Annotated in this window: 115 protein-coding genes (2 of these 115 running past the window's edge); 113 read left to right on the top strand and 2 right to left on the bottom strand. The window is 30.7% G+C overall.

Features of this window, described 5'->3' with window-relative positions:
• From smc to abc-f, 94 genes are all read left to right on the top strand, one after another.
• Positions 1-466 carry the end of a chromosome segregation protein SMC gene (gene smc, locus P3X86_RS04425; RefSeq protein WP_483291416.1) on the top strand. Its footprint begins 3,107 nt before the window's first position, so the window shows 466 of its 3,573 coding nt (coding positions 3,108-3,573); the start codon falls outside the window, past its left edge; it ends in the stop codon at positions 464-466.
• 243 nt (positions 467-709) lie between these two features.
• Positions 710-1,621: a signal recognition particle-docking protein FtsY gene (gene ftsY / locus P3X86_RS04420; protein WP_483291740.1), complete on the top strand. Its 912-nt coding sequence runs from the start codon at positions 710-712 to the stop codon at positions 1,619-1,621.
• Positions 1,622-1,699: 78 nt separating this feature from the next.
• Positions 1,700-2,071 (top strand): YlxM family DNA-binding protein, encoded by a 372-nt coding sequence (ylxM, locus tag P3X86_RS04415; RefSeq protein ID WP_483291415.1) that lies wholly within the window; start codon positions 1,700-1,702, stop codon positions 2,069-2,071.
• 3 nt (positions 2,072-2,074) lie between these two features.
• Positions 2,075-3,412 (top strand): signal recognition particle protein, encoded by a 1,338-nt coding sequence (ffh, locus tag P3X86_RS04410; RefSeq protein ID WP_483291414.1) that lies wholly within the window; start codon positions 2,075-2,077, stop codon positions 3,410-3,412.
• A gap of 30 nt (positions 3,413-3,442) precedes the next feature.
• Positions 3,443-3,712 carry a 30S ribosomal protein S16 gene (gene rpsP / locus P3X86_RS04405; protein WP_483291413.1) on the top strand — a complete coding sequence of 90 codons (270 nt, stop codon included), beginning with the start codon at positions 3,443-3,445 and terminating at the stop codon, positions 3,710-3,712.
• 18 nt (positions 3,713-3,730) lie between these two features.
• The gene (locus P3X86_RS04400) at positions 3,731-3,958 is read left to right on the top strand and encodes a KH domain-containing protein (protein ID WP_483291412.1); all 228 of its coding nucleotides are present in this window, start codon (positions 3,731-3,733) and stop codon (positions 3,956-3,958) included.
• An 83-nt stretch (positions 3,959-4,041) separates the two neighbouring features.
• Complete coding sequence (gene rimM / locus P3X86_RS04395) at positions 4,042-4,536, top strand: ribosome maturation factor RimM (protein WP_483291411.1); 495 nt, start codon at positions 4,042-4,044, stop codon at positions 4,534-4,536.
• A complete protein-coding gene (gene trmD / locus P3X86_RS04390) occupies positions 4,537-5,214 on the top strand; it encodes a tRNA (guanosine(37)-N1)-methyltransferase TrmD (RefSeq protein WP_483291410.1) in 678 nt (225 codons plus the stop codon).
• Positions 5,215-5,353: 139 nt separating this feature from the next.
• Complete coding sequence (locus P3X86_RS04385; RefSeq protein ID WP_483291409.1) at positions 5,354-6,997, top strand: ABC transporter ATP-binding protein; 1,644 nt, start codon at positions 5,354-5,356, stop codon at positions 6,995-6,997.
• 12 nt (positions 6,998-7,009) lie between these two features.
• On the top strand, positions 7,010-8,470 hold the full coding sequence (locus tag P3X86_RS04380) for a hypothetical protein (protein ID WP_483291408.1): 1,461 nt from the start codon (positions 7,010-7,012) through the stop codon (positions 8,468-8,470).
• A gap of 282 nt (positions 8,471-8,752) precedes the next feature.
• Positions 8,753-10,090: an MATE family efflux transporter gene (locus P3X86_RS04375; RefSeq protein ID WP_483291407.1), complete on the top strand. Its 1,338-nt coding sequence runs from the start codon at positions 8,753-8,755 to the stop codon at positions 10,088-10,090.
• Between the two features lie 548 nt (positions 10,091-10,638).
• Positions 10,639-11,394 (top strand): CPBP family intramembrane glutamic endopeptidase, encoded by a 756-nt coding sequence (locus P3X86_RS04370; RefSeq protein ID WP_483291406.1) that lies wholly within the window; start codon positions 10,639-10,641, stop codon positions 11,392-11,394.
• 452 nt (positions 11,395-11,846) lie between these two features.
• Positions 11,847-12,194 carry a 50S ribosomal protein L19 gene (rplS, locus tag P3X86_RS04365; protein ID WP_483291405.1) on the top strand — a complete coding sequence of 116 codons (348 nt, stop codon included), beginning with the start codon at positions 11,847-11,849 and terminating at the stop codon, positions 12,192-12,194.
• A 644-nt stretch (positions 12,195-12,838) separates the two neighbouring features.
• Positions 12,839-13,720, top strand: coding sequence for a ribosome biogenesis GTPase YlqF (ylqF, locus tag P3X86_RS04360; RefSeq protein WP_483291404.1), 882 nt, complete (start codon positions 12,839-12,841; stop codon positions 13,718-13,720).
• 44 nt (positions 13,721-13,764) lie between these two features.
• Positions 13,765-14,400, top strand: a complete 636-nt coding sequence (locus P3X86_RS04355; RefSeq protein ID WP_483291403.1) for a ribonuclease HII — start codon at positions 13,765-13,767, stop codon at positions 14,398-14,400.
• Positions 14,401-14,403: 3 nt separating this feature from the next.
• Positions 14,404-15,948: a hypothetical protein gene (locus P3X86_RS04350; RefSeq protein WP_483291402.1), complete on the top strand. Its 1,545-nt coding sequence runs from the start codon at positions 14,404-14,406 to the stop codon at positions 15,946-15,948.
• A gap of 4 nt (positions 15,949-15,952) precedes the next feature.
• Positions 15,953-16,216, top strand: coding sequence for an EscU/YscU/HrcU family type III secretion system export apparatus switch protein (locus P3X86_RS04345; protein ID WP_483291401.1), 264 nt, complete (start codon positions 15,953-15,955; stop codon positions 16,214-16,216).
• Positions 16,217-16,273: 57 nt separating this feature from the next.
• Positions 16,274-16,636 carry a YraN family protein gene (locus tag P3X86_RS04340; protein WP_483291400.1) on the top strand — a complete coding sequence of 121 codons (363 nt, stop codon included), beginning with the start codon at positions 16,274-16,276 and terminating at the stop codon, positions 16,634-16,636.
• 142 nt (positions 16,637-16,778) lie between these two features.
• The gene (locus P3X86_RS04335; protein WP_483291399.1) at positions 16,779-18,308 is read left to right on the top strand and encodes a YifB family Mg chelatase-like AAA ATPase; all 1,530 of its coding nucleotides are present in this window, start codon (positions 16,779-16,781) and stop codon (positions 18,306-18,308) included.
• A 12-nt stretch (positions 18,309-18,320) separates the two neighbouring features.
• On the top strand, positions 18,321-19,409 hold the full coding sequence (dprA, locus tag P3X86_RS04330; protein WP_483291398.1) for a DNA-processing protein DprA: 1,089 nt from the start codon (positions 18,321-18,323) through the stop codon (positions 19,407-19,409).
• A gap of 225 nt (positions 19,410-19,634) precedes the next feature.
• Entirely contained in the window at positions 19,635-21,722 is a 2,088-nt protein-coding gene (gene topA, locus P3X86_RS04325) for a type I DNA topoisomerase (protein ID WP_483291397.1), read from the top strand.
• Positions 21,723-21,749: 27 nt separating this feature from the next.
• Positions 21,750-22,532 carry a GTP-sensing pleiotropic transcriptional regulator CodY gene (gene codY, locus P3X86_RS04320; protein ID WP_483291396.1) on the top strand — a complete coding sequence of 261 codons (783 nt, stop codon included), beginning with the start codon at positions 21,750-21,752 and terminating at the stop codon, positions 22,530-22,532.
• Between the two features lie 582 nt (positions 22,533-23,114).
• Positions 23,115-23,519: a flagellar basal body rod protein FlgB gene (flgB, locus tag P3X86_RS04315; RefSeq protein ID WP_483291395.1), complete on the top strand. Its 405-nt coding sequence runs from the start codon at positions 23,115-23,117 to the stop codon at positions 23,517-23,519.
• Positions 23,520-23,522: 3 nt separating this feature from the next.
• The gene (gene flgC, locus P3X86_RS04310) at positions 23,523-23,957 is read left to right on the top strand and encodes a flagellar basal body rod protein FlgC (RefSeq protein WP_483291394.1); all 435 of its coding nucleotides are present in this window, start codon (positions 23,523-23,525) and stop codon (positions 23,955-23,957) included.
• A 19-nt stretch (positions 23,958-23,976) separates the two neighbouring features.
• Positions 23,977-24,276: a flagellar hook-basal body complex protein FliE gene (gene fliE / locus P3X86_RS04305; protein WP_483291393.1), complete on the top strand. Its 300-nt coding sequence runs from the start codon at positions 23,977-23,979 to the stop codon at positions 24,274-24,276.
• 23 nt (positions 24,277-24,299) lie between these two features.
• On the top strand, positions 24,300-25,820 hold the full coding sequence (gene fliF, locus P3X86_RS04300) for a flagellar basal-body MS-ring/collar protein FliF (RefSeq protein ID WP_483291392.1): 1,521 nt from the start codon (positions 24,300-24,302) through the stop codon (positions 25,818-25,820).
• Positions 25,821-25,831: 11 nt separating this feature from the next.
• Positions 25,832-26,839, top strand: a complete 1,008-nt coding sequence (fliG, locus tag P3X86_RS04295; protein ID WP_483291391.1) for a flagellar motor switch protein FliG — start codon at positions 25,832-25,834, stop codon at positions 26,837-26,839.
• Positions 26,832-27,581 carry a FliH/SctL family protein gene (locus P3X86_RS04290; protein ID WP_483291390.1) on the top strand — a complete coding sequence of 250 codons (750 nt, stop codon included), beginning with the start codon at positions 26,832-26,834 and terminating at the stop codon, positions 27,579-27,581. The genes fliG and P3X86_RS04290 overlap by 8 nt, the downstream gene beginning before the upstream one ends.
• A 4-nt stretch (positions 27,582-27,585) precedes the next feature.
• Positions 27,586-28,899 carry a flagellar protein export ATPase FliI gene (gene fliI, locus P3X86_RS04285; RefSeq protein ID WP_483291389.1) on the top strand — a complete coding sequence of 438 codons (1,314 nt, stop codon included), beginning with the start codon at positions 27,586-27,588 and terminating at the stop codon, positions 28,897-28,899.
• Positions 28,900-28,928: 29 nt separating this feature from the next.
• Complete coding sequence (gene fliJ, locus P3X86_RS04280; RefSeq protein ID WP_483291388.1) at positions 28,929-29,363, top strand: flagellar export protein FliJ; 435 nt, start codon at positions 28,929-28,931, stop codon at positions 29,361-29,363.
• Positions 29,364-29,376: 13 nt separating this feature from the next.
• Positions 29,377-30,588, top strand: a complete 1,212-nt coding sequence (locus P3X86_RS04275; RefSeq protein ID WP_483291387.1) for a hypothetical protein — start codon at positions 29,377-29,379, stop codon at positions 30,586-30,588.
• Between the two features lie 34 nt (positions 30,589-30,622).
• Positions 30,623-31,930, top strand: a complete 1,308-nt coding sequence (locus P3X86_RS04270; protein WP_483291386.1) for a flagellar hook-length control protein FliK — start codon at positions 30,623-30,625, stop codon at positions 31,928-31,930.
• A gap of 15 nt (positions 31,931-31,945) precedes the next feature.
• Positions 31,946-32,314 (top strand): flagellar hook capping FlgD N-terminal domain-containing protein, encoded by a 369-nt coding sequence (locus P3X86_RS04265; RefSeq protein ID WP_483291385.1) that lies wholly within the window; start codon positions 31,946-31,948, stop codon positions 32,312-32,314.
• A gap of 28 nt (positions 32,315-32,342) precedes the next feature.
• Positions 32,343-32,744 carry a TIGR02530 family flagellar biosynthesis protein gene (locus P3X86_RS04260; protein WP_483291384.1) on the top strand — a complete coding sequence of 134 codons (402 nt, stop codon included), beginning with the start codon at positions 32,343-32,345 and terminating at the stop codon, positions 32,742-32,744.
• A 75-nt stretch (positions 32,745-32,819) separates the two neighbouring features.
• Positions 32,820-34,190: a flagellar hook protein FlgE gene (locus P3X86_RS04255; RefSeq protein WP_483291383.1), complete on the top strand. Its 1,371-nt coding sequence runs from the start codon at positions 32,820-32,822 to the stop codon at positions 34,188-34,190.
• 56 nt (positions 34,191-34,246) lie between these two features.
• Positions 34,247-34,459, top strand: a complete 213-nt coding sequence (locus P3X86_RS04250) for a flagellar FlbD family protein (RefSeq protein ID WP_483291739.1) — start codon at positions 34,247-34,249, stop codon at positions 34,457-34,459.
• A gap of 3 nt (positions 34,460-34,462) precedes the next feature.
• The gene (locus tag P3X86_RS04245; RefSeq protein ID WP_483291382.1) at positions 34,463-35,242 is read left to right on the top strand and encodes a motility protein A; all 780 of its coding nucleotides are present in this window, start codon (positions 34,463-34,465) and stop codon (positions 35,240-35,242) included.
• Entirely contained in the window at positions 35,242-35,991 is a 750-nt protein-coding gene (locus P3X86_RS04240) for a flagellar motor protein MotB (RefSeq protein WP_483291381.1), read from the top strand. Before P3X86_RS04245 ends, P3X86_RS04240 begins: the two co-directional genes overlap by 1 nt.
• Before the next feature lie 20 nt (positions 35,992-36,011).
• The gene (locus tag P3X86_RS04235; RefSeq protein WP_483291380.1) at positions 36,012-36,425 is read left to right on the top strand and encodes a flagellar basal body-associated FliL family protein; all 414 of its coding nucleotides are present in this window, start codon (positions 36,012-36,014) and stop codon (positions 36,423-36,425) included.
• 22 nt (positions 36,426-36,447) lie between these two features.
• Positions 36,448-37,443: a flagellar motor switch protein FliM gene (gene fliM / locus P3X86_RS04230; protein WP_483291379.1), complete on the top strand. Its 996-nt coding sequence runs from the start codon at positions 36,448-36,450 to the stop codon at positions 37,441-37,443.
• Entirely contained in the window at positions 37,436-38,695 is a 1,260-nt protein-coding gene (gene fliY, locus P3X86_RS04225; RefSeq protein ID WP_483291378.1) for a flagellar motor switch phosphatase FliY, read from the top strand. Before fliM ends, fliY begins: the two co-directional genes overlap by 8 nt.
• A gap of 15 nt (positions 38,696-38,710) precedes the next feature.
• Positions 38,711-39,073, top strand: coding sequence for a response regulator (locus tag P3X86_RS04220; RefSeq protein ID WP_483291377.1), 363 nt, complete (start codon positions 38,711-38,713; stop codon positions 39,071-39,073).
• A 4-nt stretch (positions 39,074-39,077) separates the two neighbouring features.
• Positions 39,078-39,551: a FliO/MopB family protein gene (locus P3X86_RS04215; protein WP_483291376.1), complete on the top strand. Its 474-nt coding sequence runs from the start codon at positions 39,078-39,080 to the stop codon at positions 39,549-39,551.
• A complete protein-coding gene (gene fliP / locus P3X86_RS04210) occupies positions 39,548-40,306 on the top strand; it encodes a flagellar type III secretion system pore protein FliP (protein ID WP_483291375.1) in 759 nt (252 codons plus the stop codon). Before P3X86_RS04215 ends, fliP begins: the two co-directional genes overlap by 4 nt.
• Positions 40,307-40,320: 14 nt before the next feature.
• Positions 40,321-40,590 carry a flagellar biosynthesis protein FliQ gene (gene fliQ, locus P3X86_RS04205; protein WP_483291374.1) on the top strand — a complete coding sequence of 90 codons (270 nt, stop codon included), beginning with the start codon at positions 40,321-40,323 and terminating at the stop codon, positions 40,588-40,590.
• Between the two features lie 11 nt (positions 40,591-40,601).
• Complete coding sequence (gene fliR, locus P3X86_RS04200; protein WP_483291373.1) at positions 40,602-41,387, top strand: flagellar biosynthetic protein FliR; 786 nt, start codon at positions 40,602-40,604, stop codon at positions 41,385-41,387.
• A gap of 5 nt (positions 41,388-41,392) precedes the next feature.
• Positions 41,393-42,484, top strand: a complete 1,092-nt coding sequence (gene flhB, locus P3X86_RS04195; protein ID WP_483291372.1) for a flagellar biosynthesis protein FlhB — start codon at positions 41,393-41,395, stop codon at positions 42,482-42,484.
• 10 nt (positions 42,485-42,494) lie between these two features.
• Entirely contained in the window at positions 42,495-44,528 is a 2,034-nt protein-coding gene (gene flhA / locus P3X86_RS04190; protein ID WP_483291371.1) for a flagellar biosynthesis protein FlhA, read from the top strand.
• Positions 44,525-45,625, top strand: a complete 1,101-nt coding sequence (flhF, locus tag P3X86_RS04185; protein WP_483291370.1) for a flagellar biosynthesis GTPase FlhF — start codon at positions 44,525-44,527, stop codon at positions 45,623-45,625. Before flhA ends, flhF begins: the two co-directional genes overlap by 4 nt.
• A 2-nt stretch (positions 45,626-45,627) precedes the next feature.
• Positions 45,628-46,521, top strand: coding sequence for a MinD/ParA family protein (locus P3X86_RS04180; protein ID WP_483291369.1), 894 nt, complete (start codon positions 45,628-45,630; stop codon positions 46,519-46,521).
• Positions 46,522-46,524: 3 nt separating this feature from the next.
• Positions 46,525-47,172, top strand: a complete 648-nt coding sequence (locus P3X86_RS04175) for a flagellar brake protein (protein ID WP_483291368.1) — start codon at positions 46,525-46,527, stop codon at positions 47,170-47,172.
• Entirely contained in the window at positions 47,172-48,260 is a 1,089-nt protein-coding gene (locus P3X86_RS04170; protein ID WP_483291367.1) for a protein-glutamate methylesterase/protein-glutamine glutaminase, read from the top strand. The genes P3X86_RS04175 and P3X86_RS04170 overlap by 1 nt, the downstream gene beginning before the upstream one ends.
• Before the next feature lie 3 nt (positions 48,261-48,263).
• Positions 48,264-50,321 (top strand): chemotaxis protein CheW, encoded by a 2,058-nt coding sequence (locus P3X86_RS04165; RefSeq protein ID WP_483291366.1) that lies wholly within the window; start codon positions 48,264-48,266, stop codon positions 50,319-50,321.
• A gap of 12 nt (positions 50,322-50,333) precedes the next feature.
• Positions 50,334-50,756, top strand: coding sequence for a chemotaxis protein CheW (locus tag P3X86_RS04160; protein WP_483291365.1), 423 nt, complete (start codon positions 50,334-50,336; stop codon positions 50,754-50,756).
• Positions 50,757-50,772: 16 nt separating this feature from the next.
• Complete coding sequence (locus P3X86_RS04155) at positions 50,773-51,387, top strand: chemotaxis protein CheC (protein ID WP_483291364.1); 615 nt, start codon at positions 50,773-50,775, stop codon at positions 51,385-51,387.
• 1 nt (position 51,388) lies between these two features.
• On the top strand, positions 51,389-51,871 hold the full coding sequence (locus tag P3X86_RS04150; RefSeq protein ID WP_483291363.1) for a chemotaxis protein CheD: 483 nt from the start codon (positions 51,389-51,391) through the stop codon (positions 51,869-51,871).
• A 23-nt stretch (positions 51,872-51,894) separates the two neighbouring features.
• Positions 51,895-52,635 (top strand): FliA/WhiG family RNA polymerase sigma factor, encoded by a 741-nt coding sequence (locus P3X86_RS04145; protein WP_483291362.1) that lies wholly within the window; start codon positions 51,895-51,897, stop codon positions 52,633-52,635.
• A gap of 28 nt (positions 52,636-52,663) precedes the next feature.
• On the top strand, positions 52,664-54,436 hold the full coding sequence (locus tag P3X86_RS04140; protein WP_483291361.1) for a DUF342 domain-containing protein: 1,773 nt from the start codon (positions 52,664-52,666) through the stop codon (positions 54,434-54,436).
• Between the two features lie 17 nt (positions 54,437-54,453).
• Positions 54,454-54,774, top strand: coding sequence for a hypothetical protein (locus P3X86_RS04135; protein WP_483291360.1), 321 nt, complete (start codon positions 54,454-54,456; stop codon positions 54,772-54,774).
• Between the two features lie 16 nt (positions 54,775-54,790).
• Positions 54,791-55,273, top strand: a complete 483-nt coding sequence (locus tag P3X86_RS04130; protein ID WP_483291359.1) for a DUF6115 domain-containing protein — start codon at positions 54,791-54,793, stop codon at positions 55,271-55,273.
• Between the two features lie 135 nt (positions 55,274-55,408).
• Positions 55,409-56,146 (top strand): 30S ribosomal protein S2, encoded by a 738-nt coding sequence (gene rpsB, locus P3X86_RS04125; RefSeq protein ID WP_483291358.1) that lies wholly within the window; start codon positions 55,409-55,411, stop codon positions 56,144-56,146.
• Positions 56,147-56,284: 138 nt separating this feature from the next.
• Complete coding sequence (gene tsf / locus P3X86_RS04120) at positions 56,285-56,932, top strand: translation elongation factor Ts (RefSeq protein ID WP_483291357.1); 648 nt, start codon at positions 56,285-56,287, stop codon at positions 56,930-56,932.
• 230 nt (positions 56,933-57,162) lie between these two features.
• On the top strand, positions 57,163-57,873 hold the full coding sequence (gene pyrH, locus P3X86_RS04115; RefSeq protein ID WP_483291356.1) for a UMP kinase: 711 nt from the start codon (positions 57,163-57,165) through the stop codon (positions 57,871-57,873).
• A gap of 13 nt (positions 57,874-57,886) precedes the next feature.
• On the top strand, positions 57,887-58,444 hold the full coding sequence (gene frr / locus P3X86_RS04110; RefSeq protein ID WP_483291355.1) for a ribosome recycling factor: 558 nt from the start codon (positions 57,887-57,889) through the stop codon (positions 58,442-58,444).
• Between the two features lie 6 nt (positions 58,445-58,450).
• Positions 58,451-58,630 (top strand): hypothetical protein, encoded by a 180-nt coding sequence (locus P3X86_RS04105; protein ID WP_483291354.1) that lies wholly within the window; start codon positions 58,451-58,453, stop codon positions 58,628-58,630.
• A gap of 255 nt (positions 58,631-58,885) precedes the next feature.
• Positions 58,886-59,632, top strand: coding sequence for an isoprenyl transferase (locus P3X86_RS04100; RefSeq protein WP_483291353.1), 747 nt, complete (start codon positions 58,886-58,888; stop codon positions 59,630-59,632).
• Between the two features lie 112 nt (positions 59,633-59,744).
• Positions 59,745-60,524: a phosphatidate cytidylyltransferase gene (locus tag P3X86_RS04095; protein ID WP_483291352.1), complete on the top strand. Its 780-nt coding sequence runs from the start codon at positions 59,745-59,747 to the stop codon at positions 60,522-60,524.
• 47 nt (positions 60,525-60,571) lie between these two features.
• Positions 60,572-61,717 (top strand): 1-deoxy-D-xylulose-5-phosphate reductoisomerase, encoded by a 1,146-nt coding sequence (locus P3X86_RS04090; protein WP_483291351.1) that lies wholly within the window; start codon positions 60,572-60,574, stop codon positions 61,715-61,717.
• Positions 61,718-61,730: 13 nt separating this feature from the next.
• Positions 61,731-62,744 (top strand): RIP metalloprotease RseP, encoded by a 1,014-nt coding sequence (rseP, locus tag P3X86_RS04085; RefSeq protein WP_483291350.1) that lies wholly within the window; start codon positions 61,731-61,733, stop codon positions 62,742-62,744.
• Positions 62,745-62,760: 16 nt separating this feature from the next.
• On the top strand, positions 62,761-63,822 hold the full coding sequence (gene ispG, locus P3X86_RS04080) for a flavodoxin-dependent (E)-4-hydroxy-3-methylbut-2-enyl-diphosphate synthase (RefSeq protein ID WP_483291349.1): 1,062 nt from the start codon (positions 62,761-62,763) through the stop codon (positions 63,820-63,822).
• 53 nt (positions 63,823-63,875) lie between these two features.
• Complete coding sequence (locus tag P3X86_RS04075; RefSeq protein WP_483291348.1) at positions 63,876-64,664, top strand: polysaccharide deacetylase family protein; 789 nt, start codon at positions 63,876-63,878, stop codon at positions 64,662-64,664.
• 312 nt (positions 64,665-64,976) lie between these two features.
• Positions 64,977-65,537, top strand: a complete 561-nt coding sequence (locus P3X86_RS04070) for a hypothetical protein (RefSeq protein WP_483291347.1) — start codon at positions 64,977-64,979, stop codon at positions 65,535-65,537.
• Positions 65,538-66,082: 545 nt separating this feature from the next.
• Positions 66,083-66,703 carry a hypothetical protein gene (locus P3X86_RS04065; protein ID WP_483291346.1) on the top strand — a complete coding sequence of 207 codons (621 nt, stop codon included), beginning with the start codon at positions 66,083-66,085 and terminating at the stop codon, positions 66,701-66,703.
• A gap of 466 nt (positions 66,704-67,169) precedes the next feature.
• Positions 67,170-71,453 carry a PolC-type DNA polymerase III gene (locus tag P3X86_RS04060; RefSeq protein ID WP_483291345.1) on the top strand — a complete coding sequence of 1,428 codons (4,284 nt, stop codon included), beginning with the start codon at positions 67,170-67,172 and terminating at the stop codon, positions 71,451-71,453.
• A gap of 86 nt (positions 71,454-71,539) precedes the next feature.
• Positions 71,540-72,106, top strand: coding sequence for a DUF6143 family protein (locus tag P3X86_RS04055; protein ID WP_483291344.1), 567 nt, complete (start codon positions 71,540-71,542; stop codon positions 72,104-72,106).
• 249 nt (positions 72,107-72,355) lie between these two features.
• Positions 72,356-72,820, top strand: a complete 465-nt coding sequence (locus P3X86_RS04050; RefSeq protein ID WP_483291343.1) for a ribosome maturation factor RimP — start codon at positions 72,356-72,358, stop codon at positions 72,818-72,820.
• Positions 72,821-72,838: 18 nt separating this feature from the next.
• Positions 72,839-73,921, top strand: coding sequence for a transcription termination factor NusA (nusA, locus tag P3X86_RS04045; protein WP_483291342.1), 1,083 nt, complete (start codon positions 72,839-72,841; stop codon positions 73,919-73,921).
• A 5-nt stretch (positions 73,922-73,926) separates the two neighbouring features.
• Positions 73,927-74,193, top strand: a complete 267-nt coding sequence (rnpM, locus tag P3X86_RS04040; protein ID WP_483291341.1) for an RNase P modulator RnpM — start codon at positions 73,927-73,929, stop codon at positions 74,191-74,193.
• Positions 74,186-74,482 carry a L7Ae/L30e/S12e/Gadd45 family ribosomal protein gene (locus P3X86_RS04035; RefSeq protein WP_483291340.1) on the top strand — a complete coding sequence of 99 codons (297 nt, stop codon included), beginning with the start codon at positions 74,186-74,188 and terminating at the stop codon, positions 74,480-74,482. The genes rnpM and P3X86_RS04035 overlap by 8 nt, the downstream gene beginning before the upstream one ends.
• 65 nt (positions 74,483-74,547) lie before the next feature.
• Positions 74,548-76,590, top strand: coding sequence for a translation initiation factor IF-2 (gene infB, locus P3X86_RS04030; protein WP_483291339.1), 2,043 nt, complete (start codon positions 74,548-74,550; stop codon positions 76,588-76,590).
• Positions 76,591-76,629: 39 nt separating this feature from the next.
• Positions 76,630-77,007 carry a 30S ribosome-binding factor RbfA gene (rbfA, locus tag P3X86_RS04025; protein ID WP_483291338.1) on the top strand — a complete coding sequence of 126 codons (378 nt, stop codon included), beginning with the start codon at positions 76,630-76,632 and terminating at the stop codon, positions 77,005-77,007.
• Positions 76,991-77,944, top strand: coding sequence for a DHH family phosphoesterase (locus P3X86_RS04020; RefSeq protein WP_483291337.1), 954 nt, complete (start codon positions 76,991-76,993; stop codon positions 77,942-77,944). Before rbfA ends, P3X86_RS04020 begins: the two co-directional genes overlap by 17 nt.
• 5 nt (positions 77,945-77,949) lie before the next feature.
• Entirely contained in the window at positions 77,950-78,840 is an 891-nt protein-coding gene (truB, locus tag P3X86_RS04015) for a tRNA pseudouridine(55) synthase TruB (protein ID WP_483291336.1), read from the top strand.
• A gap of 5 nt (positions 78,841-78,845) precedes the next feature.
• Complete coding sequence (locus tag P3X86_RS04010; RefSeq protein WP_483291335.1) at positions 78,846-79,763, top strand: bifunctional riboflavin kinase/FAD synthetase; 918 nt, start codon at positions 78,846-78,848, stop codon at positions 79,761-79,763.
• 118 nt (positions 79,764-79,881) lie between these two features.
• The gene (gene rpsO / locus P3X86_RS04005) at positions 79,882-80,148 is read left to right on the top strand and encodes a 30S ribosomal protein S15 (protein WP_483291334.1); all 267 of its coding nucleotides are present in this window, start codon (positions 79,882-79,884) and stop codon (positions 80,146-80,148) included.
• Positions 80,149-80,399: 251 nt separating this feature from the next.
• On the top strand, positions 80,400-82,499 hold the full coding sequence (locus P3X86_RS04000) for a polyribonucleotide nucleotidyltransferase (protein ID WP_483291333.1): 2,100 nt from the start codon (positions 80,400-80,402) through the stop codon (positions 82,497-82,499).
• A gap of 496 nt (positions 82,500-82,995) precedes the next feature.
• Positions 82,996-83,502 (top strand): hypothetical protein, encoded by a 507-nt coding sequence (locus P3X86_RS03995; protein WP_483291332.1) that lies wholly within the window; start codon positions 82,996-82,998, stop codon positions 83,500-83,502.
• Between the two features lie 37 nt (positions 83,503-83,539).
• Positions 83,540-84,610, top strand: coding sequence for a hypothetical protein (locus tag P3X86_RS03990; protein ID WP_483291331.1), 1,071 nt, complete (start codon positions 83,540-83,542; stop codon positions 84,608-84,610).
• A 542-nt stretch (positions 84,611-85,152) separates the two neighbouring features.
• A complete protein-coding gene (locus tag P3X86_RS03985; RefSeq protein ID WP_483291330.1) occupies positions 85,153-85,638 on the top strand; it encodes a GNAT family N-acetyltransferase in 486 nt (161 codons plus the stop codon).
• On the top strand, positions 85,631-86,350 hold the full coding sequence (locus P3X86_RS03980; protein ID WP_483291329.1) for a GNAT family N-acetyltransferase: 720 nt from the start codon (positions 85,631-85,633) through the stop codon (positions 86,348-86,350). The genes P3X86_RS03985 and P3X86_RS03980 overlap by 8 nt, the downstream gene beginning before the upstream one ends.
• Positions 86,351-86,782: 432 nt before the next feature.
• On the top strand, positions 86,783-88,858 hold the full coding sequence (locus P3X86_RS03975) for a methyl-accepting chemotaxis protein (RefSeq protein WP_483291328.1): 2,076 nt from the start codon (positions 86,783-86,785) through the stop codon (positions 88,856-88,858).
• Positions 88,859-89,808: 950 nt separating this feature from the next.
• Positions 89,809-90,135 (top strand): hypothetical protein, encoded by a 327-nt coding sequence (locus P3X86_RS03970; RefSeq protein ID WP_483291327.1) that lies wholly within the window; start codon positions 89,809-89,811, stop codon positions 90,133-90,135.
• A gap of 163 nt (positions 90,136-90,298) precedes the next feature.
• Complete coding sequence (locus P3X86_RS03965) at positions 90,299-91,180, top strand: hypothetical protein (RefSeq protein ID WP_483291326.1); 882 nt, start codon at positions 90,299-90,301, stop codon at positions 91,178-91,180.
• Between the two features lie 447 nt (positions 91,181-91,627).
• Positions 91,628-93,346 (top strand): ribosomal protection-like ABC-F family protein, encoded by a 1,719-nt coding sequence (abc-f, locus tag P3X86_RS03960; protein WP_483291325.1) that lies wholly within the window; start codon positions 91,628-91,630, stop codon positions 93,344-93,346.
• A gap of 414 nt (positions 93,347-93,760) precedes the next feature.
• Here abc-f and P3X86_RS03955 read toward each other — a convergent pair whose 3' ends face one another.
• Complete coding sequence (locus P3X86_RS03955) at positions 93,761-94,684, bottom strand: hypothetical protein (protein ID WP_483291324.1); 924 nt, start codon at positions 94,682-94,684, stop codon at positions 93,761-93,763.
• Positions 94,681-95,166 (bottom strand): hypothetical protein, encoded by a 486-nt coding sequence (locus tag P3X86_RS03950; RefSeq protein WP_483291323.1) that lies wholly within the window; start codon positions 95,164-95,166, stop codon positions 94,681-94,683. Before P3X86_RS03950 ends, P3X86_RS03955 begins: the two co-directional genes overlap by 4 nt.
• Positions 95,167-95,698: 532 nt before the next feature.
• Here P3X86_RS03950 and P3X86_RS03945 point away from each other — a divergent pair.
• From P3X86_RS03945 to uvrA, 19 genes are all read left to right on the top strand, one after another.
• Complete coding sequence (locus P3X86_RS03945; protein ID WP_483291322.1) at positions 95,699-95,983, top strand: VOC family protein; 285 nt, start codon at positions 95,699-95,701, stop codon at positions 95,981-95,983.
• Positions 95,984-96,188: 205 nt separating this feature from the next.
• Entirely contained in the window at positions 96,189-96,563 is a 375-nt protein-coding gene (locus P3X86_RS03940) for a hypothetical protein (protein ID WP_483291321.1), read from the top strand.
• A gap of 41 nt (positions 96,564-96,604) precedes the next feature.
• Positions 96,605-97,336, top strand: coding sequence for a class I SAM-dependent methyltransferase (locus P3X86_RS03935; RefSeq protein ID WP_483291320.1), 732 nt, complete (start codon positions 96,605-96,607; stop codon positions 97,334-97,336).
• 200 nt (positions 97,337-97,536) lie between these two features.
• Positions 97,537-100,515, top strand: a complete 2,979-nt coding sequence (locus P3X86_RS03930; protein ID WP_483291319.1) for an insulinase family protein — start codon at positions 97,537-97,539, stop codon at positions 100,513-100,515.
• A 134-nt stretch (positions 100,516-100,649) separates the two neighbouring features.
• Entirely contained in the window at positions 100,650-100,832 is a 183-nt protein-coding gene (locus P3X86_RS03925; protein ID WP_483291318.1) for a ribbon-helix-helix domain-containing protein, read from the top strand.
• Positions 100,833-100,970: 138 nt separating this feature from the next.
• Positions 100,971-101,237 carry a DUF6809 family protein gene (locus P3X86_RS03920; RefSeq protein ID WP_483291317.1) on the top strand — a complete coding sequence of 89 codons (267 nt, stop codon included), beginning with the start codon at positions 100,971-100,973 and terminating at the stop codon, positions 101,235-101,237.
• Between the two features lie 163 nt (positions 101,238-101,400).
• Positions 101,401-101,982 (top strand): hypothetical protein, encoded by a 582-nt coding sequence (locus P3X86_RS03915; protein ID WP_483291316.1) that lies wholly within the window; start codon positions 101,401-101,403, stop codon positions 101,980-101,982.
• A gap of 248 nt (positions 101,983-102,230) precedes the next feature.
• Positions 102,231-102,818 carry a TetR/AcrR family transcriptional regulator gene (locus P3X86_RS03910; RefSeq protein WP_483291315.1) on the top strand — a complete coding sequence of 196 codons (588 nt, stop codon included), beginning with the start codon at positions 102,231-102,233 and terminating at the stop codon, positions 102,816-102,818.
• A 168-nt stretch (positions 102,819-102,986) separates the two neighbouring features.
• Positions 102,987-103,697 (top strand): CPBP family intramembrane glutamic endopeptidase, encoded by a 711-nt coding sequence (locus P3X86_RS03905; protein ID WP_483291314.1) that lies wholly within the window; start codon positions 102,987-102,989, stop codon positions 103,695-103,697.
• 321 nt (positions 103,698-104,018) lie between these two features.
• Positions 104,019-104,840, top strand: coding sequence for a hypothetical protein (locus P3X86_RS03900; protein WP_483291313.1), 822 nt, complete (start codon positions 104,019-104,021; stop codon positions 104,838-104,840).
• Between the two features lie 109 nt (positions 104,841-104,949).
• Positions 104,950-105,918 carry an aminoglycoside phosphotransferase family protein gene (locus tag P3X86_RS03895; RefSeq protein ID WP_483291312.1) on the top strand — a complete coding sequence of 323 codons (969 nt, stop codon included), beginning with the start codon at positions 104,950-104,952 and terminating at the stop codon, positions 105,916-105,918.
• 189 nt (positions 105,919-106,107) lie between these two features.
• A complete protein-coding gene (locus tag P3X86_RS03890; protein ID WP_483291311.1) occupies positions 106,108-107,052 on the top strand; it encodes a hypothetical protein in 945 nt (314 codons plus the stop codon).
• A gap of 161 nt (positions 107,053-107,213) precedes the next feature.
• Complete coding sequence (locus P3X86_RS03885; protein WP_483291310.1) at positions 107,214-108,107, top strand: hypothetical protein; 894 nt, start codon at positions 107,214-107,216, stop codon at positions 108,105-108,107.
• Positions 108,108-108,343: 236 nt separating this feature from the next.
• On the top strand, positions 108,344-108,685 hold the full coding sequence (locus P3X86_RS03880; RefSeq protein ID WP_483291309.1) for a hypothetical protein: 342 nt from the start codon (positions 108,344-108,346) through the stop codon (positions 108,683-108,685).
• Between the two features lie 728 nt (positions 108,686-109,413).
• The gene (locus P3X86_RS03875; protein ID WP_483291308.1) at positions 109,414-110,253 is read left to right on the top strand and encodes a class I SAM-dependent methyltransferase; all 840 of its coding nucleotides are present in this window, start codon (positions 109,414-109,416) and stop codon (positions 110,251-110,253) included.
• Positions 110,254-110,466: 213 nt separating this feature from the next.
• Positions 110,467-112,035 (top strand): Na+/H+ antiporter NhaC family protein, encoded by a 1,569-nt coding sequence (locus P3X86_RS03870; protein WP_483291307.1) that lies wholly within the window; start codon positions 110,467-110,469, stop codon positions 112,033-112,035.
• Positions 112,036-112,182: 147 nt separating this feature from the next.
• A complete protein-coding gene (locus P3X86_RS03865) occupies positions 112,183-113,640 on the top strand; it encodes a thiol-activated cytolysin family protein (protein WP_483291306.1) in 1,458 nt (485 codons plus the stop codon).
• A 269-nt stretch (positions 113,641-113,909) separates the two neighbouring features.
• Complete coding sequence (locus P3X86_RS03860) at positions 113,910-114,830, top strand: AraC family transcriptional regulator (protein ID WP_483291305.1); 921 nt, start codon at positions 113,910-113,912, stop codon at positions 114,828-114,830.
• A gap of 44 nt (positions 114,831-114,874) precedes the next feature.
• A protein-coding gene (uvrA, locus tag P3X86_RS03855) for an excinuclease ABC subunit UvrA (RefSeq protein WP_483291304.1) crosses the window boundary here: on the top strand, positions 114,875-115,343 show its 5' end (the start). Its footprint extends 3,224 nt past the window's final position; the window shows 469 of its 3,693 coding nt (coding positions 1-469); the start codon lies at positions 114,875-114,877; the stop codon falls past the right edge of the window.

The following is a 115,343-nucleotide window of genomic DNA, read 5'->3' as shown; positions in this document are numbered from 1 at the left end:
AGAGAACTTTGTATTAATAAAGAAGCATTTCAATGAAGTTTTTGTTAAGCTTTTTGGAGGAGGAAAAGCAGATATCAAACTCGAAGATGAGGAAGATATACTATCCTCAGGTATTGAGATTATAGCACAACCTCCAGGTAAAAAGCTACAAAACATAATGCTTTTATCAGGAGGAGAAAAAGCACTAACTGCTATAGCTCTTCTGTTTGCAATACTAAAGCTAAAGCCTACGCCATTTTGTATATTAGATGAGATTGAGGCTGCATTAGATGATGCGAATGTTTATAGATTTGCAGATTATTTGAAGCATTACTCTAATAATACTCAATTTATAGTCATAACTCATAGAAAAGGTACAATGGAATCAGTAGATACATTATATGGAGTGACAATGCAAGAAAAAGGTGTAAGTAAAGTAATATCAGTTAGATTAGATGATATACTAGATGAAGTAGCAACTAGTTAAGTTCATAATTTAGGAGGCAAAAAGATGTTCAAGAAAATATTTGGTTTTGGAAAAAAAAAGCAAGAAGAAACACAAAATATAGCTGAAACTGTAGAGCAAGATACTAAAGAAGAAGCTGATGATTTACCTTTAGAGGAAATAAAAGAAGAGAAAGAAGAACAGATTAAAGTAAATCAATCAAAAGAAGAAGAGAAAGAAAAGGAAGAACCGAAAAAAGAGGAAGAGAAAGCACCTAAGCTTAGTATGTTTGAGAGACTAAAAAGAGGATTAACAAAGACTAGAAACAATATGTCTGCTCAAATAAATAATGTATTAAAGAATTATAGAAAGATAGATGAGGAGCTTTTTGAAGATTTAGAAGAAATACTTATAACAGCAGATATTGGTGTTGAAACAACTATGAGAATAGTTGAGGATGTAAAAGATAAGGTTAAAGAAAGAAAGATAGAAGACGTAAACGCTATAAAAGACTTAATCAAAGAAGAACTAATAGAATTACTTAATGACTGTGAAGGTGGTCATGAACTTACCGTTGATCCTTCACCTGCGATAGTTCTTGTAGTTGGAGTAAATGGAGTAGGAAAGACAACAACAATAGGAAAGCTTGCAAATAAGTATAAGAGTAAAGGTAAAAAAGTTCTTATTGCAGCAGGAGATACTTTTAGAGCGGCTGCAATAGAGCAACTAGGAGAATGGGCTAATAGAGCAGGAGTAGATATAATTTCCCATAGTGAAGGCGCAGATCCAGCAGCAGTAATTTATGATTCAGTTCAAGCTGCAAAAGCAAGAAAGACAGATATATTATTCTGTGATACAGCTGGTAGACTACACAATAAGAAAAACCTTATGAATGAGTTAAATAAGATATTTAGGGTTGTTGAAAGAGAATACCCTAATGCAACTAAAGAGGTATTATTAGTGGTAGATGCAACAACAGGGCAAAATGCTGTGTTACAAGCAAAAACATTTAAAGAAGCATGTGACATAACAGCTATAGCACTTACAAAGTTAGATGGGACAGCAAAGGGTGGAGTAGTATTCTCAGTAAACGCTGAATTAAAAGTTCCAGTAAAACTTGTTGGAGTAGGTGAAAGAATCGATGATTTACAGAAATTTGATCCAAAATCATTTGTAGATGCTATTTTTTCAGAATAATGTTGACAAAACATATTAATTGATGTAAAATAACTACTGTCAAGTAAAAAACTTTACACTAAAAAGGTGGAAAACATCATGGATAAATTCTTTGAGATTGGATATTTATTTGATTTTTATGGAAATCTACTCAGTAAGAAGCAATACGAGGCAGTAGAGCTATATTATATTCATGATTTGTCACTAAGTGAGATTTCAGAGCAGCTTAATATCAGCAGACAGGGAGTGTATGATAATATTAAGCGTGCAGAGAAAAAACTTTATTCATTTGAAGAGAAACTAGGACTTGTTAAAAAGTTTGATAATAGTGTAGTTAATATGGAGAAGATATTAGAATATATAGATGTTTTAAAGATAAATCAAACGGTTAATAATGATAAAGACATTATGCTTCAATTACAAGGAATGGAAAAAGTAGTATTAGACATTATTAAAACTGCAAGGAGGTAAAACATGGTTTTTGAAAGCTTAGGAGAAAAACTTCAGAACGCACTGGGCAAGCTTAAGAAAAAAGGAAAGCTAACTGAAAAAGATGTTAAAGATGCCATGAGAGAAGTCAAGCTTGCATTGTTAGAAGCAGATGTTAACTTTAAAGTAGTTAAAAAATTCATTAACAAAGTAAAAGAGAGAGCAGTTGGTCAGGAAGTAATGGAAAGCTTAACTCCAGGTCAACATGTTATTAAAATAGTAAATGAAGAATTAACTGAACTTATGGGACAAAAAGAAAGCAAACTAGAACTTTCAGGTTCCCCAGCTGTTATAATGATGTGTGGTTTACAAGGGGCAGGTAAGACTACTACTTCAGGTAAGCTAGGTAAAATGTTACTAAAAAAAGGCAAGAGACCTTTACTGGTAGCATGTGATATATATAGACCAGCTGCAATAAAGCAATTACAGGTGGTTGGATCTAAAGTTGATGTACCTGTGTTTTCGATGGGGACACAAAACCCTGTAGACATAGCAAAAGCTGCAATTGAACATGCTAAGAAAAATAGTAACGATGTAGTAATAATAGATACAGCAGGTAGACTTCATATAGATGAAAATTTGATGGATGAGTTAGAGAATATCAAAGCAGAAGTAAAGCCAAACGACATACTGCTAGTTGTAGACTCTATGACAGGTCAAGATGCAGTTACAGTAGCAGAAAAATTCAACGAAAAACTGGATATCAGTGGTGTTGTACTTACAAAGCTTGATGGAGACGCAAGAGGTGGAGCAGCACTTTCAATAAAAGCAGTAACCGAGAGACCAATAAAATTTGTTTGTTTAGGAGAAAAACTAGATGATATAGAGCCTTTCCATCCAGATAGAATGGCATCAAGAATACTTGGTATGGGTGATGTGCTTAGTTTGATTGAAAAAGCTCAGGCAAATATAGATGAAAAAAAAGCAATGGAGCTAGAAAAGAAACTTAGAAGTCAACAATTTACGTTAGATGATTTTCTAGACCAACTTGAGCAAATGAAAAACTTAGGGCCAATAGATGAATTACTGGGCATGATACCTGGAGTAAATAACAAACAACTAAAAAATCTAAAAGTTGATGATAAAGAGTTAGCACATGTAGAAGCTATAATAAAGTCAATGACCAAGGATGAGAAACATAATCCTACAATAATAGATGCAAGCAGAAGAAAGAGAATATCAAAGGGTAGTGGAACAAGTATCCAAGATGTAAATAAGTTATTAAAGCAATTTAAAGAAACAAAGAAAATGCTTAAAAAGTTTTCAGGCATGGAGAAATCCATGAAGAAAAGAGGAAAATTTGGCTTGCCATTTTTCAAATAAATTTTGTAAATCTTTGAAGGAGGTGAAAACATGGCAGTAAAAATCAGATTAAAAAGAATGGGTGCAAAAAAGAAACCTTTTTATAGAATAGTAGTAGCTGATTCTCGTTCTCCAAGAGATGGAAGATTTATTGAAGAAGTAGGATACTATAATCCAGTTGCACAACCTAAAGTTATTAAAATAGATGATGAGAAAGCTATAAAGTGGTTAAAAGTTGGTGCTAAACCTACTGATACAGTAAATAGCCTTTTCAAGAACAATGGTATATTAGATAAATTTGAAGAATCTAAGAAAGCTTAGATTTTAGGGGGTGAAAACATGGGTGAGTTAGTGGAAATAATAGCAAAAGCACTAGTGGATCAGCCAGATGAAGTAAATGTTTCTGAGATAGAAGGGACTCAATCAGTTATTATTGAGTTAAAGGTAGCCCCAGATGATATGGGTAAGATCATTGGAAAACAAGGAAGAATTGCAAAAGCTATTAGGACAGTTGTAAAGGCTGCAGCTATAAAAGAAAATAAAAGAGTAGTAGTTGAGATAATTTAATCGATTACAATACTTAAAACAAAAGGGGATGTGTCAAAGATATTTGATACACCCTTTGTTATTATAAACTTATCGAGGTGCTTATGGTAGAGAAAATTAGAGTTGGCAAAATAATAAACACACATGGAATAAAAGGATTTGTAAAAGTACTACCGCTTACAAGTGATATAAATCGTTACGACGATTTAAAAGAAGTTTATGTAGACAGTATGAAATTACAATTAGAAAGCGTTTGGTATAAAAAAAATGTAGTTATGGTTAAATTTAAAGAGTATGACAATATAAACGATGTACTATGCTTTAAAGATAAATACATAACAATAGATGAAAAAGACTTAAAAAAGTTAGAAGAAGATGAGTACTTTATATTTGATTTAGTAGGGCTAAAAGTTTATCTTCTTGGCGGTGAATACTTAGGAGAAGTTATGGATGTATTACAGCCAGGAGCAAACGATGTTTATGTAGTTAAAACAGAAGAATCAGAAGTTTTACTCCCAGCAGTAAAAGATATAGTAAAAGAGATTAATATAAAAGAGAAAAAAATCATAGTAGATCCTATTGAAGGAATGATAGAATAGATGAAAATAGATGTATTGACTTTATTTCCAGAGATGTTTAATTCGGTATTTGATCATAGTATAATCAAAAGAGCTATAGATAAGAACATAGTATCAGTCCATTATCATAATATAAGGGATTTTTCAAATGATAAACACAATAGAGTTGATGATTACCCTTTTGGTGGAGGGCCAGGTATGGTAATGAAGCCAGGACCAATATTTAGAGCTATAGAAAGCGTTAAAACAAGCGATTCAAAGGTTATATACGTTAGCCCTAAGGGTAAAGTGTTTAATCAAGCTAAAGCTAGTGAATTATCAGAACGAGAGCATCTAATAATTCTTTGTGGACATTATGAAGGTATAGATCAAAGAATCATAGATGAATACGTTGATGAAGTAGTATCTATAGGAGATTATGTACTCACAGGTGGAGAAATACCTGCTATGGTTTTAATAGATTCAGTATCTAGGCTTTTACCAGGAGTATTATCAAGTGAAGAGTCTTATAAGCAAGAATCTCACTACAACGGTTTATTAGAGTATCCACAGTATACAAGACCTAGAGAGTTCAATGGTATACAGGTACCTGAGATTTTGCTTTCAGGAAATCACCAAAAAATAGAAGAATGGAGAAACAGTGAGTCAATAAAGCTAACAGAGAGAGTGAGACCGGATTTGATAAAAAAGAAAAGATAAATATCCCTCGGACTAAAGGAGTACTCAGATTATTAAAGAGTCTCCTTATTATTTTGTAAAAATATATAGAATATTGTCTTTGGTATCATAAAATGGTACAATATACAAAATGACAATTATTTGGAAAAGGGATGTTATTATGTATAGAAAAAATATCAAATTTTTTTGGGATTATATAAAGCCATATAAAAAAAGAGCTTTTTTAGTATTTATACTAGAAATTATAGTAATAATATCATCAGTTACTATACCTTATATTTTGGGCAAAATGATACATAGCCTTGAAACGGGTAATGCAACAGTTAAAGGACTATTTTTACACTTTTTAGCAACGATTATGCTATATTTATTATGGGATGGTTGCGATATATTTATAAAGATCAATTTTGCCAAGATAAATAAAGGAATAGAGAATGATATAAAAACTTATTGCTATAGAAAAATTTTCAGTGCAAATATGAATCTACTAAATACTAAAAGTGAAGGGGAGATAATAAATAAAATTATTAGAGACACAGAGAAGTTAGAGCAAGCATTTTCGAGACTTTTTTATTTAGTAGTGACGATAGTTCATATATTTGCGCTATTTGGTATGATGTTTAATATTAGCATAACACTTACATTGGTTATCATAGTGTTTTTTATTATAATAGCAATTATACAGAGAGTATTCGCCAAATCTTTAGAGAAGCTTTATTTCAAGTACAAGGTATCACAAGAAAGTTTATTTATTGATCTTAAGAACTTTTTGACTGGTATACTTAGTATAAAGATATTTAACTTAGAAGATAAATGTATTAATATATTAAACAAAAGGAATAAAACAAACTTAGATACTTATGTTAATCTAAACAAAAAAACAAGTATATTTAAAAATTTCAGTTTCTTTCTAATATCAGTTTTCAGAGTAATTACACTATTTGTGGGAGGTATATTGTATATATACAAAACGATTAACATAGGCTCAATATTTGCTATGTATTCTTATTCGATACAGTTATCAACGCAGTTAAGGATTATAATAGAAACTGATATAGTATTAAAGGATGTAAATACATCACTCAATAGGATAATAAACTTTGCAGATGAGTTTAAGAGCGTAAACAGTGAGAGTCATAAAATTGATTTTAGAATTAATAAAATAAAATTTGATGATGTAAATTTCAGTTACAAAGATAAACACATCTTGAGAAATCTAAGTTTTACAGCTAATGAAAATGATGTAGTAGCAATAAAGGGGAGTAATGGTTCAGGTAAAACGACATTAACAAATATTATCTGTGGATGCTATATAGTGGATAATGTGTATATTAATAATTTAGAGCAAAAACAGTTTTCAGAAAAAGAAATTTTAAGAAAGATATCATGTGTTCCTCAGAACATTCATCTATTTCCAGCTACGATTATAGACAATATAAGTAGCTTTGGAACAGTGAGCGAAGATAAAGTTTATGAAATATGCAAAGACTTAGGCATACATGATAAGATTAAGTCGTTAAGTAATGGTTATCAAACATTAGTAAACGAAAAAAACCTAAATCTTTCAGGTGGAGAGAAGCAGATTATTTGTATAGCAAGAGCCTTACTAAAAGAAGCAGATATATTAATACTAGATGAGATCAATAGTGCATTAGATAAGGCTATAGAGGAAAATATAATCAATAACCTAAAGAAATATTTTAACAGAAAAATAGTTTTTATAATTTCTCATAAAGATAGTACTCTAAAGCTATGTAATAAAGAGATAGATTTAAATAAATTTAAAGAAAACGCTATTAGTTAGAAGAGGTGAATTATGAAGAAAAGAGCATTTATATACATGTGTATATTACTGCTTGGATGCGTGATATGTTGTTTAATTATTTTTGATGGCAATAAATCCCTAAATAACATACAAACTACTCAAAATGACAGAATTGACGAGGTATCTAACTCCAGTGGATGGACATTATTTAGTGATAAGTATTTTCAGGTGATAGATATTTGCTTTGGTAATCCATTATTAAAAAGGATATTAGTACAAAGTGATTTCGATGAAATACATGAATCGCTTGTTGATAAAAAATCTAGAGCCATGACAAAGGAAGAAATAGAAGCAATCAAAAATGATCCAAACGCACATATGGTAGACAATGTTACAGAAGATGGTTATTATCTAAAAGAAAATTGGGTTCAAATTGAACAAAACATGGTAGAAGCTAAAAGTATAGAACGATTTATGTATGGTAGTGGTATGTCAATAATGCCTTTTGAAACATTCAAAGCTACATATGAGGAATATAATAGAGTGAAAACAATGAAATTTCAAAAATTTTATAATGGAAATACGATCGTTATACCAAAAGATACGTATAGTGGATTAAGCAGATTCACAATGACACCAGATTGCAAGAAATTTTTTATAGAATGTAGAGATTCGCTTTGGCAGATAAATAGTAAAACTAACCAACTAGAAAAGATATCAGATAGCACATACAATGGCAAAACATACGAAGAACTAGATAAAGAAGCGTATGAATCAAATCCATATAATAATTGTTATTGGAATGAAAATATCCATACTTCGCCTGATAGCAAAAAATTAGCATATATATCTAATAAAAACGATGTTAACAAGTTCGAAATTTTCATATTTGATATAGAAACTAAACAGGAAATAAAAATATCTGAAGATAAATATGCAGAAAATATTATTATAGGTTGGTTAAATAAGAATCAATTGTTATATGAAAGATATTTTGACAATGGGGAGAAAGAAATAGTTGTTTATAATCTAAATGGTGAAAGAGTAAAAATTGGACAAAGAGAAACAGATGAATGCTCTATGGTTCATGAAATTCATGAAATCAAAGATAATATGATATCGTATACAAACTCTTCAGATAATAAAACCATCAATATAATTGAGTTTGACGGTGAGAGCAGACTAAGGGCAAAAAGAAAAGAAACACTAGATGGAAGTATACGATGGAGATATGGTAAAAAGTTCAATCTCAACAATACATATTTTGCATGTATGTATAGAACTAATGAGGAAGATTTTACAACACATATTGCTATATTAGATTTAAATTCAAATGATATTATAAAAATAAATGAGTTGCCAAAAGAAGTAGATAAATCAGCATTTATTATAGAATTCTCGTGGATTGATGATAATAAACTATTGATTAATATAGAAGAAAAAATAGATGGAAAAGAAAAAATATCTACGTGGAGTTACACTCTAAATGAAAAGGATTTTAAAATGAGGTAGAGTACAATTCAGATATTAAATTCATTGAGTTTGAGAAAATGCTAACGAATTTTTTTGTTGGAACAAAATTATTAATTTGATTATTGTTTTTTAATAATAACCCAAATTTTATACTCTTATTAGATGTTTTTTTATTGTAGATTTATTAATTAGTTTATTGACAATTTCAAATAAATAATATAACATGTAATAAGCGTACAGCAACATAAAGTTGTTTAAGGAGTCCCCCGCTAATAAGGTTAAGCCTTATTGGCGGTTTTTTTATTTTAAGGAGGTTTTTTAATGAAAAACGCAATTTCACAAAAATTTAATGGAAAATCACTTTTATTGTTTACATTACCGAGTATTATTATGATGGTTTTCTGTGCTGTCTATGCGATGTCAGGTACTATATTTGCATCTATGTATATTTCGCAAGAAGCGATGTCAGCAATTACAGTTATTTTTCCACTTTTTTCAGCGGTACTCGCAGTTGCAATTATGTTCGCAACCGGAGGAAATGCTATTATTGCTAAAAATATGGGGGAGAATGATTTGCAGAAAGCGAAAGAAAATTTTACTGTTATTTTTATTTTAGGAACTCTTATAGGAATAGTCTTAATGATTCTCACATTACTATTTGACAATCAACTAATTACTTTTTTAGGAGTGAGCCATTCTACTTTATATGTTTATTGTAAAACGCACATTCACGCTATTGCATTGACCTTTCCATTTATTTTCTGGGAAGTATATGCACAATATTTTTTTGTAACAATCGGTAAACCTAGCTTCGGAATGATTATTGTTGTTATTGGTGGATTTGCAAATATATTAATGGTATATATTACGGTAGGGGTTCTTAAAATTGGAATTATTGGCATTGCTATAGGTATATTTACAAGTAATATAATACCTGGATTTGTCTTTGTTTTATATTTTTTACTAAAAAAAGATTGTGTATTACACTTTGTTAAGCCTAAATTGCACAAAGGATTTATATCACATGCATGTACGAATGGAAGTTCTGAAATGGTTACAAACCTTGCAATTGCAGTGGTTACTACTGTGATGAACACTTTAGTATTAAAATTAGAAGGAGTAGATGGGTTAGCTGCAGTTACTGTAATTGTACAAACACTATTTTTATTAAACTCTATTTATATTGGTTTTGGTGCAGGTGTTGCTCCTATTTTTGCTTTTGCTTATGGCGAAAATGATAGAGAGCAAACTAAACGAGTTTTTAGTATTTCATTGAAATTTATTGCTATAACTTCGATTATATTAGTTTCACTATGTTTGATTTTTAATAAATGTATTGTAAGCTTTTTTGTGCGACCTGATAGCTCAGCATTTGCACTTGCTAAACAAGGATTTACTATTTTTGCCTTTGGATATATTTTTGCAGGCTTAAATATCTTTGCATCAGTTTTCTTTACATCCGTATCAAATGGAAAAATATCTGCATTAATTTCTTTTTTAAGGACGTTTGCATTTATCTTAGGTATGTTTGCTATTTTACCAAAGCTATTAGGTATAACTGGTGTATGGTTAGCTATTCCAATAGCTGAAGCTTTAGCAATTATGGTTGTATTTGTATTATTAAAAAAATATAAGAATGTTTATCATTATTACAATTAACATTTGGTAGATTTGTAGATTATACACTATGGAATTGCAAACCTAGATGGATAAAAAAATATTTTCTATAAATGAGGCAACATCTATCTTACCTTTTTGTATAGTTTATTCACTAGATATTTTTTGAATTACTTATTGAATATATTTAAAATAGCAGTTGTATTATATTTTTATATATGATATAATCAAGCGCAATTGTTTTATGGACATAGACGTCCTCTGTTGGATAGGTATGAACATCTAGGCGAAGGGAGGTTATAATTGGACATAATCAAGAATATTGAACAAGCTTAACTTAGAACTGATTTAGAGAAGTTTAATGTTGGAGATACAGTAAAAGAGAGGCAATAAAGTGAAGATGGTTGTTAGTGATTGTACAAAGGGTTATTATGTTTACACGATGGTTAAGAAAAATAGGTAGTCTTTTACATCTTATAAATCAAAAAACTCCCAGCAACTCTATTGACGTCCCAAATTCGAGTTAGTTATATATGACATTGAACACTAGTATTGAAACGACATTATTTATATTACAGTAGGAGGTAACTATGGAAACATTAAATAAAAAGATAGGTGATAATCTAAGTATATCAAGGGTACTTTTACTAGTTTTTGTACCAACTTCACTTTTAACACTGGTTTATATCTTGGCAGGTTATTTACAAAACACTATTCCATCACTTTTGTTGTTTTTTCTTTTGGCTATGGTTATACTTTTTCCAATAGAGTTATGGATAGTATTACGTGCAAGTAAAAAAACATATGGAAGTTATTCATTAAAAAGTGCGTTTTCTAATCATCAGAAACTACGATGGTGGGTAATATTTCTGTATGGATCTTCGTTATGGGGTTTTGCAGGGATTATGTCTGCAACAATAGCGCCATTAGAAAATATGTTGTTTGCTCCAATTTCAAATCTGCTAACAAGCATTATACCAACATACTTTGATTGGAACAATATAGATTATTTAAAACAATATCCAAAGAATATTTTGGTATTGACTTGTGTTGTATATTTTATTTTTAACGGTTTCATTGGCCCTATCGTAGAAGAGCTATTTTTTAGAGGTTATCTTACATCAAAGATAAGTAGATATGGGAAATATGCTCCTATCATTATAACAGTATTATTTTCTTTATACCATTTTTGGCTTCCATTCAATAATTTATTTAGAATCGTGGTATTTTTTCCTGCAGCTTATTTAGCTTGGAAAAAGAAAAATATTTATATATCAATAGTATTTCATTGCTTATGCAATATAATTTCGGCTATTGGCTTTATTAGTGCAATTAATGCTATTTGATAAGGCATATAAGATTATCTATGAAGGATGATGATTACATATCAAAACTATATAAGTCCAACGAAAACCTTAAGAATAAAACCTTAGTTTACGGTCATGAAGGTAAAGGATGCATCATCAGGTACACTTTACGCTATGTATAATTTTTAGAAGATATAATATAATTAAGATTATAATAATAGAGGTGCGATATAAATTCAAAGATTAGGAAGAAAATCTGAGCTAGAATAATTAAATAATGAATATAACAGACAAAGTAGATTTGTTATTAGTTACGTTAGACGTAGGTTAATATGAGATGAAAGAAATGGATATACTTAAAAGTGAATATGTTTAAATTAGCCGTTGTAATATATTTTTATATATGATATAATCAAATGTAATTGTTTTACGGAACACAGATGGTCCTCTGCTTGATAGGTATGAACATCTAGGCGAAGGGAGGTTATAAAATGGATATAATCAAGAGTATTGAACAAGCTCAACTTAGAACTGATTTAGAGAAGTTTAACGTTGGAGATACAGTACAAGTACACTATCACATCAAAGAAGGTAACAGAGAGAGAGTTCAGGTTTTTGAAGGAACTGTTATCAAGAAGCAAGGTAAAAGTGCTAGAGCTACTTTCACAGTAAGAAGAATTTCTTACGGAGTAGGAGTAGAGAGAATTTTCTCAATGCACTCACCAAAAATTGAAAAATTAGTTGTTACTAGAAGAGGTAAAGTTAGAAGATCTAAGCTATATTACTTAAGAGAGAGAACTGGTAAGAGGGCTAAGGTTAAGGAAAAGAGATCATACTAAAATTGTCCTAGAATGGCGAACTACTGCGTTACTGAAATATTTCCCGACTAGTCATGAGTAGAGAACAGAAATCTACGATTTCTTGTGAATCACTTACTCCTAGGAGCAAAGCGAGTAGAGAGCGACGAATGAAATCTAGCTCCTATCCGAGAAAATTTTAGTGCCTTGTATTTCACTCATTCTAAAACAATTTTTAAATTGTCTTAGAATCGCGAACTACTGCGTTATTAAAAATATACCGACTAATCGCGTACCATAAGTACGCTCATATCCGTTATATTTTTAATGCCTTGTATTTCACTGATTCTAAAACAATTTTCGATTTTCCCAAAATTGTGAACTACTGCGTTATAAAATATATATCGACTAATCGCGTACCTTAGTACGCTCATATCCGCTATATATTTTGTGCCTTGTATTTCACTAATTTTGAAAAAATCTTACATTCTAAGCAATTTACCGATTTTAATGAAGTAACCCCAAGGGGTGTCTCTGATTAAGAGACAGCCCCTTTTTTATAGATGTAATAACAATTGGCTGATAAAAGTTAATATATTAAAACATATAACTCTATATATTGGACAAAATATTATGTGTTATAATATGAAAACTTATAGTTAATATAATACATACGAGGTGGTATAATGAATATAAACTGGTTTCCAGGACATATGAAGAAAACAAGAGATTTACTAAAACAGAATCTATCGTTGGTAGATGTAGTAATAGAGATATTGGATGCACGTATTCCAATGAGCAGCAAAAATCCAGAGATAGACAAACTGTTAAAGGACAAGAAGAGATTAGTTATACTCAATAAAAGTGATTTGAGTGACGACAGATCAAATCAAAAATGGATGAGTTACCTTAAAAATAACAATACACAAGTAATATTAAACAATGCACTAACTAAAAGTGGTGTAAATGCAATATTAAAAAATTGTGATAAGCTCATGGAAGAGAAAAGAAAGAGACTAGAACTAAAAGGAATAAAAAATAAAGCGATTAAAGCAATGATAGTTGGTGTACCAAATGTAGGCAAATCAACAGTTATTAACTCGATAGCAGGTAAAAAGAGCACGAAGACAGGTAATAGACCAGGGGTAACAAAGGGTAAGCAATGGATTAGGTTAAAAGGCAATATAGAGCTGTTAGACACACCAGGTATACTTTGGCCAAAGTTTGAGAACCAAGAGGTAGCATTAAACCTTGCATTTACAGGTGCAATAAAAGATGAAATTATGGATATAGAAACATTAGCATATAAATTTATAGAAGTATTGATTGCAAAATGTCCATTTACAATAGAAAATAGATATGAGGTTAATATTGACGGTAAAACAACTATACAAGTAATGGACGAAATAGCTATTAAAAGAGGTTGTGTGATTAGAAAAGGTGAGATAGATTATACAAGAGTATCAAACTTAATTCTAGATGAATTTAGAAAAGGGAAATTAGGTAGATTAACATTAGAAGAACCAGAAGATATAGAGAAATTGATGCAAAATGATTCTAATAAGTAAAGGTTTCACTATATGCATTCGATAAATATACTAAGGGGGATTTTATGCTTAGTTTAGAAAAAGAAATATGGGAAGAAGGATATGAATATATAGCTTGTATAGATGAAGTAGGTAGAGGATGCCTAGCTGGTGATGTAGTAGCTTGCGCAGTAGTAATGCCAAAAGGGCTTTCAATAGAAAAGGTCAATGATTCTAAAAAACTATCACCTAAACTAAGGGACAAGCTGTCAGTTATAATAAAAGAAAAAGCAATAGCTATAGGAATAGGAACTGTTAGCCCAGCTATAATAGACGACATAAACATAAAAAATAGCACTAGATTAGCAATGAAAAAAGCAATAGAAAATCTTACAACAAAGACCGGAGACAAGATAGTGCCAGATTATGTTTTAATAGATGCAGAAAAGCTAGAAATAAATATACCACAGCAAAGCATAATCAAAGGAGATGAAAAATGTCATGGTATAGCAGCAGCTTCTATAGTAGCAAAAGTACATAGAGACAATCAATGTGTTAAGCTAGCAAAAAAATACCCTGATTATGCATTTGAAAAAAATAAAGGATACGGTACAAAAGAGCATAGAGAAGCATTAAAAAGAGTTGGACCGTCTCAGGTGCATAGACTAACATTTTTATCAAAGATATTAGACGAGTCAAAACAATTAAGCTTTTGGGGGTAGATTATGAAAATTTATAATACCAATATAAACAATAATGTCAATGTAAATTTAAAAGCTAATATACCAAAAGAAGCAATAGAGACTTTAAAAGGAAAAATTATAGAAGTAGATGGTGATAACGTAATAATAAGCACACCAAGTGGAGAGCTCATTGAGGCGAAGCTTGATAGCAATGTACTAATCAGCAAAAACGTAATGATAGATTTTTTAGTCAAATATTCAGATGATAATAAAATGATACTTACACCTACAAGTGCTGAAAATAAAGAAGTGTCTGCAAATACAAAGAATTTATTCAGATTTATATTAAAGCAGAATCTAATACCTGTTAATGAAAAGAATATGGATATAGTAAAACAATTAGTTGACAATAAAATGCCTATAGATAAAGAGTCGATAGAAAATGTTTCTAAATATGTAGACAAATTAGAGACACTTAGTAGTAGTGATAAAGGTGAAAAAATAATGATGTTGTTTGAAAGTGCGGACATCACTATCGAAGATATTAAAAATTTTATAAAAGTTAAAAATACACCAGTAAGTAAACAGGGTGAGCAAGATATAGAAAAACAAAGTGTAGATATAACAAGCAAAAACACACAAAACACAAATAATAGCAAAAATGATGTAACAAGCATAGTAAAGAACATTTTGAACGGAGCAAAAATACTAGCTAATAACAAAAGCCCAGAGACGAGTTTTACAAAAGCAGTAGTAATGCTTTTAAAAATGGATATGAAGATCAATCTAGAAAATCTAAAAATATATGACGAATTTGTTTCTAACGAAAAAGGATTTATAGAAAATGAGATAAAAGAACTAATAGAGTTAACTGACAAAAACACATCAACTGATAATATGAAAGATGCAGAAGATAAAAATAAAAACAACACAAAAGCTAAGCTAGATAATACTGTATCTAAAGAAAACAATAATAGCAACACTAAAGAGATATCTAAAACAAAAGCTATTATAAGGAGCTTTATTAAAACACTTAAATCACTAACAGGTAGCAAGAGTAAAAATAATATAGACGATATGCTCAAAACTTTAAAAAGCGCAGTGAAAGAATTTGAAGGTGTAAATCAAAATCCAACAATTAAGACAGCTATAGAAGGGAAATTAAAGGCTATAGAGCAGAAAATGGTTTTTGTAAATAACTTAAACGAATCTTATAATGTAGTCTACATACCTGTAGAAATGGATTTTGAAGATTTAAAATACAGATTTGCACTACTCAAAAAAAATAGAACATTAACAAAAAAAGAAGCAGATTTCTATATTACAGTGCATACTAAAAATCTAAATAAAATAGAAGTTATGTGTAAAATGATACACAAAAAAATAGAAGTGAAATTTTTTACAGAAGATGAAGGCGCGGCAAACCTTCTAGCAGATAATAAGTCAATACTATATAATCATTTAAAAGAAGATGGATTTGAAAATATAGATTTAATTACTGCAAATAAAATAGACTATAAACCAAAATTATTTGATATAATAGGCGAAAATAAGCAGACCAATTTCTTGTTTGACGTTAGGGTGTGATGAATTGGAGGAACCAAAGATTGCCATAGCACTTCAATATGAAGAGGATAGTGACGCTCCTAAGGTCATTGCTAAGGGTAAAGGTATAGTAGCAGAAAAAATAATAGAAACAGCAAAAGAAGGTAAGATATATACCGAGGAAAACGAAGATTTAGCATTAAGTTTATACGATATAGATCTGGGAGATAGTATACCAGAAGAGTTGTATAGCGCGGTAGCTAAAATATTGCTATATATACATGATTTAGACAAATTAAAAGGTAAATAACAACAAGACAGACTCACAGTGAATATAAGTGAGTTTCTTTTTTTGGGGGGAGATAATATGAAGACAAATAACAAAGAACAAGGACAAAAAGGAGAAGACATAGCCATAAAATACTTAAAGAAATTAAAATATAAGATACTAGAGAGAAACTATGCTAAAAAGACAGGTGAAATAGATATCATAGCTAAAGATAAAGAAATAGTAGTATTTATAGAAGTCAAAGCTAGAAAAAGTGATAATTACGGCAATCCTAGTGATGCAGTAAACACAGCAAAGCAGAAAAATATAATTAAAACAGCTTTATTATATCAATCAATAAATAAGCTTAATAATACGCAGTTTAGATTTGACATAGTAGAAGTATTTATGCACAAAAAAGATAAAATAAATCATTTAATTAATGCTTTTTGGATAGATTAATTTTTACAAATAGGAAAGAAGTACTATTTTGAATAGCATCTAAAATATTTAAATTATTCAAAAAATTTTGTCAATTTAGAAGGATTTTACAATATATAGATTGAATAATATCAAATGTAAAATATGTTAAAGGAGAGAAAATATGTTATCAAAAGTAAATACTGCAGTATTACAAGGGCTAGATGGATATATTGTAAAAGTAGAAACAGATTTATCAAAAGGAATGCCATCGTTTTCAATAGTGGGGTTACCAGATATAGCAATCAAAGAATCAAAAGAAAGAGTAAGAACAGCAATAAAAAACAGTGGATTTAAGTTTCCACTAAACAAAATAGTAGTAAATTTGGCACCAGCAAATTTGAAAAAAGAAGGTTCTCAAATAGATTTATCTATAGCTATTGGAATCCTCATAGCTACAGAAGATATAAAATATGCAGATTTTAGTTCAGTGTGTTTTATTGGAGAACTTTCATTAGATGGAAAAATAAACAGAGTTGATGGAGCTCTTCCTATGGTACTATCTTTAAAAGAAAAGGGAATTAACAAGGTTATAATACCTTCAAAAAATAAAAAAGAATGTAGCATGGTAGATGATATAGAGATTATACCAGTTGACAACCTATTTGAATTGGCGAGATATCTCAATGGAGAAGCTGAAATCAATCCATGTGTTTTTGACAGCAATATCCTCAAAAAAGAAGAAACTAAGGACAAAAATGATTTCTCAGATATAATAGGACAAAGTGCGCTAAAAAGAGCTGTAGAAGTTGCAGCAGCAGGAGGACACAATATACTAATTATAGGGCCTCCAGGATCAAGTAAAACAATGATCGCAAGAAGCATACCGTCGATTCTACCAGATTTGACGTTTGAAGAAGCATTAGAGATCACAAAGATATATAGTGCATCTGGTTTGTTAAAGGGGACTTATTTAATAAAAGAAAGACCATTTAGATCTCCGCATCATACAATATCAAATATTTCTCTTATAGGAGGAGGGAGAGTTCCAAAGCCAGGAGAAGTATCATTAGCTCAATATGGTGTATTATTTTTAGATGAGCTTCCTGAATTTCAAAAGAATGCATTAGAGGTATTAAGGCAACCACTAGAAGATGGAGAAGTTACAATATCTAGAGTTACAGCAACAATAACTTATCCATCTAAATTTATGCTTGTTGCTAGTATGAATCCATGTCCTTGTGGTTACTATGGAGATCCAAACCACGATTGCACGTGTAGTATGAAAGAAATAAACAGGTATTTAGGGAGGATTTCTGGTCCATTATTGGATAGAATTGATATACACATAGAAGCCAATCCTATAAAATATGACGATTTAAAAAATAACAAAAAAGAAGAAACATCCCAGATGATTAAAGAAAGAGTAAACGAAGTCAGAAAGGTGCAACTAAAGAGATATAAAAAAGAAGGCACATTGTATAATGCTAATCTTAGTGCAAGAGGGGTAAAAAAATATTGTAAACTAGACAAAGATGGTGAAGAGTTACTAAAAATGGCATTCGATAAATTCAGTCTAAGTGCTAGGGCATATAACAAAATACTAAAAGTATCAAGAACAATAGCTGATTTAGATAAAAGTGATGACATTAAAGCAAGACATATAGCAGAAGCTATTCAATATAGAAGCTTAGACAGAAAATACTGGTCTTAAAGAGGTGATGTAATGAAAGATAGAGATATCTTAATATGGTTAAATAGTATTAACCAAATAGGAACAAGATCAATAGAAAAATTAAATCAGTATTTCGGAAGCTTAAAAAATATATGGGATGCATCAAACAGTGAAATCAATTCGTGTGGAATTTTAAGCAATATAGCAATGAAAAATTTAACAATGAGCAAAAATGATAACTATATAAATAAAATATTTAGTAAAATAGAAAAGGAACATGTTAAAACTATTACTATAGTAGATAAAGAATATCCAGAGCAATTAAAAAATATATATTTACCTCCTAAAGTACTATATATAAAAGGAGATATGATAAAAGAAGATGAGATATGCTTAGCTATGGTAGGTGCTAGGAAAGCTACATATTATGGCAAATGGGTTGCAGAAAAAATCTCAAAAGGATTATCTAGATATGGTATAACTATAATAAGTGGCCTTGCAAGAGGAATAGATACAGTTAGTCATAGAGGGGCATTAGAATCACAGGGAAGAACATTTGGAGTACTAGGGTGTGGGGTAGATATAATCTATCCAAAATCAAATAAGAAGTTATATGATCAGATAATTAATAATGGGGGCATAATATCAGAATACCCATTAGGAACTGAGCCAGTACCAGGGAACTTTCCGCAGAGAAACAGGATAATTAGTGGACTAGCTAGAGGAGTAATAGTAGTTGAGGCTAAGAAAAAAAGTGGTTCATTAATAACAGCAAACTTTGCATTAGACCAAGGGAAAGATGTATTTGCAGTCCCTGGTAATATAAATAGCTTGTATAGCGAGGGAACAAATGAGCTCATAAAAGATGGAGCTAAACTCATAAGTGATGCAAAAGATGTAATAGGAGAAATGATTCATTTTAAAGACGTTATTAAAGATATCGTAGTAAAAAATGATTATTTACTAAGTGAAGAAGAAAAAAGAGTTGTTGATACATTAAAATATGGTCCGCTACATTGCGATATGATAAGCTACAATACAAACATAAATATGACAAATTTAATAAGTATTTTAACAATATTAGAAATAAAGGGAATAATAAAACAAATGTCTGGTAAAATATTTATTATAAATAATTAAATTTGTTTATAATAAATTAGCATATTAAAAAGTTAAATAATTATATTATATATAGTGAGATAAAATACAGTTTTATGCAGAAGATAAATATTCTAATATTAATGATTATATTAGTATTACAGATTGACAAGTATCAATACTAATTTTAATTTTCTGTGTTTAGTATAGACTAAAACTTATAAATCTGATATAATAACTCACGTTATGATGTTGGAGGTGAATGATTTGGCAAAAACTTTAGTTATAGTTGAGTCACCAGCTAAAGCAAAAACTATAGGTAAATTTTTAGGTAGCAAATATAAAATAAAGGCATCAGTTGGACACGTTAGGGATTTGCCAAAGAGTAAGCTTGGCATAGATATCGAAGACGAATTCAGACCTAGATATATCACAATCAGAGGGAAGGGCGAAATACTAAGTGATCTAAAAAGAGAAGTAAAAAAGGCAGATAAAGTATTATTGGCAACTGACCCTGATAGAGAAGGAGAAGCTATATCTTGGCATTTAGCCAATGCTCTTAAAATAGATGAAACAGATAGCATTAGAATAGAATTTAACGAAATAACAAAAACTGCAATAAAAAAAGCAGTTAAAAATCCAAGAAAAATAAACAACAATTTAGTAGATGCACAGCAAGCTAGAAGAATACTAGATAGATTAGTTGGTTATAAAATAAGTCCACTTCTTTGGAAAAAAATCAGAAAAGGCTTAAGTGCAGGTAGAGTTCAATCGGTTGCAACAAAGCTTATATGTGACAGAGAAAAAGAGATAGGCAAATTTAAGCCTGAAGAATACTGGACAATAAGTGCTATATTAAAAAAGGGTAAAAGTGAATTTGATGCGTTTTTTATAGGAACTTTGGAAGAAGGCAAAGTTAAAAAGCTAGAACTTAAAAATGAAGCAGATGCAAAAAAAGTACTAGATGGGGTAAACAAAGAAGATTTTTTAGTGTTAGACATAAAGAAGTCAACTAAAAAAAGAAATCCCTATAAGCCATATACAACAAGTAGCTTACAGCAAGACGCATTTAATAGATTAAACTTTGCAACAAAGAAGACAATGCGTATAGCACAACAACTCTATGAAGGTATAGATTTAAAGAAAAAAGAAGGTACAGTAGGATTAATTTCGTATATTAGAACTGACTCAACAAGGATATCAGATGAAGCCGCAGAAAAAGTAAAAGAGTATATCTTAAGCGAATTAGGAGAAGAATATTATGCAAAAGTAAAAAAGGTAGAAAAAAAGGCTAAAAAAGATATTCAAGATGCCCACGAATGTATAAGACCTACATATGTAGATAAAACACCAGCAAGCATAAAAGAACATTTGAGCAGGGATCAATATAGGCTTTATAGTTTGATATGGCAAAGATTTGTTGCGAGTCAGATGAGCCCATCAGAGCTAGAAACAACTACAATTAAAACAAAATCAAATGAATATGTGTTCAAATCAAACTATTCTAAATTACTATTCGATGGATTTACTAAGATATATAAAATAAACTCTGATGATAAAAAGGTCAAAGCGATAAATGTAGAGAAAGATGAAAAACTAAAGGCAAAAGAGGTTACTTCTAAACAGCATTTTACGCAACCGCCACCAAGATTTTCAGAAGCTACACTAGTTAAAACAATGGAAGAGTTAGGGATAGGTAGACCAGCAACTTATGCACCTATCATTAGTACGATACTAGGTAGGAACTATATAGTACTAGAGAATAAGTATCTTGCGCCTACAGAATTAGGGTTTATAGTTACAGATCTGCTGGAGGATTACTTTAAAAATATAGTAAATGAAGAATTCACAGCAAAAATGGAGCAAGATTTAGACAAAGTTGAAGCAGGACAGTTATCGTGGATAGACGTAGTTGCTAACTTCTATGACAATTTTAAAAATGACTTAGAAGTAGCAGAAAAAGAAATTGAAGCAATAGAGATTAAAGATGAAGAAACAGATGTTATATGCGATAAATGTGGAAGAAATATGGTAATAAAACATGGGCGCTACGGTAAATTCTTAGCATGTCCTGGATATCCAGAGTGCAAGAACACTAAACCATTAGTAAAAGACATAGGAGTGAAGTGTCCAAAGTGTGACGGAGATATAGTACAGAGAAGATCAAAAAGAGGTAGAACTTTTTATGGATGCTCGAATTATCCAGAGTGTGACTTTGTAACATGGAACATCCCAGTAAAGGAAAAATGTCCTAGTTGTAGCGGTATATTAGTTAAAAAAGGTGGAAAAAAAGGCGAATTTCTAGAGTGTATAGATTGCAAAACAAAAGTAGAACAAAAACAGGATAATGGTTAAAATTATTACAAAAGGAGGATGTGCCTTATGGGAGAAAGTCTGTTAATGAAAACTAGAAGGTTAAATAAAATTCTTCAAAATACAGGAGGAAAACCCGTTTCATTTGATGAGATAAGCAGAACATTAAGCGAAATCTTACAAGCGAATGTATATATTGCTAGTAGAAAAGGGAGAGTATTAGGATTTTATTTGTCTAGTGGATTTGATTGCAGCATAATTGAGAATGAAGTAGTAGAAGAAAGAAGATTTCCAGACAAATATAACGACGAGCTATTGAAGATTAGTACAACGCAAGAAAACATACAAGAAAAACCTGAGTGTGTATTTGACGATATATCAAAATGTGACTATCCTAACAAGATATGCACAGTTATTCCGATAATAAGCTCTAATGGAAGGCTAGGAACGCTAGTATTAGCACGCTTTGGTGTTAATTTTACTGAGGAAGATTTAATTTTAGCAGAGTATAGTGCCACAGTTGTAGGTATGGAGATTATAAGAGCTAAAAATGAGCAAATAGAGCATGAAATGAGAAAGAAGGCAATAGTACAGATGGCAATAGGAACGCTTTCTTATTCAGAGTTAGAAGCCGTAGAACACATATTTAATGAGTTAGATGGCAACGAAGGTCTCTTAGTAGCAAGTAAAATAGCTGACAGAGTTGGTATAACAAGATCTGTAATAGTAAATGCATTACGAAAATTTGAAAGTGCAGGAGTTATAGAATCAAGGTCATTAGGAATGAAAGGGACATTTATAAAGATACTTAATGACAGATTGCTCGATGAATTAGAAAAAATTAAAGGATAAAAACTAGTGGGAAACCATTAGTTTTTTTATTTTTTTGTCATTTAGAGGGGGAAAAATTTACCATAAAATTGTAGATATAAGTTGCAATTATAACAATATTAGCAGTTGAACGTATACTTAAAATAGCCAAATTTGAATAAGTCTATAGTCCCAAATGAATAGTAAAACTAAGGTTAAAGATAAAAAAAATGAGTATTTTTGGTAAAATAGTCCTTATTGACTATGTCTATAATCAAGGGATAACAGTATAATAGTTCTAAGATAAGTATTTTGTCGTTGAGAGTTAGAGATAGACATAAAATGATAAAATATTTGTCAAAAAAATACAATAATATAGTAAAAATCAATCATTGTATTCATTTTAATCAAAATTAAATAAAGGATTTTTACTTATATTATAGAAATAAGTAATAAAATATTTAAATTTCAGAAATATAAATATAATATAGTGCTAGAATTTGAAACAAAAAAGGTTAAAATGTAAACAAAATATCAAATATGACCTTAAACTGTAATATAAATAGCTGAAATTTAATATGTAAGTACGGATTACAAAATTAATGCTGAAAAGGTGGTTTACGAATGTTTAATATTGCTTATGATAATGTCAATTTTTTAAAACAGGCATTAGACGGATCGTGGAAACGAAATGAGATAATTAATAACAATATTGCCAACGTTAACACTCCTGGCTTTAAAAGGTCAAGAGTACAGTTTGAAGGTATATTATCAAAACAACTTAGTAAAGATGATTTCGAGCTACAAACTACGAATAACAATCATATAGGTATTAATGGAAATGGTGAATTTAAGCCTCTTATTAGCAAAGACAAAAGCTTTTCGACAAGACTAGATGGCAACAATGTTAACATTGATATAGAAAATAGCGAATCATCCAAAAACTACGTATATTACGTGTCAGTACTAAAACAAATGGATAGCCAATTTAAAAGACTAAAAAATATAGTAAGTGATGGGAGGAAATAATTGATGGGGTTATTCAATTCTATTAATATCAGTGCAACAGGTTTATCAGCAGAAAGAACTAGAATGGAAGTCATATCAAAAAATATAGCAAATGCCAATACAACAAGGACAAGCAGTGGCGGACCTTACAGAAGGCAGATTGCAATTTTTAAAGAGAAGAGCGGTCAATCATTTGCAGATATTTTGAATGGTAAAACGAAAGGAACAAATAAAGGAGTAAGATTATCAAAAATAGCAGAAGATGAATCTCCGTTAAAAAGAGTATATGATCCAGGACATCCAGATGCAGACCAACAAGGCTATGTTCAGATGCCTAATGTTGATGTAATAAAAGAAATGGTTGATATGATAACAGCTACAAGAGCATACGAAGCAAATGTCACAGCAATGAACGCAACTAAATCAATGGCACTTAAAGCGCTTGATATAGGAAGATAATATATAGGAGGAAGTTTTGATGAGTATTAACTCTATAAATAAAATCGACTTGACACAAACGGGCTTAATAAATAAAAACACTAAAATAACAACAAAAGATAATTCATTCATGAAGTATTTAGACAATGCACTCAGCAAAGTAAATGATATCCAAAGCGAGTCAGAATATCAAGACAAAATGTTAGCAACTGGTGAAATAGAGAACTTACACGATGTTACCATTGCTTCTAATAAAGCAGATATAGCATTACAATTAACATTAACTGTGAGAAATAAGATAATAGACGCGTATAAAGAAATAATGAGAATGCAAGTTTAGAAGTAGCAAAATGAGGTGATGGAGTGGGAGATACTGTAGAAAAGGCTAAACAGCAGATGATGAATTTTTGGAAAGAACTAGATAGAAAAAGAAAAATAAGACTTGGCATAACTTGCGGACTAATATTATTGGGCATTACAATATTTATATTGTACATAACAAAAGAAGATTACGAGGTACTGTATCAAGACTTAAGCTTAAAAGATACAGCGCAGATAACTAAAAAGTTAGATGAATTGAATATAAAATGGAAGAATGGCGAATCAACAAATACGATCCTTGTACCTACAGATGTTAAAAACAAGGTCAAAATAAACTTGGCATATGAAGGGCTTCCAAAAGAAGGATATAGCGTAATAGATGCTTTTAATGATACAAGTTGGACTATGACCGAGTATGAAAAAAAAGAGAGAATAAAAGAAGCTAGAACGAATGAGCTTGAAGAAACATTAGCAGATATAGAAGGCATAGATGAAGCTAGAATAAGCCTTGATATTCCAGAAGAATCACAATTCTTCCAAAAAGAATTACAAGGAACTGCCTCAGTGTACATAAGGTATTCTGACAATATGCCTTTACAAGATGATAAGATTATAGCTATCAAAAACTTGGTAGCAGGAGGTTTTAAGAATCTAAAACCAGAGTTCGTATCAGTAGTAGATCATAATGGTAAACCATATATTGTAGAGGATGGAAAAGAGCATCAATTTAGTGCAAATGAGCAACTCAATCTCAAATATAGTTCAGAGATAATGCTCAATAATAGTATCAAGAAATTTTTAGAGAATTTGTTTGGTCAAGGAAACGTTGATGTAAGAACAAATATCAAAATGAATTTTGACAGCGAAAGCACAAGCATAGTCCAGTTTTCTCCTCCAGTAGAAGGTAAAAGCGAAGGATTAGTAAGATCTATGCAAAAAATAAAAGAATATGCAGCTAATGGTGAAGCAGGTGGACCGGCTGGAACAGAGTCGAATGTTAATGACACAATAGACTATGTTACTAAAGATAAAGATAAAAATAACTATGAAAAAGCCAGTGATACAATCAACTATGAACTGAATCAGATAAATAGGGAAATAAAGAAAAATCCTGGTGAAATTAGTTCGCTTACAGTAGCGATCATAATAAATGAAGAAGCTATAGAAGATGGTCAACTTTCAAGCGAAGGAAAAAAAGAAATAGAAGAATTAGTCTATGCAGCCACAGGTATAGACACACAAAAAGTAATAGTAAATGCAGGTAAATTTAGAAACAAAGTTAATACATTTGATAAAGAAATAGATGCGAGAAGTGATAATCTGATGTTATATGCATTAATAGGTGGAGCATTAATTATATTATTAGCAGCAGGAGGTATATTAGTAGCTAGAAATAGAGCTAAGAAGAGACAGCAGTTGTTAGATGAAAGATTTGCAGAAAATGAAATAGAAGATATAGAATATCAAGAAAAATCAGGTTTCAGAGAGCAAATAGATGGATTTGTTGATAAAAAACCTGATGCAGTAGCACAATTACTAAGAAGCTGGTTAAGTGATGAATAGAGGTGAAAGATGTGACTAAAACTAGAGAATTTACAGGTAAGCAAAAAGCAGCAATATTATTAATAGCTCTTGGCCCACAAAAATCAGCTGATATATTCAAACATCTTAAAGAAGACGAGATAGAGGAGTTAACACTAGAAATTGCAAATATGAGAAAGGTTTCACCAGAAGAGAAAGAAGCAGTTCTTCAAGATTTTTACCAATTGTGTTTGGCTCAAGAGTATATTTCAGAGGGTGGTATAGACTATGCAAAAGATGTTCTAGAGAGAGCTTTAGGTTCTCAAAAGGCTGTCAATATAATTAATAAATTGACTACATCATTACAGGTTAGACCATTTGAATTCATAAGAAAAGCTGATTCAAGTCAAATATTAAATTATATACAACAAGAGCATCCACAGACGATAGCATTGATATTAGCGTATCTAACACCTATCCAAGCTGGGCAGATATTATCAAATTTACCACTGGATGTACAATCAGAGGTTGCTAGGCGTATTTCAGTGATGGATAGAACATCACCAGAAATAATAAAAGAAATAGAGAGAATATTAGAGAGCAAATTTTCTACTATGGTTTCACAGGATTACACAAGTGCAGGAGGAATACAGTCTATTGTTTCTATACTTAATTCTGTAGACAGAGGAACAGAGAAACATATCTTAGAAGAATTAGAAAACAGAGATGCAGAGCTTTCAGAGGAAATAAGAAGAAGAATGTTCGTATTCGAGGATATTGTTTCATTAGAGCCTAGATATGTGCAAAGATTTGCTAGAGAAATCGACAACAATCAGTGGGCTATTGCACTTAAGAGTGCTAGTGAAGAGGTTAAAGAGGTTATATACAGCAACATGTCCAAACGTTTAGTAGAAATGATAAAAGAGGACATGGAGTTTATGGGTCCTGTAAGATTAAAAGACATAGAAGAAGCACAGCAAAATATTGTTAACGTAATAAGAAAACTTGAAGAAGAAGGCGAAATAGTTACTCCGAGAGGAGGCGAAGAGTTAGTTGTCTAATATTATTAAATCATCTTTTGTAATAATGAATGAAGTAAGAGAAGCAAAGAAACCAGAAAAACCTAAAATAGACTATGAAAAATTAGCTAAAGAAAAGAGTGAAAAAATACTCATAGACGCACAAAATAAAGCTAGTGACATATTAAAAGAAGCACAAGAAAAAAGTGATTCGAAACTTGAGCATGCAAATAAAGAGGCAGAAGATATCATTAATAGTGCTAACCAAAAAGTAGAAGAAGTACTAGCAGATGCAATGGCTAAGGGTCAAAAAGATGGTTATCAAACTGGCTATAATGAAGGCAAAGAAATCTCAGATGGACTAATAAATGAAGCTAATGATATAAAAAGAGAGATTCTAAAAACTAGAAAAGAATATATAGATAATCTAGAGCCAGAAATTATCAATCTAGTGCTTAATATGTGTCAGGCAGTATTAAACAAAAGCCTAGAAGAAGATAAAGATTTAATAATGCCTATAATATATAAAGGCTTAGAGAGTCTAAACCTTAGTGACAACTTAACTATAATAGTATCTGATGAAGATTATGATATAGTCAATGATTCAAAAAACAAGATACTGTCAAGAGCGAGTTTAGTGGAGAATCTATCAATTAAAATTGATAGAAAATTTACTAAAGGAGACTGCACTATAGAATCAGAATATGGAACAGTAAATTGTAGTTTAGATATTCAAAAGAAAAAATTAGAAGAAGCAATAATACAGTTGTTAAAGAGTGAGTGATAATATGGCGTTAGTAGATTTAAACAAATACATTGAGGCAATAAATGAGGCTAATCTCTTAGAATTCGGGGGAAAAGTTACTAGAGTAACAGGTCTTACAATAGAGTCTAACGGTCCGTTAGCTAAAATAGGAGAATTATGCCATATATATACCATAAATAAGGACAAGCCTATATTAGCAGAAGTAGTAGGATTTAAAAAAGATAAAATATTATTAATGCCTTTAGGAGATATGGAAGGAATAGGTCCAGGTAGTATAGTCAAAGCATGTGGTCATAGCTTAAGAGTTAAAGTTAGTGGTAAGCTCATAGGAAGAGTTCTTGATGGTTTAGGTAATCCAATAGATGGGATGCCAGAAATAGAAAGTAACAATTATTATCCAGTACTCAATTCTCCGCCAAATCCTCTAAAAAGAAAGAGGATACAAGAAGTCTTACCGCTGGGAGTAAAAGCAATAGATGGCTTCTTAACATGTGGTAAAGGACAAAGGATAGGTGTATTTGCAGGAAGTGGAGTTGGTAAAAGTACGTTGATGGGTATGATAGCAAGAAATTCGACAGCTGATATAAATGTCATAGCGCTTATTGGAGAGAGAGGCAGAGAGGTAAGAGAATTCCTAGAAAATGATCTAAAAGAAGAGGGATTAGAAAAATCAGTATTAATAGTAGCTACTTCAGATCAACCAGCATTAGTTAGACTAAAAGGAGCGTTACTTGCAACTGCCATAGCAGAATATTTTAGAGATAAAGGTAAAAACGTAATGTTATTCATGGATTCAGTTACAAGGTTTTCTATGGCACAAAGAGAAGTTGGGCTAGCTATAGGAGAACCCCCAGTAACAAAAGGCTTTACACCATCAGTATTTGCAGTATTACCAAAGCTATTAGAGAGAGCAGGTACATCAGATAAAGGGACTATAACCGCACTTTATACAGTTTTAGTGGATGGAGATGACATGAATGAGCCTATAACAGACGCAGTTAGAGGAATATTAGATGGACATATAGTCTTATCAAGAGATTTTGCTAACAAAAACCATTATCCAGCAATAGATGTATTAGCGAGTATAAGCAGGGTAATGCCAAATATTTCTGAGAAAGAACACCAATTAAAATCAAGCAAGCTAAAAGACATAATGGCAGTATACAGAGATAAAGAGGACTTAGTTAATATTGGTGCATATAACAGTGGAAGTAATCCAAAGTTAGATAAAGCACTAGAGATAATAGACGATATAAATGGCTTCTTAAGGCAAGGTATTGATGATAAATATACATTCGAGGAAGTAATGAGTCTATTATATGAGATAAATGCTTAGATGATTATATCTATAATGAAGGTGAGTAGATGAATAAATTCAAATTTAAATTACAAGGAATATTAAACTACAAGCAAGTTGTAGAAGACATGAAATCAGTAGAGCTAATAAATGCTAATGAAGAACTAAAAAATCAAGAGGAAATATTAGATAACACTATGAATCAAAAAGAGCATTTAAATAGACAAAAAAATGATACGAAACTTACAACTATTCAAAATCTTAGAAATATAAACACATTTATAAATGTAACAAATGAAAAAATAAAGAAACAAAACAAGATGGTGGAAACTGCTAAAGATATAGTAGATGAGAAAAAAGTAGAGCTAATTAATGCATCAAAAGATAAAAAAATACTAGAGAAATTAAAAACAAAAAAGTACAAAGAGTTTTTGGTCATTGAAAAGAGAAACGAAGAAAAAATAATTGATCAAATAAATAGCTTTAATAGTTGTAATATATAATGGAGGATAGTCTATGGCAAATAAAAGCAGTACAATCAAAACTGTATTAATAATAATATTTATATTTATATTTATACCGTGTTGTACTTTTTTTATAGTATATAAAACGAATTCAAGTTTTAGAGACACGACAAACAAATATTTAAAAGAATTTCCTGGAGTCATAGGAGAATATGCTAGCGCGTATCCCACAGACCAAGAGAGACAAGAAAAGTTAGAGTATATAGCTGATTACTATCTGTCATTATCAAAAGAAAATGCAAGTGATAAACTTTATGGATTAAAAAAAGATAACGAAAAGCTTTATTTTGATATTTTAAAACAGATGCAGAGTAAATCGTCATATAAAACAGAAGATATACTAAAAATCTTAAGAAACAGAGAAATAAGAAAAGATTCAATGGTATCATTATATGATGATATATTAGAGGAAAACAATACTAAATTCGGTGAAGAGATTAAGAGATATGAAAAACTAGGTATATTTACAGCATCAAAAGAAATAGAAGAAAGATACATAAAAGCAAACAAAAGTGACCAAGCTGCTAAAATATTATCTTCACTAGATGTAAATAGAGCAGCAAACATAATGTATTATTTAAATAAAGATTATAGAAATCTATTATATAGCGATATGAGTTTGATTAAGAAGAATGACATAAACAATGAAATCTTGAGTATGGATATGAAAAAGAATGCATTAATAGATAAGGCTAAAATATATGAGACTAAAAGTGCTAAAGAAGTATATCAAGAGATAGGAAACACAAAAGCCTATACTATCGACGAGTTATCACGAATATATAGTAGTCTAAGTACAAGAAAAGCAGGAGAAGTACTAGCGTTTAATAAAGATAATACTTTCTACAACAATCTAATGGATGAAATCAGAAAGAATGAAAATCTAGTAGAAGGTCAAGAGTCAACAACAATAGATATATCAAAAGTTATGAATTTTTATACAAAGCACAACACTAAAGTGAATGATTTAGTAGAAATATACGAAAAAATGAATAGTAATGATTTAGCAAAAATAATAGATAGAATGGTAGCAAGTAATAACATAGTTGATTCATGCAAAATCGAAAATGGAGAAATAACTATTACAGATTCGCAGTTAATAATAGATGTACTTAAAAAACTATCTAAAAACACATTATCAGAACTTTTGAATCAATTAGAGGCTAGAAAAGCTACTGATATAATCAGAAAGCTTTCTAAATAAATAACAATAAATAAACAAAAAAGGAGGTGAAAATATGAAGGTATCTAACAATCAAAATGCTTTTATGATGTTGGCATCACGAAGTAAAAAAACCAATCAGCCACAGCAAAAGAAAAACTCATTTGAAGAAATATTATCATCAAATAAAAATACTGCTTCAAATAATCAAGTAAAAGATAAAAAAGTACAGCAACCTGTAGAAAACAACACAGTAGTAAATGAAGAACCTAAAGATAAAGAAATACCAAAAAAAGATATCAAAGTTAAAGAAAGTACTGCAGATGAAAACTTGTCAGAGCAAGAAGGAAACGAAGAGCAGTTAATAGAAATAGAAGAAATTACACAAGAAGAAATCAATATGATTATGGATATGCTCGCAGAAGCTGGCGTAGATATTAGCAATCTTGATGAAGGGTTATTCGAAGAAATAAGTAAAGAAGTTGATTTAAAACAGCTTGTAGTGGATATTAACAAAATCACAGACACTACAAATATACCTAAACAAGATATACTAAACAAACTTACTGAGCTAATCAGTCAAAAAGATGGTGATGTGACTTTAGACAAAAATGAGATAAAAGATTTACTTTCAAAATTCAAAAAAGAAGTTGAAGTTATCAAAGTTGATGCGCTAAAAACTGGCAATATGAATAAGCAAGGTGAAATAAAGATAGTCGACTTAACAAGTCAAAGACCAGTAGAAGAAATAACTTCTATAATAAAAAATAAAAATGAAGTAAGTACAAAAAAAAGTGATGAAAATAAAGAAAATACAATGATGCCAGTAAAAATAATCAACATCAAAGAAAAAGCAAACATAAACAACAATCAAATGTTTATGAATCTGTCAAAAGGTACTCAGGAGACTAACCAAGAAATAAAAGCAGAAAATATTACAACAAAGAACATAGAGTATCAAAATATACTAGAGCAGGTTACAAAGGGCACAGTCAAGGTAATAAATGAAAATCAATCTATGATTAACATAAAGCTTAAGCCAGAAACTCTTGGGAATATGACTCTCAAAGTAGTAGTAGAAGAAGGCAAAGTAGTCGCAGAAGCAGTAGTAGAAAACCAAGCAGTAAAGAACATACTATTATCAAATATCCAGGAGTTAAAAGATAATTTAAGTCAGCAAGGGTTAGATGTACAAAAGCTTGATGTGTCAGTTGGAAAAGAAGGTATGTCTCAGCAAGGAAGACAGAACTTTGAAAATCAAGGCAAACATAAAACAGCTAAAAAAACAGTCAGAAGAATAGAAGATAATATAGCATCAGAAGATAACTACATGTCAATAGAAGGAATAAGCGATAGTTCTTCAAGTATAGATGTTATCGCGTAAAGGGGGGAGAAACTAATGCCTGTAAATAACGTATCAAGCAATCAACCAACAGCAACTAATCGTAGCACAAACCAAACTAATAGTAGTAAAAATAGCAGTTTGGGAGCAGTAGATAAAGATGCGTTCTTAAAACTATTAGTAACACAACTACAAAATCAAGACCCATTAAACCCTATGGAAGATAAAGAGTTCATAGCACAGATGGCACAGTTTAGTTCATTAGAACAGATGCAAAACTTAAATAAACAGGTTAAAGATGGAAACAAAGAAGTGTTAGATCTGCTAACATTCATGCATTTACAAAACAGACAGTGCTTTGGGAAAATGAACGAAACACTGACAGCAATAAAAGATGGTTTATCAAAAAAAAGCAAAACAGATTAATATCCTCAGCAGAAGTGAGGTGATAAAAATGAAAAATATAGATATTAACAGACTTAGGATTAATTCTTCTGGAGTACTAAGAAAGAATATAATCAATAAAGCAACAAATGGCAAAGCTACAAACAACACAAATAATACTAACTTTGATAATATACTTAACACATTTGTACAAAAAGATGGAGTAAAATTTTCAAAGCATGCTACAAAGAGATTGTCAGAGAGAAATATAAAGCTAAACAAAGATAACATAGAAAAGCTGACAAAAGCGATTTCAGATGCAGAGTCAAAGGGTATAAAGGATGCACTGATATTGATGAACAATGTAGCGTTCATAGCAAATGTACAAAACAAGACTATTATCACGACAGTAGAATCAAACAATTTAAAAGACAACGTATTTACAAATATAGATGGAGCTGTGATAGTTTAGCTGGACCTTAATTGGAAGCTAATCATATCTGAATGATAGAGGATATGACGCAGCAAAAAAAGGAGGTTATATAACATGATGCGTTCAATGTACTCTGGTGTATCAGGACTTTCAGTACATCAGACAAAGATGGATGTTATAGGTAACAATATAGCAAATGTTAACACAGTAGGTTACAAAAGAGCAGCAGCAACTTTTCAAGAGTCATTTAACCAAGTATTACAAAGTGGTAGTGCACCATATGCTGGAAGAGGAGGTACAAATCCTCAGCAAATAGGTCTAGGTATGAAACTTGGCTCAATAAATACCATATATACACAAGGAACAGCACAGACGACTGATAATCCAGAAGATATGATGATAGATGGACAAGGTTACTTCATGGTATCAATAGATCCAAAAGCAGAAGAAAAGTTTTATACAAGAGCAGGAAATTTCACTAGAGATGTATACGGTAACTTAGTTACTCCAAATGGATATAGAGTATTAGGTAAATTCATAGGTGGAGATGACTACGCTAAAGCATTGGGTATAACACCAGGTAAGGATTTAGATGGTATAAAAATAAACAAGTCTATAATGGCACCAGCTTCATCATCAGTAAAAGTTGAGGTTAGAGGAAACTTGGATTCAAGAACTCCAACTACTGATGATGGATCAACGCCATCAGTAGATGAGAGAGAATACAAAACAGATGTAATAGTTAAAGATAGCTTGGGTAATGACTATAAAGTGAAACTTACTTTTAGGAAACATGCTGATGTAAACACATGGCATTTAATTGATAACATAGAGGTAACTGACTTAGCTTCAGGAAAAGAACTTAAAAATGTAGCAGCGCTTGGTGGGGATGTAGAAGTCAAATTCGATTCATCTGGTAAATTAATTACAGCTACTCCGACATTCAACTTAAAATTTCCAAATACAGTTACAATTGGAGCGTCAGGACCTAAATTACCAGGATTCTTTGGTACAGATAGTGCAGATAGTAAAATAGCAATAGATTTTTCCAAATTAAAGCAGTTTTCAAATAATAGCGATGCAAAGGGTCATGATGTTGAAGTCAATGGACAAATAGGTAGATCAGCAGGCTCATTTACAGGATTTAATGTTAATGATGCTGGACAAGTAGTAGTTAGTTTTGCAAATGGTACAAATAAAGCTATATGGCAGATAAAGACTGCTAAGTTTGACAATCCAATGGGATTAGTTAAGCTAGGAGGTAACTTATACAAGAGCTCTCCAAACTCTGGACAAGCAATAATAGGTGTACCAGGTTCAAGTGGACTAGGTACAGTTAAAGGAGGACGTTTAGAAATGTCCAATGTAAACCTATCACTAGAGTTTACAGAGATGATAACAACACAAAGAGGTTTCCAAGCAAACTCAAGAATAATAACAACATCAGATGAGATGTTGCAAGAATTAACTAACCTAAAGAGATAAAACAGTCATAGGGGGTGTTTTATAATATGCCCCCTATAATGAAAAGAAGGGGTATGATGATAGTAGTCAATAGAATGAACAATGAGGAGTTCGTTTTAAATAGTGATTTAATAGAGACTGTAGAAGAGACACCAGATACAGTTATCACTCTAACAAATGGCAAAAAATTTGTAGTAAAAGATACAAGAGAAGAGATTATAGAAAAAGTCGTAAAATTTAAAAAAAGATGTACAATAAGTTGTACTAAGGCAGAAATAAGCGAGGTGTAGATAGTGGATATAGCAACTATAATTGGTTTTGCCAGTGGTATAATATTGATAGGTTGGGGAATTATGAGTTCCGGTGATTTAGGAACGTTCATGCATTCACAGTCGCTAGCGATAGTATTAGGGGGTACAATAGCGTCTACGTTTATAAGTTATCCACTAGCAAAGGTAATAAATACTTTTAAGGTTGTAAAGAATGCTTTTTTTAGTAAACCAGTTTCTCAGCAGAAAGTAATAGAGGACATAATAAGCTTAGCTAACATAGCTAGAAAAGAAGGTTTACTCGCACTAGAAGAGGCAGGAAATAAATCAGAAAGCTACTTTATGAAAAAGGGAATATTACTTATTGTTGATGGAACAGACCCAGAGTTAGTTAGAAATGTTTTAGAAACAGAGCTTAATTTCTTAGATGAAAGACATCAAGAAGGACAAAGCGTACTAAACACAATGGCTACTTTTTCTCCGGCGTTTGGTATGGTTGGTACATTGATAGGTTTGATAAATATGCTAAAAGAAATGAGTGATCCCTCATCAGTTGGACCAAATATGTCTGTTGCACTTATAACTACCTTCTATGGAACATTATTTGCAAACTTAATATTCTCTCCATTAGCCAATAAGCTTAAGGGTAGAAGTAGCGAAGAGATTTTAATTAAAGAAATGATAGTAGAGGGATTATTATCGATACAAGCAGGAGAGAATCCAAGAATTATAGAAGAGAAACTCATTACATTTGTTCCACCTAAAGACAGAGTAGATAAAAAGAAAGAAGCGGGTGAAGCATAATGAGAAAAAAGAAAAAAGGAAATAGCGTTGACAAGAACGCATGGTTAACTACATATGGTGATTTGGTTACGCTGTTACTTTGCTTCTTTGTACTGCTATATTCTTTTTCATCAATAGATGTGGAGAAATTCCAACAAATAATGAACTCGTTTCAAGGGTCATTGGGAGTTCTAGAGGCTGGTAAGATTCTAGAAGATGGTAACAGAGTAAGTAATAATGATCCACAAGATAGTGATAGTGAAATAACTGAAGAAGAAAGAAAAGAAAGAGAAGATTTTAAAATACTCAAAAAATACATTGAACAGTATGCAAAGCAAAGAGGTTTAGAAGATGAAATAAAGGTTGTAATGGAAGAAAGAGGGTTAATGGTTAGAGTACTAGATAATGTATTCTTTGATCCAGGAAAAGCTGATATAAAATCCAGAGCAAAAGAGATAGTATTATATATTGGGGATATAATAAATAAACCCAAATTTGCAAGTAAGCATATTAAAGTTGAAGGACATACAGATAACGTAATAATGAATACACCAATGTTTCCTAGTAACTGGGAGTTATCTGTTAGAAGAGCAACTAATGTGCTGAGATTGCTAGAAGGTGAAAAACATATTAATAGCAGTAGAATATCGGCTTCAGGTTATGGTCCTAACAGACCTATAGCACCTAATGATACTCCTGCTAACAAGGCTAAGAATAGAAGAGTAGACATAGTGATATTAAAATCTACTTATAGTAAATTTGAACCATAATAGATGTAAGGAGATGCATTATGAAGAATAATAAAGTATTGATAATGGCAATGGCTGCTTTGATAGTTATCTTAACAATTGTAGGAATAGTATTTGGAGTAATGTTGCATAACAGTAAAAATAAAGAAGAAGTAAAAGAAACATTTACTTATGATGCTGGAGAAGTGCTTACCAATCTAAAAGGGAGCAAGAGATTTATAAAATGTAGCATCACTTTAGAAATTACTGACGAAGCCTTAAAAGAAGAGTTTGGAAAAAACCAACCAAAAATGAAAGATACAATAACTAAAATCATTAGAAATAAAGGCGAAAAAGATGTTGAAGGTATGCAGGGACAGATTAATTTGCAGCAGGAAATGAAACAAAAACTTTCAGAAATATTTGTTACTGAGGATATAGCAAATATATATTTTAAAGAATTTATAGTACAGTAGGTACACAGAGGAGGTAAGCAATTTGACAGAGGTTTTATCACAAAGTGAAATTGATGCCCTGCTAAACGCGTTGGATTCAGGTGAGGTAGATGCAAAGGATATAAAGGAAGTAAGCAGTGATAAAAAAATTAAACCATATGATTTTAGAAATCCTCAAAAAATGTCTAAAGATCAGCTTAGAACATTAGAGATTATACATGAGAATTTTGCTAGATTACTTCAAACATTTTTTTCAGGATATCTAAGAACAGCAGTGAAAACTTCAGTTTTGACGGTTGACCAATATGGATACAGTGAGTTTAGCAATGCTATTTCAAACCCAGCTTTTTTAACAGTATTTAAAATCAAGCCTCTTCCCGGTGAATGTATATTGGATATTTCAACTAATCTAGCCTTTGCCATAATTGATAGACTGCTAGGCGGGGATGGAGAAAATGAATCGATAAAGAGGCCTTTTACAGAAATAGAAATAATATTATTAAAAAGAGTAGTTAACAAGGTATTGCTTTTATTTAAGCAAGCATGGGAGAATATATTTGAGTTTAATCCTAATGTAAAAAAGATAGAGACAAATCCTCAATTTGCTCAAATTATATCACCTAATGAAACTATAGCACTCATAACACTAAATGCAAAGATAGGAGTAGTAGAGGGAATGATTAATCTATGTGTTCCGCATTTAGTAATAGAGTCGATAATGGACAAACTTACAACTAGGTCATGGTATTCATCTAGGAATGCAAGAGAAGAAGTAGTTGAAAACAAGATAATAGAGAAAAGATTAAAAAACACTAAAGTGCCAATAGCAGCAAGATTTGGAGCAACGACTGTAATGATTAAAGATATCTACAATTTACAAATTGGAGATGTAGTAAAATTAGATAATTATGATGGCAAGAATATAAAAATTAACGTAGGTGACAACTTTAAATTTATAGGCTCGCCAGGCAGTGCTAACAACAAAATGGCAGTAAGGATTACCGAAGTAAAAAAGGATGGTGATGAAGCTGATGACTAGTGATATGTTATCTCAAGAAGAAATTGATGCTTTATTGAATGGTAGTTTAGACACATCATCAATAGAAGAAGAGAATAAAGTTGAAGAATTTGTATTTGATGAAGAAATAACACAAACAAATAAGCAAGAAGAAACAGACTTAAGTAACATGGAAAAAGATGCACTAGGAGAAATAGGAAATATTAGTATGGGAACCGCTGCTACAACGTTGTTTACGCTTCTAGGTCAAAAAGTTCTTATAACTACGCCAATGGTGGAAGTTACAACATTGGAAGATCTAGCAGCAACATATCCAAAACCATATGTGGCGGTAGATGTTAAATACAAAGTAGGACTAGTAGGGTCAAATATATTAGTGCTAAAAGAAAAAGACGTAAAAATAATCGCCAACCTTATGATTGGAGGAGACGGTAATGTAGATACTGATGTGAAAGAACTTGATGAAATGGATCTAAGTGCTATAAGTGAAGCTATGAATCAAATGGTAGGGTCATCAAGTACATCATTATCAGAAATGTTCATGAAAAAAATAGATATAGCTCCTCCATTAGCACATAGCTTGGTATTTGATGACGACAATATATTGGATGTATTTAAAATTGGAAATCAGCAGGACAAGATAGTCAAGATATCATTTAGAATGGTTGTAGGGGATTTAATAGATAGTGAAATAATGCAATTACTGCCAGTAGATTTTGCAAAAAGTATGGTTGAGAGTTTGATATCGGTGGATAATAATGACAAGCAAATCGATGATATAGAAATAAATGTAGAAACTGCTAAAAGAGGAATTGATAGTGAAGAGAGTATAAGTTATAATAATACAAGTAGTACTATTAACACTAATACAAGCAACATTAATAATGTAAGTAATACAAATAATAGCAGTAATACGTACCCAGATGGGCAACAAAGAAACGTTGTAAATAACACACCAGTTAATATAAGTAAGGTGTCTTTTGAATCATTTGATAGTGCACCACAAAATAATTATAATGAGGGTATTAATATGATTGAGAATATACCAATTGAGATCACAGTAGAGCTAGGTAGAACTAGTAGAAAAATAAGTGAAATCTTAGAATTTGGACCAGGGACAATAATAGAACTTGACAAAATCGTAGGTGAACCTCTAGAGATATTAGCTAATGGTAGATATATTGCTAAGGGAGAGGTAGTAGTAATAGACGATAACTTTGGAATACGTGTAACTGATATTGTTAACCCTTCAAAGAGAATAGGTAAAAATTAAAGGAGGAATTACATAATGGGTAAAAATATAATGATTGTCGATGATGCAGCGTTCATGAGAATGATGATAAAGGATGTTCTGACAAAAAATGATTTTGAAGTTATAGGAGAAGCTGAAAATGGCGCAAAGGCCATAGAGAAATACAATGAACTAAAACCTGATTTAATAATAATGGATATAACAATGCCAGAAGTGGATGGGATACAAGCAGTTAAAGAAATTAAAAAGATTAATGGTGATGCTAAAATCATAATGTGTTCAGCGATGGGACAACAAGCAATGGTTATAGAAGCAATACAAGCAGGAGCAAAAGATTTTATAGTTAAGCCATTTCAGGCAGATAGAGTCATAGAAGCTGTCAAAAAAGTACTAGGTTAATATGATGAAAAAAAAAGTTATAGGAATTTTATTGTTGTTAATCATCTCCGTTCATACAGTTGTTTACGGAGATGGTTTGACTAATGCTGATACTTATACCTATAGCGGTGGTATATTGAAGATAGTTACAGTAGTACTTGCTTTCATGGTAGTATTAGTACTCACATATTTAACAACTAGGTTTATAGGAAACAAAGCTAATATGTTTAATAGGAGTCAAAACATAAATATCATAGAGCAAAGAAACTTAGATAGAAATAATAAACTTGTGATAGCAAAGATATTGGACAAGCATTATATTTTATCAGTTTCAAATAACAATGTATCAGTTATAGAAAAAATAGAAGACGAAAGTGTTGTAAAAGTAATAGAAAAAAAAGAAATACACCAAAATCAGTTTAGCAAAGTACTAAAAAAAGCAATTGATAAAAAACTAAAAAGAGAAAGAAATGGCATTAACAAAGAGGAAGAACAATGAAGAAAAGACCATTAATTATACTTATAGTCGTTTTATTACTTTTTTTAATATCTACACAGGCATTTGCAAATTCAGAAATATCTGCATTTGGAAAGAAGATAACAATATCAGATACAGAGAATAAAGGCGGATATGTCACGAGTATAAAAATCATGATACTATTAACAATACTGTCATTTGCACCAGCGATATTATTGACAATGACATGTTTTACTAGAATCATCATAGTACTACATTTTATACGTACTGCGCTAGGAACACAACAAACACCGCCAAATAGAGTTTTAATAGGACTTGCACTGTTTCTAACATTGTTTGTAATGGCACCGATAGCAACAGATATAAACGATAACGCGTTAAAACCATATATGAAAGACGAGATAACACAAAACGAAGCACTAGATAAAGCAATTACTCCAATAAGAGATTATATGCTCAAATATACTAGAAATAAAGACTTAGCGTTATTTGTAAACATTGCAGATGTAAAAGAAGTGAGTAATATAGATGATGTACCAACAGTGGCATTGATACCAGCATTTATAATTAGTGAAATAAAGACGGCCTTTCAAATAGGTTTTTTGATATTTATACCGTTTTTAGTTATAGATATGGTTGTAGCAAGTACACTTATGTCAATGGGTATGATGATGTTACCTCCAGTAATGATATCATTACCATTTAAATTGCTGTTATTTGTAATGGTTGATGGATGGAATATATTAATAAAATCATTAATATTGGGATTTAAATAAATGGAGATGATAATATGGATCAAGGAGAGATTGTCAGATTAGCACAACAAACTATGATGACAATACTATCACTAGCAGCACCTATGCTATTGCTAGGGTTATTGGTTGGATTACTAGTCAGCATATTTCAAGCTACAACACAAATACAGGAAGCAACACTTGCATTTGTGCCTAAGATTGTAGCAGTACTAGTTGCATTTGTAGTATTTGGACCATGGATGTTAAATCATATTATTGAATTTACAGAGAATATCTTCAATAATATAAATGCATACATACATTAATGGAGAACAATATGAATTCTATAGTAGATTTAATATTAGACAATTATATAATTTTTTTAGTAGTTTTAATAAGGATATCAGGTATATTTGTTATATCACCAGTGTTATCAAGAACAGATATACCAATGCAAGCTAAGGTAGCATTCACAGTGTTTATTTCGGTATTAGTAGTATTTTTCGTTAGAGTAGATCAGCAAATTAATGTGACTTTAGCAAATATGTTTTATATAGTATTTAAAGAACTACTAGTTGGCATAACAATAGGCTTTATAAGCTATTTGTTCTTTATATCTGTATATATCGCAGGACAGGTAATAGATATGCAGATTGGGTTTGGAATGATGAACGTATTTGACCCACATAGTAATTCACAAGTACCTATAACAGGAAGCATGTATCATATTTATGCGCTGTTAGTTTTTCTTATGATAGATGGACATCATTGGCTAGTCAAAGCAATAGTACATTCTTACGAAGTTGTTCCAATAGGTAGTTTTATTATCAATGATGAAATTATGGATTTAATCTTAAGAACTTTTTCACAGTCTTTCCTTATTGGTTTTAAAATAAGTACACCAGTGGTAGCAACTATTTTTTTAGGTAATATTTTGCTAGGTATATTTGCAAAGACAATTCCTCAAATGAATGTATTTGTAGTAGGAATGCCGCTAAAGATAGTCATAGGTCTAGGTACAATGTATTTAATAATACCTGTGCTTTTTACAGTATTACAAAACATATTTGCAGATATGCAAACAATAATATATGACATGTTTAAACTTGTGGGCAAGGGATGATACCAATGGAAAACTTAATAAAGCTAAATTTACAACTATTTTCATCTGATGAAAAAACAGAAAAACCCACACCTAAAAAATTAGATGATTCAAGAAAAAAGGGTCAGGTTTTTAAAAGTAGAGAGTTAAACTCAGTAGTAGTATTAATGACATTGTTTGTAACACTAAAAATATATAGCAAGACATTAGGTGATACGTTACATAGATTTACAAAACTGATATTTGAAAATTACATGCTAGAGAAAAACGCACTAGCAGTTAGTGATATTAGAAAACTTTTTTTAATGATGATGAACGTATTCGTAAGAGCAGTAGGGCCATTTTTGGCTGTAGCTTTTATCGTGGGCTTAACAGCAAATTACTTACAGGTTGGATTTTTATTTACATTTGAGCCGTTAAAACCAAAGCTCAGTAGGATTAATCCATTAGAAGGATTTAAGAGAATATTATCAGTAAAAAGTGTAGTAGAGCTAATAAAAGCAAATATAAAAATATTTCTAGTAGGATACATAGCCTACATTTATGTAAAAGGGCAGATTCAAAACATATACAAATTATACGATATGAGTGTAAGCAACATTGCTAGGTATATAAGTAGTATGACTTTTGGCCTTGTAACTAGAGTAGTAGGGATATTATTAGTGCTAGCTATACTTGATTATGTATATCAAAAATGGGATTACCACAAGAACTTAAAAATGACAAAGCAAGAAGTTAAAGAAGAGTATAAGCAAATGGAGGGAGATCCTAAGATTAAGTCTAAGATAAAGGAAAAACAGCGTCAGATAGCAATGAGTAGAATGATGCAAGAAGTACCAAAAGCAGACGTTATAATCACAAACCCAACGCATTTTGCAATTGCGATAAAATATGATAAGACAATGTATGATGCACCATACGTAATAGCCAAAGGACAAGATCTAGTAGCACAAAAAATAAAAGAAATTGCAAGTAAAAATGATGTACCATTAGTAGAGAACAAACCGCTTGCAAGAGGATTATATAAAGCAGTAGAAATAGGACAAATAATACCAGAGGATTTATACTATGCAGTAGCAGAAGTGCTAGCTTACGTATATAGCTTGAAACAACAATAGGAGTGATATTATGAAGTTTGGAGATATATTTATTGCTATAGCAATAATTGCTATAATAATCGCTATAATAATACCAATGCCAAAAGGACTTTTAGATATAATGTTAGCATTTAATATTTCACTAGCGTTATTGATTATGCTTATAGCAATGTATACAGATGAGGCACTAAGCTTTTCAATATTTCCATCAATATTATTGATTACGACACTGCTGAGGCTGTCCCTCAATATTACCACAACAAGATTTATACTATTAGAGGGAAATGCAGGTTCAGTAATAGAAGCGTTTGGTAATTTCGTGATACAAGGTAATCCAATAGTCGGATTTATTATATTCTTGATTATAGTAATAGTTCAATTCTTAGTAATAACAAAAGGTTCAGAGAGGGTAGCAGAGGTTGCAGCTAGATTTACACTAGATGCTATGCCAGGTAAGCAGATGGCGATAGATGCGGATTTAAACTCAGGTCTCATTAATGAACAGGAAGCTAGAATGAGAAGAACCAAAATACAAAGAGAGTCAGATTTCTATGGAGCTATGGACGGAGCTACGAAGTTTGTAAAAGGAGATGCCATAGCTGGTATAATCATAACAGTACTAAATATATGTGCAGGATTTGCTATAGGTATGCTAACAGGAGGTTTAAGCTTAAAAGAATCACTAGCTAAATTCACATTACTTACAGTAGGTGATGGTCTAGTGAGTCAGATACCAGCATTACTAATATCAACAGCAACAGGTATAGTAGTAACTAGAGCAGCATCTGATTCAAACTTGGGACAAGATATATTAAAGCAATTATTCGGTGCGGAATCAAAAGTAATGTTCATTATAGCCGGGGTGTTAGTGACACTAGGATTATTAGGACTTCCTACGCTACCACTGTTCTCATTAGCCGTAGTATTTTTATTCCTTGGATATAAACAATACAAAAAGAAAAGTAACGAAAAAATTAATATTGAAGCAGAGGTTGAAGAAGCAGAAGTTGAAGAAATTAGAAGTCCAGAAAATGTATTGGGCTTACTAAAGGTAGACGAATTAGAGCTTGAATTTGGATACGCTATTATACCACTAGCTGATTCAAACCAAGGTGGAGATTTATTTGATAGAGCAGTAATGATAAGAAGACAAATAGCGCTGGAATTAGGACTGGTAATACCAGCAATAAGATTGAGAGACAATATCCAGCTAAGTCCAAACGAATATGCAATAAAGATAAAAGGAGTAGAGATTTCTAGAAACGAACTATACTTTGACCACTATCTTGCAATGGATCCAGGAATGGCGACTGGAGAAATAGAAGGAATAGACACTATAGAACCAGCATTTGGCTTAAAAGCGAAGTGGATAATAGAAAGTGAAAGAGAAAAAGCAGAGGTATATGGTTACACAGTAGTTGATCCTCCATCAGTAATAATAACACATTTGACAGAAGTAATTAAGAGACATTCGTGTGAGTTATTGAGTAGACAAGATGTTCAAATACTGTTAGACAACGTAAAAGAAGAACATCCAGCATTGATAGATGAGCTAGTACCAAAAATACTATCAGTAGGAGAGGTTCAAAAAGTGTTATCAAATCTACTAAAAGAACAGATTTCAATAAGAGATATGGTAACTATATTAGAGACTCTTGCAGATTATGCTCCAGTGACTAGAGATCCAGACATGCTTACAGAGTATGCTAGGCAGAAGCTCTCTAGATATATTACGAGCAAGTATGTAGATGATAATGTACTCAAAGTAGTAACAGTTGATAGTGAGCTAGAAGGTGTGATAATGCAGTCAATTACACAGAGTGAAGCTGGAACGTATCTATCTCTAGACCCTAATACAACACAATCATTGATAAATAGTGTAGCGGCTAATATACAGAGTTTAACATCAATGGGTATGATGCCAATAATATTAACAGCACCAATAGTAAGGTTATATCTGAAGAGATTAACAGAGCAAATATCAGAAGATTTTGTGGTGTTATCTTATAACGAAATTAATTCAAACGTTGAAGTGCAGTCGCTGGGGATGGTGAGTATTAGATGAGAATAAGAAGATTTATAGGAAGTACAACTAAAGAGGCAATGAATAAAGTTAAACTAGAGCTAGGATCAGAAGCAGTAATACTCCATGAGAGGAAGATTAAGAAAAAAGGGCTATTTAGCTTATTTAAAAAGCCATTCGTAGAGGTAGTAGTAGCGATAGATGAAAAAGGTAAAAAGAAAAAAACGCAGCACAAAGTAGCTGATGTGCAGACTAAAATAGTAAGCGAAAAGAATGAATTAAATAAAGAGATTAAAGAATTAAGAGATTCAATAAATCAAATGATGAAACAAATGAATAAAGAATCACAAAAAGTAGAGTTACCAGAATCATTGCTTTTATATTATAACTATATGATGGATAAAGGCGTTAATGATAATGTAGCATTTGAAATATTAAAAGACATAAATACAAGAATTAATATAACAAATAAAAACGATGAGCAAATAAAAAAGATAGTAGAATACGAGCTTAAAGAACATTTTGGAGCCCCAAAGCCAATAGAACTAAATGGAGAAACAAAGACGATATTTTTTGTAGGCCCAACAGGAGTAGGAAAAACAACAACAATAGCAAAAATAGCCGCTGACTATGCATTTAACCAAAATAAGGATGTAGGTGTAATAAGTGCAGATACATATAGAATAGCAGCAGTAGAACAGATAAAGACGTATTGTGAAATAATGAATTTGCCATTAAAAGTAGTATATCAAAAAGATGACATATATGAATCATTAGCATCATATAAAGACAAGGATATTATATTTGTAGATACAGCAGGTAGAAGCCATAAAGACACAAATAAAATAGATGAAACAATGAGTTTAATAAGAGAAGTAAAAAATAAAGAAATATATTTAGTCTTAAGTTCTACAACTTCTCTATCTACAGTTAAATCAATAATAAAGACATATAAAAATTTTGGAGAATACAAGTTAATTTTTACAAAACTTGACGAATGTGAGAACCCAGGAGTTATATTAAATACAAAATATTTGACGAATAACCCGCTTTCATACGTCACAACAGGACAAAATGTGCCAGAAGATATACAATTAGCTGATGTTACAACTCTTGTAAATACAATGATAGGGGGGTAACAATGACAGATCAGGCAGAAAAACTTAGGAAACTAGTAAAAAATTATGATAAAATAGAAAATAAGGAATATTTACAAAAAAAAACGACGAGAGTGATAGGTGTTACTAGTGGAAAAGGAGGAGTAGGCAAGACTACTTTTTGTATAAATTTAGCATTATCACTGATTAATTTAGGATATAAAGTACTGATAATGGATGCAGATATAGGTTTTGCCAATGTTGATGTCAATCTAGGAATAGTATCAAAACACACAATAGCTGACATAATATACGGAAACAAAGACATAAACGAAATCATAATAAATGGACCTAATAAATTGAAGATAATAGCGGGAGGCTCAGGAATATATGAGCTAATGCATTTAGATAAAAAAATGGTAGAGAGGCTTTCTGAGCAATTGTTAACACTAGAAAAAACAGTAGATTTTATAATCATAGATACAGGAGCAGGTCTTTCTGAGACGAGCCTTAGTTTTCTGAAATCAGCACAAGAAGTAATAGTGCTAACAACACCAGAGCCACCTTCCATAACAGATTGTTATGCTCTAATAAAAACACTAGTAAGGTATAACATAAAAGAATTTAACGTTGTTATAAACAGAGTAGAGGATAAGAAAGAAGGATACATAGTTTATAAGAAGCTCCAAACGGTAGCAGATAGATTTTTAAGTGCAAAAATCAACAACTATGGATACATTATAGATAGTAAAATTGTTTCAAAATCCATAATGGAGCAAGTTCCTTTTATCATAAAATACCCGAGAGTGAATATATCTAAAAATCTAAACGAAATTGCAACGAATGTAATAAACAACACAACATATCAAGAGCAAAAAAGAGGATTTTCACAATTTATGAATAAATTTAAAAGTTTTATAACAAAAGGAGGATTTTAAATTTTGTTGTACAATGATTTTGAAATTGGTCAAAATATAACTTTAGTAAAGGAATATAAAGATACAGACGAATATATAAGTCAGATTGTTGATATCATAGATGAAGTAACATATAAGATACTGATACCAATGAGAAAAAGTAAAACCATACCTCTTTATGAAGGAAACTTAATAACAGTTAGATACTATGTGCCTGAAAAAGGGAGATTTTCATTTAAAGCAGTAGTATTAAAGAAATTAGAAAATGATTTTGAAGTAATAATAGAAAATCTAGGAGAAGAGAGAAGACTTCAAGAAAGGAATCATTATAGATTACAAGTAGAACTAGAAATGAGAAAAGAATACAGAGAAAATGAAAACGAAGTAAAGATAGAGATAGTAAAAACAAAAGATATAAGTGGCAATGGAGCTAAGATATTAAGCAATTATAAACATAAATTAGGGGATGAAATATATTGTGAATTAAATATAGAGAGTCTTTTGATAAAAAGCAAGGCAAAAGTAATCAGAGTAGATGACCTAACAGAAAACAATAAATACCAATATGCAATAGGTTTAGAGTTTATTGATATAAGTAAAAATGCAAGAGATCAAATAGTTAAGTTTATATTTAAAAGACAGCGTGAGATGAGAAAAAAAGGAATGATATGATGAGCATAAAAGTTTTTATAATAGACGATTCAGCATTTATGCGAAGAATCATAAATGACATATTGATAACAGATAGCGATATAGACGTTATAGGCTATGCGAGAAATGGACAAGAAGCGTTAGAAAAATTAAAAAATTTAAAACCAGATGTCATAACACTTGACGTTGAAATGCCTATATTAGATGGAATAGAGACTCTAAAACTACTGATGAAAACATATAGCAATATACCAGTAGTTATGCTAAGTTCACTTACTCAATCAGGAGCAGATATGACAATGAAAGCACTGGAAATTGGAGCAGTGGATTTTATAGCAAAGCCGAAAAGCATTTTTAATATGGATGAACAGCAGAAAAAAATTGAAATAATTAATAAAGTAAAAGTGGCTTCATATGCAAAGGTAAATGTAGCAGAGAGTATAGAAAAAAAAGAGCAAACTAGCTACATAAAGCCTAGAGTAAAGAAACCTATATCGACAACTACAAAGTTTACAAATATAAAGAGTACAAAATACAGTAATATAGTAGCGATAGGAACATCAACAGGAGGGCCAAGAGCACTTCAGGCTATACTTCCTAATATACCCCAAGACGTAGATGCAGCAATTGTGGTAGTACAGCATATGCCACCACAATTTACCAAATCACTAGCAGGTAGGCTCAATTCATTATCACATATAGTTGTTAAAGAAGCTGAAGACGGAGAAATATTAAAAAGAGGACACTGCTATATAGCACCTGGAGATTTTCATATGACAATAATAAAAAAAAGCAGTGTAGATTTATATATTAAATTAAATAGGCATGAAAAAGTTTCAGGACATAGACCATCAGTAGATGTAATGATGGACTCGGTATCATTGATTAATAATTATAAGAAGATAGGAGTTATATTAACAGGTATGGGTGGTGATGGTGCAAAAGGAATTAAAAAGATAAGGAATAACAGTGGCTATACAATTGCTCAAGACGAAAGTAGCTGTGTAGTGTTTGGTATGCCAAAAGTTGCAATTAAAAACAATGCTATAGATAAAATATTATCTTTAAATAAAATAGCCGATGAAATAATAACTAACGTGGGGGTGTAAAACATGGAAATCAATCAATATTTAGATATTTTCATAGAAGAATCAAAAGAACATTTACAAAGCTTAAATACTAATTTATTGGATTTAGAAAAAGAAAATAACAATTTAGATATAGTAAATGAAATATTTAGAACAGCCCATACATTAAAAGGTATGTCAGCTACAATGGGCTTTACAAAGATGGCAAATCTAACACATGAAATGGAGAATCTTTTGCAAGAGATAAGAAGCGCCAGTATAGCAATTAACGACGATATCATGGATTCATTATTTGAATGTCTGGACTTATTAGAAGAATATGTTGGTGAAATCAGCGCCAATGGAAGCGAAGGAGATCTGAGTAGTGATGCGCTAGTTAAAAAACTGAATCAATTAGTTAACAATGATTATAGTAAAGCTATCGAAGAAGTTGCAGTATCAGATGTTGCTAGTGAAGAAAATAATGAAAATATAGACATTGATGAATATACAATGAGAACACTTAAAAAAGCTTCAATAAAAGGTTTAACACCATATGCATTAAAGATAAGACTAAACAAAACATGCATGTTAAAGGCAGCTAGAGCATTTATTATTTTTAAGACTTTAGAAGCACATTCAGAGATACTAAGATCAGTTCCTCCAGTAGAAGATATTGAAGATGAGAAGTTTGAAGATTCTATAACGCTAATTATAGTTAGTAAATATGATGCGAGCAGAATAAAAAAGGAAATAAGATTAATATCAGAAGTTGAAGAAGTCAATATAAACAAAATAAGCACAGAAGAAAATGCTATAGGGGAACAAGAAATCTTAGAAGAAACACAAAATGAAAATACTCAGAATGAAAAAGAAGAAAATGTAGAAAAATCACTTGCCGAGAAAGTTAAAGAACAGATAAAAAAAGAAACAGGTAAAAGTAAGAAATCAATAAATGTTGTTGGGAAAACAGTAAGGGTTGATATTGACAGATTGGACAACCTTATGAACTTAGTAAGTGAGTTAATAATAATCAAAACAAGGATGGAAGATATAGGAGATTCAGACAAAAAGCAAAATATGAATGAAGCTATAGAATACCTAGAAAGAATAACAACAAGTCTTCACGATGCAGTAATGAAAGTTAGGATGGTACCTATAGAAAGAGTATTTAACAGATTCCCAAGAATGGTAAGAGATTTATCAAAAGAACTAGGAAAAGAAGTAAAGCTCATGATGTCTGGAGAAGAGACAGAAGTTGACAGAACAGTAATTGACGAAATCGGTGATCCATTGATACATCTTATAAGAAATGCAATAGATCATGGTATAGAAAAGGCAGAAGATAGAAAGAAAAAAGACAAAGAAGAATTTGGTACAATAAGCCTAAGATCTTATCCAGATGGTAACAACGTAGTAATAGAGGTACAAGATGATGGAGATGGTATAGATGTTAACAGAGTAAAACAAAAGGCTATTAGTAGAGGAATATTAAACCAAGAAGTAGCTAAGACTCTCTCTGATGATGAGGCATGTGAATACATATTTAAACCAGGATTTAGTACATCAGATACAATTACAGATGTTTCGGGACGCGGAGTTGGCTTAGACGTAGTAAAATCTAAAATAGAGTCAATAGGTGGTATAGTAGAAATTGATAGTGTAAGAGGTATGGGTAGTAAGTTTACAATAAGGATTCCACTGAGTTTAGCAATAATACAAGCTCTAATGATTAAACTTAAAGACGAAATATATGCAATACCATTAAGCTCAATTAAAGAAATAACGCCAATAGATAGAGATAGCATACAAAAAGTACACGAACAAGAAGTGATACTATATAGAGGAAAAACATTACCGTTAATAAGACTTAGAAATATACTTGGGTTAGAGAACGATAACAACCAAAAAGAACTTATAGCAGTAATCGTTAAAAAAGGAGATAAAGAAGCTGGACTAATAGTAGATGACTTAATAGGACAACAAGAAATTGTAATTAAGTCATTAGGCAAATATCTATCAGGAATAAAGTATATGACAGGAGCTACAATATTAGGCAACGGTAATATTTCATTAATTCTAGACATAAATTCTATATTCTAAGAGGTGATGTATATGAGTAATCAATATGTAGTATTTAAGATCAATGAGCAATTTTATGCAATAGATATATTCAAAGTAAAAATAATAGAACGTATATCAGATTTTACTAGAGTCCCAAATTCTCAAAATTACGTAAAAGGTATCATAAACTTAAGAGGAGATGTAGTACCAGTGGTAGATTTGAGAGTTAGATTTTCTATGGAATCAAAAATAAACAAAGAAAATTCAAGAATAATAATAATAAAATACGAAGAACTAGTAGTAGGGTTAATAGTTGATTCATCATCAGAGGTAATAAGACTTGACGCTAATGAAATAGATGCTCCACCAAACATAGGAACGTCAAAAGAGTATGATTTTGTAAGTGGGATAGGTAAAAAAGATAATAGAATGATAATGATATTAGACGTCAAAAAAGTGCTTGAAATACAATGATGATTAGAGGTGAGCTATGAATTTAGACATAAATAATTTAAATACAATGTTAATCGATGTGTTTCGAGAAATAGGAAACATAGGGTCTGGTAATGCAGCGACAGCATTAGCATCTATGATTAATAAAAAAATTGATATGAAAGTTCCTACAGTTAACATACTAGAATTTAAAGAAGTAGACAAGCTACTTGGAGGGGCAGAAGAAATAGTAGTAGGGATATATTTTGAAATGAGTGGCGATGTAGTTGGTAATCTACTATTAGCATTTGGTCTAAAATCAGCAGTTAATTTAGTTAATATGTTATTTAGTAGAGAATTTGAAGATAGAGATTTAGATGAGATGGATATGTCAGCGCTTAGTGAAATAGGTAATATATTAGCAGCATCATATGTAAATTCCATATGTAAGATGACTAGTCTAAACATTAAAATTTCTGTACCTTCAGTTAGTATAGATATGGCTGGTGCGATACTTAGTGTACCAGCAGTGCAATTTAGCCAAATAGGAGACAATGTGTTATTCATAGAAACAGAATTCTTTGAAGATAGCAAAATTGTATCTGGAGATTTATTCTTAATTCCTGACTTAGATTCTTACCAAAAAATACTACAGAGCTTGGGCATAAGCTAGCATGGAAGTAGTCAAAGTAGGGATGGCAGACCTAAAGGTTGTAAAATATCCTAATAATCTTACGACATTAGGATTAGGGTCTTGCGTGGGGATAGCGCTATATGATAAGAAAACTAAAATAGCAGGATTAGTGCATATAATGCTACCAAATAGTAAGGAAATAAAGAAAAATAGTAACAAGGCTAAGTTTGCAGATACAGGAATACAAGAGTTAATAAAGGAAATGGAGAAAATTGGGGCTATAAAACGAAATATTGTCGCAAAAATTGCTGGTGGAGCACAAATGTTCAATTTTAATACTAAGAATAGCATATTAAGAATTGGAGAAAGAAATGCAATATCAGCCAGAGAAAATCTAAAGAAACTTAAAATACCAATAATAGCTGATGATACAGGTGGAAATTTTGGAAGAACAATAGAACTAAGAACTGAAGACGGCATATTAAAGGTTAAGACCATAGGTCATGGAGTAACTGAGATATAATAAGTGCCTTGGAGGTAGGAGTCGTGTCGAGGGAAGATTTGTGGGAAAAATACAGGTTAAATAATAATGATATGGAAATCAAAAAACTTTTAATAGAAAAGTATATATATTTAGTGAAGATAATAGCAGGACGGCTATACTCCAATTATGGTGGTAATACTGAATATGAAGATTTAGTGAGCTATGGAATATTTGGATTAATAGACGCAATAGAGAAGTTTGACTTTGATAGAGAAATAAAGTTTGAATCATATGCAAGAATTAGGGTGAAGGGTGCAATAATAGATAACTTAAGAAAATATGATATATTACCACGTTCAGTTAGAAAAAAAGCTAAAGATATAGAAACAGCGACTAGTAAACTACTGAACAAATTAAACAGAGAACCAACAATGAAAGAATTAGAAGATCAAACGGGGTTAAATAGTAATGATATAAACAAAACATTAGGAGATTTATCGTTGTTTAACATAGTCTCTTTAGATGAGATAGCTTGCACGCTAGGAGAATATAATTTCAACGACCCAAAAAATGATACACCAGAAATATCAGTATTAGGAGCAGAAACAAAAAAATTAATATCGCAAAATATTAAAAACCTTCCTAGAAAAGAGCAAATGGTTATTTCATTATATTATTATGATGAACTAACTTATAAAGAAATTGGTAATGTTATGGGGTTAACAGAATCAAGAATATCTCAAATTCATAGTAAAGCTATAGTTATGCTAAAAAATATATTAAAGAAAGAAGGTATAATATAGCTTTCTATAATAATATGGTGGTGGATAAATGAAAGAGTATGTTATCGTAGAAGGTAAAAACCTTGAAAAGCTAAAAGAAGAAGTTTTAGAGCAAATTGATAGGACAATAGAAGAAGTAGACATTACAATATTAGAAGATGGTCAGGGAACAGAAGATGGTAAATATAAAATAAAAATAACATACGATACTGTAAGAAAAGCAAAATTTAAGACAGTAGAATTAACAGAAAAAATAGAGTTCAAATTTTTAAACCAAGGAGTTTGCATGAAAGTGCTTGATTATTATGCAAGCGAACTAATAATGGTTAGTGATATTGTGGAATATCTAGATAATAAAAAGGTGAATGATTATGATTTAGATAAGATAAAAGATGTAATACAAAAAAGAAGACCAGATTTGATTACAATAGCACCTGTGCAAGAAGAAAACTTAATAGATGAAAAGCTTGTAATAGATATTACAGATGATAAAATGAAGGCTTACATGGTATATTTACCTTCATATGGGGGTAAAAAAATATCATATCAAGAAGCGTTATCACAGATAAATGAAAAGATAAGCTATGGAATAATAGAAAGTGAAATAAAAGATGCTATAGAAAATAAAAAATTTAATCAGAAAACGTTGATAGCCGAAGGAAAGGAAACAATAAATGGTGAAAACGGTTATATAACATATCACTTTAACGACAAAAGGGATATAACACCAGAGATTTTAGAGGATGGAACAGTTGATTATAGAAATCTCCATATACTAGAAAACGTAAAAAAAGACCAACTGTTGTGTGAAATGACAAGACCTATGCAAGGGCATGATGGTATAAGTATACTAGGTGAAACGATAGAGCATAAGCCTGGTAAAGAGGTAAATATTAAATGTGGACAAAATGTTATATTATCTGAGGATGAAGAAAAGCTTTATGCGGGCAGAGATGGTCAAATAAAAATAATAAGTGGTAAAATAAATGTATTAGATACATTTGAAGTAAAAGGAAACGTAGATAATAACACAGGTAATATTAAATTCAATGGAACAGTTATAGTAAAAGGAAATGTAAAATCAGGCTTCGAAATAAACGCATACGGAGATGTAATAGTAGAGGGAGTAGTAGAAGCAGCAAGGATAAATAGTCATGGAACAATAACACTAAAAAGAGGTATACAGGGTGGTAAAAAAGCTTACCTTACTGCAAAAGGGGATATAATCGCAAAATATATAGAGAACTGTAAGATGTTTAGTTATGGAAACATAATAGCTTGTGCGATAATGCATAGTGATATAGCATGTGATGGTAGCATAATGGTAAGTCAAAAAAAGGGTCTCATAGTAGGTGGATGCTGTAAAGCAAGAGAAGAAATACACGCTAAGATAGTAGGCTCAGAAATGGAAACAAAGACTATTATAGAAGTTGGCGCAGATCCTAAAATAAAAGAAAAATATAACAATGTCTGTAATCACTTGATAAAGCTTAGAAATAATATGGACAAGTTAGATAAAAACATAACATTATTAAATAGATTGTTAAAAACAGGCAAACTAGACGACAAGAAAAAGCAGCTGTTAGTAAGCTCATTAAATGCCAGAAAAGCTATAAATGTTGAATATGGAAAGCTCAGTATAGAACAAGAAAACCTATCGCAGAAGTTAAGTGATTTGTCAAAAGGAGCACTTTATGTAACAGGAGTAGTTCATCCAGGAGTAAAGATTACAATAGGAAACGATATTACATTTATAAAGAAGCAATATACAAGGTGCAAAGTATACATCAAAGATAAAGAAATAGCATTTGGGAGTATATAAGAAGGAAGGGAAAATAAATGCCAATAAAGCCAATTGATATGCAGAATATGATTCCCAGAGCACAGCAATTATCAAACATGAACCAAACTAAACTTAACCGTAGCAAAAACATGGCAAATGTATATATTAACGAGCAAGATACTGTTGCAGATAAAAAGATGAATCAAGTAAATAACACAGAAGATACTTATAAGACATCGACAAACAAAGATGGCAGAAATAAAAATAATAGTGGACAAAGCAATAAAAAAAATAGAAAAAAACAGCAAACAAAAAATCAGAAAGAAACAAATAAACTAAATAGAGATGTTGGTAGACATATAGATATAAAAATATAAATATATGAGGTGCAAAATGTATATTTACATTGTTTGTGGTGGAATAATATGTTTTGTAATAGCAGTCATAATGTTAGTTAGTAATCACAATAACAAACAAAGTGAAGTCGATAACTTTGATGATTTAATAGCTGCATATAGTGAAGAAGAAATAAAAAAAATAGAAGAAGACTATTACGAAGAAATGGCTGCTGATAAAAATACAATCATATTAAACGAAATCGCTGATCAATTAAAGAAGATTGTAGAGATGAATAACCAAGAAGAAAAAAAAGAAACTGAGATTGAAGAAAAACAAATATTAACAAACAAAGATAGTAGTTATAAAAATCAAGAAAACAGTCAAGAATTAGTAAATGAGCAGGCAGAATCGACATGTGATATAGATGCTATACTTAGATACTATAAGGAAGGAATGAGTATTATAGATATAGCAAAAACAACAGGAAAAGGCATTAGAGAAATACAAATAATGTTGAAGCTTAAGAATTTAAAATAGTTCTTGTCAACGAATTCTAATTGTGATATACTACTATAGGTGAATACACACACTTGGTGACTTATAAAGTGTGCCTTGATGAAGGTCTTTATAAGAGTGAAGCAAGTGGAGGAAAAACAATAAGGAGGTGCGAAGATGTCAGTAATTTCTATGAAAGGCCTGTTAGAAGCTGGTGTACATTTTGGACATCAAACAAGAAGATGGAACCCTAAAATGGCAGAATATATATTCACAGCTAGAAACGGCATATATATTATTGATCTTCAAAAGACAACAAAAAAAGTTGAGCAAGCATATAACTTTGTAAAAGATGTAGTTGAAAACAAAGGAAAGGTTCTATTTGTTGGAACTAAAAAACAAGCACAAGAAGCTATACAAGAAGAAGCTAAAAGATGCGGAATGTATTATGTAAGTCAAAGATGGTTAGGTGGAATGTTAACTAACTATAAGACTATTAAAAAGAGAATAGACCGTCTTAAAAAGCTTAAGCAAATGGAAGAAGAAGGAACATTTGATGTATTACCAAAGAAAGAAGTTATTAAGCTAAGACATGAAGCTGAAAGACTTGAAAAATTCTTAGGTGGAATAAAAGACATGAATGGTCTTCCAGATGTATTGTTTGTTGTAGATCCAAGAAAAGAAAAGATAGCTATAAGAGAAGCTAGAATTCTAGGAATACCAGTAGTAGCTATAGTAGATACTAACTGTGATCCAGATGAAGTTGATTTTGTTATCCCTGGTAACGATGATGCAATAAGAGCCGTTAAATTACTTACTAAGACAGTTGCAAATGCAGTATTAGAAGGTAAACAAGGAGAGCAAATAGAAGAAGAAACAACAAACGAGCCAGCAGAAGAAAAAAAAGCTGAATAATTGTTGAAATATAAGTAAGGGTTATAAGGGAACGATTATCCCTTTGCTCTTACTTTTTTATAAGATTACGACATATACTAGAGAGTCTTTCAGACAGTATGTTATATATAATTATGAATTAAATAGGAGGCGAATATAATGGCAAATATTACCGCAGCTATGGTAAAAGAGTTAAGAACAAAAACAGGAGCAGGCATGATGGACTGCAAAAAAACATTAGTAGAAGCAGAAGGAAACATAGATAAAGCAATAGAGCTATTAAGAAAGAAAGGTCTTTCAAAAGCAGCTAAAAAAGCTGATAGAGTAGCAGCAGAAGGTGTAGTTATGTCATACATACACGGAAATAGAATAGGAGTATTGATAGAAGTAAACAGCGAGACTGATTTTGTTGCTAAAAACGAAGAGTTCAAGCAATTTGCTAAAGACGTAGCTATGCAAGTAGCAGCTCAAAACCCTAAGTATGTAACTAGAGAAGAAGTACCAGCAGAAGTTATAGAAAAAGAGAAAGAAATATTAAAAAGCCAAGCATTAAACGAAGGAAAACCAGAGCATATAGTAGACAAAATGGTAGTTGGAAGATTAGAAAAATACTACAATGAAAATTGTCTATTAGAGCAACAATTTATAAAAGACCCAGATATAACAATCAACGAACTTTTAGTTCAAAAGATAGCTAAGTTAGGAGAGAACTTAAAGATAAGAAGATTTGTTAGATTTGAAGTTGGAGAAGGTATTGAGAAAAAAGAAGAGAACTTTGCAGAAGAAGTAGCAAAGCAAATGCAATAGTTTAAATACAATAATAGTGCGATTGTTATATATGTTATAACAGAATCTTAAGGTACTATTTAAAATACGGGGCTGTCTTGAAGATTCTAAGACAGCCCTTTTTAAGGAATGATAGTATATTATGACAATATAACTAATATACTAACGGTAGATATGGATAATAAATTACGACATAAAAAAGGAATTCTTATGATTTTTATAGAATATTAATAACAGCTAGGAGTGTTAATATGAAAAAACCCTTATACAATAGAGTAGTTCTTAAAATAAGTGGTGAAGCTCTACGAGGAGAACAGGGCTTTGGGCTTGATGAAATTACATTAATGGATATAGCAAGACAAATAAAAGATTTACATGAATTGGACATAGAAGTAGCAGTAGTAGTAGGTGGTGGTAATTTCTGGAGAGGTAGAAGTAGCAAAGAAATGGATAAGACCACAGCGGATTACATGGGAATGTTAGCAACGGTTATTAATGCTTTAGCTATGCAAGATGCATTAGAGAGAATGGGAGTGCTTACAAGAGTTCAGACTGCAATAGAAATGAGACAAATAGCAGAACCATATATAAGAAGGAGAGCAGTAAGACACTTAGAAAAGAGAAGAGTAGTAATATTCGCAGCAGGAACAGGAAATCCTTATTTCACAACAGACACAACAGCTGCATTAAGAGCAGCGGAAATAGAAGCAGACGTAATATTATTAGCTAAAAAAGGTGTAGATGGAGTTTATGATTCAGATCCAATCCAAAACCCTAATGCTCAGAAATTTGATAAATTAAAACTAAAAGATGTATTGAATTTAGAATTAGGTGTTATGGATTCAACAGCAGCTTCGCTATGTAAAGATAATGATATACCAATCATAGTATTTGGAATCGAAGAGAGGGACAATATTAAGAGAGTTGTTATGGGAGAAAAAATAGGAACTCAATTAAAATAAGGAGGAATTATATATGTTTTTACAAGTTCATACAGATTTAGAAGAAAAAATGACGAAGACCATTAAAGTATTAAAAGACGAAATGGCAACGATAAGAGCAGGTAGGGCTAACCCTGCATTACTTGACAGAATAACAGTACCATATTATGGAGTGGATACACCACTAAAACAAGTAGCTAGTGTAGCAGCTCCAGAACCAAGACTACTTACAATTAGTCCATATGATCCTAGCATAATAGGAGATATAGAAAAAGCTATATTAAAATCAGATTTAGGAATAAATCCATCAAATGATGGGAAGATGATTAGATTGGCTATACCACAATTAACAGAAGAAAGAAGAAAAAATTTAATAAAGCTTCTTAAGAAAACTAGTGAGAACTCAAAAGTTGCATTAAGAAACGAAAGAAGACATGCTAACGATGCTCTTAAAAAGATGAACAAAAACGGAGATATGACAGATGATGAACTTAAAAAATCAGAAGCAGACGTACAAAAGCTTATAGACAAATATACAAAAGAAATAGATGAATTAACAGACAAGAAGACAAAAGAATTAATGGAGGTTTAATCTATATTGAACAATATAGTAGGGCTTTTATTAGAAGATGCGTTAGATATAATAGGCAAAGAGCAGGATAATATAAAGATAAAATATGCTAAAGGACTCAACAATAAATTTAGTGATGAGCTAAAAGAAGCTCGTGTAGTTAGGTTGGATTACGATAAAAATGAAATTTTAGTTTGTTATTTTTAATCCCTTCTTTTTTAGAAGGGATTTAGATTGATGGCGAAGTCATTTATCTGACAGACTGTAGTAAAATTACAAGTTCAAGGCATACTAAAATTGAGTAGCAGAGCTTATTAGAGATAAGCGAGCAACGGAAATTTTAGTAATAACTAAGAAATTGAGTTTTTGTCTACTGTCTGAATCCCTTCTCTTTAGAAGGGATTTTGACTTAGTTAATATACTTAGCATAATATTCATTTAACATTAGCTGGAGGTTTATCAATGAATAAAAAAGAGCTTGAAAAATTAAAGAATGAAGTACTAAAAAGAGAGCTACCTAAGCATATAGCAATAACAATGGATGGCAATGGTAGATGGGCAAGAAAAAGGTTCTTGCCTAGAACAGCTGGTCATAGAGAAGGAGTAAAAACACTTAGAAAGATAGTAGAAGTATGTGGAGATATAGGAATAAAACATCTAACCGTATTTGCGTTTTCCACAGAAAATTGGAAGAGACCAGATGGTGAAGTAAGCTATTTGTTGAAGTTGTTAAGAGAGTTTCTAAAAAAAGACCTCAATACATTGCATAAAAATAATGTTAAAATAAACATATGGGGAAATATAAGCGAATTTGACAGCGGTACTAGGGAAGAAATAAAAAAAGCAATAAAAAAGACTGAGGGCAATACAAAATTACAGTTAAACTTAGCGTTAAACTATGGTGGAAGATCGGATATAGTTAAAGCATGTAAAAATATTAGTATGAAAGTAAAATTAGGAGAGCTTGATATAGAGCAAATTAACGAAGATATGTTTAATAGTTACCTTTATAGTGAAAATCAACCAGAACCAGAGTTACTAATTAGAACAGGTGGAGATTATAGACTTAGTAACTTTTTACTATATCAGAGTGCATATACAGAACTTTGGTTTACAGATGTATATTGGCCAGCGTTCAATGAAGAAATTTTTTATAGAGCTATACTCGATTATTACAAAGTAGATAGAAGATTTGGAGATATACAATAATGAAACTGCTTATGTCTATTAATGCTTTAATTTGCATAAGAATTAAAAGATAAACTTATTTTGAACTGATATTATAGTAAGATAGATATATTAGTTAGTTAGGTGGGATAAAATGAGGACAAGAATAATAAGTGGAACAATAATAGGAGCGGTATTGCTACTATTACTATACTTTGGGGGAGTATATTTAAATACAGGTATAATAGTGATTTGCTTAGTTGGTTTATACGAATTTCATAAGGTAATTACCGCGTATAAGTTAAAGCCTTTTAAAGAACTAAATTATATAGTATCAATCATATACTTGTTATTGATTATGTTCTTAAAAAGCGAGAATTACAGTATAGTATTACAAGCTACATTTATTCTTTACACATTGATATTGCTGTTTATATTTTTACTCAAAGATGATATAAAACCTATGGATATAAGTATGAATTTATTTTCAATGGTTTATGTTGTATTTACTTTATCTCACATGATGTTTTTAAGTGACAGTAAATTTATATGGCTAGTATTTATAACAGCATGGTCAACAGATACATTTGCCTATTTTGCAGGCAATCTTTTAGGAAAGAAAAAACTATGTCCCAAATTAAGCCCTAAAAAAACAGTAGAAGGCTCAATAGGTGGAATGATAGGATGCATAGTTTCATCTATATTATTTGGGTATATATTTAAGATAGATATGATTTTAACATTGGGATTACTTGGACTTGTTACCTCAATATTTGCACAAATTGGAGATATAGCGGCATCAAAATTCAAAAGAATAGCAGGCATAAAAGATTATGGTAATTTCATGCCTGGACATGGTGGTATGTTAGATAGATTTGATAGTATAATATTTACAGCTCCAATAGTTTATTATTTTACAAAATTTCTGATGTAAATAAACTATATAGTGGTATAATAGATTTTATAAAGAGGGAGAAAGTCATGAAAAAAATAAGCATATTAGGGTCTACAGGCTCAATAGGTACACAAGCTTTAGATGTAGTTAAAAATTCATTAGATTTAGAAGTAGTAGCATTATCAGCTAATAGTAACATAGAGCTTTTAGAAGAACAGATATTAGAGTTCAAACCCAAGCTAGTAGCAGTAGCAGATGAATCAAAAGCTCTAGAATTAAGAGATAAGATGTCAGCATATGATGTAGAAGTGCTTGGAGGAATGGATGGGCTAATAGCTGTAGCGACCCACAAAGATAGTGAAATATTACTAACATCAGTAGTAGGTATGATTGGATTAAAACCTACATTAGAAGCTATAAAAGAGAAAAAGACTATAGCACTTGCAAACAAAGAGACATTAGTTGCAGCAGGGCAGTTAGTAATGAAATATGCAAAAGAAAACAATGTAGATATAATACCAGTAGACAGCGAACATTCAGCAATATATCAGTCATTGGTTTCTGGCAAAAAAAGTGAGATCAACAGGATTATACTTACAGCATCAGGTGGACCATTCAGAGGGAAAACAAAAAGTGAGCTTGAAGATGTAACATTTATAGATGCACTAAAACATCCGAATTGGTCTATGGGTAGAAAAATAAGTATTGATTCAGCTACGCTTATGAACAAAGGACTAGAAGTAATAGAAGCAAAATGGCTATTTGATGTCAAAGCAGAGGAAATAGACGTAGTAGTTCATCCTCAGAGTATAATACATTCAATGGTTGAATTTGTTGATGGTAATATAATAGCTCAATTAGGGCCTACAGATATGAGGATACCAATTCAGTATGCATTAACATACCCAAAAAGAACAAATAGCAAAGTAGAGAAACTTGATTTCATGAAAATAAAAGAATTAACATTTGATAGACCAGACATGGAAACATTCCCTTGCTTAAAATTAGCTTTTGATGCACTAAAAGCAAAGGGAACAATGACAGCAGTATTAAACGCAGCAAACGAAGAAATAGTTAATTTATTTTTAGAAGATAAAGTAAGATTCAATGATATCCCAGTATATATTGAGAATACTATGAGTCATCATAAAAATATAAAGAATCCAACATTACAGGATATATTACAATCAGATAAATGGGCTAGAGAACATATAGAATCTCAAATAAGATAAGGTGGTGGTTATAATGCCAATTGCAACAATTCTAGCTACTATATTCGCATTTCTATTAGTAGTATTAGTTCACGAGTTTGGTCACTTTGCAGTAGCAAAGTTAGTAGGTATAAAAGTTCACGAATTTTCAATAGGTATGGGGCCTAAATTATTTTCAAGAAAAAATGGAGAAACTCAGTATTCCTTAAGAGCATTACCAATAGGTGGTTATGTAAAAATGGAAGGAGAAGACGAGGACTCAAAAGACCCTAAAAGCTTCTCTAACAAATCCATACCTGCTAGAATGGCAGTATTAGTAGCAGGGGCTTTTATGAATTTTGTATTAGCAATAGTTATTTTTATCATGTTGTCATATTCTTCAGGAGTACCAACTACGATAATTGACAAGGTACAAGATAATACTCCAGCTAAAACTGCAGGACTAGAAGCTGGAGATAAAATAGTATCAATAAACGGAGTTGAAACAAAAGAATGGGAAGATGTACTACAGATAGTAGGTAAAAATAAAAATAAACCTATGGACATAACAGTTTTAAGAAACGGAGTAGAAATAAAAAAAGAACTAACTCCTATTTACAATGAAGAAGGAAAAAAATACATTATAGGTATACTGTCTAGACAAGAAAAATCATTAGTTAAAGCTACAAAGCAAGGTTTTAAAGATACCTTTACAATGCTAGGTAAAATGTTTGACTTTTTTGGTAGATTAGTTAGAGGGAATGTTAAGAGTAACGAAGTATCAGGCCCAGTTGGGATAATCAATACTATAGGGAAAGCTGCAAATCACAGCTTTATGGCAGTATTGCTTATTACTGGTATAATAAGTGTAAATCTTGGATTTTTCAACTTACTTCCAATACCTGCACTAGATGGAGGTAGACTGATATTTCTAATAATAGAAGCAGTAAGAGGCAAACCAATAAATCCAGAAAAAGAAGGGATAGTACATTTTATAGGCTTCGTATTATTAATTATTTTAATGTTAGCAGTGACATATAAAGATGTAATATATCTCTGGATAAAATAAAAGGTGGCGAGTGAACATGAGAAGAAAAACGCGTAGCGTTTACTGCAGAGACATTGGTATAGGTAGTGAGCATAGAATAACAGTCCAATCTATGACCAATACAGATACAAGAGATGTAAAAGCAACAGTACATCAAATAAATAAATTAAAAGAAGCTGGGTGTGATATAGTAAGGATAGCAGTACTTGATATAGAGGCTGCTAAGGCAGTAAAAAAGATTAAAGAGTTGACAGATATGCCTCTAGTAGCAGATATACACTATGACTATAGATTAGCAATCCAGAGTGTTAAAAATGGGATAGATAAACTCAGAATAAATCCAGGTAACATAGGTTCAAAGGAAAAAACCATAGAGGTAATAAAAGCATGTAAAGATAGAAATATCCCCATAAGAATAGGAGTCAACTCAGGATCAGTAAAAAAAGAGTTTTTAGAGAAATACGGTGGAGTTAATGTTAGCTCACTAGTAGAAAGTGCATTAGAGCATGTATCAATATTAGAAAAAAATAATTTTTATGATACTGTTGTAGCAGTAAAGAGTAGTGACGTAAATTTGTGTGTTAATGCTTACAGAGAGATTGCAAAAAGAACAGATTATCCACTGCACTTAGGAGTCACAGAAGCAGGTACAATATATAAAGGAACAATTAAATCAGCAATAGGAATAGGAAGCTTGTTGATCGACGGTATAGGTGATACAATAAGAGTTTCGCTCACTGGCGATCCAATAGAAGAAGTTAAAGCTGGCAAAGAAATATTAAGATCAATAGGTATACTTAACGATAGAGTTAAGATAGTATCATGCCCTACCTGTGGTAGGACACAAATAGATATGGTGCCTATGGCTATGTTAGTTGAAGAAAGGCTTAAAGGGCTTAAAAAACCTATTAAAGTTGCAGTGATGGGTTGTAGTGTAAATGGCCCAGGAGAAGCAAGAGAAGCTGATTACGGATTAGCAGGAGGAAAAGGGGAAGGTCTGATATTTAAAAAAGGTGAGATAATAAAAAAGGTCAAAGAAGAATACTTAGTAGAAGAATTAATTAAAACAATTAAAGAACATGAAGGGGTAAATATTTAATAAAAATGCTAATAATAATTAGCTGTTGGACAAACTAAGGGGGAAGATTGATATTGAAAAAAGTAAAGATATATGCTATTGCGTGTATAGTACTACTTATATTTATATTTAATAGCAATATTTTTGGACAAGCTGATAATAAAGGTGTCAAAGTATTAATGTATCATCATCTTATAAAAAATCAAGACAATAAATATAAAGATAATTGTGCTATATTAGATGTAGAATTGTTTGAAGAACATATGAAAATCTTAAAAGATAATAATGTAAATGTTATAAATATTGAAGAATTAGAGGAGTTTTTAGATTCAAAAAAAGAATTACCTCCAAATAGTGTATTGATAACATTTGATGATGGATATAAGAGTAACGTTACTCATGCATATCCTATTCTTAAAAAATATGGTTTTAAAGCGACAATATTTCTGGTAACAGCTTATAGTCCAAAAGATACAGAAAAAATACCAGGAATTACTTTTCCGCATATAAGTTTTAAAGAAATAGAAGAAACCAAAGATGTTTTTACATATGCAAGCCATACGCACGATTTTCATAAGATGGATGAAAATAAAAAAGGTTATTTAGTCTGTAAAACAGAAGAGGAAATACAAAAAGATTTACAAAAATCAATAGATTTATTAAAAACAAAGTACTTAGCATATCCTTATGGTCAATACAATGAAGACACAAAAAAGATACTCAAAAAGCTAGGTATAACTATGGCATTTACAGTGAAATCAGGATCGGTTAACTTAGGGGATGATAAACTTGAGATAAACAGGTTTCCAATAACACCACATGTATCTGCAAAAAAATTTAAAAAGATAATAAATCTTGATTAGTAAATCAGTTTATAAAAGAATAAGCTAGTGTTTTATAAAGGAGCATCTGAAAAACAGATAGCTCCTTTTATACTTGTAAAATAATGATATGAAAAGTTATCCCCTTTCTTAAAACAGCTATTAATATTATCATATGTAGGAAAATAATGGAACTGACTGTTATTACATAAATACTTTAGAAGTACATATTTACTAGGTTAATTAGGCTCGTTTGGTTTTATGAGTGGATATTGATTATAAGCTGTAACTCCTTGACAAATAAAAATAAAAGGCGTATTCTATGTCTAAAGTTATTGTTAGGAGGGAGATATTATGAGTTTATTTGGTCAATCAAAAAAAGAAATCTGGAAAGAAGTTGCTGCAGAAATCGGGGGCGGATATGTTAATGATACATTTTTCATTAATTCACGCATAGAGTATGTATATAAAAATCATAAGATATTTATGGATATAAAATCTCCAACAATAGGAACTAGAGATTCAATAGCTACTAGAATACGTTTTGGTTTTAAAAATCCAACAAATGCATTTTTTAGTATTAGGAATAAAGGAATAGGTTCTAGTATAGGAGAGATACTACAGCATAGCGATGTGAAGACTGGTTACAGTACTTTTGATGAGAAATTTATAATAAAAACAGATAATGAAGATATAGTAGAAAAACTGATTACAAATGAAGAAATAAGAAAATTAATTGAAGATGTGCAAAAATTTGAATTATATGTCATAAATGCTGGAGGTAAGCTTTATGATCAGTATCTAGGTGAAAATGAGACAATATTGCAAATTAGAGTGCCTAGAATAATTAAAGATGCTCAGAAAATAAAAGATTTATTTAAACTATGTACTAAAATGATAGATGTATTGGAATAAATAACAAAGATAGATTAAAAATTAGGGAGTAGTAAGAGACTAAATAATTTTTTAGAAATAAATTATTTAGCCTTTTTATTATTATTCACAGTCATCACACATTGCTACTAAATTCCAACAAGACCATTGAGATTATGCAATCGTGTTTTCCATTAATACACTTAAAAATTTCAGTTCTTACTAGTTTATCATTATAGTTTCTTTGCATATAAATCCTATAGCTGAATATATCAATTATTAGGCTAGTATCAAAATAGTAATTTGGGCTTGTTAATTTTACTAAGTATACAATCGAGCCAAAGCAAACAACCAACACTAAGTCCTTGAATTTAACTATTTTGTCTATGCTATTTTAAATTTCTTAAGTTTTCTGTTCATTCCATAAAACTACAAGTTTTTCATAACTTGTCCGATATAATATATGATGTAGTTTAAATCTACTTAATTAGTAGATAAAGATATTTTTAATGATTATAATAAAGCTTATCCATTATCGGATGATTATGCTGGTATTAAAGTCATATATTAATGAAGGGATGAAAATAATGAAAAAAAATATATTATTAGGAGTACTAGGTATTGTGATTTTGTTTAGTATTGTTTGTTTTTTCCAAAATCCTTTTGAAAAAAATGATAAATCCAAAGCTGAAATTGTTTCTTTTGAGGGGAAAACCGATGGGGCTGACTCTTTAAAGGAGTTAGAGCAAAAAGTTCCAATTATTATCAGAGGTGTCAAAATAGATGAAGTTGATGTTGAACGTGATTACTCTAAAATCGATGGCATGTTTTTAGGAGGACATACAAAATCTAGTTTTAAAATTACTGATGTATATAAAAATAAATTAAATAATCCTAAAATAAAGGTTGACAATAATATATTAATTTACGAATACGCTATGTATGACAATAAAACAAACAAAATTTATACTATTAACGGTTACGAAAATATGAGAAAAAATAATGAATACTTATTGTTTTTAGACAAAGAAGAAAAAGAACTCGGTATTTTTGCACCTTTTGGAGTAACGTTCGGGAAAGTTTCTTTAGATAAAGAAGGTGAAAATAGTAAAGATATGTCTTTAAGAAGTCTTGAGAATGGTGTAGAAGATTATGTAAAGGAAATTATTGATGAAGCAAGAGAAAAATATTTAAAACTAAGAAACTAATTAATTTTACGACAAACTGTTCCTATTCCTTTACTTTGAATTAAATGAGAATAATGTATATAAACGGCTATTATATCAAAAATATGATAGCCGTTTTGTTCTCTTTATTTTTTAAATTGTGGTCAAGTTAGGTACAAGTGGTTTATGGAAATTATACAGTCATTTTTATATCTATTAAGTTATTCTACTTTATTAATTTTAATATTTTAGATTATCTATTTTTCCTTTATCTGGCTGGCGTAGATGTCTTAAACTATTTCTAGGTGTTAATGTTATCCATGAAAGCATCTTTTAGATATTAGCGGTTTCTAAGCTTAGCTAATACAATTTATTAAAAAGACTTTCCCAGAGGGGCTTAATTGACCCAAGTTTTTTATATGCTTAAAAGAGTAAATTATGATATTATATTAAAGTGAGGGTTCTCACATACATCATTAATTAACCCAATTAAGAAAGGGAGAGTCATATGTTATTAAGTGAATTATTAGAGAAGCTTAACATAGCAACTAATCAGCAAATAAGTAGATTGATAATAGACAAAGTTACATTTATTAAAGAAACAAGAAAGCTAGTTATAACAGTGAAAACAGATGATATAATTGACTATCAGTTATTTGATAATATAAAGAGAGAAATATGTGGTAGTTTAAACGAATACAGCTCAGTAGAAATACAGTTAATTAATACAAAAGTATTTGGGCAGTTAAGTGATCTCATAAACAGCTCTTTTGAAAATATAAAGTATTTACTTAGAAAAAATATGAATCATGCAAATGTGTGGATAGACAAGATATCATGGGAGGTAGACCATGATACGCTTAGTATAAAAATAGATAATCAATTAGCATTAGTTAATAGTAATAAAATAAAAATAAAACAAATAATAGCAAATATGTTTGCAGATGAGTTTAATAGAGATTTAAATGTTAAAGTGATAGGAGTAAGCGAAGAGAACATAAAAGAGCATGAAGAAATACGAGCAAAAGAAGAAGAAAAACTAGTGAAAAATATAAGCATAGAATCAAATGATAATAGAGATAAAGTAAAGAAAACAGAAAATAAATCTGACAACACAAAAGATGACAATATAATATACGGTAAAAAAACACAAGATGACTTAATCAAAATTTCAGAAATAAGTTCAGATTCAGGTAGAGTTACCATAAGAGGTGAAATATTTAGATTAGAGTCAAGGATGTTAAAAGACAACAAAAAAAAGCTGTACATATTTGATGTAACAGATTATACAAATTCAATTACGGTAAAGGTTTTTGCAAATAAAACTCAACAAGAAGTACTAGATGAGAAACTCAAAAAAGGTATGGGAATAATCACAACAGGAGATTCAATATATGATACATTTTCTAGGGAAATTGTATTGATGGCAAAGCATATGAAGGTTTGTCAATTTAGTTCTAAAATCAATGACCTTGCAGATGAAAAAAGAGTAGAGCTTCATCTACATAGTAGAATGAGTGATATGGATGGGATAACTAGCTTCAAGGACTTAGCAAAGCAGGCAAAGGATTGGGGACATAGTGCGATAGCTATAACAGACCATGGAGTTGTACAGAGTTTCCCTGAGGCATTAGACGCATCTAGAAAACTAGGAATAAAAATACTTTATGGTATGGAAGGATATTTACTAAACGATGGTATGCCAAGTGTTATCAATACGAAAAATCAACCAATAGGTTGTGACTATATAGTGTTTGATATAGAGACAACAGGGTTATCTTCAATCAACGATAGAATAACAGAAATTGGAGCAGTTAAAATATCAAACAATAAAATAGTGGATACGTATAATGTACTAGTAAATCCAGAAAAAAATATACCACTGAAAATTCAAGAATTAACAGGAATAACAAACCAAATGGTGAGCAATCAGCCTCCTATAGAAAAAGTTCTACCAGATTTTTTAGAATTTGCAAAAGGAAGCGTGTTAGTAGCACATAATGCTAATTTTGACATAGGTTTTATAAAACAAAATTGTAATAGATTAAACATAGAATTTGATTTTACTTATTTAGATACATTACAGTTAAGTAGGCTTATGTTAACAGAGCTAAAGACACATAAACTAAATAGGCTAGCAAAACACTTCAAAGTAAGTTTAGAAAATCATCATAGAGCTTGCGATGATGCGAAAGCTACTGCAGAAATTTTCTTGAAGTTATTAGAAAAACTACAGGATGAAGACGTGAGTATGCTAGAGGATATAAATACCGTATTTAACAAAGAGATAAACTACAAAACAGGTAGAACATATCACATAATAATCATAGCAAAGAACTATGTAGGTCTCAAAAACTTATACAAACTAGTATCAGAGTCACATATTAGCTATTTTTATAGAAAGCCTAGAATACCAAAATCTATATTAACTAAATATAGAGAAGGTCTGATATTAGGGACGGCTTGCGAGGCAGGAGAATTTTATAAAGCAGTATTAGAGAATAAGAGTGAAAATGAACTTAAAAAATTGATGGATTTTTATGATTTTTTAGAGATACAACCAGTTGGAAATAATGATTTTATGATAAGGCAGGGCTTAGTAAAAGATAAAAAAGAACTTCAAGATATAAACAAGAAGATATATGACTTAGGAAAGAAATATAAGAAGCTAGTAGTAGCAACAGGAGACGTTCATTTTTTAGAAAAAAAGGATGAGATTTTTAGACGTATACTGATGAGCGGAAAAGGCTTTGATGACAGTGATAATCAACCACCTTTATACTTTAAAACAACAGACGAGATGTTAAAAGAATTTGAGTATCTAGGCAAAGATGAATCTCATGAAGTAGTAGTAAAAAATACAAATCTTATAGCAGATATGGTAGAGGAGATATTGCCAATACCAGATGGAACATTTCCACCGATACTTGATGGATCAGATGATGAACTATTTAATATAACAAACAACAAAACCAAAGAAATATATGGAGAGCAGTTACCAGAACTAGTTAAAAAGAGACTGGATAGAGAACTAAATTCAATAATACAAAATGGTTATGCAGTGTTATATATTATATCGCAAAAGTTAGTAAAAAAATCACTAGATGATGGATACCTAGTTGGATCAAGAGGGTCAGTAGGTTCATCATTCGTAGCAACTATGAGTGGCATAACAGAGGTTAATCCATTACCTCCACACTATGTATGCCCGAAATGCAAGAACAGTGAATTCATTGAAGATGGAAGCTATTCAAGTGGAGTAGATATGCCAGACAAAAACTGCCCTAACTGTGGCACTCAGTATATAAAAGATGGTCATGACATACCATTTGAGACATTTCTTGGTTTTGAGGGAGATAAAGAGCCTGATATAGACTTAAACTTTGCAGGAGAGTATCAACCAACAGCACATCACTATGTAGAGGAGTTGTTTGGAGAAGGACATGTTTATAGAGCAGGGACGATAGGAACAATAGCAGAAAAGACAGCATATGGATTTGTAAAAAAATACTTTAGCGAAAGAGACATGATAATAAACAATGCTGAGACAAATAGGCTTACGTTAGGTTGTACAGGAGTAAAAAGAACAACAGGACAGCATCCTGGAGGAGTAATGGTTGTACCAAGAGATAAAGATGTACATGATTTTTCACCAATACAATATCCTGCAAATGATAAAAAATCGGGAGTTATAACTATGCATTTTGATTATCATTCAATAAGTGGTAGGATACTAAAGCTCGATATACTAGGACATGATACACCATCTATAATCAGGATGCTTGAAGATTTAACAGGAGAGAATGCACAAAATATATCGTTAGATGATAAAGCTACAATGTCAATATTTACATCAACAGATGTGCTTGGGATAACAGAAGATGATATAAACTGTAAAGTAGGGACATTTGGAATACCTGAGTTCGGTACAAAGTTTGTAAGACAGATGTTACTAGATACGATGCCAACAACATTTGATGAGTTAGTTCGAATAAGTGGATTATCTCATGGAACAGATGTGTGGCTAAACAATGGGCAAGAGTTAGTAAGAGCAGGGACAACTACATTAAAAAGTGTTATAGCTACAAGAGATGATATTATGACATATCTAATATATAATGGACTAGAAAAAAAGAGGGCATTTACCATTATGGAGAAAGTAAGAAAAGGTAAAGGGCTTACAGAAGAAGATGAAAGCTATATGAAAGAAATGGAAATACCGCAGTGGTATATAGAGTCATGTAAAAAAATCAAATACATGTTTCCTAAAGCGCATGCAGTAGCGTACGTTATGATGTCGTTTAGGATAGCGTATTTTAAGGTTCATCACCCAGAAGCTTTTTATGCAACCTATTTTACAACTAAGGCAGTAGATTTTGATGCTCACTTGATAGTACAAGGTATAGAAGTAGTTAGAGACACAATTTCGCAGCTTGAGGAAATGGGAAACTCTAAAACAGCAAAAGAAAAGAATCTACTTACAGTATTAGAGGTAGCACTAGAGATGTATGCAAGAGGGTATAAACTAAAGAGAGTGGATTTATACAAATCAGATAGTGATAAATTCCTGTTAATAGACGGGTATATAGTACCTCCATTGAAGTCGCTTCAAGGTGTCGGAGAAAACGCAGCAAGAAACATAGTAAAAGAAAGACAAAAGGGAGAATTTATATCAATAGAAGATTTAATGAATAGAGCCAAGGTAAACAAGACATCTATAGAAGCATTAAGGCAGCATGGATGCTTAGAAGGAATGCATGAAAAGAATCAGTTAAGTCTTTTTAATTTTTAACCTACAAGTTAACCATATAAACCAAAATGCCATAATATATATAAGGAAGCTTGTATAATAATTGATAATAGATGGTGGTGTATGTAATGGAAGAGAATAGATGTGGTTGTAGTTGCTTAAGACCTAAGCTTGTTACAAGAGTAGGAGAAGGTTATGCACAAAGTAAAAAATGTGATTATTATTATGGAGTATCAGAAAGAGTTGAGTTTGGTAAAGACTTATACTCGGCAATAGTTCTATATAACCCTAAGAAATCACGTAAAAATTTATTCTTGAATAAGCTAAGCTGTGCCAATTATTCATCAACCGCTATTAGTGTAGAAGTTTATGTTATGGCAAAAGTAGAAGGGGATCTTGAAAAATCACACAATATAGCCCTAGGAAATACAGGATGCTGTAAATGCAATAAAAATAAAGGCAAAATATTGTATGGTAATGATATAAAACTAACCGAAGGGGTTAAGGTTTATTCCAGAAGTATAAAACCTTTTGCAACATCAGATGGTTTTCCTAATGGATCAATTATCTTAGCACCGGGAACATGTAGACTATATTTATTAAAGACAATCTGCCATGCAGAAAGTGCTATAAGTGATATATCATTTGCATGGTGGGAAGAAAGTGTTCACTGCTGCCCACGAAAAGATGATTAAAAATTAATGTAAAGGGATAATATAATAAATATCAGTATATTTTTATTATAAATTTGATTTTCATAACAGAATATGATACAATATGTATTAGTGAGCATAAGAAGTTGAGAAGAAAGGAGTGGGGCTAACCTACTCCTTAATTTTATAAGTTAATCAAGACTTTATTTATAGAAGAACTTAATAATCTTCTATGAATAACACTGATCTTAAGAGAAAAAAATAAATACAATACACATGGAGGTGAAGTAAATGAAAAAACATGACATAATACAGTTAGTAAAAGATTTAGTCATAAATATATTAGAGGGCACAGAATTTTTTCTAGTAGATGTTGATTTTGTCAAAGAAGGAGCATATACATATCTTAGAGTATTTGTAGACAAACCCGGTGGTATTAATATTGACGAGTGTGAGCAAATTAGCAAAAAGCTAAGTGGTGAGCTTGATGAAAAAGACCCTATAGACATAAATTATTTCTTAGAAGTATCATCCCCGGGAATAGATAGACCATTTAAAACAGACGAGGACTTCCAGAAAAATTTAGAGGAATATGTTGAGGTAAGTTTGTATAAATCTATAAATGGTAGTAAAAAATTGGTAGGTAAATTATTAAAATTTGATGCTAACACAGTTACAATACAAGAAGATGATAGTGAGCCTTTAGAATTACAAAGGGATCAGATATCAAAAATAAATTTAGCAATATTTATATAATGGGGAGGTAAATTTAAAATGAGAGCTGAGTTTATTCAGGCTTTAGATGAAATTGAAAAGCAGAAGGGTATAGCTAAAGAGATACTTATTAGCGCTATAGAAGCAGCATTAATAACAGCATATAAAAGAAACTTTGGATCATCTAGCAATGTTGAAGTTATAATAAATAATGAAACAGGAGATGTAAAAGTTTACGCAAAGAAAATAGTAGTAGAAGAGGTTGAAGATGAATTATTAGAGATATCATTAAAAAACGCAAAAGAGATAGATAGTGTGTATGAATTAGAAGATGTAGTTAATGTAGAGGTAACTCCAAGAAATTTTGGTAGAATAGCAGCACAAACAGCTAAGCAAGTAGTAGTTCAAAGAATTAGAGAAGCAGAAAGAGAAATAATCTATGATTATTTTATTAACAAAGAAACAGAAATCATTACAGGTACAGTTCAAAGAATTAACAAGAACAATGTAATGATAAATCTAGGCAAAATAGAAGGAGTATTGCTTCCAAGTGAACAGATTAGAAATGATGTTTACAAACAAGGAGATAGGGTAAAAGCATATGTATTAGAAGTAAAAAAGACAACAAAAGGTCCTCAAATCCTTCTTTCTAGAACACATCCTGGTTTTGTAAGAAGATTATTTGAACTAGAAGTCCCAGAGATACACGAAGGAATAGTAGATATATATAGCATATCTAGAGAAGCAGGTTCAAGAACAAAAATAGCAGTATATTCAAACGATGAAACAGTTGATTCAGTTGGAGCTTGTGTAGGACATAAAGGATTAAGAGTAAAATCAATAGTTGACGAATTAAGAGGAGAAAAAATTGATATAATAACTTGGAGTAAAGATATAAAAGAGTTTATAACAAATAGTTTATCTCCAGCAAAAGTAGTAAGCGTAAAAATAGTGGATGAAAAAGAAAAATCAGCATCAGTAGTAGTTCCTGACTATCAGCTTTCACTAGCAATAGGTAAAGAAGGTCAAAATGCTAGACTAGCAGCAAAACTAACAGGATGGAAGATTGATATAAAGAGTGAAAGCCAAGCAAGAGAAAATATAGGTGAAAGTATTATAGAAGATATAGAAGTAACGGAGTGATGCATGTGAAAAATAGAAAAGTACCACTAAGAAAATGCGTTATATGTGGAGAAAGAAAAGATAAAAGAGATTTAATAAGAGTAGTCAAAAATAAAGAAAACGAAGTATTTATAGATCTGACAGGGAAAGCTAATGGTAGAGGAGCTTATATTTGCAGAAATAAAGAATGCTTAGAAAAAGAAATAAAATCAAAAAGGCTAAAAAACAACTTAGGCTCGAATATTTCTGAGGAGACGTATGAAGAGCTAAGAAGGGAAATAGATAATGAATAACAAATTCTACTCAATGCTAGGAATAGGTAAAAAAGCAGGATATTTGAAAGCTGGCGAGACACCAAGTGTAGACGCAATAAAGAAAAGAAAAGGCTATATGTTAATAATAGCAGAAGATGCATCCGATAATACAAAAAGCAAATTCATAAAGCTTTCTAAAAAGTACGATATAGAGCATCATATCATCGGCAGCAAAGAATTACTAGGCCATAGCATTGGTAAAGATTTAATATCAACTATAGTTGTATGTAATGAGCAATACTCAAACGCTCTAAAAAAGCTACTATAGTACAGGCATAAATTATCCTAAAGATTAGGATAATTCCTTAAAAATTTAGGGGGTGGAACAGATATATGACCAAAAAAAGAATATATCAAATAGCGAAAGAATTAGATATAAGTAGTAAAGAGTTAATCAAAAACTTAAAAGATATGGATGTCGAAGTTAATAATCATATGAGCACAGTAGATGATGAGACATTAGAGATTATACATCAATTATTTACAGAACAAGAATCGGCAGTAGAAGAGGAGACGAAAACAATAGATAAAAAAGAGAATACAAAAAACAAAAAAGAAGAGAAAAAAGCACCAAAAAAAGAAACTAAAAAAGAAAACAAAAGAGAAACAGTAAAAGAAGAGAAGAAAGAAAATGAAATAGAAATGGGCGATACAATAATAGTAAAAGACTTTGCCGAGCTATTAAACATTAGCCCAACACAACTAATAGGTAAATTAATGGCACTAGGAGTAATGGCTAGTGTTAATCAAGATATAGATTTTGATACAGCATCAATAATAGGAGAAGAGTACGGATTTAGCATAGTACAAACTCAGGAAGACGAAGAGGAACTAAACGAGTTAGACTTTGAAGATGATGAGAAGGATCTAAAACCAAGACCACCAGTAGTGACAGTAATGGGTCACGTTGACCATGGTAAAACATCTTTATTAGATTATATTAGAAGTTCACATATAGCTAACAAAGAAGCAGGTGGAATTACACAGCACATAGGAGCTTCAACAGTTAGAATCAACGGTAAGAAAATAGTATTTTTAGATACTCCAGGGCATGAGGCTTTTACGTCTATGAGAGCCAGAGGAGCACAAATTACAGATATAGCAATACTAGTAGTAGCTGCAGACGACGGAGTAATGCCACAGACAATTGAGGCAATAAACCATGCAAAAGCAGCAGGAGTACCAATAATAGTAGCAATAAACAAAATAGACAAAGAAGGCGCGAATCCAGATAGAGTAATACAAGAGCTAGCAGAGCAAGGATTAGTATCAGAAGACTGGGGTGGAGATACAATAATGGTTCCAGTTTCAGCTTTAAAGGGTCAGGGAGTAGAAGAACTCTTAGAGATGATTACACTAGTAGCAGAGATGCTAGAGTTAAAAGCAAATCCAAATAGAAGAGCAGTAGGAACAGTAATAGAGGCAGAGCTTCACAAAGGAAAAGGATCGCTAGCGACAGTACTAATACAAAAGGGAACACTTAGAGTATCAGATGCTTTTGTAGCAGGAGCTGCTAGTGGTAAAATAAGAGCAATGCTAGACGAAAAAGGTAAAAAAGTAAAAAAAGCAGGACCGTCAACAGCAGTAGAGATTATGGGTCTTTCAGAAGTTCCAGATGCAGGAGAAATTTTTTATGTAGTAGATGATGAAAAAATAGCAAGAAACATAGCAGAAAAGAGAAAACAAAAATTAAGAGATGAAAGAAATAAATCTAGACAAGTAGTTTCATTAGATGATTTATTTACTCAAATACAATCAGGTCAGATAAAAGACTTGAACATAATCTTAAAAGCAGATGTAAAAGGTTCAATAGAAGCAGTGAGACAATCACTAGAAAAATTAAGCAATGAAGAAGTTAAAGTTAGAATAATCCATGGTGGAGTTGGAGCAATAACAGAAAGTGATATAATGCTTGCAACAGCTTCAAATGCGATAGTAATAGGCTTCAACGTAAGACCTACGATATCAGCTATGAGTGTAGCTAAGACAGAAGAAGTAGATGTTAGAACATATAGAATAATTTATAAAGCAATAGAAGATATACAAGATGCCATAACTGGTATGCTAGAGCCAGAATTTAAAGAAGTTGCAATAGGTAGAGCAGAGATAAGAGCTACATTTAAAGTTCCAAACATCGGATTAATAGCGGGTGTTTACGTAATAGATGGTAAAATTACTAGAAATGCTAACCTAAGATTACTAAGAGATAATATAGTAATACATGAAGGCGAAATAGGATCATTAAAGAGATTCAAAGATGATGTGAAAGAACTTGCAACAGGCTATGAAGGTGGAATAGGCATCAAAAACTTTAATGACGTTAAAGAAGGCGATGTAATAGAGGCTTTTGTAATAGAAGAAATTAAAAGAAAATAATGTTTATAGTAAACACAGTTGAAAGAGGTGAACTTGTATATGAGTTCAAATAGTAGATTAGGAAGAATCTCAGAAGAGATTAAGAAGATAATAAGCACCTTAATTAGAACACAGCTCAAAGACCCTAGAATAGCACCAATGACAAGTATAGTAGAAGTATCAGTAACTAGAGATATGAGATATGCCAAAGTGTATGTGTCAGTCTTTGGGAGTGAAAAAGAGAGAAAGCATACAATAGAAGCACTAAAAAAAGCATCAGGCTTTATGAGAAGAGAAATAGGGAAAAAAATCAAACTTAAATATATACCAGAAATTGAAATACATTTAGATAAATCTATAGAAAATGGTATATACATGAACCAATTAATAGAAAAAGTTAAAAAGCAAGAAAGCAAAAAAAATGATGAAGATGTTTAAAAAACAAGTGGGCCATTTTACAAAAAAGCTTAATGAAGCAGGTAAAATAGGTTTAATATCACATATAAAACCAGACGGAGATAATATAGGATCATTACTTTCGCTAGGGACAGCACTTAAAGAGCTTTATAAAGGCAAAGTAGACATACTAAAAAGTGATGATATACCATCTAAATATGATTTTTTATCAAATTATAGTAGTGTGATTCCTCCAGAGGAGCACAGTCGTTATGATGTAATGATAGTACTTGACTGTGGAGATGAAAAAAGGATAGGGAAATACGAGTATCTATTAGATAACTCTTTTGTAATAAATATAGACCATCATATAAGTAATACAGACTTTGGTGATTTAAACATTGTATTTAGAAAAGCTAGTTCAACAGGAGAGATAGTTTATAAAATATTAAAAGAAATGCAATTTGATATAAATATAGAAATAGCAACATCCATATATGTTGCTATTTCAACAGATACAGGCAGTTTTAAATACGACAATACAACAAAAGAGACACACATGATAGCTGGAGAGCTACTAGGAAAAGGAATAGATTTAAATCAGATAACAAAAAGGGTATATCAAAGCGTAAAACTAGAAGAGGCATTATACTTTATAAACACACTAAAAAATATAGAATTCTATTATAATAATAAACTAGCTATAGTGACAAATGACGATGAATTACAGGTAGTTACAGAAGGAATAGTTGAGTATGCTAGAGATATTGATACAGTTGAAGTAGCTTGTCATATTAAGAAAATAGGAGAAAATAAAGTTAAAGCAAGTCTCAGATCAAAGAGTTTTGTAGATGTGGCAAAAATAGCACAGAAATTTGGTGGTGGAGGCCATATAAGAGCTGCTGGATGTACTATAGAATCCTCAGTAGAAGTAGCAAAACAAAATATAATATCAGAGATGAAAAATGTGCTAGGGTGATAGATATGGATGGAATATTAAATGTTTTTAAACCTACAGGGATGACATCACATGATGTAGTTAGCTTTATAAGAAGAGTAGCTCACCAAAAAAAAGTTGGACATACAGGTACACTTGATCCAAATGCAGTAGGAGTATTACCAATATGTCTAGGGAGAGCTACAAAAGTGGCTCAGTTTTTATCAGACGATAAAAAAAGTTATAGATGTGAAGTTGTATTAGGTAAGCAAACAGATACACAAGATAGATATGGAAAAGTCATAAATATATCAGACAAAACAGTAACCGTAGAAGAATTTGCTGGAGCAATAAACAGTTTTATTGGTCAAATAAAGCAAATTCCACCAATGTATTCAGCATTGAAGAAAGATGGAAAAAAGCTATACGAACTAGCCAGAGAAGGGAAAAGTGTGGATGTACAAGCTAGAGATATATATATTTACAAAATAGAAATAATCCACATAAATAACACAAAGGCTATATTTGATGTAGAATGTTCCAAAGGTACATATGTGAGAACATTATGTAATGATATCGGTGAAAAATTAGGAACATATGGATACATGAACTTTTTGCTACGCTCTAAAGTGGGAGTATTTAAGCACTGCACTGCAAAAACACTAGAAGAAATAGAGCAAATAGCAAATAATGGTGAGCTAGAGTCATTACTAAAACCAATAGATTATGTTTTATATACTACTCCAAAGTTATATATTCACGACAAATATTTTACAAATATAATAAATGGGGTAAAAATAAGGATTTACGATAAAAAATATAGTGAAGATATATTATATAGAGTTTATTGTAAAGGAACTTTCATAGGAATAGGTAAAATAAATTTAAAAGATAACATAAGAAAACTAAAAATGCAAAAAGTTTTCATAAAAAGGTGATAGATGTGCAACTTTATGTGAATGACAATACAAAAATAAAAGAAAAAGTAGCTATAGCATTAGGAAACTTTGATGGTCTACATATAGGACATCAAAAACTAATAAATATAATGAAGCAAAAAAGTGAAGAGTTAGGACTAAAAAGCATGGTCTTTACTTTTCTTACCAACACAAAGACAGTCTTAGATAAAGATAACAATATAGAACTATTAATGGATAATACACAAAAAGAAAAAGAACTAAAAAAAATGGGCATAGATTATCTATGTATGATAGACTTTAGCCAAGATATAATGAAGCTATCACCAGAGGAATTTATCAAAAAAATATTGATAGACAGATTCAACGTCAAGCTTATAACAATAGGGTTTAACTATAGATTTGGTTATAAGGGGCAAGGAGATGTTGATACACTAAAAGAAATTGCCAAAAAATATGGCATAGAAGTAATAGTAGTATCACCAGTCAAATGTAAATCAGGGCAAATAATTAGCAGTACTTATATAAGAAAGCTAATAAAAGATGGAAACATAAGTACAGCAAACATACTACTAGGTAGGAATTTTACGTTAAAAGGAAAAGTGCTAAAGGGGAAAACATTAGGCAAAAAGCTAGGTTTTCCAACGGCCAATATAAAAATCAACAAATCTATAATACCAAAACTAGGAGTTTATAAAACAAGAGTATTATATAACTCTAAAGAGTATAACGGTATTACTAATATTGGATTAACTCCTACATTTGATGGAAAAGAATTAGTAGTAGAAACACATTTACTAGGGTTTAATGAAGACATATATGGTAAAGATATAAGTGTAGAGCTTATTGATTTTATAAGACCAGAGAAAAAATTTAAATCAAAAGAAGAACTAATAACTCAAATAAGAAAAGATATAAGCAATTTATCAAATATAATTCATTAACAGGGTTTACATTAATATATGGTTATGATAAAATAAGTTGTAATTTCCTTTTGCTCTGTATTTAGTTACCTCGGCTGATACATGGCTTTAGGAGTATGTAGAATATAGGAGGTATGACATGATTAATAATGAAAAGAAATTAGAAATTATCGACCAGTATAAAACACACGAAGGAGATACTGGTTCACCAGAAGTTCAAGTAGCTTTATTAACTTACAGAATCAATGATTTAAACGAGCATTTAAAAGTGCACAAAAAAGACCATCACTCAAGAAGAGGTCTATTAAAAATGGTAGGTAAGAGAAAAGGCTTCTTAAAATACTTAAAAGCTAAAGACATCGTTAGATATCGTGAATTAATAGCAAGACTTGGATTAAGAAAATAATTTGGAGCGGGGATTACCCGCTCTATTATTATAATGATAGCTTATATTGCATTATAAATACATACATAAATGGATAACATAATAATGTATGACAGTCTGTATTATTCATATGATTTTGAATAATATACTATATATTTTGATAGGAATAGTATAATATTCAAATTTTTATGATGATACGGACAGAAGGCTAAGCGTATTTAATCCAAGGCTAATTCATAAAATAAGAAATAAGATAACTAAAGGAGGTTATTATGGAAAAGAATTTCGAGTTTTCCATTGGAGGAAGAAAACTTACAGTAACAACAGGAAAAGTTTGTGAACAGGCAAATGGTTCTTGTCTAGTTAGATATGGAGATACTGTTGTTATGGTAAATGCTACAGCATCAAAAGAACCAAGAGATGGAATAGACTTTTTCCCATTAAGCGTAGAATTCCAGGAGAAATTGTATGCAGTAGGTAAAATACCTGGTGGATTTATAAAAAGAGAAGGAAAGCCAAGCGATAAATCAGTATTAACATCGAGACTGATAGACAGACCACTTAGACCATTATTTCCAAAGGGATTTAGAAATGATGTTCAAGTTGTAGCAACAGTATTATCAGTAGATCAAGATTGCTTACCAGACGTAGTAGCGATGGTGGGTTCATCAATAGCGCTAAGCATATCAGATATACCGTTTGATGGGCCAACAGGTGCAGTAAATATAGGATTAATAGATGATGAATTCATACTAAATCCAACAAAAGATCAAACAGAAAAATCAGACCTACATTTAACAGTAGCAGGAACAAAAGATGCAGTAATGATGGTAGAAGCAGGATCAAATGAGATATCAGAGCAAAAGATGCTAGATGCTATATTATATGCACACGAGGAAATCAAAAAAATATGTGACTTTGTAAATACGATAAAAGAAGAAGTAGGAAAAGAAAAGTTAGAAGTTAAACTATTTAAAGTTGACGAGCAAATAGAAAGCGAAATAATAGAGTTTGCATCAGAAAAACTTATAGATGCAATAAAGACAGAAGAAAAGCAAGAGAGAATAGATAATATAGACAAAGTGAAAGAAGAAGTGAAAGAAGTATTTTTAGAGAAATATCCAGATAACAAAATAGATATCAATGAGACACTGAACTCTATGCTTAAAAAAGAAGTTCGTAAAATGATTACAGTAGATAAAATACGACCAGACAATAGAGAGCTTGATGAGATAAGAAAGATAACATGTGAAGTTGGTCTACTTCCAAGAACACATGGCTCTGGGTTATTTACAAGAGGTCAAACACAAGCATTAACAATAGCAACATTAGGAGCACCAGGAGATGTACAGATACTAGATGGACTAAATGACAAAGAAGAAAAGAAAAGATATATGCACCACTACAACTTCCCACCTTATTGTGTAGGAGATGCAAGACCTATGAGAGGACCAGGTAGAAGGGAAATAGGACATGGAGCATTAGCAGAAAGAGCATTAGTTCCAGTATTACCATCAGAAGGTGATTTCCCATATACAATAAGATTAGTATCAGAGGTTCTTAGCTCAAACGGTTCATCATCACAAGCAAGTGTATGTGGTAGTACATTAGCACTATTAGATGCAGGAGTACCAATCAAGGACCCAGTAGCAGGTATAGCAATGGGACTTATAAAGCAAGAAGATAATGTAAGTATACTATCAGATATACAAGGACTTGAAGATTTCCTTGGAGATATGGATTTCAAAGTAGCAGGAACAAAAGATGGAATTACAGCGATCCAAATGGATATAAAGATACACGGAATAGACAAAGCTATACTAACAGAAGCATTAGAAAAAGCCAGAGTAGGTAGATTGTTTATACTAGATAGAATGAACGAAGTAATAAGTACTCCAAGAGAAGAATTATCAGAATATGCTCCAAGAATATTTACAATGGAAATTAACCCAGAAAAGATTAGAGAGGTTATAGGAGCAGGAGGAAAAACAATAAACAAGATAATAGATGAAACAGGAGTAAAAATCGACATAGAAGATGATGGAAAAGTTACAATATCTACAAACGATGCAGCAGGTGGTAAAAGAGCAGTAGAGTTAATAGAGAACATAGTAAAAGATATAGAAATAGGCGAGGTTTATCTAGCTAAAGTTGTTAGAATAACAACATTTGGGGCTTTCTGTGAATTACAACCAGGTAAAGAAGGATTGATTCACATTTCAAATATAGCAAAAGAGAGAATCAAAAAAGTAGAAGATGTGCTTAGCGTAGGAGATGAAGTATTAGTAAAAGTAACACAAATAGATAATCAAGGTAGAATAAATCTTTCAAGAAAAGATGCATTACCAAAAGAAGAAGATAAAAAGGCATAAACCCTCAAGGTTTACGCTTTTTTTATAAATAACTATAAATAAGAGACGTCAATGTTTTAGTTTTATTTCATTAATCGTTTATAGACTCTAAAATACATCAAATAAATTTACAGTATTTGAAGAGAAAAAATATTATTAATTTTAATGACAATCAGATGTTTTTTCTTGGTTGTTATTTTAAGTTCCATAATTTATGAGTTTGGATAAGTTAAGATATTCAGGTTGAAAAGACCTGAATATTTCTATATAAATATGTTTTTTCTTAGTAAGTATATCTGTATTCTTTAAAACAATCAATGAATATTAAAGCCACAAGATTCAAGTAAATCAAAACTGTGGATTGAAAAATATATAAGGTGAGTATATAATTATTTTAGAAAGTTTTGGATTAAACAAACTCTAATAGTTGCAATTATAGGTATAGTATATAAGACTAGATATAGATTATATTTTTACTACAATATATGAGAGATTAATAAATAAAGGAGGCAAAACATTGAGCACTAAAAAATCTATAATGATAATAGTGTCAATAATAACCATGCTTGTAGGTATTAAATACATAGATAACATATATGAAACAAAAGATACTATAGTTATAGATAAAAAATTACATAAAACAGTACAAGATTATCTAGATTATAAAATACGTAAACCATTAGATGGAGGAAAAGTGTTAACCGCATATACTATCTATGGTGCAAAAGGCAATGAAATTTATCTGTCAGCTGTATTTAAAGAATTTTATAAATTAAGTGACGAAATAAAAGAAACACATGGATTAATGACAGAGTTAGTATTAATAGGAGAGAAAACAAATAACGGAGTAGTTATAACAAATTATAGAATGCCTCCTGATGGAATAGGTTATGGGAAGGCATTAGCTAGATGGTTTTCAAAAGAAGCATATGAAAAATACCAACAAGAAGATAGTGTGGATAGTAAAAGAAGAGAAAAAGAATTAGACAAAAGGGCAACTAAATGGTTTAAATTTTCACAATAGACGTGGATTTATAGCAATAACACTAGGAGGATAAATGATGATAGATATATACAATAAAGTTAGTAAAAAAATAGAGTTAATAGACTTTGATGAACTGTGGAAAGGGTTTGAAAAGACTGATTTTGCACTTTATGATGATAAAATAGTTGTAATGAAAGATAAAGAAATTCCAGTAGACGATAGGTTCATTGGTAATACAGCGATTGAATATGAAGAGGAGTTATTAGCAATATGGAAAATTCACGATAAAGAAGAAGTAGATATTGATAGGATGGCGTCCCTTATAGTACATGAAATGTTCCATGCTTTTCAATATAGTAGTAAACTAAAAATAACAGTAAATGATTTTGATAAATTAAAATATCCATTAAACAAAGATAACTATAGATTACTTTATGAAGAAAGAAGATATTTAGTTAATGCATTTAAAACTGATAATATAGAAGAAAAGAGACACTATTTAAAAAAGTACATAGATATTAGAAATAGCAGAAAAAAGATAATTAAAGGTATTTTTAATTATGAAATACAGATGGAAACTTTAGAGGGACAGGCTACCGCAGTGGAATTAAAGACATTAAAACTGCTGTCTAGACAAAAATACGAAAAAGAAGTAAGTTACATTTGTGAAATATTAAGCTGTATAAATGAAAAACTATTTGATATAAGGAGAGCATCGTATTTAACAGGGGCATTGTTAATATTAATTGCAGAGGAGTTAGGTATAAAAATAGAACAAGATTTAAGTAAGAGTGTATATCTATATAATGACATTAGTAAATTTGATTACAATATAGAAAAAGGAATAAAACTTGATACGGGGTTTGATGAAGCTGAATTTAAAAAAGAGTATGATAACTATGTAAATGAAATTAAAAATAAGATAGACTCCATACTAAATCAAGATAACGCTAAAACAATAACAGGTAAATTTAAAATAGTACTTTATGATCCTATGAATATGGCTAGGTATAATAAATATATATATCATAGTTTAGTAGCAGTAAAAGAAGGAAAAGAAGTAACAACAATAAAGAAGCCATGTGTGACAATAATCTCAGATAAAGATGATTATAGAAACTGTGAGAATATTATTATGGGAGAATAATAGTTTTATGTATCTTGAGCTTCTGAGAGATAAACTAAAACAATTTGCTAAACAAACCATAAATTATAAAATTTGGTAGATTTAGAAGTGTAAAGATACTTAACTCATTGGTGATGGGGAAATCAAAGATAATCTAAAACCAACAAAGAAGCATATCCGTTTTTTGGAGAAGCGACTTTAGAGGACTTGTTTCTACAAAGCTTCTACATAATATAAAGGAACAAGTTCTATATAGAGTCCGTAAGAAATTAGGATATGATAGTACCAATAGGTAGTGAACTTTCTTGAACTATATATTTTTATCTTACAAAGCATTACCTCAAAAGAGATATTAATCAATTACCTAGAAGCTGAGATTGTTTATCGACAGCGACATTGAAAGCTGTGATTTAACATTAGTATAATAATTCACAGATTACTCCGAGCAAGAAAAACAATCAAAAAGCTTAACCAATAAATTAATGAATAACCACAAGTATCCCGCAAAGCATTACTAAAAAAGAGCTACCAAAAAGTAACTAATAAGCAAGGGGGCGATACATATGACTAAAACGATAACACAATCAACATTTACAGAAAAACATGCAAAAACAGTATGCACATGGAAATACGATAAAGAATTTTCAGTATATGATCTGCCTAATTGGAATATATCAGTAAATAAAAATTTTGGATTGACAAAAGAAGAAATAAGAAAAGAACAATTTCTCGCATTTGAGGCTAGTAATGAACTAATTGCCTTTGGTAGAATTGTACGAAAGAATGGCAAGGTATCTATAGGAATAGGGATAAAGCCAAATTTCTGTGGACAAGGCTTAGGAAAAACTATAATGAAATCAATACTAAAAGAGGCGGAAAAACGATATCCTGATGATGTTATAAGTTTAGAAGTAAGAGCTTTTAATAAAAGAGCTACAAAATGCTATACTGGTGTAGGTTTCAAGGTAAAAAAAGAATACACAAAAAATAACTTTAATGGAGAAAAAGATCAATTTATTTATATGGAATGGGAGAGAATACATGAATAAGACAGAGACTATGAATACAGTCAAAGAAATACTAGCTAAAAAAGGTGGATATAACAAAGAAGTATTTGATGAAGACAAAAACATATTCATAAAATCATCCAAAACATTTTTTAATATTGTATCGTTTGGTAAGAATGCAGTATTCATATTAGATAAGAGTATATATAATTGGGCGATTAAGCAATTTGTAAATATAGAAGCTAAAAGAGTAATGGATGGAGAAAATCTACATATCATAGAATCTAAGCTAAGAGAATATAATAAAAAACTAGCAGGAGAACACTTAAGATATTTATTTGCAAATAATGAGGAAACTAATGTATTTAAACCAACTGGTTTTAAATATAAGCTATTCAAGAAAGAAGATATGAAAAATTTATACGAAAACAAAGGCTTTGAAAATGCACTAAATTACAAAAACGATGTGATAGCATTGGGTGCATTTATAGAAAATAAACTAGTGGCATTAGCTGGAGCAGATGATTACTATGATGATTTATGGCAAATTGGAATAGATACATTGCCTTCATATAGAAAACAAGGGGTAGCAACATACCTAGTTAGAAGCTTAGCAAAAGAAATACATAGCCTCGGTAAAATACCGTATTATACAACATGGAGTGCAAATATTCCATCTATGAAAATAGCACTAAAAACTGGATTTACTCCTACATGGATAGAGTACTTTGCAGTTGACACAGATAAGAGATAGTATAAGGAGTTAAGTATGGTATGAAGTTAGTAGGAGATTAAAGAGTTCATAGAACAAAGAAATACTACATGTGAAATTAGACGATAAATATAACAAAAAATATGTTATATTTTTAATGATACAAGATGATATAGCACGGAATACAAAAGAATAGAATTTATAATTGGTATGACAAATCATAGGAGAATGGTGATTTGTACTTCCTAAATTATATATAAAGATATTAACGTTAAATAAGCAAATACAAGGAATAGCTTCATTGTATTTGCTTTATTTTTTATTCGAGAATATTTAGGCATAGCTATAATAGGTAATTGTACCTAAAGAGGAAAAATATAATGAAATTTGTTGAAATTAGTACTATAATATAATAATGTGACGATAGGTGTATCACTTTGCATCACTAAACTATACATAAAAGGAGTGTTAAAATTGAAGGGGATTAAAAATTCTATCGCTAGTAAACTAGCAATGCAGGTTATTTTAGTCACAATTATTATATTTTCAATTGTAGTGGCATGGATGTACTACACTACAAAAGAAAATACAGAAGCACAGGTATTTAAAGAAATTGATATGCAGACGGCTTTAATCGAAAAAGATATTAGTGAGACATTCATTATTGCTAAGCAAATAGCTAAACAAGCAGCATTAGATAAAGATGTAAAACAATATCTAAAAGAAGTAAACGTACGTGAAGATATCACATCACATCCACTTTACCACAAAATGATGGATACATTAGCAGATTATAAGAACACATTTGATAGAGTAAAGTATATATTCATATCTAATGACCGTGCCAATTTTGGAGTGGATACTGACAAAGAGGTTTCAAAGGTTGGCTATGATCCAAAAAAGAGACCTTGGTATAAAGTAGCCACTGAAGCAAAAGGAGTTGCGTTTACATCACCATATCAAGGGTCAAATACAGACGAAATTTTCGTATCTGCAATAACTGCATTAAGAGATAACACAAATAAAGCATATGGCTTTTTATCAGTAGATATATCCTTAGATACCATACCAGAGATCATGAAAGATAATTTGATAGGTAAAAAAGGGAAGAACTTTTTAATAAGTAAGCAGGGAGTAGTAGTATATGCTCAAGATAAAAAGTTAGTTGATGATAAAACAAATATAAAAGATATAGAATCACTTTCTTTTGTAGGTGAAAAGGTTTTAAAAGGAGAAAACGGAATTAAAGATGTTAACTATCAAGATCAAGATTATATAGTAGCTTATGTTCCTCTTAAAATAAATGGCTGGGGTATAATACAGCTTATAGATAAAAAAGAAATATACAGTGATTTGAAAAAATTTACAACTTACATACTTATAGCATTTGCTATCGGTACTATCTTGATTTCAACAATTGTGTACTTAAGAGTAAGAAGCATAATGAAACCGATCTCGAAAGCAACAAAATTTGCTGAGTTATTGGGAGAAGGAGATTTCACACAAGAAGTTTCAAAAGAAAATCTAAAAAGGCATGATGAAATAGGGAATCTTTCAGTAGCATTCAATGCTATGAACCAAAACTTTAACAAACTCATAGGTTCGGTTATAGAATCAGCGCATGATGTTTCGTCCTCTAGTGAAGAGCTTACAGCTACAATCGAACACGTTGCAACAGTATCTAAAGAAGTTGCAACAACGATAGATGAGATATCAAAAAGAGCATCAGAGCAAGCAGAAAACACAGATAGTGGAGCAAAGAAAACATATGCTTTAGGAGAGGTAATAGAATCCAACTATCAGCAGATAGAATCACTGAATGGTGCATCAAATACAATGGTTAACAAAATCGACGAAGGACTTGAGATTGTAAATGAATTAACTAGGAAAACAGAAGAATCAAACAAAGCATCTCAAGAAATTTTTAAAGTAGTACAGATGACAGATGAAAGCACATCAAAGATAGGCAAAGCAAGTAATATGATAGCCTCAATAGCAGAGCAGACAAATTTATTAGCATTAAATGCAGCAATTGAGGCTGCAAGAGCAGGAGAAGCTGGCCGAGGATTTGCAGTAGTAGCTGAGGAAATAAGAACGCTAGCTGAACAATCAACAAAATCAACAAAAGAAATAGACGATATAGTAAGAGAGCTTATCGATTCATCAAGTTTAGCAGTAAAAACAATAAGCGAAGTAAAAGCTATCATTAATGAACAAGTACAAAGTGTTAACGATACAGAGCAAAAATATCAAGAAATATTTGCAGCTATACAAATAGCGGTTAAAGCAATAGAAAGCCTCAATGTATCAAGTAAAGATATGGAGATAAAAAAATCTGAGATACTAGAAACTATACAAAATCTATCAGCTATAGCACAGGAAAATGCAGCTGCTTCACAGCAAGCATCAGCATCAGTAGAAGAACAAACAGGTTCAATGGTTCAAATAGTAGATGCAAGTGATGGCTTATCAAACCTAGCAGAGAACTTATCTTCATTGGTTAGTAAGTTTAAAATCAAAAACAAAAAACATAACGAGAACAGGATTTAAGACGTGTTAGAGTAAAGGAATTGTAGGAAAGATAATAGATAAATTAAAACATTATCTAAAAAAGTTAATATCAACGAAATAGAGAATAGATTAAATATATATTTAAAACGCATAAAATAGTCTTCCAATAATTTGGAGGGCTATTTTTATATTTACAGAAGATTAATAAAGATGACTAGATTTTAAGATTAAATAAGGATAAGGTTTGGAAATGTGATATTTATTTGATATTCACATGGAAAATGGAGTAATTAATATCACTCACTATACAAGTAGTTTTGTAGGAGAGGTTAAATAATATATATTTGAATAGTCTATATAATCAACTGAAGAGTTTTAATTATATATTTTATATACTTTAATTGAAGAATATTGTTGGGAGGTATTCATTTGTGTTAAGGGCTGGTGTTCGTGTCAGCCCTTAGCAATTCCTCAATCTAAGCAGTCCATGCATTAGCTTCTTATTCAGGGCATTGAGCATCTCTTTCTAAGGTTTAGAAACGTTTCAAATCCAGAAACGTTATGTGAAAAACTAATATAGTTCAGAATGCATTTTTAGTGAAGAATTAAATATAGTTTAGAGTATTTAAAATTGCTATTAATATAGTAAAGAGTATTTAAATATAATAGAAAAAGATGTATTTATGGAGGCACTAAGGACTTTTACATAGGAAAGAGATAATAGCAATAGACAGTAGTAAATTTAGGGCAAACGACTCAAAATATTATGAAGAAGTTGCTCAGAAATATGTAGAACTACTAGATGAAAAATGTTTAAACCAATAAAAGGTATAATCTTAAAGTGTGTATCTTCTTTTAAGGTAAATTGCTAGCAGACTAAAGGGTAGGTGCTGTAACCATCAGAAACAAAAGCAAGAAGATTATTAGGTAGGATTTAATTTCAAATAGGTAGTGGAAGATTTACACTATGATAAAAGGAGGGGGTGTATATGCGAATACTAAGATTTGTTTTTATAGTATCTGTACTCTTGATATTGTGTATGCTGATAGCGGCTTGCAATGAAGAAAACGAAGAAAATAAATACACAGATGAAGAATTCAATGAGATGACTGCAATGGAGTTGTATAATGTGTTTCTTGAAAATGGTTTAAAGGTAGATAAAGATTTACTAAAAGCCTTAACAAAGTATCAATTAGCGAAATTTTTTAAATCTGATTTTAATTTGTTGGTGAAGGGAATGTCATCACGCAGTCATAATGGATATATGAAGATGGCTAAGGACACAAAAGCAATCTATGAAAAGATAAAGAAGTAATCGTCCTGGCACATATGTTGTAATTCTGACTATTTAGAAAATAACCTAGAAATTTAAGAGACTACGGTATATTAATTGCAGAAATTATCATGTAGATTTTCGTAAGAAAGTAAAATTTTGCATTAACAAGTGTTGAAATTTGAGAGTGTAGGAGGAAAGTAATATGTTAAAACAAAGTAAAAAATGGTCATCAATATTTTTGGTTGTATTGTTAGGGATAATGTCCTTAATGATGTCACTAGCAGTTTATGCACAAGAGCAATTACCCATTTCTGAAGAAGTAATTTTAAATATGGAAAGTAGTGAGCTATTAGATACTTTGCTAGACAGAGGGTTAGTATTACCTAGTGATTATGATAATAGCAGAGATTTAGCAGAGCACTTTGTATACAAATACACATCTATGATTATAAATGGAAAAATAAATCCATGTATACAAGTGTTCAACGCTGAACAATCAAATCAAATGCTCAATAATTTAGCTATCACGCTTGATAGTATGAGTGTATTCAAATTGGAGAGAGAGCCTTATTTCTCAAGATACACTTTAAAACATAGCACCCCGATTGGGCCGTGGGACATGAAATATAAAGAATATAATTGCTATGCATATTCACTCGGTAAAACATCAGGATTGCAACCAGGTGAAATTTCTAACACGTATTTCAGCATATTGATGCCTATTTCAAAAATGGCAGATGTTGTTTTAAAAGATTTAGATTCATTGGGGTATAATGGGTATAAAACTACTACAAAACCGACAAGTCTTCCTGATAAATGGTTTAAAGTTATATGTATGAGAAAAGATACCGGTAATGAAGATTTCCATTTTATGAAAACAAATGGTTCGCTTAATTCTTGGGCACATAAACCTGGTTGTACACTACCATTGAGCTGGAATTACTCCTCACCTGGATATACGATTTGGAGTAATGAGCATGCTTATGATGTAAATACAACATATCCACCTACAGTAACCTATGAAAGCGATATATATTACATTATTTACAAAGGGAAGAATGATCCAGGAGTTCAGCCACGTTAAGTAAATTAAAATTGAGAAATCATTACCTGGTTAAAATATATATTTGAAAGCACAATCATAGGGCTTGACAATTATAATTTTAGTCAATATACTAATATAGTAAAATAATATTGAAATAAAGGAGAAAAAGATGAGGAATTTGTTCTTAGTTAAATAGTAACAATTTAATATTAATGTCTAAATGAAAGTCAAAGTATTAATAAACACAGGAGGAATATGTCCTTTTGTAGATGGTAGATTTTAGACATATTAATAAACTAAGAACATTACTTAAACTTTAATATAAACTTTTAGATATCTGCATGGATATATATTTCGTATCTATTTTTATATATGAGATGTATATTTTGGATGGTATCAAATAATTTTGAGGTAAAGGCTGTAAGTGAACTAATGTTCATTTGCAGTTTTTTTTATTTTAATATAGAAAGGTGCGAGGTGATAATTATGTCAGTATTGATGCGCTGTGTTGGTATAAGAAAGAATTTTGGACAGCAACAAGTCTTAAAAAATGTTAATATGGAAGTAAAAGCAGGGGAGAAAATAGGGCTAGTAGGAAATAATGGAGAAGGTAAGACAACACTTGCAAATATTATATTCGGAAAAGAAAATAAAGATGGAGGAAATATAGTATGGAGCAATGAAAAAGCCAAAATAGGATATCTATTACAGTCAACTTATTATACTGTTAACACTATTAATGATATGTTTGCAAATAACAAAGACTGCATAAAAGCGTTTCTAAAGGCATCAAGTCAGTTAGGTATACAGAAAGTGAAAGATTGGGACAAGGAAAAATTTAAAGGATTGAGTGGAGGTGAAAAAACAAAGTTAGCGCTGGCAAATATATGGTCAGATAAGCCCCATTTACTAATACTCGACGAACCAACAAACCATTTAGATTTTAAAGGAATTCAGTGGCTGATAGATGAGATTAGAGAATATAAAGGGACAATTATAATTATTTCACATGATAGATATTTTCTTGATGAAACAGTAGATAGAGTTATAGAACTACAAGAAGGTGTGAGCACAAGCTATAAAGGCAATTACACTTGTTATAAAAAAGAAAAGCAACATAGATACGAAAGTCAATTAAATGCTTATATAGTGCAAGAAAAGTATAAGCAAAAAATCACACAAGATATAAATAGATTAAAAACTTGGTCAGATAAATCACATAATGGGGCAGTAAAAAAAGCAGTTAAAGCTGGTAGAAAAAAGGGAGGAAAAGAACACTATAGAGTAAAAGCAAAGAAAAAAGATAAGCAAGTAAAATCAAAACTAAAACGGCTAGAAAAAATTGAAATAGAAGGAGTAAAAAAGCCTAAATCAGAAAAAGAAATCAACTTTGCATTTAATGATCCGAGCAAAAAAGGAAAAAGAGTGTTAGAAGCATCAAATATTACTAAGATATATGGAGACAAAATATTATTTAAAGATAGTTCTTTCTATATACAGAGAGGTGATAGAATAGGGTTATTTGGGGAAAACGGATGTGGCAAGACTACGCTGATAAAAGCTATAATGGGAGAAAAAAACATAGATAAAGGAGATTTGTTTGTAAGTCCTTCAGCTAACGTGTCCTATATGAGTCAGGATGTACTTGATTTAGATAAAGAGAGCTTTGTTATAGATTTGTTTGATATCACCACAAGAGAAAAACGTAGTGAAACACAGATTTTACTAGCTAATTTAGGACTTGATGAATCTATGATAAAAAAACAGATAAAAAAGCTAAGTCTTGGAGAGCGAACTAGGGTAAAAATAGCACAGCTAATACTAAACAACAACAACATACTAATTTTAGATGAACCTACTAATCATCTAGATTTATACAGCAGAGAAAAATTAGAAGAGACACTAGAAAAGTATACAGGAACTATTTTATTAGCATCACATGATAGGTATATGTTAGAAAGAATTTGCGACAAATTACTAGTCTTTGAAAATGAAAAAATAAAAAGAGTAGAATATGGGTTTAAAGAGTACATGGAGAAAATTAAAAAAGATGATACCAAGAAAAATGAAGCAAACCAGAAACTTGTCATACAAAATAGGATTGCATATATATTGGGAGAACTAAGCAAATACACTAAAGAAGACCCCGAGTATCATAAACTAGATGCAGAATTTCTAGAGTTAACAAGACAGCTGAGAAAGTAGGAGCAAGTTGATAAATTGCATACCTACTATTAAAACCTCTATATTATATATAAAATAAATAAATGAATGAGATTTTTTAATAAAGAATGGTTAGAGTAATAAGTATATTACAATACGCACAAAAAATCACTCAGATAAGAGGCAAAGTAATATTACATGGTATTACACAATAAAAAGCATAAATTTATAGCTGTTATAAAATCATAACAGGTACTATTTATGCTTTATTGTAATAATTCTAAGTTATTAATAGCCTCTTAGATTCATCGTTTATTACTAAAAATAACTCTCTAGTTAATTTTCACTATAACACTTTGGTATGTTTTACTGAAAGTTTTTACTTAGTAAATTAATAGTATAAATATTCTAAGGATTTATCTATATTTATAAAATAAAATAAGGTTTGTTTTTTATTTATGCTATTCTTGTAATTGATGCAACTAGTGACGTTCCTCCTGCATTTACTAGTCCACTTATTATTTGAGTAGAACTAATAAATTTTAGTTTATCCCCTTTGTTTAATGCTACAATTGCTGTTTGGGTTGTATTACCAACATCTGATATATCATTTAAACTGTTTCCTGAACTTAATATTATAATGCCATCTCTGACTAAAGATATTGATAATCCTACAAAGTCATTCATTCCAAGACTTGATTCAAGAAATACATTAGCTCTAAAACTTACTAAATACAATCCTGATGACATTATCGTAAATATATTAGAATCAAATCCTATATTAGATTGTAATGTCATATCAGTAAATTCAAGTGTCTGCCCTTGCATTATTCCATCCACATTCAGATTATTATTTACTGATATAAACGTATTATAATCATTCATACATCTATTACACATATCTCCTAACGACAATCTTACAATAGCTAGTTGGGCACTAACATTCTGTTCAGAAGCTAATCTAACTGCTCCTGCACTACGGTTAACTAATCTAATTTTATCTCCAGCTGTTATTCCAACCAATTCACTAGTACTCAAAGTAAATCTACCTGACTGAGAAGAATCCAAATTCAATCCTGCCGATGCTATATTAGTGCCTTGTTGATTTTCTGTTGTTATCGCTATAAAAGAAAAATTAACATCTTTAAAAATATTTACCCACCAAGATATAATATATATTCCACTTTCACTAAAAGTAATAGTATCAGCGTCTTTTTGATATGTTATATCTGATGTGATTTGATCAATTGTATCAAAAGATACAGCATCTCCATTATTAAGAGTCGATTCATTGTTAGCTGTCATACTGATATAACTACTCATCATAGAAGATTTCTGTGGTTTTATCTCGTTTATTTTATTATTTTCTTGTTTAATCAACATGATCCCTCCTGTCCAACCTTAAAAGCTATAAAAGTAGCACTAACTCCAGTATTAATTGTATATAATGTCCTTGCACTCCCACTATCATTAATAAACTCTAACGCTTGACCTGCTTTAATAGCAATTATCATATTACCATCGATTGGTACTTCGATATTCTGGCTTGCAGATATCGCTACTACTGCTTGTGTTTGTTTGTCTACTAAAGATACAATATTATTATCTTCAGCGAAGTTCATCCACCAATACAAGTAATAGACACCTTCTGTATTAAATGTAATACTACCATCATCATTTAATACAATATCATCAGAAGCGGAATTAATTTCATCTAAGCTAATAACTGAGTTGTTATTAACTGCATAACTACTTAAGCTGGTAACCATAATATGACTCAAACTATCGTGGAGCTGTTTTACTTCATTTTTAGAGTTATTTATGCTTATACTTTTACTCTTTATACCTAAACCTTTTTCCATATACAACACTCCTAAAAAATACAGTTATAAAGATAACTATATACTTTTGTTCTACTCTTAATTTCAATAAGTAATCTCTGATTATACTTGGTATATTATAATATATGTCCATTTTTTATTTATAGTGCCAAGTTCCAATTTTGCATTATACAATCATATAAACATAGATATATTGGGAGAACTAAGCAAATACACTAAAGAAGACCCCGAGTATCATAAACTAGATGCAGAATTTATAAACTTAACTAAACAGATTAGAAAAGAGACCTATAGATGAACTTTGTAAATCATAATACAGTTTTGACAATTCTGTAGAATAGAAATAAAATATCAATAAAGTATATTATTAGTCGTAAATGCTGACTTTATATTGATTTCAAAGATATAGTCAAATTTAAATGTAAAGGAGTAAGGTTATGAGTAGCTATGATAAAAGTTATACCATGTTTATTTTATATGTTGAAAACCAAGAAAAGACCAAGGAGTTTTATAAAAAAATATTAGGGGATGAACCTATACTACATGTTCAGGAATGACTGAATTCAAGCTTTCTAAAGGTGTCGGTTTAGGTATTATGCCAGAGGAAGGCATTAGAAAAATACTAGATGATAAGATAACTAATCCTAGTGAAGGCAAAGGAATACCACGTTGCGAGATTTATTTATATGTAGATAATCCAGATGAGGCATATACTAGGCTAATTGAAGCAGGAGGCAAGGGAATTAGTATCAATAAACTTAGAGCATGGGGAGATTTCGTTGCGTATGGTGCAGATTTGGATGGACACATAATAGCATTTGCTAGAAAACATGAGTAATTATAATAAATATATATAGGTAGGTATAGGTGAATAAACATATAAAACAACGGAAAAAAGTTATATATATGCGGGCAATTATTTATGACCACACATTATATCAGTAAAAGAAAAAGGTGATATTATTAAAAAAACCAAGATAGCATTTTTTATAATTATTACAATAATAATTATCTATACAACATATTTATATAGAGGTATTAGAATGTCAGAAATAATAGGATATAACAATGATGATTTTAAATATAATAATTTAGAGGTGAAGACATTAACAGTTGGTAACGGTGTTCTAACAGATAAGATAGTTACAATAAATAACAGTAAACATATAGATAAAATACTTAAAAAACTAGCAGTTTATAAAGTCAGAAAACCGATGCAAAACAGCTATAGCTGGGCAAATAACAAGCAGTACAACTTAAAGTTTAAATCAGTAGACAACAATAATGACCTAATGATAAAAATCGTGACAGAAAAGTATATAGGAATAAGCATAGGGACAAATGCTATGAAGATGTATGAAATAAAAGGAGAAGGAATAGATAAAGGGTTTTTAGAAGGTATATTTGCTAGAAAGTGATATTAGTTAAAACAGCACCATCACATAATAGGAGGGTGAAGATGGATAACAAAAATTACTATAACAACTATGAGGAAAGATATAGAATTTTACATCAAGCTGGTATAGAAAGTTGGGGACAATCAGCAGAAGATGAAGACTTGATTTTTACGTTAACAAAATGGGTTGAAAAATATAACTTGGTAGGTAAAAAAGTTATCGAATTTGCTTGCGGTGAAGGTGCTTGCGGATTAATTTTATCGAAGCTAGGATGTATATATCATGGCGTTGATATTGCACCATCAGCTATAGAAACAACACAACAACTGTTAGCAAATTATCCAAATGCAAGAGTTACGCTTCTAGATATGGTCAAAGAAACTTTAGAAGACAAGTATGATGCAGCCTTGGATGTATGTGGGTTACATATGCTAATAACAGACTCAGATAGAGCTAAATATTTAACTAATGTATTCTCATCGTTGAAGGACAATTCACCTATGCTGTTTTATAATGAAAGCTATAGAGATAATGCATATATGGGTACAGTTAAAAGCATACATGATTGGTATGAAGTAATGAATATTGATAAATCGCCAAAACAAAGAGTGATAAAAATAGAAGAAAAAGATATAGAAATAGCTATCCCTATCTTACAAGCAAGACCAAAAAATAAAGAGTTATATATAAAAGAAATGGTTGGGGTTGGTTTTATAGTTGATGAAGTTATAATAAACACCTATCAAGATGTGCAAACTTCAGCCAATATTTATGTTCATAAACCAAGTATTTAATTATAATATAACGTAAAAAACTAAGAATAATATTAAGCTAGTAATAGAAAAAAGACAAAGTCTAAAATGACCTTGTCTTTTTAAGTTGTGTTATTCAATAAAAATTAAGATTTTCTTAAGAAAAACAACACCAAAAAATTAAGGATATTATCATAATGTATAAGGGTAGAAAAATAATTGGATAGAAAGAAGGAGATAGTTTGAAAGAAGTTACAAAAATAGCTATGGTAGTATTTCTAATACTCATATGCACTATAATAGTATTTAGTAAAGTAGAAAACAAAGAATCTGATTTGCATGGATTTAGAGTAGTATCAGATGAAAAAGTTGAAGAATTAAATGGTAGAGGTATACTATACGAGCATATAAAATCAAAAGGCAAAGTGCTATATATTAAGAATGAAGACAAAAACAGATCCTTTTCTATTAATATCAAAACAATGCCGAAAAACAACAGAGGGACAAATCATGTAATAGAGCATTGCATAGCGCAGGGAGGATCAGAGCATTACCCAGTGAAAAGCTCCATAGATAAAGCAAAAAACAATTCCATGTGCGAATCACTCATGATATACACAAAACAAGATCGTGTAACTTATTGCGCAAGTAGTTATGTAGAAAATGATATATACAATATGATGGATGTAACACTTGATGCGGTTTTCTTTTCTAATCTTGTTAAAGATCCAAATATATTAAAAACACAAAGAGGATTATTTTGCTTAGATGATATTGATGAAGAGATAGTGTTTAGAGGGAATGTATATAGCGAAATGAAAGGGATGCAAGACTCAGAATTACAGCTACAAAAAGCAATAACAAAATCACTTTTCTCAAAAACAGATTATAGATGGGATGTAGGTGGAATACCAAAAGATATCATGAAACTTACAAAAGAAGAAGTCATAAAGACTTACGAAAAGCAGTATGTACCATCTAATTGCTACATAATTGTATATGGAAAAGTTGATATAGAAAAAGTTCTAACAAACTTAAATAAATATTTTAGTCATAGAAAATTTGAACAAGTAAACAATGAAAACGTGCCGATTCAAAGACAAACATCAAATAAAGAAGTTGAGTATATAGAAGACTATGGAGTTGCAGAGGATAAAGATACTACAAATAAAACGTACATTACATATAACTATGTGGTAGGTGATATAAAAGATAAAGAGGGCATATTTGTAGCTAACATAATCAATAGATTGTTAAAAGATGATATTGACCAGTTGAAAAAACAAATACAATCACAAAAGCTAGGAAAAGATGTATATTCTGAGTTAACAATGGAAGGTATTCAGCCAATATATACAATAAAAGTATTAGATTCAGACGTTAAGAACAAATTAAAGATTCAAGAACTTATAGATGATTTGTTTACAAAGAGATACCAAAACGGATTTGCCATAGAGCAGATAGATAATTTACTCAGTAAATGCAAAAGAATTGAAGAAAGAAGATGCTTAAATACAGTAAGTCATTATAGAATCAATCAAGACATATGTAGAGGTTGGATGCATGGAGAAAATATATTTGATTATATAAGAAATAAAGATACTATAGAATCATTAGAAAACAATATAGAGAAAGGATGTTTTAAAGAGTTTTTAAAGCAAAAATTCATAGATAACAAACACCGATCAATAGTAGTGCTCAATCCAGTAAAAGGATTAGCAGAGCAAAAAGCAAGAAAAACCAAAGAATATCTAAAGAACTATAAAGTAAAGCTATCAAAAAATGAGCTAGAAAAATTAGTAGAGGACACAAAATCACTAAATGCATGGATAGATAAGTCGAGTTCTAAAAATGATGAGAATAAAATTCCAAAGTTAACCTTAGAAGATATCAAAATAGAGATGGATGATATTCCAACACAGATGGATAAATTGCATGGAGTATCTACTATTTATCATCCTATGAACATAGATGGGTTCTCTCAAATATCATTGTATTTTGATACAGATAATGTAGTTGAAGATGAATTATGCTATGTCAAACTATTATGTGATGTACTTGGAAAACTAGAGACTATAAAAAATAACAAAGAACAAATATCAGAAAAAAGAAAAAAGTATCCATTTGTGATTATGCCAGAATTCCATGACAAATCAGAGTCGAATATAAAAGGACTAAAAATATGTATGAGTATGAAAATGGATAAAGGTAAATGTAAAGATATACTTAATTCCAAAGAAGAAATAATAAATAGTACTCTGTTTAAAGATAAAGAAAGTATTAAAAACATACTCGTCAGTATTCAATCTGATTATAAAACATTTATAGAAGAATATGATTATGGAAAATATGTAGCTAGTAATAGTGTCAAATGTCAAGGAGAAAAGTATTCAAAGATTTGGGGAGATAAGTATAGAGTTTTTATTAATAACTTACTTGCTAATTACGATAATCAATTTGATAATATAGAGCGTAACCTCAAAGAAGTAAACCGTAAAGTATTTAATACTAACAATATGACTATAAGCTTCACAGGGAGCAATCAAGGGTATGAAGAATTTAAAAGTAATATAGGGGATTTAATAAGTAAGATCAACAATAAAAAAGAGGCAAAATCAGAGTCTATAAAAAATAAGAAAAATAGAAAAGCCACTATAATGCCTATAGATACATCATATGTAGTAGTGGGTGGCAACTTTATAGAAGAAGGATATAAATATGATCCCAAAATGAAAGTACTTGAAAATATCATCAATAATGAATATATAAAACAATTACGTATTAAAGGATACGCTTACGATGCAAACATAAACATTTCAGAAGATGGAGATATCACAATTTCAGTTGATAGATGTGATGATATAAAAAAAACACTAGAAATTATAGACAGCGTAGTGAAGTTTATAGAGAATTTTACACTAGCAAAAGATCAAATGCACAATCATATAGTTAGTACTATACCTAAGATACTGAAAAGAGATGAATTCGATTCATATATATTCAGATATAAAGCCTATGACAAAATGCTTTTTGCAAAACAGTCTATAGACAAAAGAATACAACAATGTAATCAAATCAAAACTACAAAAGATAAAGATATAAAAAAATATGCTAAAATGTTAAAAGCAATACTAGATCAGAATAACTATTGCATAACTGGAGGAAAAGATATAATCTTAAAAAACAAAGGACTGTTTGATGAAATAGAGTATTTTAAATAAAATATAAACGAAAAGGTGAATTTTACTATTTCACCTTTTTATGTTTTTGTATAAAAAATTTACCAAAATATATTGACTTTATGTGCTGGCAAAATGTATAATAATATTGTACTGGCATAAAGTGAGGTGAAGTTATGGTGCCAAAGAAAATGGGTCGACCGACTTCAAAAAATCCCAAGGATATAAAACTCCAAATAAGAGTTGATAAACCAACAATGGACATGCTTGATAGATGTGCTAAAAAACTAGGAAGTAATCGTTCAGATGTTGTTCGTAGAGGGATAAAGAGAATAGCAGAAGACCTAGAGGGTAAATAAAAAGAAGTAGCGTCACGCTAACCAGACCGACACTACTTCTTCCAACTATCCTCCACATAAGCAGAGGTAAATATATTATACACCTGTTTATTGTGAAAATCAATTATATTACCAATATTTTTTATCGGAGGTGTAAATATGAAATCAGTAACAGACCAGTTATTTGATGGAGAAATAAGCGCAGAGGATATGTTCATACTGACAGATGAATATAGAGAAGCAAGTGACATCTATGATGATACAGAAAAGTACTTAACGAGATTATTAGATAAAGATACTAAAAAGATTTACTATGAAACTATAGACAAGAAATCAATAACAGCAATGATAGAGTCAAAGATATATTTTTCCCAAGGTTTTAAACTAGGGTTTAGGTTAGCTAAAGAGATGTTAGAAGATAGTTAAACTAAAAATTAATATGAAAGATAAAAGGCAAAGTCTTTATGATTTTGTCTTTTGGTTGCAGGCTTATAAAATTGTTTCAAGGAAGTATTTTTAAGACTATCGGATCATATCATTTTTATTGTTTATAATATATATTGCTATATAGGTGAAAGGAGCAAATGTTATGAAAAATATCAAGTTATTAAGTATACTATGTGTTTTATTTATAGTTTTATGTGGGTGTAGTAGTCCTAAAATTAAAACAGACTCACCTAAAGCTACTGTCACTTCATTATTTGATTTAGTTAAAGAGGGGAAATATAACGACTTAGATAAGGTAGCTGACAATATTAAAGATTATAACCTTGGTATAGCTAAAGATGGAACCACTAAACCAATTACTGACACGTTAATTAAAGCTACAGGAAAAGTTAAATTTACTATTAATGAAGAAAAAATTGATGGTGAAAAAGCAACTGTGAAAGTAGGCGTTGATTATCCGGATATTAACAAAGTGCTTAAGGAGATGGCGAAAGAAGTAGATGAAATGATGAAATCTATGAAAAGCACAGAAAAAGGTGATCTTGATGAAGAAGCAGTGCTTAAAAAAATGGAAGAGTCTATAAAAAAGAAATTAGAAGGAAATCTTGAAACTTTACATAGTGATATAACTATTGATATCATTAAAAAAGATGGAAAATGGTTAATAACTCTTGATACAGATATAGCTAAAGCTATCACAGGTAACTTATATAGAAGACGTTAAAACTGATTAAAAGTCACTCAAACATGGTAATAATTGAGACAATAAAATCTCAAAAGTACTATGTTTGAGTGCTTTTTGTTTTTGAGGTTAGGCTTAAGAAGGGCACAAAGCTGGAACTTATATGCTAGTCAGACTTAAGCCTCATAATTACTTTTTAAATTTGTACTTTACAGTCTGTTATATATAAATTAAACTGAATTTAATAACTTAAAATATTCAGTAAAACTTTAACTAATAAGGAGATGACTATGCCCAAAATTGTAACCGAGGAAAAGAAAGAGATAGCAAGAAAAAATATAAAGAAAAAAACAGAGGACCTAATTGAAGAGATAGGATTCAAAAATATCACCATTACTAAAATATGTGATGCAGTTCCCATAGGAAAAGGGACTTTTTACTATTATTACAACTCAAAGGAAGTATTACTCTATGAAATCTTAAAAGAAAAAGAAGAAAACCTCATTAAACAAATGCTAAGCTATAATAACTACGAGATAAACATAGAGGATAAAGTAATAAAAGCATTAACAGAAGTCTATATTGGTAAAAATAGTTTAGTCAATACAATTACAACTGAGGAAATCGAAAAAATCATAGCAAAACTACCTTCAGAATTGATTTACAATAAAGAATTAAGAGGAAAGAACTTTTTCGAATCCTCAATGAAGATATTGGGAATTAATCCGTCAAATATAAATATGGGTGTCTTAGTTGATTTACTCGATTGTGTTAATTTTATAGCATCTAGACCGTGTAAGCATGGAGAAGAAGCTAAGAGAGAAGCACTTGAGATTTTGATAAAGGGGATAGCTACCTACATAGCCAAAAGAAGCTAGGTGAGGAATACTACAATAAACAATAATTAATGATGTTTGTAAGTTGTTAAAAAATCCCTTTATTCTGCGCTGAATGCATCAGCATCTATATAAAACTTTTTATAATAAAATGAAAAGCAAAGATTTAAAGAGTTTATGAAAAAATCTAAGAATATAAGGAGAGAAATGATGATTAAATATCTAATTTGCACTTTTGGGATCACATGGGGTTTATGGGGAACTGTCATTTTTGGCATCAGCTTAGGTGCATGGGAATATGGACATCCTTTAGCGATGACATGTTATGTGATGGGCATATTCTCTCCAGCAATTAGTGCTATTATAGTTAACAAAAAACAATGCACTTCTCAAGAATTCAAGGCTTTTATGAAGAATATTATAAATGTAAGAATGCCTATTAAATGGTATATATGGACAATTGGTTTACCTATTGTTATGACAGCTTTACCTGTATTATGGGGTGGGGCGACAATAGAAAAACCTTTTTATGTGGGCTTTGTATTGATTATACCGATGATAATTGGGGGAGGGCTTGAAGAAATTGGCTGGAGAGGATTCTTGCAATCAAAAATAGAGGCTCGATTTAGTGTATTCACTAGCACATTGATTGTGGCTGGGATTTGGGCGATATGGCATATTCCTTTATGGTTTATATATTGGACAAATCATGCAGAGTGGAATTTTCTAATGTTCTGTGTCCTTGTTACAAGTTTTGCTTTTTTACTATCTAGTGTTTATCATAAAACCAAAAGCATATTTTTATGCATTTTATGTCACGCCACAATAAACGCTTTCTTGGAGATTTACCCGACAAACAATAAGATTTTACCTCAGATACCTGTGCTTTTTATTGCTATATATATTGGTCAGAGCAACTAGTTTTTTGAGGATGAAGGCTTTTTTAAGGCAATAAAAATGAAGAAAGAATTAAAATACTATGTTACTTTAGATAAAGTGTAAAACAGGTGATTATGCAGATTTTATAGATATAAAAAATATAGAAAATAGTTTCGTTATGTGGCATAACCCTTGAAAGTTGAAAAACGTAAAAATCAGTTATCTAGCGAGCTTATATACAATCGGAAATTTTTTAATTATATTATCGAATATAAAATCGTTAAAAAAGGAATTATGATACTAGTATAGAAATATATAGACAACTGCAATTGATATATTATTATAAATTCAAGGAGGTCATCTATGAACAACAAAGACCTTACAAAAGAAGAACTTGCTAGGGAAATAGATAGTTTACTACCAAACAAAAAATATCCATCACTAGCTAGATTTGTACTTTCTGCTCTTGGAGGAATCCCTATAGGGGGTGGAGTGATAGCAGCAATAGGTGGAGCTTGGTCAGAAAAAGAACAAGCTAATATAAACAGTGTATTTAAAGCGTGGCTAAAAATACAAGAAGAAGATATCAAGAGTATTACAAAGACACTTTCTGAGGTTATAGCAAGGGTAGATATACAAAACGAGAACATTATTTCAAGAGTTCAGAGTAAAGAGTATCTAGATATAATCAAAAAGTGTTTTAGAGATTGGTCGGCATCTGATAGTGAAGATAAAAGATTACAGCTACGCAATCTATTAGCCAATGCAGCAACCACACGTATCACAGATGATGATGTTATCAAATTATTCATAGAATGGATAGATAAATATACAGATATGCACTTCAAGATAATATCAATAATTTATAGAAACGAAGGAATCACTCGTTATCAAATATGGGATAAGCTCTATGACAAAGAGGTAAGAGAGGATTCGGCTGAGGCTGATTTATTCAAGCTCATAATGCAAGATTTGAGTATAGGGCATGTTATAAGACAGTATCGAGCTACAGATGATGAAGGAAACTATATTAGACATACTACTAGAAAAGGCAAAAATAAATCACCTTATCTAAAATCAGCATTTGACAAAGAAGAGCCTTACGTATTAACAGAACTCGGAAAACAGTTTGCAAGCTATACTATGGATGAATTAACGTTAAATATAACAACTAAAAATGCATGAAATTTTAGTTGTTATAACAAATATTAAATGTTATAATATAGCACACAAATTTTAAAAGTAACCTTTTTTAGAGGTTACTTAATTTTCGCATACAAAGGAGGTATTCATAATGACAGATAAGAATGTTAGGTTTTATAGTTATTTTAACTTAGATTTAAAGACTGTGCAAAAACTATTTTCAAAGTTTGATACAAAGATAAAGGTTAAATCGATAGAGCTGATAACAGAAGGGTTAAGCACTACTAATTATATAGTAGAAGCAGAAGATAGCCCAAAGAAATACTTACTTAAAATTTATCCTGTGGATGGAGAAAGAACTGATTTAGAGGTAGCATCGTTTTTATATGTAAAACAGTTTATTAGAGTTCCAAGTATCTATTTATATGATGATAGTAAGCAAATTTGTGGCAACAAATATGTGATAATGGAGTATATTAACGGAACTACATTAAAAGATTATATTATAACTAATAAAAAGTTTTCTGATGATATAGCTTACGATATAGGGAGAAATTTGGCATTATTACATAGAAGAGAGTACCCATGTAGAGGACTACTTGATAAAGAATTAAACATAAAAGAACAATTATCTAGTATGCATGAGGTTTATTATAAGCTTCTGGGTGGGGTAGTAGTAAAACATATAGATAGAAATGTTAAAGAAGAATTATTAGAGTTTATAGATGCAAACGATGATTTAATTAAAGAGTTAGATTCAAATAGTGTTTTCTCACATGGAGATTTTTATCCATCTAATATTATGATAGATTCATCTAAAACAGTATGGTTCATTGATTTTGAATACAGCTTGTCTGCGCCCATTTATAGCGATATTGGAAAGTTTTTTAGAGATAGAGATTTTGATAAATACAGAACAAATAATACCTTTGATAGTTTCGCTAAAGGATATAATGATAATGCTAGAAATAAACTACCAGATAACTGGATAAAGCTATCCAGACTCAACGATATTACATCAATGCTATCTCTAATAAATAAAGAAAGTCCTCCAGCAGGGTGGATAAAATCAATAGAAACATCAATAATACATACTATGAAGATATTAAAAAATGAGTAAATAATGATGAAATCATATAAACTAGAAAATTTATATCATTGTAAAGTCCTTTCTTTAAATTACCTGTTACTAATAAGCAGTTAGCTACTTAATATGATTATCGATATACTAAATAAATGCTTGACGTGTAGTTGAGTTCTTTTATTATACTATTTAATATATAACAATAATAAAACTAGGAGATGGGATATGAAGACAAAGACATTAATTTTAATTTTACTAATTACACTTGTAGTAGGAGGATGTAAAGATTCTTCTAAAGATTCAACCAAAGATTTGAATAAAGACTCAACAAATAAGACAATCAATGAACCAATTGATAATGCAAGCAAAAATTCAATCAAAAGTGAAGGTCTTAAGCTTGATTATAGTAAAGGTTATGAAAGTAAAGCAAAAGTACAATTTAAGAGATTAGAAGCTATGAAAAGTTTTTATAAGAAAGCCAAAAATCTTGACTTAAAAGTTCACGTAGAGCTTCTTGATAAAGAAGAATGGACAAAAAAATATAAAGATGTGCCATACGGTATGCCTTTCGTTATGCTCGAAGGAACACCAACAGTAGTATTGCCTGCTACAGAAGATGGGATTATTGTAAAAAATGCATTAGTATATAAAGACAATGTTCCTAGAGACATAAAGAAAACATTAAGTGAGATAGGTTTTACTTATGAAGAGGCAGTTAAGCTTTTTCCTGATCTCATAGGATTACATGAGGTTGGTCATTCTTTAACTGTTGAGAATGGCAACACAAATCTAAATTCTTGGTTTAATGAATTTATGGCAACATATTATGCATATGCATATTTAGTAAAAGAAGAACCAAAATATGCTAAGTTATGGAAGGCAAATGCTAGCATAACTTATTTAGATGGTTCTAAACCTAAATATACAGCTCTAAAAGACTTTGATGAAAAATATTCACAGATACAACCGGATAATTATGATTGGTATCAGAAACAGTTTACATTGTTAGCAGTTAAAGTATATGATAGCATGGGTTTAGATTATATAGATAAAGTTAAGGATGTATTTAAGGATGATGTAATAGATAGTGATGAGACCTTCAATAAACTACGAACTATATCACCTATATTTGATCAATGGGCATCAGAAATGAAAAATAAATTTAAGTAATATAAAAAAGGAGCATTAGCTCTTTTTTTATATGGGAACATGCAGTTAACTACATATTATACAATTATTGCAAATAAAATCGATACTTGACGTGTAGTTAAGTTCTTTTATTAAACTGTAAATATATACAATAAAAATAAAAATATAGAAAGGAGCAAGATATGAAAACAAAAGCGTTAGTTTTAATTTTATTAGTCACATTTGTAGTAGGGGTTACAGTTTCATCTGCAGTAGAAATTACACCGTTATCAGGAAATTCAATCGTAGGCGAAGGGCTTAGGGTTGATTATAGTGAAGGTTATGAAAGTAAAGCTAGAGTGCAATTTAACAGATTAGGATCTATGAAGAGTTTTTATAAGGAGCAAAAGGGCTTAGATCTAAAGATTAATGTAGAGCTTCTAGATAGGAATGATTGGGCAAGAGAGTATAATGACGTTCCATATGGACTTCCTTTTATTATGCTTTATACACCACCAATTGTAGTATTACCAGCTACACAAGATGGTGTTGTAGTAGAACTTGGATTAAAAAACAAAGATTATGTTACTAGTGACCTTAAGAAAGAATTAAGTGATATAGGTTATACTTTTGAAGAGGCAGTTAAACTTTTTCCTGATCTTATAGGATTGCATGAAGTTGGTCATTCATTAACTTTTGAAAATGGTAATACTAATCTTAATTCTTGGTTCAATGAATTCATGGCAACATATTTTGCATATGCATATTTAGTAAATAAAGAACCAAAACATGCTAATCTATGGAAAGTGAATGCTAAAATAACTTACTTAGACGGTTCCAAGCCTAAATATACAAAACTAAAAGATTTTGATGAAATATATTCTGATATGCCTGTAGAGAATTATGATTGGTATCAAAAACAGTTTACATTGTTAGCAGAGAGAGTATATAACAGCATGGGGTTAAATTTTATAGATAAAGTTAAAGAAGTATTTAAGGATGATTCAGTAAATAGTGAACAAACTTTCGAAAAACTGCGCACTATATCACCTATATTTGATCAATGGAGAGAAGAAATGAGTAATAAATTTAAGTAGTTTAAAGAGCTAGGTTCAACTACATCTACATCAGATATTATAGGTGAATTTAGTTTTAAATTTTATTGTTGATTAATAAGAGTATCACCAACCTATCTCATTACTATAATTACAAAACCTTGAAAATACTGCTGATATCAGTATTTTCAAGGTTTAGCTATTTAATTAAAAATTTTACCAAAAATTAGCTATATGTTATAATATATTTTAATAGAAAAGGTAAAGAGGGGATTTTTTTGAGAAAAAAAGTAGTAATTATTATAGTAGCTATAATAATTATATTAACTATAGCTATTATAATTAACTTTATCAGCAATAATAGTTTAAGAAAAAATGGACTCGTTGGGATTGGCAAAACGCTTACTATAAATATAACTAAGAAGCCGGTAATAAACCACGCTTCCTTAAAGAATGTTATAGCTATAGATTTATGGGATAGATCAGAAAGAAATAAATTGGAAAAATATATGAAAAATAATAATTTGCAAATCAAAACAGGAACGTATCAAATAAACCAAGGTACAACATTTGAGAAATCACTTGAAATTTTTATATTTGAAAAAAATACAAACCACTAAAATTAGTATTTTGTGTTTTTTGCCGTTAAGGTAGTATACAATCTTGAGAATAATGCATATCTATACCATGATTCTTAGGGAATAGTCATACCAAGAAAATATCTTTGTAGCAATTGGATAATTATCTTAATTTTTGAGGTAGCTTTCATGTTTTTTGCAGCTAATCTCCTTTTGAGTTTTTTATGTTTTTTTATTTATAATCGTGGCTAGATAGCAAAATTGCTTTGATATTTTAAATGTGGTATAATGATGTTTGCAATAATAATTAAATTAATAAAGGTGGAATGTAATCCGACAACTTAGTGTTATATGAATCCAAATAACATAAGTAGCTTGGAGAAATATATAAATTAATTAACTTGATAATTAGGAAAATCTGTTTGTTTAAAACAGTTTATCTTGATGGCAAAGTCATCAAGATAGCAGACTTTAGTAAAAGTTCTATTTCAAGGCGTGTTAAAATTGAGTAGCAGAGCTTACTTAGAGGTAAGTGAGCAACGGAAATTTTGGGGCAACGCAGAAATTGGGATTTTGTCTACTGTCTGAAGCTGTTTGTTGAAAACAGTTTGTTAATGATCCTAATTATTGTCAGTTGATTTTTTTGTGTATTCTCAGAGCTACTTTTTTTATTGGATAAAATTATTATTGAAATTTTAAAGAGGGGAGTGGATATTATCTAAAATCTGCCAGATTAGTTTAATGCAAAATAACATAGGAGGGATTTATAAATGAATATTAAAAAGATAATAGAAATATTAGAGTCCGCTAAACCTTACGATAAAGGTACAGCTATAATGTGGACTGATGAACATATCTCAAAAGAGTTATTAAAAGTACATCTAGATAAGAATAGCAATCTAGCAAGTAGGACTAAGAAAAATATCCAAAAAACAATTGAATTTATACTAAGAGAGTTTGATAAAAATAGTGGTGATATTTTGGATTTAGGTTGTGGCCCAGGACTATATACAGAAAGATTAGCAATGAAAGGGTATAATGTCACAGGTTTAGATTTTTCGAATAATTCAATAAATCATGCAATCAAAAGTGCTAAAGAAAAGGAACTTGATATAAAGTATATTCAAAAAGATTATCTTAAAATGGATTTTAAAGAACAATTTGATTTAATAATAATAATTTTCTGTGATTTTGGAGCATTGTCTGTATCAGATAGAGAGAAACTGCTAGATAACATATATAAGGCATTAAAGCCTGGTGGTATACTTATATTTGATGCATTAAATGAGAAAGCACTAACGAATATGGAATTAAAGAAAAATTGGACAGTATCAAGCGGAGGCTTTTGGCAAGAAAGTCCATACATCAGTTTATCAAATACATCTCATTTTGAGGAGGTAAAGGTCTTGCTAGATGAACATATAGTTATTGATGAAGAAAATAATTATAAAATATATCGCTTTTGGAACCATTATTTTGATAAAAAGGATATGGAGCAAATGGCTATAAAGAGTAATTTTGTTATGGATAAATGTTTTAATAATATTATAGAAAATGACTCACTATCAAACGATGAAACTGTAACTTTTTATAAGCTTAGAAAATTATAAATGAATTATTGTTGAAAATAGAAGAGAGCAAAACATTATTTGCTTTCTTCTTATTTACTAACAAATACCTACAAAAAAAGCAGGAAATAATCAATAAAATATATAATATATAAAGTAATACATAATTTAAAATGGTATGTTTGATATCATTAATATTCAGAATATTCAAACTACCGTTTTGGATAGTAATAAAACAATCTAAGGAGGCAAACTATGAATGATTTCGGGTTATGGGCTGTTATACCACCATTAGTAGCAATTATTTTGTGCTTTTTAACAAAAAGAGTATTAGTATCACTGTTTGTAGGAGTTTTTGCTGGGGGTTTGATTATATCAAAAGGAAACCCTTTTAGTGGAGTAGCTTATTCACTAGAAAAACTAGTTACATCTATGACCGATGAATCTAATATCAGATTGCTATTATTTAACTTATTAATGGGTGCAGGAGTTGCATTTATATGGAAGCTTGGAGGAAGTAAAGCATTAACAAATTGGGCTAGAAAGAAAATTAAGACAAGAAAATCTGCTGGCATTGGAGCTTGGCTTTTGGGTATTATTGTATTTTTTAATGATTATGTAAATGCTGCAATAGTAGGTAATGTTTTTAGAGATGTTTGTGAGGAACATAAGGTGTCATCAGAGAGATTATCTTATATATTAGACTCCACAGCAGCACCAGTTGCTACATTCTTTATATCGGATTGGATAGCTTTTCAGATGTCAATGATACAGTCAGGTTTAGATACGGCGGAGATAACCACAGTATCATCATTTGGAGGTTTTTTGCACAGTATACCATTTAACCTGTATTGTATTTTTGCAGTAATTTTTGTTGGAATGTTAGTTTTAACAGGTAAAGACTATGGACCAATGTTAAAGGCTGAAAATAGAGCATTAACAACTGGCAAGATTGTTAAAGACGGTTCTAAACCTATGCTGGACGTAGGTTATGAATTAGGAGATCCAAAAGATGTCAAATCTAGTTTGTGGACATTTTTCTTGCCTATAATAGCACTTGTTGGTGTTACAATGTTTGGATTTTACTGGACTGGAAAAGCTGGGGGAGGTACAACAATAACTGAAATATTAGGAGATGCAGATGCTCCACTGGCATTACTGTGGGGTGCATTTTCAATGACTATAGTAGGGATAGTATTGGCACTTAAAGTTACAGATCTAAAAGAAACAATGGATACGTTTTTAGATGGATTGAAGTTGATGCTATTAGCATGTACTATATTAGTACTAGCATGGTCTTTGGGCGCTGTTACTAAGGACATGAAACTAGCAGACTATATTGTATCTAAATTAGGTAACAGTCTACCGTTCTCAGTTGTTCCTATTATTATATTCTTCTTAGGTATGGTTATTTCATTCTCTACGGGGACATCATGGGGAACTATGACTATATTAACACCGATAGCAATACCATTAGTTTATAAAATGACTGGTGATGCAATAACATCAGTATCTATGGCAGGTATAGTATTTTCAGGTGCGATTTTTGGCGATCATTGTTCACCGATTTCAGATACAACAGTATTAGCATCAATTTTCTCTGGAGCAGATCATATAGACCATGTGACTACACAGATACCATACTCTATAACTGTAGCTGTAATAGCCATATTTATGTATTGTCTGTATGGGTTTGTTAATATACCAATATACGCATTGATACCTTTAGGATTAATTCTTTTATATGTAGTAATGAATGTATTATCAAGCTATTATAGCAAGAAATATAAAATAGACAGCGTTACGAAGCAATTTAATAAGTAGAAACTGGATATTGTCAAACAACCTGAGTCCCATTATATTAAAAATATAATGGGATTTTTTGTTTGGCGTGTGAACAATATATCTTTTATACGAATAAAATATAGAAGAAAGTATATTGTTAAACTTATTAAAAGGAGCTGTAAAAATATGAGAAGAATGTTTGGCAATAGAGGGCATAGACATATACAAGATATAGTAACCTTAGATGACAGTATAAACAAAGGGATAGCTAAACTAGATTATAATAAATTAGAGATATTAGCAAATAAAGGAGATACTGTAGAAAGTTTTGTACCAAGAGAAGGAAAAAGTGAAAACGGGAAATTTATAGTTGTTGTGCATGAAAAAAAATCATTAGGGACATCACCAGTAGATATATCTGTAGTAGATTCAATAATGGACCGTACGTATCCTGGAGCATTGTTACTAGCAGATGGAGAATTTGCCAAGAATAGACCTACAGCGCTAGTTGAACCTAGAGCACCACTCAATATAACTATAGATTTACCAGGACTTGGAGATGCCAATACTACATCAGTTAAAAAACCAGCATATGGTAGCATTACTGCTGCTATTAATAATATGATTGATTTATGGAGTAAGAAGGAATCAGAGACACATACATTACCTGCTAGAACGCAATATAATGAGACAATGGTTCACAGTAAAACTCAATTGAAAATGAGTTTAAATGTTGACATACAAGTTGCGGATCAATTACTAGGAATTGATTTTAAATCTATAGTTGCTGGAGAAGAGCAGTATATGGTTGCTTCATATAAGCAAATTTTCTATACAGTGAGTGCACAGCTACCTAGTAAACCGTCAGAGTTATTTGCTCAAGAAGTGACATTTAAAGATTTAACAGCTAAAGGTGTAAGTAATACTTCACCTCCGGTTATGGTTACAAATGTAGCGTATGGTAGAAGTGTATACGTAGTTTTAAAAACTAGTTCGACGAGTGTGCATGTTGAAGCTGCATTTAAAACGCTTATTAAAGGGCAGAAAATTGAGGCAGGTAGCGAGATAGATAATATTGTACAAAATAGTTCGTTTACAGCTGTTATATTAGGAGGAGATGCTGCAGAGCATAATAAAATAATTACTACTGATTTTGAAGAAATTAGGAGAATAATCAAGGAAAATTCAGAGTTCAGCATTAAAAATCCAGGGTATCCAATATCATATACTAGCACATTTTTAAAAGACAACTCTCTAGCAGCAGTTCACAATTCAACTGATTATATAGAAACTACAGCTACAGAATATAGCAAAGGTAAAATTACTCTTGACCATAGCGGAGGTTATATAGCTAGATTTTGGGTATCATGGAATGAAGTAAATTATGATGATCAAGGTAATGAGAAATTAACTCATATAGATTGGCCTGGTAGTGGTTACGCCAGAACAGCACATTATTCTACAGTAATTGATTTACCAGCTAATTCAAGAAATATTAATATAAAAGCAGATGAGGCTACAGGACTTGTATGGGAACCATGGAGAGTAGTAGTGGATGAGAAAAATCTTCCTTTAACAAATAACATACAAGTAGCTATATGGGGAACTACGCTATTTCCTGCTCATGATATTAAACTGACTTAGAATGAAATATAATATAAAAATTTTAAACTTAAGCAATTTATCCTACAATCTTAAACTTTAGATAAATAGAAAATAAATTCAAGTAAATTTGTATTTAAAACTGAAATTATGGTCAGAATGTTGTAGATGGCTATTTTAAAATATTTAAGAGGTGTTTTGTTTGCCTCTTTTTTTGTATTGTTACGATGGTTATCGTATTGCATTGTTAATGTCCATATTAATTGATAGAATATAAGTGATGAATTTAAAAGTAAAAGTGAGGAGAATATATGAACAAAACTTTATTATATCAAGAATACAAAGCTAGAATAAATAAAGTTCAAGATTATATCGAAGGCAATATTAATGAAGAATTTACACTGCCTAAATTAGCTATTATAGCAAATTTTTCTTCGTACCATTTCCATAGGATTTTCAAAGAGATGACAAATGAAACGTTATTTGAATATATTCAGAGAGTTAAACTAGAAAAGGCAGCATTTACTCTCTTAGCAAATAAAGATAAAAGTATAATGGATATTGCATTAGAGTATGGATTCGCAAATCAGTCCTCTTTTGCCAAAGCATTTAAAAGATATTTTAATGTTAACGCAAGTATTTTCAGAAAACAACAAAAAAGCAATATGAGAAAAGTGTTCTCTGAAATAGTTTGCTATAATAACGCTGTAAGGGATAAACAGCGTTATCTAGAAGTAAATAACTATAAATTGGATTATGATATAGAGGTAAAGGATATACCAGAGATGAATCTAGCGTATATACGACATACAGGTCCATATAAAACAGATGATAAGTTATTTGAGGAGCTTTTTAGTAAGCTGTATTCATGGGCTAAAGAAAAGCAATTAATTAATTCTACGAACAAATGGCTAACCCTATACCATGATACACCTGATATAACAATGGAAGATAAGTTAAGAATTAGTGTGTGTTTAACTGTGGATACCAAGATACATGCTGATGGTGAGATTGGTTTTATGAGAATTAAAGGTGGAAAGTATGGAGTAGGACATTTTAAGTTAAATAAGTATGAATATCAGTTTGCTTGGAATGAGATGTACGCAAGGTGGCTCCCGAATAGTGGATATCAACCAAGAGATAGTCTTGCATTTGAACATTATAATGGTGGAACCTTAGAAAATGATAATAAACAAAATGTAGATATTTGCATTCCTGTAAAACTTCTTTAACAGCTGTTATATTCCGTAAATACAATTTATAAAGGAGCTTTATAATGAAGAAAAAAAGTGATGCAATTAAGGAATTTATGATTTTTCCAATAGGAATAATAAAAACAGTAAAAAAGCATAAATATGTATATTTATATGACGAATATAAAGCAGGGTTAAAAGATTTAGGTAAATTTAGTCACGTTTTACTTTTTGCAAGTAAATTTGAGGAAGAAGAAGGAGCAGATGAAATTTCTAAAGTGCAAACCACCCCTATAATTGCAAAAATTTTAGATATAGACGAAAAAAAGGGTGTATTTGAGATAGATCAATTATCAATAAAAGACAGTATGATATTATATGATATTAAACCTTACTTTCCGTGCGAAGAAAGAGTAAGAGAGTTCTCATTAGGAGATTATGTTGAAGATAAAAGTTTATGGAGAAGAGAAATAGAAAACCAAAAATCTAATCTAATAGATAATGTATCGATAGAAAGAATAATAAATAAAAATGATTACTTGTATAAGATTG

It is taken from the genome of Abyssisolibacter sp. ZYX002, assembly GCF_056892235.1.
The sequence above is the reverse complement of the archived record's forward strand: the minus strand, read 5'-3'. Positions and strand labels throughout refer to the sequence as shown.

Coding starts and splice junctions, on each gene's coding strand:
- ftsY (WP_483291740.1), top strand. CDS start 710: ATGTTTGAGAGACTAAAAAGAGGATTAACAAAGACTAGAAACAATATG.
- ylxM (WP_483291415.1), top strand. CDS start 1,700: ATGGATAAATTCTTTGAGATTGGATATTTATTTGATTTTTATGGAAAT.
- ffh (WP_483291414.1), top strand. CDS start 2,075: ATGGTTTTTGAAAGCTTAGGAGAAAAACTTCAGAACGCACTGGGCAAG.
- rpsP (WP_483291413.1), top strand. CDS start 3,443: ATGGCAGTAAAAATCAGATTAAAAAGAATGGGTGCAAAAAAGAAACCT.
- P3X86_RS04400 (WP_483291412.1), top strand. CDS start 3,731: ATGGGTGAGTTAGTGGAAATAATAGCAAAAGCACTAGTGGATCAGCCA.
- rimM (WP_483291411.1), top strand. CDS start 4,042: ATGGTAGAGAAAATTAGAGTTGGCAAAATAATAAACACACATGGAATA.
- trmD (WP_483291410.1), top strand. CDS start 4,537: ATGAAAATAGATGTATTGACTTTATTTCCAGAGATGTTTAATTCGGTA.
- P3X86_RS04385 (WP_483291409.1), top strand. CDS start 5,354: ATGTATAGAAAAAATATCAAATTTTTTTGGGATTATATAAAGCCATAT.
- P3X86_RS04380 (WP_483291408.1), top strand. CDS start 7,010: ATGAAGAAAAGAGCATTTATATACATGTGTATATTACTGCTTGGATGC.
- P3X86_RS04375 (WP_483291407.1), top strand. CDS start 8,753: ATGAAAAACGCAATTTCACAAAAATTTAATGGAAAATCACTTTTATTG.
- P3X86_RS04370 (WP_483291406.1), top strand. CDS start 10,639: ATGGAAACATTAAATAAAAAGATAGGTGATAATCTAAGTATATCAAGG.
- rplS (WP_483291405.1), top strand. CDS start 11,847: ATGGATATAATCAAGAGTATTGAACAAGCTCAACTTAGAACTGATTTA.
- ylqF (WP_483291404.1), top strand. CDS start 12,839: ATGAATATAAACTGGTTTCCAGGACATATGAAGAAAACAAGAGATTTA.
- P3X86_RS04355 (WP_483291403.1), top strand. CDS start 13,765: ATGCTTAGTTTAGAAAAAGAAATATGGGAAGAAGGATATGAATATATA.
- P3X86_RS04350 (WP_483291402.1), top strand. CDS start 14,404: ATGAAAATTTATAATACCAATATAAACAATAATGTCAATGTAAATTTA.
- P3X86_RS04340 (WP_483291400.1), top strand. CDS start 16,274: ATGAAGACAAATAACAAAGAACAAGGACAAAAAGGAGAAGACATAGCC.
- P3X86_RS04335 (WP_483291399.1), top strand. CDS start 16,779: ATGTTATCAAAAGTAAATACTGCAGTATTACAAGGGCTAGATGGATAT.
- dprA (WP_483291398.1), top strand. CDS start 18,321: ATGAAAGATAGAGATATCTTAATATGGTTAAATAGTATTAACCAAATA.
- codY (WP_483291396.1), top strand. CDS start 21,750: ATGGGAGAAAGTCTGTTAATGAAAACTAGAAGGTTAAATAAAATTCTT.
- flgB (WP_483291395.1), top strand. CDS start 23,115: ATGTTTAATATTGCTTATGATAATGTCAATTTTTTAAAACAGGCATTA.
- flgC (WP_483291394.1), top strand. CDS start 23,523: ATGGGGTTATTCAATTCTATTAATATCAGTGCAACAGGTTTATCAGCA.
- fliE (WP_483291393.1), top strand. CDS start 23,977: ATGAGTATTAACTCTATAAATAAAATCGACTTGACACAAACGGGCTTA.
- fliI (WP_483291389.1), top strand. CDS start 27,586: ATGGCGTTAGTAGATTTAAACAAATACATTGAGGCAATAAATGAGGCT.
- fliJ (WP_483291388.1), top strand. CDS start 28,929: ATGAATAAATTCAAATTTAAATTACAAGGAATATTAAACTACAAGCAA.
- P3X86_RS04275 (WP_483291387.1), top strand. CDS start 29,377: ATGGCAAATAAAAGCAGTACAATCAAAACTGTATTAATAATAATATTT.
- P3X86_RS04270 (WP_483291386.1), top strand. CDS start 30,623: ATGAAGGTATCTAACAATCAAAATGCTTTTATGATGTTGGCATCACGA.
- P3X86_RS04265 (WP_483291385.1), top strand. CDS start 31,946: ATGCCTGTAAATAACGTATCAAGCAATCAACCAACAGCAACTAATCGT.
- P3X86_RS04260 (WP_483291384.1), top strand. CDS start 32,343: ATGAAAAATATAGATATTAACAGACTTAGGATTAATTCTTCTGGAGTA.
- P3X86_RS04255 (WP_483291383.1), top strand. CDS start 32,820: ATGATGCGTTCAATGTACTCTGGTGTATCAGGACTTTCAGTACATCAG.
- P3X86_RS04250 (WP_483291739.1), top strand. CDS start 34,247: ATGATAGTAGTCAATAGAATGAACAATGAGGAGTTCGTTTTAAATAGT.
- P3X86_RS04240 (WP_483291381.1), top strand. CDS start 35,242: ATGAGAAAAAAGAAAAAAGGAAATAGCGTTGACAAGAACGCATGGTTA.
- P3X86_RS04235 (WP_483291380.1), top strand. CDS start 36,012: ATGAAGAATAATAAAGTATTGATAATGGCAATGGCTGCTTTGATAGTT.
- fliY (WP_483291378.1), top strand. CDS start 37,436: ATGACTAGTGATATGTTATCTCAAGAAGAAATTGATGCTTTATTGAAT.
- P3X86_RS04220 (WP_483291377.1), top strand. CDS start 38,711: ATGGGTAAAAATATAATGATTGTCGATGATGCAGCGTTCATGAGAATG.
- P3X86_RS04215 (WP_483291376.1), top strand. CDS start 39,078: ATGAAAAAAAAAGTTATAGGAATTTTATTGTTGTTAATCATCTCCGTT.
- fliP (WP_483291375.1), top strand. CDS start 39,548: ATGAAGAAAAGACCATTAATTATACTTATAGTCGTTTTATTACTTTTT.
- fliQ (WP_483291374.1), top strand. CDS start 40,321: ATGGATCAAGGAGAGATTGTCAGATTAGCACAACAAACTATGATGACA.
- fliR (WP_483291373.1), top strand. CDS start 40,602: ATGAATTCTATAGTAGATTTAATATTAGACAATTATATAATTTTTTTA.
- flhB (WP_483291372.1), top strand. CDS start 41,393: ATGGAAAACTTAATAAAGCTAAATTTACAACTATTTTCATCTGATGAA.
- flhA (WP_483291371.1), top strand. CDS start 42,495: ATGAAGTTTGGAGATATATTTATTGCTATAGCAATAATTGCTATAATA.
- flhF (WP_483291370.1), top strand. CDS start 44,525: ATGAGAATAAGAAGATTTATAGGAAGTACAACTAAAGAGGCAATGAAT.
- P3X86_RS04180 (WP_483291369.1), top strand. CDS start 45,628: ATGACAGATCAGGCAGAAAAACTTAGGAAACTAGTAAAAAATTATGAT.
- P3X86_RS04170 (WP_483291367.1), top strand. CDS start 47,172: ATGAGCATAAAAGTTTTTATAATAGACGATTCAGCATTTATGCGAAGA.
- P3X86_RS04165 (WP_483291366.1), top strand. CDS start 48,264: ATGGAAATCAATCAATATTTAGATATTTTCATAGAAGAATCAAAAGAA.
- P3X86_RS04160 (WP_483291365.1), top strand. CDS start 50,334: ATGAGTAATCAATATGTAGTATTTAAGATCAATGAGCAATTTTATGCA.
- P3X86_RS04155 (WP_483291364.1), top strand. CDS start 50,773: ATGAATTTAGACATAAATAATTTAAATACAATGTTAATCGATGTGTTT.
- P3X86_RS04150 (WP_483291363.1), top strand. CDS start 51,389: ATGGAAGTAGTCAAAGTAGGGATGGCAGACCTAAAGGTTGTAAAATAT.
- P3X86_RS04140 (WP_483291361.1), top strand. CDS start 52,664: ATGAAAGAGTATGTTATCGTAGAAGGTAAAAACCTTGAAAAGCTAAAA.
- P3X86_RS04135 (WP_483291360.1), top strand. CDS start 54,454: ATGCCAATAAAGCCAATTGATATGCAGAATATGATTCCCAGAGCACAG.
- P3X86_RS04130 (WP_483291359.1), top strand. CDS start 54,791: ATGTATATTTACATTGTTTGTGGTGGAATAATATGTTTTGTAATAGCA.
- rpsB (WP_483291358.1), top strand. CDS start 55,409: ATGTCAGTAATTTCTATGAAAGGCCTGTTAGAAGCTGGTGTACATTTT.
- tsf (WP_483291357.1), top strand. CDS start 56,285: ATGGCAAATATTACCGCAGCTATGGTAAAAGAGTTAAGAACAAAAACA.
- pyrH (WP_483291356.1), top strand. CDS start 57,163: ATGAAAAAACCCTTATACAATAGAGTAGTTCTTAAAATAAGTGGTGAA.
- frr (WP_483291355.1), top strand. CDS start 57,887: ATGTTTTTACAAGTTCATACAGATTTAGAAGAAAAAATGACGAAGACC.
- P3X86_RS04100 (WP_483291353.1), top strand. CDS start 58,886: ATGAATAAAAAAGAGCTTGAAAAATTAAAGAATGAAGTACTAAAAAGA.
- P3X86_RS04095 (WP_483291352.1), top strand. CDS start 59,745: ATGAGGACAAGAATAATAAGTGGAACAATAATAGGAGCGGTATTGCTA.
- P3X86_RS04090 (WP_483291351.1), top strand. CDS start 60,572: ATGAAAAAAATAAGCATATTAGGGTCTACAGGCTCAATAGGTACACAA.
- rseP (WP_483291350.1), top strand. CDS start 61,731: ATGCCAATTGCAACAATTCTAGCTACTATATTCGCATTTCTATTAGTA.
- ispG (WP_483291349.1), top strand. CDS start 62,761: ATGAGAAGAAAAACGCGTAGCGTTTACTGCAGAGACATTGGTATAGGT.
- P3X86_RS04070 (WP_483291347.1), top strand. CDS start 64,977: ATGAGTTTATTTGGTCAATCAAAAAAAGAAATCTGGAAAGAAGTTGCT.
- P3X86_RS04065 (WP_483291346.1), top strand. CDS start 66,083: ATGAAAAAAAATATATTATTAGGAGTACTAGGTATTGTGATTTTGTTT.
- P3X86_RS04060 (WP_483291345.1), top strand. CDS start 67,170: ATGTTATTAAGTGAATTATTAGAGAAGCTTAACATAGCAACTAATCAG.
- P3X86_RS04055 (WP_483291344.1), top strand. CDS start 71,540: ATGGAAGAGAATAGATGTGGTTGTAGTTGCTTAAGACCTAAGCTTGTT.
- P3X86_RS04050 (WP_483291343.1), top strand. CDS start 72,356: ATGAAAAAACATGACATAATACAGTTAGTAAAAGATTTAGTCATAAAT.
- nusA (WP_483291342.1), top strand. CDS start 72,839: ATGAGAGCTGAGTTTATTCAGGCTTTAGATGAAATTGAAAAGCAGAAG.
- P3X86_RS04035 (WP_483291340.1), top strand. CDS start 74,186: ATGAATAACAAATTCTACTCAATGCTAGGAATAGGTAAAAAAGCAGGA.
- infB (WP_483291339.1), top strand. CDS start 74,548: ATGACCAAAAAAAGAATATATCAAATAGCGAAAGAATTAGATATAAGT.
- rbfA (WP_483291338.1), top strand. CDS start 76,630: ATGAGTTCAAATAGTAGATTAGGAAGAATCTCAGAAGAGATTAAGAAG.
- P3X86_RS04020 (WP_483291337.1), top strand. CDS start 76,991: ATGATGAAGATGTTTAAAAAACAAGTGGGCCATTTTACAAAAAAGCTT.
- truB (WP_483291336.1), top strand. CDS start 77,950: ATGGATGGAATATTAAATGTTTTTAAACCTACAGGGATGACATCACAT.
- rpsO (WP_483291334.1), top strand. CDS start 79,882: ATGATTAATAATGAAAAGAAATTAGAAATTATCGACCAGTATAAAACA.
- P3X86_RS04000 (WP_483291333.1), top strand. CDS start 80,400: ATGGAAAAGAATTTCGAGTTTTCCATTGGAGGAAGAAAACTTACAGTA.
- P3X86_RS03990 (WP_483291331.1), top strand. CDS start 83,540: ATGATAGATATATACAATAAAGTTAGTAAAAAAATAGAGTTAATAGAC.
- P3X86_RS03985 (WP_483291330.1), top strand. CDS start 85,153: ATGACTAAAACGATAACACAATCAACATTTACAGAAAAACATGCAAAA.
- P3X86_RS03980 (WP_483291329.1), top strand. CDS start 85,631: ATGAATAAGACAGAGACTATGAATACAGTCAAAGAAATACTAGCTAAA.
- P3X86_RS03970 (WP_483291327.1), top strand. CDS start 89,809: ATGCGAATACTAAGATTTGTTTTTATAGTATCTGTACTCTTGATATTG.
- P3X86_RS03965 (WP_483291326.1), top strand. CDS start 90,299: ATGTTAAAACAAAGTAAAAAATGGTCATCAATATTTTTGGTTGTATTG.
- abc-f (WP_483291325.1), top strand. CDS start 91,628: ATGTCAGTATTGATGCGCTGTGTTGGTATAAGAAAGAATTTTGGACAG.
- P3X86_RS03950 (WP_483291323.1), bottom strand. CDS start 95,166: ATGGAAAAAGGTTTAGGTATAAAGAGTAAAAGTATAAGCATAAATAAC.
- P3X86_RS03945 (WP_483291322.1), top strand. CDS start 95,699: ATGACTGAATTCAAGCTTTCTAAAGGTGTCGGTTTAGGTATTATGCCA.
- P3X86_RS03940 (WP_483291321.1), top strand. CDS start 96,189: ATGTCAGAAATAATAGGATATAACAATGATGATTTTAAATATAATAAT.
- P3X86_RS03935 (WP_483291320.1), top strand. CDS start 96,605: ATGGATAACAAAAATTACTATAACAACTATGAGGAAAGATATAGAATT.
- P3X86_RS03925 (WP_483291318.1), top strand. CDS start 100,650: ATGGTGCCAAAGAAAATGGGTCGACCGACTTCAAAAAATCCCAAGGAT.
- P3X86_RS03920 (WP_483291317.1), top strand. CDS start 100,971: ATGAAATCAGTAACAGACCAGTTATTTGATGGAGAAATAAGCGCAGAG.
- P3X86_RS03915 (WP_483291316.1), top strand. CDS start 101,401: ATGAAAAATATCAAGTTATTAAGTATACTATGTGTTTTATTTATAGTT.
- P3X86_RS03910 (WP_483291315.1), top strand. CDS start 102,231: ATGCCCAAAATTGTAACCGAGGAAAAGAAAGAGATAGCAAGAAAAAAT.
- P3X86_RS03905 (WP_483291314.1), top strand. CDS start 102,987: ATGATTAAATATCTAATTTGCACTTTTGGGATCACATGGGGTTTATGG.
- P3X86_RS03900 (WP_483291313.1), top strand. CDS start 104,019: ATGAACAACAAAGACCTTACAAAAGAAGAACTTGCTAGGGAAATAGAT.
- P3X86_RS03895 (WP_483291312.1), top strand. CDS start 104,950: ATGACAGATAAGAATGTTAGGTTTTATAGTTATTTTAACTTAGATTTA.
- P3X86_RS03890 (WP_483291311.1), top strand. CDS start 106,108: ATGAAGACAAAGACATTAATTTTAATTTTACTAATTACACTTGTAGTA.
- P3X86_RS03885 (WP_483291310.1), top strand. CDS start 107,214: ATGAAAACAAAAGCGTTAGTTTTAATTTTATTAGTCACATTTGTAGTA.
- P3X86_RS03875 (WP_483291308.1), top strand. CDS start 109,414: ATGAATATTAAAAAGATAATAGAAATATTAGAGTCCGCTAAACCTTAC.
- P3X86_RS03870 (WP_483291307.1), top strand. CDS start 110,467: ATGAATGATTTCGGGTTATGGGCTGTTATACCACCATTAGTAGCAATT.
- P3X86_RS03865 (WP_483291306.1), top strand. CDS start 112,183: ATGAGAAGAATGTTTGGCAATAGAGGGCATAGACATATACAAGATATA.
- P3X86_RS03860 (WP_483291305.1), top strand. CDS start 113,910: ATGAACAAAACTTTATTATATCAAGAATACAAAGCTAGAATAAATAAA.